Genomic DNA, 115,252 nt, shown 5'->3' with positions numbered 1-115,252 from the left:
TAGGATACTTTTCTCTCACCCACATGACTATCAGATTGTCAAGGTTCTTATGTTACTTGCGGGTAATCCTCTACCCATTTCAGGGCTAGTTTCTACCCAACGAATCGCACTCCAGGTCTGAACCCGTATGAGTTGGGTTCAAATCGCGCCTCCCATTCCGGCTCTAGTGCCAGTTTGACAAGCGCTTGCCTTGCTCGGTCTTTCATTGTAGGTATACCCAAAGGTCGCTTCTCTTCCGTTCCAGGTTTGGGAATCCATACTCTCCTAGTTGGGCTGACCTTTGAACCCAGTTTTAGATTATTGACTAGCTTCAAACGTGCTGCTGGGGATAGGGATTTTGCCCCGTCCACTCCCGCCGTTTTCTTGCCAGTGTTATCCTGGGTCACTCTACGAACCGATAATGCTCTTGCTGACCAAGACTTCATCAACGTCTTTTGGAGTCTGCGTAATGCTTTTACATCGCCACGAATTGAGGCTCGCTAAATTCTCTTTTGGAGCTTATAAACCTTGCGTTCTAGCTTTCTCCAGTTCACTTGGTTCCATTCCACCGTAGTCTTTAAACTCGTTTTAGACATCCCCGCTTCAGGCGTTGATGGCTAGTCTCGAACCTGGGGGAAGTGCTTTCACCGCTGCACCTGCGGGGTAGGATTTGAGGTTTCTAGGATACTGACTCTCACCTACATGGTCATTCAGTTGTCAAGGTTCTATATCCTTGCGGCTAATCCCCCTAATCTTTATTTGCCTTGGTTTCTAGCCAACGATTCGCACCTCCGTTCCTCCGTTCCCCCGCTACCCCTCCCTCAGCGATAGCAGGGAGGGGATTGCCGCGAAGTGTTCAAGAACTGCTAAGTTGCCCTAGTGGAGAGGAATCTGATATTTTGCAGCGTCACTCAAACCTCGTGGATGAGGGATTGGTGTGGGTGATGGTGCAGGTAGCGGAGAGAATGGCAGAGGCGGGCAATCCAAATGCTTATTGTTTGCGACGTTTCACCGCACAGTTGGCTCAATTAATAGGGAACTGGAAGCAGCTATACCAAAGAGCGACTCAACTTTATCATCAGGGTCAGTATAGTCAAGCGGTAATTGTTGCTGAGCAAGCATTAGCGTTAGCGCGACAACTCTGGGAGGACGAACATCTTAATACGGTTGCTAGCCTCAACAATTTAGCATTACTCTACCACTTACAGGGATGCTTAGCTGCCGCAGAATCTCTATATAAGGCGGCTTTTGTGATGATAAAACGCCTGTTTCCCACTGACCATCCTGATGTTGCACAAAGCCTCAACAATTTAGCAGGACTCTATCAATCCCAAGGATGCTTAGCTGTAGCCGAACCCCTGTGTGAGGAAGCTTTGGCAATGAACAAACGCCTGTTTCCTACTGACCATCCCAATGTGGCACAAAGCCTTAACAATCTAGCAGCGCTCTATCGCTTACAGGGGCGCTTATCAGCAGCCAAACCCCTGTTAGAAGAAGTGTTGGCAATGAACAAACGTCTGTTTCCCCAAGACCATCCCCGTATTGCCACCAGTCTCAACAATTTAGCAGGACTCTACCACTTATAGGGATGCCTTGATGCCGCTGAACCCCTGTATAAGGAAGCTTTGGTCATGAGGAAACGCCTGTTTCCAGTAGATCATCCCGATGTGGCACAAAGCCTCAACAATTTAGCAGGACTCTACCAATCCCAAGGATGCCTCGATGTAGCTGAACCGTTATTAGAGGAAGCCTTGGTGATGAGGAAGCGCTTGTTTCCACCAGACCATCCCAATGTGGCACACAGCCTCAATAATTTAGCAGAACTCTACCGCACACAGAGACGCTTCGATGTAGCTGAATCTCTATTAGAGGAAGCTTTGGCAATGAGCAAACGCCTATTTCCCACTGACCATGCTCTCGTCGTCACTAGCCTTAACAATCTAGCAGCACTCTACCAATCTCAGCAATGTTGGGATGCAGCCGAACCCCTGTTAGAAGAACCCTTGGTAATGAGCAAACGCTTATTTCCCGCTGACCATTCCCAAATTTCCGCAATTCTCAACAATTTAGCAGGATTATTAGCTTCTACAGCTCGCTATTCTGAAGCGTTAGAACTGATCAAAGAGGCAGCAGCAATTGAGAACCGTCTGATTAGCCAAGCCTTTGGTGCGAGTTCGGAACGCGATCGCCTCGCCTATCTCCAGAAATTCAGAGGTAATTTTCAAGGATTTCTCTCTCTAGTCTCCAAACACCTCCACCACTCCCTTGAAGCCAAACAAGCGGCACTAGATTTAGTGCTGCAACGCAAAGCCTTAACTGCCGCCGCCTTAGCCGCACTGCACCAAGCAATCTACAGTGGACGCTATCCCCACCTAACGGAAGAGTTAAAGACACTGCGAGAATTGAGCGACCAGATTACCCACTTTACCTTTACTCAACCCCAACCCGATCGCATCCCACAACTGCAAGCCGAACATGACAAATTGCAGAAAAAACTCGCCTCCCAAGTACCAGAAATCCAGCTCCAAGAGCAACCCGTTGACTGCCGTTCCGTTGCCTTAAAACTGCCAGAAGGCAGCACCTTAATCGAGTTCGTCTGCTTTAAAGTCGTTGATTTCCACGCCGCTAGTGAGGAATCAAAATGGCAACCCGCCCGTTACCTAGCGTTTATCTTACCCGCAGGGCAGCCAGACCAGGTGCAGATGATTGACTTGGGAGAGGCAGAACCCATCGACCAACTGATTCAGGACTTTCGCCACTATGCATCTGACGGTTATCTGGCAGTGCATTCGCTGGATATGGGAGGAGATTATGATGAACCTGAAGACTTGAGACAGCTTCCCGCAGAGGCGATCAAACTGCGTGAAGCGATATTTAAGCCGCTTTGCCCTTACCTACAAAAACACCAGCACCTATTTATTGCTCCTGATGGGAATTTGAACCTGCTGCCATTTCAGATTCTCCCCACTGATGAGACGGGCGAACAACTGCTGATGGACGAGTACCGCATCAGTTACCTCAGTGTCGGGCGAGATATTCTACGTTCTCAGGTTCAGACTCAGCGCCCTGCTTCTCAGCCTTTAGTGATTGCTGACCCAGATTTTAACCTGGCATTAGAAGACCTAGCCCCCCTAGCCCCCCAACTTTGGGGGGAACCGGAATCTCAAAGTCCCCCAGAATTGGGGGATTTAGGGGGCGAGACAGACTTGTGTATACACGGTAGCCTTGCAGGAGAGGGGTTGGGGGAGAGGTCAAAGCTGGGTGTACTAGGAACACAAGCCGCAGAATTACTGCAAACTTTGGCAGGTTCGGCTTTTGAACGTGCAGAAGGAACTCGCCTTTTGGGTGAAGGGGTTGCCAAGCTGTTGGGGGTATCGTCTTACTTGGATAAGGAAGCCTTAGCATCTCGCTTGACTGGTTGCGAGTCTCCTGAAATCCTGCTGATTGCCACTCATGGCTTATTCTCTAGAGAAGTACAACTGCAAGACTATTGGAAATTAACCCTAGCGCTGCTGACTTGCCCCAGTGGACAGGAAGCAGAACTGTTGCAGAAGAACCGGAAGCTGCTGGATAAGACATTGTTGGAGGAGATGGAAAAGGTAGCAGCGATACTTGCAGAAGACGGAAATCAGAATGCTGCTGACTGGTTGAGAAATTTCGCCCCGCAAGTCGCTGCAATCATTGACGAATCCACCCAACAAACCTCAATCCAAAACCCCCCTAACCTCCTCACTGAAGCTCCGGCTTATCAAGGGGGGAACTCTAAGATGCCACATCCAGAAGACCCAATGTTGCGTTCAGCACTTGCCTTCGCTGGCGCTAACGCTTGGCTACAGGGTAAAACTCTGCCAAACGAAGCAGGCAAAGGCTTAGTCTTCGCCCAAGACGTAGCCGCACTCGACCTCTGGGCAACTGAACTCGCCGTCCTCTCTGCCTGCAATACGGCAATGGGCGACATCAAAATTGGCGAAGGCGTCTTTGGCTTGCGTCGCGCCTTTGCCGTCGCTGGAGCAAAAACCCTCGTGATGAGCTTGTGGTCAGTTCCCGATCGCGCAACTGCCCTATTGATGGAGCATTTATTCACCAACCTAAGACAAGGTTTAGGTCGTGCCGATGCCTTACAAGACGCCCAAAATTACATCCGCACCATCACCCTCAAAGAATTGCAGCAATCTTCACTTGGTGTTGCCGTGCTGGAAGAACTAAAAGACCTATTACCACAAGATTGGAATTTTTGTCAATATTATAGACCCCTTGAGCATCCTTATTTTTGGGGAGCCTGGGTATGTCAGGGAGATACGACAGCTATATCCTCATCACAAATTATGAAATAGGCGGAATCCGAGCAAGAATACCATTTTTCAACGGTTTAGGACGCTCCGCCCACGCCAAATAACCCTGTGGATTCTCAAAATACAGCTTGGCACACTTCAAGATAGCCTCTGCACTTTCTTTAGCAGGTAAGTCGCCAAATAGATAAGTGTACTTACTGGAAGCCACAAACGAAACCGCACAAAAGCGACTGCAAGCACTCATACATTCGACTTCCTGAAGCTTAAATTCATCCCGCAGTTCCCAAACGGAGTGAAGTTCCTGTAACTGTTCTATCAACTCCTGTCCACCGCTTTTTCCTTGCGGCTTTCCTTCGACATAAACAGTTGCACAGGTTTTGCAAACCAATAAAGCATGTTGTGTATTCATTAATTTATTGCCAAACCAAACGACGTCTTAATTGGATTCCAATCACCAAACCCACTACTATAAAACTGGTGAAATAACCTAATACAATTAACCGACTTTGTAGAGGAGGAGCCACTCCTTCTACAAAAATTTCTTTCGCCACTTTCAACGGTGAAAATTGCTGTTGAGCCTGGGCTTTAGGAAAAACTTCTACGGTCACTTTGTGAGGGGCACCATCAAAAAATTGTTGCTCCCAATTGAGTTGACCTTTGCTATCGGTTACTCCTTGGTAAGCAAAAGCAACCCATTCCCCCTCAATTGAAGTAGCTTTGATGTTCAAATTTGCATCAGTTACGGGTTGTCCTGTTTGAGTATCGCTGACTTGAACCGCTAAGTTAGCCAATTGACCAACTTTTGCCTCAATATCCCCTGATATTCGGGCTTCGATACCCTGAGACTGGAGAATAGCTGGCTCTTCCGACTTTGGAGAATGATTCTTGTGATGACCTGTATGAGACTCGGCAAGTTCAGCGGTGATATTAATGAATACCAAAGAGATCATCGCAACAATTATTGCCCCACTCAATAAGAGTCTTATTCGTTGCGGTGCAATTTCTCCCTCTTGAATTTCTTGTTGTCCTCCTAACACCAACCCACCCCCAATCCCAACGGTCAATAAAACTAAGACTAAAATCCCAAAATTGCGATATTTAATCCAATTTTCGGGAACAGATAATGTTAGTGTTTGCTGAAATGGAGTAAAAGCCTTCTCAACAATTGGGCTAACTTTTACTAGTAGTTGATACTGACCTCGAATCGGTAATATTTGCTGAATTTGCAATTCTCCCTTGGGAGCAACTGCCTCAATATTGAGTAACTGCGTTCCCTCTACAATTGGGAAATCGGTGGGAAACCAAGGACTTTTAGGGGGAGTGAGAATTTGTAACCGAATTTTGGCATTATCTAAAGATTGTCCGACTGCATCTACGGCTTGCAGCGTTAATCGCACCGGAGACGGCGTTACAGTTGCCTCTGCTTCAAAGGGTAAGATTTGGCTAATGGGTGGCTCTGCGCTCAAGCGAATAGAGGGTTGTGGAGTCTGGGAAGATACCATCAACCCGTAGAAAACCACACCCATCAGACAAACTAGGCTGATGAGAGCAGCCATCTTAGATTTTGACATGCTAATTTTGAACTCCTGCGATCTCCAGGCTTGGAGGATTAGTGACAACCCACCATCAACGTGTGGTGACGTAGAGAATGCATCTGGTTATGAGCCGCAGGATAAGTAGAAAAGTAAAGAGTCCAAAGTGTCAGAGCACACAACGAAGTGTAAAGTGTGGCTTGCACCGGCAACGACAACGTGAGACGAACTGTCCGTTGCTTTAGGGAACCAAGAGTACTAATTGAAGACGTTTTCATGTTTGACCTCGATCGTGTAGACCGCACATCTGAGTGATCACTCTATCGGTGGGCATTCTGGCTCTTGAGTTCCCTATCGGTTAACTCAACACAGCTGCGGTACAGCGCCGGATTTGCACCGAACTTTCCCCGTTACCTCTAGTGGCTGACCCCCACTTGAACCGATTAGATTTTGGTACTTTACCACACTCACTGCTCTTGGTGGACAGTTATTTTTCTCACTCAATGATTTACTCAACAGCAAAGTAACCGACTGAAAACCAATTTCTGGCTCCCAATCGGTTACCTGTAAAAGCAAAGATTGCTTTTGTCTTGCTTCTACCTAGCAGAGCTACCGCTCGTGGTTGACGGCTTCTCCTCAATAGGCGGCATAATTACCTTATTAATGACATGAATGACGCCATTGCTAGCTTGAATGTCCGCTTTAACCACTGTGGCATCATTAACCATGACGCCATTCGAGGACACCTTCACTTCCACAGCAGCACCTTCGAGAGTTTCAGCTTCGCCTGATGTCAATGTTTTAGAAGTGTTCTCACCTGGAACCACATGGTAAGTGAGAATTTTAACTAATGCGGCTCGGTTCTGTGGCTTTAACAGCTCCTCAACTGTACCTTCGGGTAGCGCCGCAAACGCTTCATCCGTTGGTGCAAAAATTGTGAAAGGGCCTTCGGAGGCTAAGGCTTTATCTAAACCTGCTGCTTTTAACGCGGCGGTTAAGGTTTTGAAGGAGCCATTAGCAGCAGCTACCTCAACAACGTTGCCGCTTGCCTTTGTCGATGTTCTGGCTGGGGAGGCAGATGGAGTCATCGGCTTAGGTTGGACTTGAGGCTGAGTCCTCATCGTGGGAGGTTGAGTCTGCATGATGCTTGTTGGCATGTTGTTCTGCGCTAACACCGGAAGCGTCACTAGAACACCAGCTGCTCCTGCGATCGCTGCAAACTTCTTAACCGTCTTGGTAAGTTTATCCATCTTTACCGAAGTCTCTTGTTAAGAGATATTAAGATTTATCACGCATACTCTAATTTTACTAAGAAGTTTAAAGCATCTATCTTTTGGAGGAATTGGGCACAAGAAAAAATCTGACGTTTGAAATAAAAGCGCTCGCACCTCAGTTCTCAGTTTGATTTTTTGGCTGGAATACACCATCTGCGTAGGGGCAGGGCATGTTTTGCCCCTACAGGTAGGGGATAGCTAGTTGCGGAAGTCCTGTATGTTTGAACACAACTTTCTATGAGGTACTCAACGGAGTAATTCTTCTAAATGATGCTGACTCCAAAGCGATCGGTACACACCAGGACTTGCCAAAAGTTCCGTATGGCTGCCACTTTGCACAATTTGACCCCCATCCATGACAAAAATTCGATTAGCCGTAGCGGCTGCCGACAGTTGATGGGAGATAAAGATTACCGTTTTGCGCTGCACACCTTCAGCCAGATTTTCCAGAATTTGGGTAGCGGTTTGGTTATCCACGCTAGAAAGGGCATCATCCAAGATGAGAATCGGTGCATCCATCACCAAGGCTCTAGCTAGAGAGGTACGTTGTCTTTGTCCGCCAGAGAGCGTAATACCCCGTTCTCCAACAATCGTGTCATAGTGCTGAGGGAAATTGAGAATTTCTGTGTGGATTTGGGCTTGCTTAGCCGCGTATTCAACCTCTTGCTGTTCGCTTAAGGGGTTGCCGTAGCGGATGTTATTTTTAATACTGGTGCTGAAGAGGAAGCTGTCTTGGGGAACATAGGCGATCGCACTTCGCAACTCTTGCAATCGCATCCTTGTCAGGTCATATCCATCCAAAAATAGCTGATTATCCTCAATATCCAACAAGCGAGGAATGGCATTCGCTAAGGTGGATTTTCCCGAACCAATGGCTCCTACAATCGCCACCGTTTCACCAGCATTAATCGTAAAACTGATGTCTTTGAGTGCCGGAGTTTTGGCACCGGGATAAGTGTAAGTTAGATGTCGTGCCGTCAACTGACCTTTCACTGGCGTCGGTAGTTGAATCGGTTTAGAATCATCTTTAATCTGGGGTTGAACCGTGAGAATCGACTCAATGCGGTCAATACTCACTTCACCTCGTTGATAGGCTGTAATCGTAAAACCTAAGAGTGCGGTAGGGAAAACTAAACGCTCTGAGTAGAGCAGCAACGCCACAAAATCCCCCACGGTAATCCTACCGGAAGCAATTAACCCAGAACCTAGCCACAGTAATACCAATAAGCTGATATAGGCAAGAGCTTCAATAACAGGAAATAGAATGTTGCGCGTTTTGGCTAAATCGAGATTTGCCCCTAACAGTTGTCCATTCAGGCGTCGGAAAGCGCGACGTTCGTTCGCCTCTTGAGCGTAGATTTTAATCAGGGAGATGCCGCTCATGTCTTCCTGAATCATCTCACTCAGGTTGGAGAGTTCTTCTTGTACCGCCAGTTGTTGATTGCGGAGCTTTTCACTAAAAAGCTGGACAGTGATTAGCATGAGGGGATAAACAGCGATCGCTAACAGAGTCAACCGCAAGCTAATCGACATCATCACCGGTAACGTTAAACCATAAGCGAATACTGTATTCGCCAAACTCAAAACGGCAAATCCCAACAGACGCCGAATATTATCCACATCACTGGTGGCGCGGTTAATTAAATCTCCAGAGGTATTCGTGGAAAAATAAGATGGCTCCAGGATGAGTAGATGCTGAAAAATCTTTTGCTTCAGGTCAAATTCGACCTTACGCCCCACCCCAAATAATAGAATGCGAGACACCATCCGAATCACCCACATTAACGTAGCGAGGAGGATGATGGGCCATACAAACTGCCAGATGCGATCAAAGCCAAAGGCGGAGACGGTGCGAAGTTCGTCAATGCCATCCCTTATGAGCAGAGGGATGTACACACCGAGTCCATTAACAACGAGGAGAGCAATGACACCAAGTGATGCATCTAAAGTGTGAGGGCGCAGGTAAGCCAGTAGTTTTTGCAGCCTGGAGTTAGCCATGTGACAAAGATAACAATTCTTAATCTTAAACGATTGCTGGGTCTGGCTCCCTCGCCCGAAGGGGCGTTACACAACGAGCGGCTACACTCAGGATTGATGTTCTTCCTTAAGATAGAATTTCCGACAATCTGAACCCAACAATCCCACGGAGTAAGTGTGGGATTGTCCAATCTCCAACGCATTGGGAAGTAGAAAGTTTTTCATTCGGCAATAACTTCCTACTTCATCCTTTTCAAGTGGCTGTTGGAGATAGCCAGCCTCGTAACGAGTAGTAGATGGTGGTATAGAATTCCTCAAGAATTCGAGTGCTGACACTGAGAGCATCAACACTGGGAATAAAGGATTGAATCGAAATGTTGCGTGCCTCTCTCGTTCCAGGCTCTGTCGAAACAAAATTCGCTGGTTGAGTCACCACATTAACGCCGACTTGAGAAAAAGCCAGACTAGCGCGGCGGCTATTGATGGCAGAAGTCACCAGGAAAATAGGTCTGTCTTGTATAGCTCGACCTCTCAAGATGCCGTTGACTTGCTCAGCGCTAGTGCGAAGGTCTTGGCTTCTGGATTCCACCACAATCTGACCTTGGGGAACACCAAATTGGTTCAGGACGGTGGCGACATTATTGGCTTCTTGGCCTGCACTGGCAATCACAATAGGTTGGTTACCTGCGGTTACCTGCTCTTGATACAATTGGGCGGCGCGACGGAGGCGGTTGCTGCCCTCATCTGTGAGCTGAATTTGGGTTCTAGGGGGGAGACTGGGTTGTGTCGTTCCTTGCGCCAATACCACAATCGCTCCGGCTGCTGTCCCTGTCGTGGCTGCTCTGGGGAATGAGCCAAGCTCAAGGGGTCGAGCCAGTACAGTGCTGACGAAGGGAATACTGGAAATCAGTAAAATCATCAGAGCTGCAACGATGAGATTTCTGTTCTTGAGTCCCTGGTTTAAAGCAGCAGCGATTAACACAATAGTGGCTCCCACAGGCTTGAGCGGGAATGAGAGAACGCTCCATGCCGTTCTCACCAATGTGTCGTTCGGGAAGAAAAACGCCAGCACGATGATGGCAAACAGCAGAAAACCCCCAAGCAAGGTAAGATACGCTCTGGGGATTACTTTCAGTAGCAAATTGTAGATAATGACTGTGATCAGTAGCCACAGTAGTACCTGCGTAAGTAGTAAGAACATTGTTAAGAACTGCTTCGTTGTTGAGGGTTAGTGGTTGGTTGCTCGTTGTTAATCTCACCAAGGTAATTGGAGAGTAGGGATGAGGGAGAACCGTTGAAAGTTGAAAGTTTGAGCCGACACTACGCTTGAGTACCTGCGGAAGCCAAAAGCTGCTGCACGAGTCGTATAACCCTCAACCCAGTCTCCTGTCTTGACCATTTAAAATAACAACTTACAACTAATAACTGCTAGTACTTTTGTTTCAGTGGTGTTTCATCTGCTTGAACCAAGGTTTAAATCACTATTACACGGGCATTATACTCGCGATTGGCAGTAAGAATGGGCAAAAAACGCGGTTGATGCTATAACAGACGATTGCTCGAAGCAGGGCAACGTCCTAAGGACAGACCTCTTCCTAGAAAACTACCCCAATCATCCTCAAATCAACTGATTCAGGAAAATTTTATTAAGGAAAATTCACCAACCTGTAGAGGCAGGGTATAGCATGAACGTCTGGAGAGGGAAGGTGTCAAAGACATGCTTCCTGGTTTTACATTCGACATTCCGCATTCCTCATTCCACAATCGATAAGGAGCAGGGGACGGTCTACTTCGGTTCAACATTAACGGCTGAAGTTGAAGAACGAACGTCTTTTGTCAAGTTAGGCTATAAAACGAAAAACTGGGAGAGTGTGAGGTGTCGCAAGTCAAACCCACGATTTTAGTGACTGGCGGAGCAGGATATATTGGCTCCCATGCTGTGTTAGCACTTCAGCAAGAAGGCTACCGCGTGATCGTGCTGGATAACTTGGAATATGGGCATCGAGAGTTTGTGGAAGATATCTTACAGGTGGAGTTGGTGGTCGGTGACATCCGCGATCGCACAACCTTAGAGCGGCTATTTGCTAATCACGAGATTGCGGCTGTTGTCCACTTCGCGGCTTATATCGCGGTAGGCGAGTCGGTTACAGACCCTGCCCAATATTACCGCAACAATGTGTCCGGTACGCTGACGCTTCTGGAAGCGATGGTAGCGGCAGGAGTCAAGAAATTGGTGTTTCCTTCGACCTGTGCCATCTACGGGATGCCCAAGCAAGTACCGATGAGTGAAGACCATCCCAAACAGCCAATGAGTCCCTATGCCACGACCAAGTGGATGGTAGAGCAAATGCTGGCTGATTTTGATCGGGCTTACGATCTACGTTCAGTGGTGTTTCGCTTCTTCAACGCTGCCGGAGCCAACCCAGAGGGGTTAATGGGTGAAGACCATCGCCCAGAAACTCATCTAATTCCACTCGTACTCCTAACGGCTTTGGGGAAACGCGAGTCTATTTCCATTTGGGGTACAGATTACCCAACACCGGACGGCACCTGCCTTCGGGACTATATTCACGTCAGCGACTTGGCAACAGCTCACATATTGGGGCTGGAGTATCTGTTGCAAGGTGGTAAGAGTGAGGCGTTTAATTTAGGTAATGGCAACGGTTTTTCGGTGCGGCAGGTGATTGAAACAGCGCGTCTGGTGACAGGTCGGGAAATCAACGTAGTCGAGTGCGATCGCCGCAGTGGCGATCCCTCAATTTTAGTTGGGAGTAGTGACAAAGCTCAAAAAATTCTGGGTTGGTCTCCCCAATACACTGACCTCAGTAAAATTATCGGCGATGCTTGGCAGTGGCATCAAAGGCGTCATCAATAAAACCTGTTCAGAAGCCCCTAACCTGGGAAAGTTGGCGCTATACTGATCGACTTGATTTCCAAGCCACAAGCAAACAACCGCCCCCCTAACGTATTCAGGGACTGTTTAACTACTTTGTTGTTGGATTAAAAACTGCTGGTGAATAGACACATCCAGACTGGAAAGGCGCAAAGCAACTCAACTCCTGTAAGCAAGGAGTCTCTTGGATTGGAAGCCCGAATCAGTCGCTTGGAGGCAATTGTGGGACAAATTGGAGAGGCAGTTCTCGCAACCACTGAAACCATTGACTGTCTTACTGAACGGGTGGATGCCCTAGCGACTCAAGTGCAACACCAAGGGCAACAAATTCAACAACAGGGTTACCAGATCTTTGCCGTCAGCGATGCGGTGCAAACGTTGGCTCAAGCTCAAAGTGATTCTTTAGAGCAGTTAGGGCAACTCACAGAAACTCTGCGACGCCTTGCGGCTGCCATCGAAGGGGTGGATCACTGAGGGGGAGTGGAGCCAGAGATCATACGAGGATGGGATAAATTTTCTACTTATATCCTGACATAAACAACACACCGCCCCTCTCTCCCCATTTCCCCATCCCCACTTCTGTTCAGACATCCCGGTAGACTTTCAAGCACTAGGAAAAATGTGCTAGGACAACGAGAACGCTCATAACTCATTAGGAGAACATTAATGCAATTTTCGAGGCGATACTTCGTCCTTCTTCCTCTGACTGCGGCCCTTAGCGTATTAATGGTTAGTTGTAGCCAGAGTAAAGTCTCTCAATGTAACAAAATTATCAAGGTTGCCAACCAAGCCGCTGACGAAGCTAAAGCTATCACCAATGGCGGTAAGGAAAGCGACCCTAAAGCGATGCTTAAGGCCGCCGATGCCCTGGAAAAAGCATCTCAAGACATGCAATCGATTAAGGTCAGCGATGACAAGCTTCGAGACTATCAAGGGCGTTTTTATGTCATGTATCGCGATACCAGCAAATCCACCCGCGATTTCATAACCGCCTTTCAGAAGAAAGACCGCTCAGCGGCTGAAGCCGCCGTAGTCAAATTGCAGAAAGCCACCGCCCTAGAAACACCCCTCGTTCAGGAAATTAATAAGTACTGCCAGCCTAAAAAATAGCCTACATTCCAACCCATTTCGCCTGGAATACAAAGCGGCAGGAAGAATACCATCTGTTCGTGTGAAAGTTTGGCATCCCATTCCATCGATAGTCATCCAGAGAGTTTTCCCTCCTCCTCGTCCCCATACCCTGAGTGGCTCACCTTGGGGTAAGCTCTTACTCACAAGAAGCATTCTGGGTAAATGTCCTTGAAATATGCTTTGGTTCATGAGTGGTTGACGCCCCAAGCAACTGGCGGGTCAGAACTGGTCGTTCAAGAAATTCTCCAGCACATTGATGCCGATCTTTATGCCCTGATTGATTTTGAATCTACCAATCCCCAGAGTTATCTGTTTGGGCGTTCGATTGGTACAACTTTCCTGCAACGTTTGCCCTTTGCCCGCAACGGTGTTCAGAAGTATCTGCCGCTGCTGCCCATCGCCATTGAACAGCTAGACTTACGGGAGTATGATGTCATCCTTTCCTCATCTCATGCTGTTGCCAAGGGCATCCTGAGTACACCTCAACAACTGCACATCTGCTACTGTCATACACCCATGCGCTACGCCTGGGATTTAACGTTTGATTACCTCAGGAGTAGTCGGATGGGGCGAGGGCCTCAAGGCTTAATCACACGGTATCTGCTTCATCAATTGCGTCAGTGGGATGCCCTTTCGGCGAACCGGGTGGATTATTTCATTGCCAACTCGGTACATACAGCACGCCGCATCTGGCGCTGCTATCGGCGTCAGGCAACCGTCATTCACCCACCGGTCAATATTGAGCGATTTGCGTTCCAGACTCAAAAAGAAGATTTTTATCTCACGGTTTCCCGCCTCGTGAGTTATAAGCGAGTCTCATTAATTGTTCAAGCCTTCAATCAACTCGGACTTCCACTTGTCGTGATTGGTACAGGACCGGACTTGGAGGCGATCCGTGAACTGGCACAACCGAATGTACAAGTGCTGGGATTTCAGCCAGACTCTGTGGTTGAGCAGTATATGACCCGCGCCAAAGCCTTTGTATACGCGGCTTGTGAAGATTTTGGCATTGCCCTAGTGGAAGCTCAAGCTTGTGGAACGCCTGTGATTGCTTATGGTGCTGGGGGGGCATTAGAGACGGTTCGAGATATTCGGCAACATCCAGACAGCGGAACGGGTCTATTTTTTCAACCCCAAAGTGCGGACGCCTTGATCGAAGCCGTGAATAGTTTTGAGAGGTCAAAAGACTTGTTCAGTCCCGAACAGGGTCGATTAAACGCAGCTGGCTTTGCTCCAAAAATTTTTGGCGATCGCTACTTGGCTTTTCTGGAACACTGCAAAGAGGACTACAAATCTCAATTCTCCCCTGAGAAATTCAAGTTTCCTCCAGCGTATTCGCCGTAGCCAGCCTCTTGTGGCTTTATGATCTTGACTGTGTGGTGTGAAGTGAAGGAGTAAGATGACTGCCGAAAGCCAACTTATCTCCGTCAAGATGTTGCGAACGTTCGTGAAGCGAGGAATTCAGCCACTCGCGTCGCGCAGCAGACCCAGAGGTCTTTCTCAACATCGCTTAAACGGAGATTTCGCCAAGCGGCTGTTTGATGTTATGTTTTCGCTATCTGTTCTGATTTCATTTTTGCCGATTTACTTGGTACTTGCCCTACTGATTGCCATCAGCTCACCGGGACCTATTTTTTATGTCCAGGAACGCGTTGGTAGAAACTACCAGTCTTTTGGCTGCCTCAAATTCAGAACGATGGTGGCAAATGCTGACGAACTATTGACCGATTTGATGGAAACATCACCTCATTTGCGTGAGGAATTTGAGGATAATTTCAAACTCAAGAAAGACCCTCGAATTACATGCATTGGTAAGTTTTTGCGACTTACTAGTCTTGATGAATTTCCTCAGTTTTGGAACGTTTTGAAGGGAGATATGAGTGTGGTGGGACCCCGACCCTTAGTGCCGGAAGAACTACCTAAATACGGGCGTCATATGGACAAAGTTTTGACGATTAGGCCGGGAATTACTGGTTTATGGCAAGTTTCTGGACGTAATGATATCCCTTATCCCCTTCGGGTTCAAATGGATGTCTATTATGTCAATTTCCGAAATTTTTGGCTAGATTTATGGCTGATTTTCAAGACGCTTGGTGTGATTATTTTCCCTAAAAATAATGGGGCTTACTGAAGGAGAAATTTGGAAATTCTAGAAATCTTTTTTTGCCTATTACGAGAGTTGAGTTGGCAGTAAATCTGTCTTCATTATTCTCTACAACGGTAAGAATGTCACGGGCTAGTTAATGCTTTGGTAGTGTCTCACGAAAGCGTTATTAATATAACTTTGTTAGCGCTTGCTCTCTTCGCTCTCGAAGGGAGCCGAGACGCTAGGATAGCTCCCACAGCAGAGCAGAAATCCTGCATAACGATCAAAGCTTTAGCCTGATCTCACTCCAGTTAACCCACTACCTGCTTAGCCATGGGTCAATATTCTAGGTTAACTTAAGGATGATTCGTTTACCTTCCAACACTGCCGTTGCGAGGTGAGCTTTATTGGCACTTTAGCCGCAGTGAGAGTTCTTATTTATTACAGGAAGATTCAAGGATGACGCAACGTAAGCGAGCGCTAATCACGGGTATTACGGGTCAAGATGGCTCCTATTTGAGTGAATTGTTACTGGACAAAGACTATGAGGTTCATGGAATTATTCGGCGAACTTCGACTTTTAATACCGATCGCATCGATCACATTTATGTAGACCCTCACAATGAAAACGCTCGGTTATTCCTCCACTACGGGGACTTAACCGATGGCGTAACCATGCGCCGGATTTTAGAAGAAGTCAAACCAGTAGAGATTTACAACTTAGGTGCACAATCCCATGTACGGGTGAGTTTTGATTCACCGGAATACACAGTTGATTCTGTGGCAATGGGGACGCTACGTCTTTTGGAGGCCATTCGAGATTATCGCAACCGCACAGGTATTGATGTGCGTTTTTATCAGGCGGGTTCGTCTGAGATGTTTGGTAAGGTACAGGAAGTCCCGCAAAAGGAAACGACGTCTTTTTATCCGCGCAGTCCTTATGCTTGTGCCAAGGTTTATGCCCACTGGCAAACCGTAAACTATCGCGAGTCTTACGGAATATTTGCCTGTAATGGGATACTCTTTAATCACGAATCTCCGCGCCGAGGCGAAACGTTTGTTACGCGAAAAATTACCAGAGCGATCGCTCGGATCGTAGCAGGTAAGCAGCATAAACTCTACCTGGGTAATCTCGATTCCAAGCGAGACTGGGGTTATGCCAAAGACTACGTTCAGGCCATGTGGCTGATGTTGCAGCAAAATGAAGCGGATGATTACGTCGTCGCCACGGGTGAAACTCACTCTATTCGTGAATTTCTGGACATCTCCTTTGGTTATGTCAATCTCAATTGGCAAGACTACGTAGAATTTGACCCCCGTTATTTACGTCCGGCTGAAGTAGATTTACTCATCGGTGACCCCAGCAAGGCAAAACACAAGCTGGGTTGGGAACCTTCTGTGACCTTTGAGGAGTTAGTCGCTTTAATGGTGGAAGCCGATTTGCGAGCTTTGGGGCTAACATCCCAGCATGGCACAGGATCTGCCGATTGGCAGGATAACGCCTATATTCGTCAGAGTGTAGGAAGCATGGTTGATTGAGCGGGTTCGCTAATTTCTGGCAGTTGCTAGATCATCAAATCGTGACTCACAAAGGATGAAGTGTACAGGATAAAGGATGAAAATAATCCAGCCATTCATCTCAAGCGCCTAATATTGATCAAAAGGGATAGTTTCATACCTCATACTTCATACTTCAGCCTTCAGTTGACCGATCACTAAGAGAGTTTCAGACGCTGGGCAAGGATTGCAAGACTAATGGCAACTTTAGATTTAACTAATCAAAGGATTCTCGTAACCGGTGGCGCAGGATTTCTAGGGCGTCAGGTTATCGAGCAGCTCTGTACGGCTGGGGCAAAGCGAGAGAAAATTACAGTGCCGCGATCGCGCGACTACGACCTCCGTTCCTTAGAAGCCTGCCAACAAGTTGTCCAGCAGCAAGATATCGTGATTCACCTTGCCGCCCACGTCGGTGGTATTGGGTTAAATCGAGACAAACCTGCCGAACTCTACTATGACAACCTGATGATGGGCACTCAACTCATCCATACGGCCTATCAATCCGGTGTTCAGAAGTTCGTCTGTGTGGGTACCATCTGCGCCTATCCTAAATTCACGCCAGTCCCGTTTAAAGAAGATGACCTCTGGAATGGCTATCCGGAGGAAACAAATGCCCCCTATGGCGTTGCCAAAAAAGCTCTCTTAGTCCAACTCCAAGCCTATCGGCAGCAGTACGGATTCAATGGTATCTATCTGCTGCCCGTCAACTTGTATGGCCCAGAAGATAACTTCGATCCTCGTAGTTCTCACGTTATCCCGGCGCTGATTCGCAAGGTGCACGAAGCCCAGCAAAAAGGAGAAAAGAAATTACCGGTGTGGGGTGATGGAAGTCCGACTCGTGAGTTTCTCTACTCCACAGACGCTGCACGAGGGATTGTGATGGGCACTCAATTCTACAATGACTCAGAACCTGTTAATTTGGGAACAGGCGAAGAAATCTCAATTCGTAATTTAATTGAGCTCATTTGTGACTTGATGGAATACGAGGGTGAAATTATCTGGGAAACGGATAAGCCGAATGGGCAACCCCGCCGTTGTTTGGATACAGAACGGGCAGAGCAAGCGTTTAACTTCACCGCCGAGGTCGGTTTTAAGGAAGGGCTAGAAAATACTATTGATTGGTATCGACAACATGCTACCTGATCAAAACAGGTTAACGTAGATGCCCTGATGGTCACTTACCGGTTTACCATCAGGGGTAAAACATTGCCCAGTAGTGACTTGATTGACTCGCTCTGCCCAGTCTTTGCTGAAACAAATGTGGTCAATGTTGAATTGAATCTTATCTGTGACACAAACAAGGTCGTTTTTTTGTAGTGCCTCACTCAACATGTTCCGTCCTTGATGGGTTCCGTATCCAGTTGGGTCACTCAGCGTTTGGTTAAAGTCACCATTTTTTTTCCAACCTCCAAGCCTTGGACGCTCAAGATTCCATGTCGCAATTGTGAGAGATTTTGGCATAAATTGTGATTAGAAATGGTTAAGGACGTGAAACCCCAGCCAAATAAATCCGAATTGCGTCGAATTTTACTGCAAAAACGGCGATCGCTCCCTGGGGAAGAATGGCAGCAAAAAAGCGATCGCCTCTGTTCTCACCTGCAATCCTCACCTTTATTTAGCCCAGCACGAACCATACTGGCTTATTTCAGCTTTCGCCAAGAACCCGATTTAAGTCCCCTATTTAAAGACTCCAAACGCCGTTGGGGATTTCCTCGTATTGAACAAAAATCTCTCGTATGGCATTGCTGGATGCCTGGAGAACCCCTCTCTAAAGGCGATTATGGCATTTTTGAGCCTCACCCTGATTCCCCCATCTTGATGCCCCATGAGGTCGATCTGATCTTAGTTCCGACTGTGGCTTGTGATGCACGAGGATACCGCTTAGGGTATGGGGGAGGCTTTTATGACCGATTGCTGAGTTCAGCCGACTGGGCCTCTAAATCTACGATAGGAATTGTGTTTGAATTTGCCTATGTGTCCCAATTACCAGTTGACCCTTGGGACAAGCCGCTCCATAGTATCTGTACAGAGAAGAGGTTTCAGGTGAGCGATACGCCATGAGTCGAAAGCGGCAAACTCAGATGTGGAAAATAGTGGGAATGTATGTGCTGTTAGGAGCGATCGCATTTGTGATGCTCTTCCCTCTCTTATGGCTTGTCGGCACATCGTTCAAGTCTCCAACCGAAGACATCTTTCAGTTTCCTCCCCAGCTATTACCCAGTCAGCCCACCTTCCAAAATTTCCTCACCGTCTGGCAAACCAATCCCTTTGGGCAATACTTGTGGAACAGTACAATTGTGGCTGTTCTTACGGTCAGCTTAAATCTACTCTTCTGTTCCCTAGCCGCTTACCCACTAGCAAGACTGGATTTTCGGGGACGTGACCTAATTTTCACCCTGGTTCTCTCCACAATCATGATTCCCTTCCAGATCGTGATGATTCCCCTTTTCGTCTTGACGGTGCAGCTAGGTTTAAGAAATACATATCTGGGCGTTATTTTCCCCAGCCTTGCTTCTGCCTTCGGGATTTTCCTGCTGCGACAAGCCTTTCAGGGTGTTCCGAAGTCCCTTGAAGAAGCCGGTCGGATGGATGGCTGTTCTGAGTTAGGGTTGTGGTGGAATATTATGTTGCCTGCTGTCCGTCCAGCACTGGTAACGTTAGCAATATTTGTCTTTATCGGTTCTTGGAGCGATTTTCTTTGGCCCCTGATTGTCTTGGATCGACCGGAGTCTTATACCCTCCCCTTGGGTGTTGCCACTTTCGCAAGTGCCACAGACTTCGATTGGCGTCTGGTTGCAGCTGGGTCGGTTATTTCTATTGCCCCTGTTATTGTATTGTTCCTCTTCGTGCAGCGCTACATTGTCCCGACAGATACCAGTAGTGGTGTTAAAGGCTAGAGGGTTTTTAAGCGTTAACATTTTTAAGCCTTAAAAATTGATTGTTTTCCCTCTCCAAGCACGTTTCGCCTAGATTCCACGCCCCGCCAAAACGCACCCTAACCTTCACTTAGAATCACAGACTACTGTCTTACTGCGTCAGTCCTAGCTATAACAGTAATAGGGTGTATGTAAATAGCATGAGAAATCAGGTGACTGTATAAGTCCTGAGCAATCCCTCTTTCTTTACTCTCACCAGAGAATAGTTGAAACGCTGAGCCTTTGCGTCGAAGTCCCCGACTTTGGCGAGGAAACCTGTCTCAAAGCCAGCTCGTCATTTATTCTCTGATCAGAGCAATAAAAGGGGGTTAATTTAAAAATTACGTAACTCGGATGAAGACAGGCCGATTTCACAATTGGTACACATAAAGTTTGTATCTTGCAAACACATTGATGGGAGCAGCTTACTCGGTAAGCTTTAAAAGCATGGAAGTTTATAGACTCAATACAGTAAGTAAAGCAGAGCCAGTTAAGCAAGATAGCTTATTAACATGGTTTCGCTGGCTCAAGCGGTGGGTTCGCCAAATCTTTACTAAAGGACGCACCAAGCAAAGACCTTTAAAAGTCATTGAGCGAACTGAGTCCCACGATGAACAAACTTCCCTTGTTTTTGTAGAACGAGATGCTCCTGGCGCAGTGGGAACCTGGTATATGTTCCGTCGGGATAATCCTCGTGTCAATTTGCTCATCACGCTGGATAACTTGGCAGCGATTCGATTAGCCTTGCGTCACTATCGACCCCAAGGCATGGAAATGTCCAATTTTGAGCGTTCTTTAATCCATCAAGATCCGATTTTTAGGACTCATCGAATTAGTATTCAGTGGATTGTCAAGCTGAGGAGTTCTCGTACAGTATTTAACTTAATTGGTACCTGGGACGCTGACCTTCAAGGAGATAGTTTCGACCCCAACTCTAAGGCGATTACCATCTTTAGATTAGTTGGACGAGAAGCTTTAAACTTGCCGCCCATTCCTGGGGTGCAGTGGCGAGCCAGGATGGCTAATTTCCCTTGGACTGATAGTATGGAAAGCTATGCAAGAGCGGTGTTCGGGGAATATCATAAATCCCACATCAAGAAAATTCTCACCAATCCCATGCCGGTCAGTAAGTGACATCCTCTAGGAGAAATACCAATTGTTAGCCATTTGTCAGAGCCAAATAATGAGGGTTTCGGTCAATGACTACCACTTTTTGTAGGGTAAAAACTTGCCAGACATGATAACTTTCACGCGATCGCCTTTGGGGTCTTCTTCTTTTTCAATATCCAGAGTAAAATCGATCGCGCTCATAATCCCATCGCCGAACTTCTCATGAATCACGGCTTTCATGGGCATTCCATAAACTTGCATAATCTCATAGAAGCGATAGATTAACGGGTCAGTTGGGATAAGCGGATCTAAAGAGCCTTTGACAGAGAATTCTGTTAATTCGTCTGCGATATGGGGTTCTAACCCCAATGCCGAGATAATTTTACTCGCCTCATCTTCCGAAGCACTAGCTTGACGGTAGAACACAGCAGAAATCCATACTTCGTCCCGCCCAATCAGGGTTTCCAAATCTGCAAAAGTTAGTCCTTTTGCCTTTTTAGCAGCCAAAAGTTTTTGGGTAATTTCTGGAATTGTCATTCAATACTCCTCATGTTTACAGTCTTTGCAGACAGTTCGGTAGCCCTATTCAACCTGCTGTACAGCCTCAAGAACTGTAGCATTCCATACATTTTTCTAGCAGAAGGCAGAAGGCAGTTCGCGCAGCGTTCTCCGCAGGAGTAGGCAGAGGGTAGAAGGTTTATTACTGGTACGTCGTCATTTCAGCCGTTAGTTCTGTCCTAATCTTTATGGCGACAGCTATATCGTCCGACTGAGGAATCTAAATAAAAAAGCAAAAGAAAGAAACCTCTCTTTTGCCGTTTCCTTGTTCTCACAAGGGGATATTTTGCTGATTACTTGCTTTATCGGTCTACCGAACCCATGATGATGTCAATACTGCCCAGAATCGCCATGATATCGGCAAGCTTCACACCCCGTAGGAGATGAGGCAAGATTTGCAGGTTGACAAAATCAGCGGCGCGAATCTTAAAACGCCACGGGAAGACATTATCATCCCCAACGATGAAAATGCCGAGTTCTCCTTTTCCGCTTTCGACGCGGACGTAATGTTCGCCCTTGGGAATTTTAAAGGTAGGCGCAATTTTCTTGCCGACAAACTGATACTCAAAATCATTCCACTGAGATTTTTTCCCTTCTACCATCCGCTTGGCTTCCAGGTTCTCATAAGGGCCACCGGGAAGTCCTTTCAACGCTTGGCGAATAATTTTAACCGACTCGCGCATCTCGCGAATCCGCACTAAATACCGGGCAAAGCAATCTCCAGCGGTTTCCCACTGTACTTCCCAGTCGAAATCGTCGTAGCACTCGTAGTGGTCAACTTTCCGTAAGTCCCACTTGACACCAGAAGCCCGCAGCATGGGGCCAGAAAGTCCCCAGTTAATCGCTTCTTCGCGAGTGATAGTACCAATCCCTTGAACGCGACGACGGAAGATAGGGTTGTCGGTAATGAGGCGCTCGTACTCGTCTACTTTGGGCATAAAGTAGTCACAGAAATCAGAGCACTTATCTACCCAGCCGTAAGTCAGATCAGCTGCTACCCCACCGATGCGGAAGTAGTTGTTGTTAACCATGCGATAGCCTGAGACGGCTTCCCACAAATCGTAAATCAACTCCCGTTCCCGGAAGATGTAGAAGAAAGGCGTCTGGGCACCCACGTCAGCCATGAACGGCCCTAACCACAACAGGTGATTAGCAATCCGGTTCAACTCCAGCATAATGACGCGGATGTAGCTGGCGCGTTTGGGCACCGCGATATCCGCTAATTTTTCTGGGGCATTGACGGTAATCGCTTCGTTGAACATCCCCTCTGCATAGTCCCACCGACTAACGTAGGGAACATACATGATGGTAGTGCGGTTCTCCGCAATTTTCTCCATGCCCCGGTGCAAGTAACCGATTACCGGTTCGCAATCAACCACATCCTCGCCATCGAGGGTGACGATGAGTCGCAGCACCCCATGCATGGAAGGATGGTGGGGACCCATGTTGAGAACCATGGGTTCTGTTCTTGTTTCAATTTTTGCCATATAAACTAAGCAATTTCCCTTTGCAGCAGGTTGGACAGTAGCAACAAGTGACAGTTAGCTTCTCAGGAGCCAAACAGTTGGAGGTTGGAAGGTTGAAGCCGGAATGTTAAAACTTATAACCTTTTAATTTGTAACATGTTAACCTGCAACCCTTTACGGACAACACACGCATTCGCTTATCCCTGATATTTGATAGCTTTATGGCGGTAGGTCTTGTACAAAATATTGATTTTTGTTGCTTATTTTAATTATGACAGAGGCTCAGAGGGCGAACACAACGGCGTTTTCACATGTTTCGGTGCTGAGTCGGGAGTTGGTTGAAGGGTTGAATATTCGTGCGGGTGGGCATTACCTGGATGCGACAGTAGGTGGGGGTGGACACAGCCAGTTGATTTTAGAAGCGGCACCGGATGTTCAACTCACTGCGATCGATCGCGATGCTGTAGCCCTCGCCGCCGCCCAAGCCAAGTTAGCACCCTATGGCGAGCGCGTCCACTTCTGGCAGGGAAATTTTGCTGAATATCAGCCATTTTCGCTGCAATTCGATGGGATTATTGCTGATTTAGGTGTTAGCTCTGCTCAATTCGATACACCAGAACGAGGCTTTAGTTTTCGCCATACGGCGGATTTAGATATGCGGATGGATCAGCGCCAATCCCTCACCGCTGCCGATGTGATCAACCAGTGGGATGCCGCGCAACTCGCAGACGCATTTTACAAATACGGGGAAGAACGCCTATCGCGGCAAATAGCAAGGCGAATTGTGGAGAAACGTCCCTTTCAAACCACCACGGAACTGGCGGATGCGATCGCCTATAGCGTCCCTCCCAAGTACCGCCACGGTAGAATTCACCCCGCGACTCGTGTGTTTCAAGCGCTACGCATTGTCGTGAATCAAGAACTCGCCTCTCTCGAAACTTTCCTCAACCGTGCTCCCCATTGGCTAAAACCAGATGGCAGAATTGGCATAATCAGTTTTCATAGCTTAGAAGATCGGATTGTCAAGCATACGCTGCGAGATTCCCCTCTCTTGCGGATACTAACTAAAAAGCCAATAACAGCCCAAGAGAAGGAACTGGCAGACAACCCTCGTTCCCGTTCTGCTAAGCTCAGACTAGCAGAAAGAGTTTCTCTATAAACATTTTTTCGTTTTAGTGGTAAGTGATGACTTGGTGGCAAGATGAAATTCAACAGCTTAGAGAGGAAAATGAGCAGCTTAAACAACAGCTAGCTAATCAGCCAAGCTGTTGTCAGTTAATTGCTCAATATCTGATAGAAAAGAAACGGACAGAGGAAGCGACTACCAACAATCCACCTAGCGATTATGTGCAAATCCTTGAATTCAAGGCATGGGTTGAGGAAAAAGCCATGAGCAGGAGTAATATCATTTCAGGCACTACAAACCTGTTTTAAGCAGACGCACGTCGTTCAATATCACTTGTGGCGGCGGTAATGGGGAATTGGAAATTGGGAAAAACACCATTTCCTCTTACCCACAAAAGCCATAAAAATTTACGTTGATTTCCACCGCTGTGCTTAAGAAATTACAAATCAACAAATATAGCAAAAGGCAGAGGATACGGGAGATCATACAAGGAAGCGGAAGGCACAAGAGATGCATATTGACGGGTGAAGCTTTCAGTATTTGGTGAGAGTCAAGAGTCGCCTTGCTGACTGCTATATAAAAAAGCGTTAACAAAATTCCTCTCTTCACATTTTATTCACAAACCCTCAATACGTTGATTGCTAGGACTAATCGCTCAACAGTTTAGGATTATGTTATTTCATCTTTTTTGTGAATTTCCGGATGGTTCATCCAAATATTTACACCTTCGTACCTCCACGAAAAAAGAAGCCCTCCGGCAAGCTATCCGAGATTATTGTGCTTGTGTCGTCCTTTTGATTGTCAGCAACCTCGATTCCGATTGTCAGTTGTTAGGGCTGGATTATGAATCGGCGGTTGGTAAAAATTGACACAGCATTCCCTGTACCAGTTGCTGTTGGGTTGACAAAGTGAAAAATATTTGCTATGTGCCCTTGTCGCCCTTGGATCGCATTCCGTTCGTGTAAGTCCTGCGCTCAAGGTTGTCAAGTTTCCCGATTGAGCCAATGAGCAAACTCTGTAGTAAAGCGATCACTCAAAATCGCCTCCCGAATCTGTTGTGTGAAGCGAATCAGTTCAGTGACATTGTGCAGCGAGAGCAAAATGAAGCCGAGAACTTCCTTACATCGCACTAGGTGGTTGAGGTAAGCGCGAGTAAAGTTCTGGCAACCATAGCAAGGGCAAGTGGCATCTAAAGGCGTGAAATCTTCCCGAAACCGAGCATTTTTCAAGTTCCAGCGTTCTCCCTGCACTAACGCCGCACCATGACGCCCTAATCGTGTGGGAATCACGCAATCGAACAAGTCTATGCCGGCTGCGATCGCACGTACCATTTCTCGATATGTCCCCACCCCCATGAGATAACGAGGCTTATCGACGGGTAAATACGGTGCAGTGGCATCCACAATCTCGTGAATCAGCTCAGCGGGTTCACCCACACTCACGCCACCAATGGCATAACCGGGTAAATCCAACGATACCAAAGATTGAGCAGCCGCACGACGTAAATCCAGGTAAACACCGCCCTGGACAATCCCAAACAGCGCTTGCTCCCCAGGGCGGGCGTGAGCGTCAATACAGCGCTTCAACCAGCGGTAGGTTCGTTCGGTTGCCGCCTCGACTTCTGAGCGTTCAGCCGGGTAAGGGGGGCACTCATCAAATGCCATGATCACATCTGCCCCCAATGTATTCTGAATTTCAATCGAACGCTCTGGTGTCAGATTGATGATTCGTCCATCGCGAGGTGAGCGAAACGTTACACCTTCTTCGGTAATTTTGCGGATTTTACTCAAGCTAAACACCTGGAAGCCACCGGAGTCAGTGAGCATCGGCCCCTTCCAACCCATGAAGCGATGCAACCCACCGGCTTGCTCTACGATGCCTTCTCCCGGTTGTAGGTGGAGATGATAGGTATTCGCCAGAACCATTTGTGCTCCAGCCGTTTCTAGCTGTGCTGGCGTTAGGGTTTTAACCGTTGCCAAGGTGCCTACGGGCATGAACTTTGGCGTCTCGACCAAACCATGAGGCGTAACAAAAACACCAGCACGGGCTTTTGTCTGGCTACAGGACGCCTGACATTGAAAGGAAAACTGAATTGTCTGTTGTTCCAACGCTGTTGATTAAGGTTTTTATCGATAGTCAACGGTCAGAAGAGCTCAAATCTCAGGGTTCTCACCTTGACCCTTCTAACCTTAAGCCTTCTAACTTTAAACCTTCAACCTTCAACCTTCAACCTTTAGAAAGGACACTCACCGTCATCATCGATTTGTACATCCCACTTGGCGCTGAGGACTTGCGTTACCATCGCTTCTAGGGCATCCACGTTAAAGGGTTCTGTAGACTGCTCCTGCAAGGGGTTGGAGAGTGGGATCAGCCGTAACTGACGGTTATCTTGAATTAAGTCAAAATAAGCTTCATTGGTGGCAGACTGGCTTAAGTGTAAGTAATCAAAACTCTGGACATTGAGATAGATCGCCTGATTGGCAATCAAGGTTGAGCGTTGAGGATCGCAAAACACTTCCATCACGCACCCTTCGCCTTCATTTTTGATTTCGTCATCCAGCCTATGAATATAGCGCACCCGATTCAGGTCATTGAGCAGGCGTTCAATGTCTTGCTTGTTGACGATAGTGCCAGTGTCGATGATGCAGGGGGCTGGTAGCTGGTGCGAGGATTGAGAATAACTCATGGGTAAAAGCCTAAGATGCAAACAGGGCTGACGTTGCCATCGAATGGGTTGAAGTAACCGCTTTGCTGGAGACCCTACATTGGAAACCAAGAGCTTAGATTATCGTCGCTACAACCGTCAAGATCTCTAAAGATAAACGGTGCAGCTAGGAACAATCTAGAGGAATATAAATACGGCAAACAAGCAAGTTTCTATACTGAATACTTGAGTTGTACAGGAAGGAAACTCGTTGCTGATTAAGTAGGGTATGAGACAATACTATCCCAAGATTCTGGCAGTGCTAATACGACAATTGACTGAATTTCTGACGGGAAGCCCTCTATGAGGCAATTGACATTTCAACAATTAGTGTGCTGGGGATGTCAAGTTGGGCTGTCTTTTTTGGGTGCTGTTACTTTTTATACTACCATTCCCCTCCCCAGTGGTTGGCCGCTAGAATTTCGCGGTATTGCTCGTTGGGCACCCCTAATTGGGTTACTGATTGGCGGACTCTTGGGTATTGTAGACACCGTTCTGCAACAGGTCGGTGTGCCAATTCTGACACGCAGTGCTTTAATCGTCGTCTGCTGGATCGCACTCACGGGAGGACTACACCTAGATGGCGCAATGGATACGGCAGATGGCTTAGCGGTTCAAGACCCCCAGAGGCGTTTAGAGGTGATGGTGGATAGTGCTACAGGTGCTTTTGGAGCGATGGCGGCTGTAGCCTTATTGCTATTAAAGACGGCGGCACTGACCAATATAGAGGCTTACCGATGGTTCGCGTTGATGATGGCAGCCGGTTGGGGGCGCTGGGGACAGGTAGCGGCGATCGCATTTTATCCTTATCTCAAACCCACGGGGAAAGGGGCGTTTCACAAAGAGGCCATTCGCACCCCCCAAGATATCTTGTTGGGATTGTTTTTACTTTTGGGTTTATGCGGATTTGCGATCGGGCTAGACCAAGGTAGTATTTGGACAACGTTGGTCATGGCTGTAGGGGGAAGTGCGATCGCACTCATGACTGGTGCTTGGTTTCACCACCAGCTAGGAGGACACACGGGCGACACTTATGGAGCCGTCGTAGAATGGACAGAAGCTCTGTTTCTCTGCCTTCTGACGACCCTTCTCACCCCTTAACTCAGCGGTCGCAGGCGCGTCACCTTCAGTTTAAAAGCACCACCACTGGTTTCTCCAAAGGCACGCACTCGAATGATGTACCGACTTGCTTCAGTAATCCGGGTGAACAAAAGCGAGTTCGTCGTACCATCAGGGCCATCATCATTTTCTCCGACTGTGGAACCATCGGCTGCCATGAGAGTGACAATCGTGTCAAAGTTCTCTGAAGAAAGATCAATGGCGAGTTGGTCACCAGCGTTTAAAGTGATGGCGTAGTCGCGGGCAAACCCACCCTGACCGGTGGGAATATCCTTGTCTGTGAGTGTATCCGCAACTTCGTTACTGGGAGGAATCGCCAGAGGAGTATAAAGCTGGCTCTGTGCTCTCGCTGCCATCGCCGTTAAGCTTACTGTCAAACATGTTATGGGAACCAGTAGAGCAAAGCTAAACCGAGCAGCAAAAGCCTGAGTCATAAAAAATCCGTCATCAAAGCTAGAACGGCTCAATTGTAAACTACCCCGCCCTCGTGTACCCAGGCAGAAATCACCCTCCAGTTAGGAGTGAGGATGGGGGTGGAAGGGATCAAGCTTTTACTTTAATCGGATTAAAGTGGTGAAAACTTTTACCTCCGCCTTCGATGCAGTGGTATATACAGGAAAGCTCCACTCTAAGGCAGCGGAGCAACTGACAATGTAGCCTTGATCGTAGCTCATGAGTCCGCTCCTAAGCGCGAAAAATAACCTCTATTCCCAGGAGCAATTTTAAAATCTTAAACATTGGCAGACTCAGATTGACCAGGAAGCCAGTCTGTGGTTCCTCTGCCACCCTTGGCTTATACCGATTTCCTAAATCGTTGCTACAGATACTTTTCTTGTTCCCCCCTGGATAAGGGGGGCTAGCCGGAGCTTTAGTGAGGAGGTCAATTTGTAGCGCTATTTTATGAAATTGGTATTAGTCTTGTTTCAACACCGTTCGTTCCCCATAGCGCAGCAACCGCTCAATGGTTGCCAAACGGTTATCCCACACTTGGACTTGATAAGGTTGTGTAGCCGATTGGCTTTGCATCCATCTCTGAAATTGAGAGCGGAACGATACCAAATAAGCTTTTGCCGACAATAAATTCTGCATGGATGGCTCTTTGGCCAGTTGATTGAGTAACGTTGAGAGCGTGTCGGCTTGTTTTCCCCACTCGGAAAGCACTGGCTCCCGCAGCAAAAGTTGCTGATTCGCCAACAGAAAACTCCATTCTCGTTGCAGAGCCTGATAACGAGCGGCGGCGGCGGGAAAAGGCTGACGGTAAGGGATGGGAGAGGGAGGGATGGAGCGAACATTCTCCCCCCCACTCTGAGTACGACGGAAGACATTCTGAAGATTCCCATCGAGATTCTCAACCGCAAACAGAGCATATCCGCTGGATGGGGAATCTCGCAAGAGTTGAATCTGGTCAACAGCGACTATTGTCGGCAAATTCAACAACCGAATCGCTGGCAACATCAACGTTGAACTCAGGGTGGATTGCATCAGCACCGGCTGAGCTAACCTCTCTAAACCCCTGGTATCCAAGGCATAAGTCATGGGAACCACAAGGTCAATATCCCCTCGAATCGCCCATTCTTCCCAATTTTGTTGCAGTCTTTGCAAACGCTCCTGACGGGGTAAGGGAAAGACAGCCGCAGAAAGAATGAGAGACGGACGTTGTTTTCGCAGGCGCGTTGACACAGTTGCGACAAAACTGTCGATTTGCCGAATGCGAAAATCCGTCCACTTTTGCCATAAATCCCGCTGACTTGGGGAAACTTGAATGGGGTCAATACCCGTCAGTTCCTTAAACTGCTGACGTGCCGCCTTGCCATAACTAAAGGTTTGATTCACTGTGGGGTCTTGAAACGGGTAGCGGATGTAGTCGAGTTGAATACCATCGACCTCATAGCGAGTTACGATTTCCTCCAACAGTGCCATTAGATATTGCCGCACTTGTGGATTAGCAGGGTCGAGGAACGCCTTTTTGGTACTCGGATCGAACAGACGCCCCCGTGGATCAAACATCGCCCATTCTGGAAGAGCCTTGAGGAGCGGCCCTGGATAGGAGACGGGTTGGTTCAAGATCGTATTGTGACGCTGGTTCGCCGCCGCAAACATCCACACCCAAGCGTGCAATTCCATCCCCCGTTGATGGGCTAACTTCACGGCAGCAGCTAAGGGGTCCCAACCTTTCACTAACGGGTTTTGTTCCGGTGCCACACGACTGGGATAAATGGGATAACTGGCATTGACGGTTTCAAAGAACACGGTATTAAAACCTGCTGCCGCCAGTTGATCGAAAACTTTGGCTAAATCCTGCTCTGATTTAGCGCGGACAATGGTTCCCCGGTCTAACCAAATCGCCCGAATCTCTGGCTGAGTCAGCTTGCGATCAGTTGGGTAGTTATCCCAGAGGGTACGTCGGGCTTGGAGCCAATGTTGTCTTGCCCGATCATAGTCCTTTTGTGCTACGGCATTGAGGAAGTTTTGCAGCCCCATCCTCGCCTGAACGACGGCTCTAATTGTTGGATTACTACTGATCATGGGGTCAGGAGTCTGGGCGTCTTCGGGTCTAGAACCCCCTTTGGCACCCGCACGGAGAAATTGCTCAATCGCTGCGCCTGTGGGTAAATTCACATTACTGTTCGTAGCATTGGCAGTGAGTAGAGCACTTTCAACCCGACCGATCAGATTTTTCAACTCCTGACTCATGGCAGCCGCTTGCGCTGCGGTGAGCGGCCCTTTACTGTTGGGTAAGATTTGTGCAGGTGCGACCCCAAAATCAGGGTCAACTTGGGCGATGCTCGTAGGCGGATTGGCGCTGGCGGCGGCAGTTTGCGGTGTAACCCTTGCCGGATTAGGTGGGTTACGACTAGGTCGGGACGTTAGGGGTCGCTGGGTCGCTGAGGCTTGGGACGGCACACAATAGGGTTGAGATGGGGTTGACCTTCCTCGTGACGGATTGGCAGTTATATCATACCGACGGAGAGCGGCTTGTAACCAAACCGTATCCACGGCTGGGGGTACCATGACATCCACACCCCAGCGCCAGCCCAAAAAGAGCGATTGGTCGTTGCTCACCACGGCAGGTGAGTTATCCCTCTGACTCCAGACCGCAGCGGTAGAAGAGGTCAACCCGGTGGGAATGACGACGCCTCCCCGGATATTACCTGTAGAGCCAGATGAGGGTACCCACGTCTGTTTATCCGTTCTCAACGGTTTCAACCCAGAGGGTTGTTTGAGGTCAAACCCCCAGTAAGCACCCAAAAGCGTCCGCAACCGAGTGCGGATTTCCGGTTGGGAAAGAGTCCCCACAGGCCCACTGACAATCACTCGACCGCCTTGGCGCATCCATTCTTGGAGTGCCGCTAGCTGTGCGGCTTCGAGCCGCTCAATATTGGGTAAAAATAGTAACTTCGGGCGGCCCAAATCCGATACTTGTTGGACTTGAGAAAAATCAACGATGCAGTAGTCAACCCCTGTTGCCTGTAAGCGCGTGGTAATTTCTGACCAATACCCTTCATTGTCGGGACTTTTGACCACTCCCAGTTTTGCTGTTTCTGCCCAGACGGCGGATGGCAGCACCCCTGAATGGAACAACGTGGCGATGACGCTGCCCACAAAAATTGCCTGCCACGGAATGCCTGTAGTTGTCTGGTTGCCGTGTCTTGAAAACAACGGCTTAAGTCGCTCTGTAGCTAAACGCCATGGCTGATTAGAACGCAAATAACTCCTCACCTATGCTCCTTCGTCGCTCACCAATAACCAATATCCCTTTGGCACATGACGCGATGACCAAAGGACGTGTTAAGAAATTCTACGTGTAGAACTTCCAACCTGAAAGCGAGAGCTAGGAATGGGGGACTGGGAGGAGAACCCGGTTAATCAACTACTTCGTTGACGGGGAAGCGGTCAAGTAACTGGATTGCTCGAATGGCATTGACTCTCAAGGAATTGGGTACAGCCGGTACATGGGGAATTTGGGAAAGAATATCCACCGTTCGGCGCAAAATCCGCACCACATCGCCCTCATCTAAGCTGGTGTTGGCACACAGATCTGTCCAGGAGACACCTAAAGCCCACTGCTCTACCAGACCCATTAATCCGCCGACGATCTTATCGAGGAATTTATATTCCGGCCAAATCGGCCACATGATGTCATAGCGATACTGCAATTTCAGCAGACTCTGCCGCGTCCCTTTCAAATGAACCAAGGCCTCGATCGCGGGTTCAGGGGGTAAGTAGTTCGTCCAGCTATCGGGGCGAGGGGTTTCGGTAACCAGAGCACACATCGCACCTGCCAGGTGGTGGGGGTCTAATTGATCAAATTCCCCCGACATCAGCGCCAGTCCTAGCCATAATTCGTTATCTCCGCGAATGGCAGCGGTGGCTTTTCCCAAAGGGGTGGGTGTGACGTTGTCCAAGCAACCAAAGGCTCTGAGTACCTCAATCAGGTTCAGAAATTCCTGCCAGTGGTGAGCTTGGTTTTCTCGATACTGGGCTTGATGCTGATGAATTTCTTCTTGCAAGGTTAATCGGCGTTTGTGACGCTTGATCAGATTACTGGGATTGCCCCAATAGTGCAAGGGATGATTGTCGAGTTGGTCTTTTACAGCCTCCACAACTTTAGATTGAGTGAACACTTCGGGTGCAAAAGAGGCTAAATCAGCCGATGGCGTGCGATGCCCAATACTCCTTTGCAGGTGCTGCGCGATCGCTTCTGTCTCCTCTTTGCCGCGCCTGACTTGACCGGCCTTCAGCATGAGTTCCTCTGGTAGAGGGACATACTCGACATATCCCATCTCGTCTTCCGCAAGCATGTCAACAACATCCGCCGTTGTCGCTACATACCAGCGATTATGGGTGCTTAAGCAGACAAAATTAGGCGCGTGACCACTTCCTTTTACCTTCGCCACCAAAACCGCTGGAACAGGGGAAGATACCTTCACATGCTTCCCTTTCAGATAGAGTACAGTTCCGGGTGGCGCATCTTTAAGAACCTGGGCAATTTCCTGGGCGCGCGCTGCTTCCGCTTGATTTTCCAGGAGTTTCAGCAATCGGCGTTCTTCTTTGAGGCGTTCACTGAGTTTTTCATACTTTTCCAACTGTTTCACTTCTATGGGGGCGAGTTGAATATCCAGTTTCGTCAGTTCTGTGGTCAACTCCGTAATCGCTTGTTGCTGAGGCCGGAGATAAAGTGTCGCCAAGTACTGGGCAAAACTCCGTTCCACCAAATCCTTGGCTTCACTCACCGAGTGGGTTTGCAACAAATTCAGCACCATGCCGTAAGTGGGTGAGAACTGGCTCACGAGGGGGTCAGCACCCGCCGTTGCTAGGTAAGCTGCTTCTTTTGCCCCTTCAAAGGGCGTCTGTAAGGTAACAACATAGCCGATAGCATCCATGCCCCGCCGTCCGGCACGACCCGCCATCTGCAAGAATTCTGAAGCCGTCAGCAAGCGATGTCCCCGGTCAGTCCGCTTGGACAGCGTCGAAATGACAGTGGTGCGGGCAGGCATATTAATCCCTGCTGCCAGCGTCTCCGTGGCAAACACCACTTTAATCAGACCCAGTTGGAACAGTTCTTCCACCAATCCCTTCCAGGCGGGTAAAATTCCGGCGTGATGAGCGGCAATTCCTCGGTAAAGCGGTTCCACTTGTCCAGCACGACCGGCCTCTGGATTGCGACTTAAAAATTCGTCAATTTTCTCCTTGAGTTGGGCGGCTTCTCGTTCATTAACTAGTGAAAAATCCCCCATTTCCTCCACGGCTCGATCACAGCCCCGACGACTGAAGATAAAGTAAATCGCCGGTAACATATCCCGTGCCGCAAGTTGCTCTAGGATATAGGTCATGTGGGGACTTTCTGGACGCCCTCCTCGTGGTTTGCCTCCTTTATTTTTGGGTTTGAGGCGAGGGTTAATTTGCCTGTGAGTCTCATCCAGCAGCGGAAAAACGCCCTTGGTGTTCCCGAAGTAGAACTGCAAGGGAACGGGTCGGAAGTTGGAGTAAATTAGCTCTGTTGCGCCATGAACGAGATTCAGCCATTCCGTGAGCTGGTCAGCATTGGCAACGGTGGCGGAGAGAGCAACGAGTTGGACTTCTGGGGGGCAATAGATAATGGATTCTTCCCAAACGGTGCCCCGCTGTCGGTCATTCATGTAATGACACTCATCGAGTACGACCGCTTCCACGCCAACCAGGGAGGTGCCGACTTCCCCAATGGGTGTGCCATAGAGCATGTTGCGGAAGATTTCGGTGGTCATGACCAAGATGGGGGCATCCCGGTTGATGGAGATATCACCGGTCAGCAGTCCCACTTGCTCTGCACCAAATAATTCTCGGAAATCACGCAGCTTCTGGTTAGACAGAGCCTTTAAGGGTGTGGTGTAGAAGATGCGACCGCCCCGCGCTAGGGCACGGTGAATGGTATATTCTCCAATGAGGGTTTTCCCCGAACCGGTGGGAGCACAGACAACCACAGAGCGACCTGCATTCAGGGCTGCGATCGCCTGTTGCTGAAATTCATCGAGTTCAAACGGAAATAAATTCTTTAGGTCAAGATTGACTGAGGTAGTGGAAACGTTCACACAAAGTCTTTCCAATAAATGTCCCTTGGGAATGCTTAAATTTTGGCTTTAATCTATGCTGCTTAGGTTTTATTGTAAAGCCGGAACCAGAAACCGTTTAGCTTGGGGCGACTCTTCGAGTAGGCTCCAAGCTAGGCGCTTAGGGTTCTAGGGTGGTCTGTTGTCTGCTCTACAAGCAAAGCGCTCACCCTCCATAAACTTATTTTAATTATCTTGACGAATAATAAAAAATATGTTTTATAGTACGGGTGCCGGAAGGGGATCGTGTTGCGGCTGATTGATCAGAGGAAGTGCGCGATCGCTAACTTGAAGGCTTCACGCCTCTGTCTCCATTACAATCGGGGCAAAATTTCTGGTAATAGCTGACCCGGAACCTTCGAGAGGGCGCGATTTTGCCCAGCCAGACCACCTTCATTGTAAATAGCACGAATTGTTTTAATGATGTAGCTGAAGGCCGTTTGGTACGAATCTGAGGGCGTTGCGGTAGCGACGTTAGGATCGTCTTGCGCCTTCAGACCCATGCAAACTTTCGCGTGTTGCTCTAAAGCTGATTCAAGATGAGTTAATTTAGACGGCTGCGTTAGAGAAAATTGCGGTTCGGTTGCCAGTTGGTAATGGGCTAATCCCAGATTATTGTAGGTGGCAAAAACATCGAAATTAACGGGTATGGGTGGCTCATTTTGAGACAATTGCTGAGTCAGAGCGATCGCATTTTCATAAGCCGCAATAGATTTCTCTAAGTATTCTGCCTGCTGCTGGGCTTGGTCGTGACAGTGGTCTGCTAAATGCCAATATGCCGTACCCAAGTTATTGAGTGTAGCCGCACAAGCCGCAGGCGCAACTGCCGGGGTTCGGTACTTCATCGCCTCCTGATAAGCTGCTGTTGCCAGGGGTAACCAGATTTGCGGTTGTTCGTACTGGGCAAGATTCCAGTAGGCAGTCCCTAGGTTATTTTGAATCATTGCCCAATTTAACGGCTCAGATTGAGGGGAATAATAAGAAAGAGCTTCTTTATAAGCCGCGATCGCTGCTCGTAAATGGGCAACCGAAGCTTGATGCTGAGCTAAATTCCAGTGAGCGGTACCCAAATTGTTTTGCGTAGAAGCATACTTTAGGGGATCGCTGTCAGCACGGCGATAGCGCAAGGCTTCTTCATAGGCGCGAATTGACTGCTCCAAGCTCTCTGCTGGGTCTTTATGCCGAGCTAAATCCCCGTAAGCGGCTCCCAGATTATTTTGAATCATCGCGTAGGTGAGGGGCGCTTCTTCAGCCGTTAGCTTAGTCAAAGCCAGTTGGTAGGCTTGAATCGCTTGCTCTAAATAGGAAAGCGCATGATCCACGCTGCCAGGACAACGGGATAACATCCAGTAGAGATTACCCAAGTCATTGAGGATATCTGAAACTTGGGGCGAGGATTTGTCTAACCAATGCAGCGCTTGCTCATAAGCCTGAATGGCAATCATCAAGTTTTCTTCAGAGGCATCTCCCTGCTCAATGGCATGGCGATAGTGATGACCCAGTTCTAAATAAGTCTCTGCTGGCGACTCTGCTGACTGGGGTTGCGGCTGTGGTGTGGAGCCTGGCAGGGAGGGTGGCAAGGAGTGCCCGTTTGGCGGTGCCGTTGGAGTCGGTTCGCCTGATTGGGAATTGAGGATGGGGGGTTGAGCATAACCCATGAACTCATCAATCTGAAGTTGCTCTAATTCCCGCTCTAAATCACCTAAACCCAATTCAGCGTTAGGTGTTATGGCACGGGGTGTTAGCGGCATCGATATCTCATGTTCCATGAGTTCCTCAAACACCACCGCCTCGTCTTCTGTTAACGGAACGGCCTTTTGAGCAGGAGGGATCGGGTAATGGGTCGTTTTGGTGTAATCATTTGGGGGTGAGGATGCTGTACCCGTTTTAGGGTTTGGTTTCCCCGATGGCGAAGCGCTAGCAGCGTGAGGAGCGTCTGCGGCTGGTTTGTGAACTGAAGGGTTGTAAGGCTGTTGCTTTTTCCAACTAATTTGCTTGATAGGCGGTCGCTTGTCGCTTTCTGCCAAGTCGTGAGTCAGGAGTGTTCGCAAGTCTTCCTGGAAAGAACCCTTTCCTGCTTCTGACTCTAACGCCACTGAATTGGGGGAAGCCTCTGGTTTGGATGCACCAACCGGAGGTAAAGGGGTTGGCTCTCCTTCAAACTCAAAAACACCTGTGTGCCACTGCCAAAACTCTGGCACAGACTGCTGAATCATGTGGAACCAAGGTCGTGGCAACCAGAGTAATAAGGTTGATTCCAAGCGCAGCAAATTTCGGTCAATCGATTGTAAACGCCTGAGGAACAATCGCTGCACCGATGGCGGTTGCCGTGTTAAGCGCTCAACTCCTAAAATTTGAAATCCCGGTGCTGGTGTAGAACTTCGGGATTGCCGATGCTGTGAGCACCATTGAGCAATTTGGGCTAAAGGATTGGGGTCGCTCAGGTTTAATTTCAGGCTGATCAATTTTGAGCTGCCTGGAACGTCCAGGGACGCTCTTGCTAAAGAGGTACCCAACTCGGCATGTAATTTACCTGCTAGACGGTTGCGTAGGCTCAAGTCATCACACACCGCCACAAAAATTTGGCGACGCAGACCAAGACTCAAGGCAAGTTTCAAGCGTTGATAGGTTTGCTGATTCCAGCTCGAAACTTTCTGGGGGGCACGATCCGTGAGTATCATGTTGGTGGACACAGGGGCACAGGCGCTAGGGTTGCAGGTGTTCGCTGACAAAAAAGATAGAAGAGCCGTGGAAGTGGGTATCTATAAACACTTCTTCCCACTCTTGTGGCCTGGGTCAGGATAGGCTAATAGCGTCTATGGGAGAGAAAACAGCAATTTCAGCTCTGTCTTGAAAATAAGGCAGACCGGAGATGAGAGTGAGGACAGAAGGCGGAAGGCAGAAGGGATAAGAATTTTCATTCCTTTGTTGTGAGCTTCTGCTCATGGTGCCTAACTTGAAAATAGCTGCCATAGCGTTGAAGTTTAGGGTTTTATCGTTACAGACAAAAATCCCCGCCTGAATCAGAAATTCAGACGGGGGTAAAACCATACCCGATGAAAACCAGCCATTGGGTAGGTGCGGCAAAAATTTGCCACCCCTAAGGTAGAGTCATCAGATTTCCTAATAGAGACTACCTTGTGGGGTGCAGGCTAATTTTGTGTTACTAAGCCTCTACTTCAACTGGAGCTGGTTCTGGATCGGCTTTGCGATCTTCCAGCTTGAGGGTCAAGTAACGAATAACTTCCTCACTCAGACGCATCGCCCGTTCCACAATTGCTACATGGGTTGCAGGCGCTTTGTAATTCATCTGGATATAGATGCCTTCGCGGTGCCTGTTGATTTCGTAAGCCAGACGACGCTTGCCGCGATGCTGAATTTCGAGCTGCTCTACACCTTGTTCACGCAGAAGGTTTTCGTACTTGGCGATCGCTTGGTCTACCTGTTCCTCCCCTAAATCGGGGCGCAGGATGTACATCAATTCGTAATTGCTAGTCATGGGTGTTAATCTCCTTGTGGACAACTTGGCCTCTTCACAAGACGATGGACAGCAACCTATCTTTGGTGCTGTCCACCTAATCACAGAAGAAGCAAGGACGTCAACTGCCTCACCCACTCTTGGGATGAGGCTTGTTCCTAACCAAGACATCTCGGTTGAAACCTAGGCTGATTGACCGCAGCCCTAAAAGTACACAAGTATAGCTGAGTGAGTCAGACTATGCTTTCTTGTTCCTCTCCCCTAGAAACTAAACCTATACCTAGCAATGGCTTGTATCTTTTGGTTTTAGTTCCCAAACTGTTTCCGTCTCCAGCAATAGCTGATAGTTACGTGCCTTTGTTAAAGGGATAGACAAGAGCTTTTCTATTGTACCAAAGTTGTTGTACGAAGGCGTTACACTCTGTCCTCGTATGAGCTTCGGTACCTTCCTTTCCACCCAAAAGGGGATAGGGTTTCCAGGTGGGAAGACTTTTATGAACTACCCATACTTCCGCAATGCAGCAAGTGATGGGCTTCCCTATTAATGAGGAACAGTTTCCAAAACTTGGTAGTTTTTTGGTCCTACATTCCCTCCAAGGGCACGAGTCCTGGTTACCAAGACCCCAATTTTCTGCTTGCAACACTTACTTATTAGCTTGGTTTTCGCTTGCGGCCTTGGTGGTCAAGACGCACTAATCCTATCATGAATATTCAGTTCTTCTGACTAATTGATACCTACTCATGCACTGAGTCCGACCGTCTCACGAATAACGTAGAATCTTTTCCCAGACCTACTTTGTTATCGTTTTAGGTCGAACGTTTCGCACCTGGTATTAATTCTAGCTAGTCGCCAGGGTCAATTTGCATCTACATCCAAACCTAGACGGCTTAAGCTCTAGTTACCAAGGAATATCTCACATTATGGCGCAGCGCTACGTCCGAGTCAAAACGTCTAAAGGACAAACCTACTACGGTTTGTTGAAACTCACTCGCAACATTCAGGTTCTCGATGCACCGCCTTGGTTGCAGGGACAACCTACGGATTTAGAGTTAGAACCCGGTAGTTACGAACTGCTGGCTCCTTGTGCTCCCAGCAAAATTGTGGCTGTGGGCAAAAATTACACGGAACATGCACAAGAAATGGGAACCTCTGTACCCAAAGAGCCACTCCTGTTTCTGAAACCTCCGACATCCATCACGGCAACCGATCGCGAAATCCAGTCTCCTGCTCAGTCGCAGCGAGTAGACTACGAGGGAGAGTTAGCGCTGGTGATTGGTGAGCATTGTGTAGACTGCACACCCAAGCAAGCTCAAAGCAAAATCTGGGGCTACACGATCGCCAATGATGTGACAGCTCGCGATTTACAACAACAGGATGGTCAGTGGACTAGAGCTAAAGGCTTCAATACCTTTTGTCCTCTCGGCCCTTGGATTGTGCGAGAACTGAGCGCTGGGGCGAGGTTACAAACCTTTTTGAATGATCGCCCGCAGCCTGTCCAATCGGCATTGCTCACTCAGATGGTATTTCCGCCAGAATTTTTGGTCTCTTACATTTCTCAGGTGATGACACTGCTACCAGGAGATGTTGTGCTAACAGGAACACCCCAAGGTATTGGCCCGATGCAGATTGGCGATCGCGTTCGTGTCGAAATTGAGGGCATTGGTCATCTAGAAAACACTGTTGTCGCCCGCTCTTCTCTAGAAGCCCCTTAGCAGCAGATGGGCTAAACAGGAGTGCTTTTTCAATCTCTGTGTCTTGCTGCTCAATTCACTGGCTCTCAAGTTAATGGCTCTTAACTAGAGAGCTTGTACCCAATACCGACTGTACTTTGCGCCAAGGTTTATGCCCTTTTATATTAAAACCAAGGCGAAATTTGCCATTAATTGAAATCGATGAAAGAGCTCAGCGAACTTGTGCGTAAGCGGCTTCGGAGAGCGTCGGAATTTCGGCATAATGTCCGAGTAGAGACCGAACCATTGAATAGCCACAAGCCGCCACTATAGCTAAAAATACGAGATTCATTAATGTGCTTACAATCAAGCTGCTCGTACCCAAGACTGGCTGTAAAATCCCCAAAAACAAGCCCATCAGAATTAGCAGAATATCTAAAAGAAGCGCTTGCATGGCGTTGAAACGAATGAAGTGAGAAATTCTTTCGTTTCTTACTACTGCTAAAAATAGGACAAAGAAAATGATTAGACTACCCCACGAGCCTAAGCTTCTGTATATGGCAATCACAGGGATGAGGGGCAGAAACAAAAATTGCAAGGATGGAAACTGTTGAAGAAGTTGACCGAACTGGAGCAACCCCTCAATTAAAGGTAGCAGATAAGGAAGGGAAGCAAAAATTCGGTCTTGAACCGTTGTTGAACCGCGCCAAGCCATTGTGTGTTCTCCTGAAGGATATTACTCGTTAATTTTTCCCGACTAAGTTCAGGATAGCGCAGCACAAAGGTCTACCGGGGTCTGAGACGTGGGTAGATTTCCCTCCCGGCTCCAGAGAAAAGCGATGGCAATTGCCGTCACTCGTGTCGGTTTCTGCGGCTGGACACTATTCAACATTGGCGACGCGGAAGCCCATCTCACACTCGTATTGATCGGGCTGCTGGGGCGTGAGCTTACGCACCGCATGACCACAGCCGAGTTTGCCTTGACGCCAACGAGGTTGACCGCTTTGATCGGCGAGTAAGCAGGTCTGACAAACACAAGCTGGGGAAAGGATTTGTTCATCCATCAGAATGACTAACATCTAACACCTCCGCTCTAGCTCTCATACCTCGGATTCTATTGATCTTAATTGAGGTCTGTGGAGACAAGTGTAGATAAACATACAGCTTAACTATCTCTCGGTATCGGGTGGCAAACAGAGCTAAGATCGATGACTCAAGCGCATCTTTCGGGATTAACTCAAGTGACTCAAAGTAACTTAGATTTTCTGCTTCAAACCGATCCTGCCGTAGCCGAGTGTCTAGGGGAAGAACTCCAGCGCCAGCGCGATCATTTGGAGTTGATTGCCAGCGAAAACTTTACCTCAGCCGCCGTCTTGGCCGCTCAAGGCTCAGTGCTTACCAATAAGTATGCTGAGGGGTTGCCAGGAAAGCGTTACTATGGCGGCTGTGAGTTCATTGATAAAGTTGAGCAACTAGCCATTGACCGTGCGAAAGAGTTATTTGGCGCTGCTCATGCCAATGTCCAGCCTCATTCTGGTGCTCAGGCTAACTTTGCCGTATTCCTGACCCTGCTAGAGCCTGGTGATACTTTTATGGGCATGGATTTGTCTCATGGGGGACACCTGACTCATGGTTCACCCGTGAATGTGTCGGGTAAGTGGTTTCAGGTTCGTCACTACGGTGTCAGCCCCGAAACCGAGCAACTGGACTACGATCAGATTCGGGAACAGGCGCTTAAAGAGCGTCCTAAGTTGATCGTTTGTGGCTATTCTGCCTATCCTCGCATCATTGATTTTGAAAAATTCAGAAGCATTGCCGATGAAGTGGGTGCCTACCTGATGGCAGATATTGCCCATATTGCCGGTTTAGTGGCTACAGGTCATCACCCCAACCCGATTCCCCATTGTCATGTTGTGACAACGACCACACACAAGACACTCCGAGGCCCCAGAGGTGGCTTAATTCTCACCAATGATGCTGAATTGGGCAAGAAGTTCGATAAAGCTGTTTTCCCCGGTACTCAAGGCGGCCCCTTAGAGCATGTGATTGCGGGTAAGGCGGTGGCATTTGGGGAAGCGCTGAAACCGGAATTTAAAGTGTATTCCGCACAAGTGATTGAAAATGCTAAGGCGCTAGCCACTCACTTACAAAAGCGGGGCTTCAAGCTGGTTTCGGATGGGACGGATAACCATTTGATGCTAGTCGATTTGCGTTCGATTGGCATGACAGGTAAGCGTGCTGACCAACTGATGAGCGGTGTCAACATTACGACCAATAAGAACACGGTACCGTTCGATCCAGAGTCACCCTTTGTTACCAGTGGTTTGCGATTGGGTTCACCGGCTATGACTACACGGGGGATGGGTCAACCGGAATTCACAGAGATTGCTGACATTATCGCCGAACGCCTACTCAATCCAGAGGATGAAACTGTGGCGGCTGAGTGTCGGCGTCGGGTAGCTCAATTGTGCGATCGCTTCCCCTTGTACCCCCATCTGAGTATCCGCGTGCCAACTCTGGTTTAGGGAGAGTGGAACCGGAGCTTGATAGCGGTTCTCATTTGAGTTCAAGAGTTTTTGTAGGGGCACGACATGTCGCGCCCCTAATGTGTAATCAACCTCTCCCCATCTCCCCATTCCCTGAGTAACGGCGAAGTAGCTCGAAGCGAATACTTCCTGCCTCTGAGCCTTCTCCAATATTCGTAAAGTGGCATTTTTCCAGAAGTCGTTGTGAGGGCTTCAGTTCTGGCAACGTTTCTGCAATGACTCGCTGAACTTCAGAATGATTAAAGGCCCAATCAATCAGGGATTGGATCGCTTCAGTACCGTATCCTAAGTTTTGAAATTCCTTTAACACTGAGTACCCAATTTCTACTGTTCCATCAGAGGTTGGTTTACCTTTAAAGCCACCATTGCCGATTAAAACCCGCTCATTTTTTGCCTGACTAGTGAGCACGAAGTACCAAGCCCACCATCCTATTTGGTCTGGAGCTTCCTCCAACCTCTGTAAGAAAAAAGACATCGTTTCATGGTCGTTAAATTCAGGTGGCCAACTATCGGGTACACGCGCATCAAGGAGCTGAGCAAACTTGGCGCGATCACTGATTTCTGCTTGCGCTATTTCTAAAGTTCCAGCTATCACTTCTAATCGTTCAGTTGTGATGCGAAATTTTGTCATGGTTCCCGTTTCTTTGAGGTTCACTACACTAAGAATTTTTCAAAAAAAGGCACTAATGATTTTTGCAACTAAGATACACATAAAATGATTTTTGTCAAGATACAGAGCTTACCCTCTTTCAGAGTAGTCTAAGTAATCTAAACTCTCACAACCATTAACCCGTCACTGCTAATAATGAGTGCTGAAATCATTTGTGTTGGGACAGAATTACTCCTGGGCGAGATTCTCAATAGCAATGCCCAGTTTTTAGCGCATGAACTCGCTCATTTGGGCATTCCTCACTACTATCAAACGGTTGTGGGTGACAATCGAGATCGTTTGAAGCAAGTTTTAGCCATGGCGAGCGATCGCAGTAATATCTTAATTTTTACAGGGGGTCTCGGCCCGACGCCAGATGACCTAACCACAGAAGCGATCGCCGACTTTTTTGGTGTACCTCTGATTGAACGCCCAGACATCCTCGAAGACATCGCTCAGAAATTCGCCCAACGGGGACGGGAGATGACTCCGAGTAACCGCAAGCAAGCACTGATTCCTAAGGGGGCAGACGTTTTACCAAACCCAGGAGGTACAGCCCCTGGGATCATTTGGCAACCGCGCCCGGACTTAACGATTCTCACCTTTCCCGGTGTCCCCAGTGAAATGGAGCAGATGTGGCGGGAAACCGCTGTTCCCTTTCTCAAAAGCCAAGGTTGGGGTCAAGAAATCATCTATAGCCACACGTTAAGATTTTGGGGGATTGGGGAGTCGGCGTTGGCTGAAAAAGTCGCTTCCTTTTTCAACTTATCCAACCCTACGGTTGCGCCTTATGCCTCCCAAGGAGAGGTTCGATTACGAATTTCTGCCCGTGCCGCCTCGGAAGCGGAAGCCCATCAGTTGATTGAACCCGTGGCTAGACAATTGCGGAAGATTGGAGGACTAGACTATTTTGGTGCCGATGACGATACCCTGGCGTCGGTGGTGGGTCGTTTGTTAACTAAAGCTTCAGAAACCCTCAGTGTCGCGGAATCTTGCACGGGCGGGGGATTGGGCCGTATGGTGACGAGTGTTGCCGGTAGCTCCAATTATTTTTTGGGAGGCGTTATTTCCTATGACAACGCCGTGAAATCCTCTCTACTGGGTGTTCAGCCGTCAGATTTGGAGCAATGGGGGGCTGTAAGTAAACCCGTGGCGATACAAATGGCGGCGGGAGTGCGATCGAGGCTTTCCACCTCGTGGGGGCTCAGTATTACAGGTGTTGCAGGACCCGGTGGCGGTACAGAAGCTAAGCCCGTCGGACTGGTTTACATTGGTTTAGCCAAACCGGATGGCGATGTAGAATGCTTTAAGTATCCGTTGGGTCAAACTCGCTCTCGCTCTTCAATTCGTCACGCTAGTGCCTGCCATGCCTTAGATATGCTGCGGCGTAGACTACTGGTTAGACCCACCAATAATCACTTTCCTTTCTCCGTGACGATTCATGAGTAATTCAGCTAATCTAGAACTGGAGGTAGATAGAAAGCAAGGCTTTAATCCAACGCTCTAACTAACCTTCCTCGGGTGGGATGGAAATGCCTTTGGTTAGTGTGCTAGTCTGGAATTAATAAGAAATGCAACACAAGTGGCTTTTTTTATCAGACAGTGTCTGTAATCAAAACATGACCAGGCGAGCTTAATCATCCTGCCTTCCTAAGTCAGGAAATCAGTGAGGAGACTCGCTCGTCCTGAACGAAAAAATACAGGTTGTCTCACAGGAGCTTTCTGTTTAATGGACTATATAGAAAAGGTGCTGGAAAAACTCAAAGAATGGGCTCGTAAGCTCATTGAAACCCTATTGGGACCTGAGCCCCAGCCAGAACCTGAACCGATTCCCATCCCTGTTAATAACCCAGGGCGTCGCCGTCGGTAGTTAATTTGTGTTTGTGCCTAACGAAACTCAGAGCCTTTTAAGTATCTTGGTTCTGCACGGTCCCAATCTAAACCTATTAGGACGCCGAGAGCCAGGAATCTACGGTTCGGTTACCTTGGGCGAGATTAACCAGCTGTTAGAACAGGAAGGGCAAAAGCTACAGGCTAAGGTTCATGCCTTGCAATCCAATCATGAAGGTGTCTTGGTTGATGCGATTCATGATGCCCTAGGGCAGCATCAAGGAATATTGATCAATGCTGGTGCGTACACTCACACTAGCGTAGCGCTACGCGATGCCTTAACAGCAGTAGCTATTCCTACGGTAGAGGTTCATCTCAGTAATATCTATCAGCGCGAAGCCTTCCGGCATCACTCTTTCATTGCTCCTGTAGCGATTGGACAGATTAGTGGTTTTGGTGCCGAAAGCTATCGATTGGGATTACAAGCTCTGATTCATTACCTAAATAAGATAGCAAAATATTAAATCATTATTAAGAATCAAGTTTGAATATTCAGCGGTAATGTCACCCGAAAGGTAGAACCTACGCTCAATTCAGAAGCTACATGGATTTCTCCCCGTAGCAATTGCACCAAACGTGAAACAATGGCCAGTCCTAAACCCGTGCTTTCAGGTTGGCGACGCCCCTGATTAAAAAAGGCTTGGGAGAAGGGTTCAAAGATATAGGCTTGATCTTTGGGAGCAATGCCAATGCCTGTATCGGTAACCGAGATAAACCACTTCTGGTTTGATAGATTCTGGCAAGTTATTTGAATGGAGCCGGTATCTGTATAGCGAATCGCATTGCTCAAGAGGTTGGTGAGAATTTGCTGTAAGCGAAAGGGATCTGTGAAAACTTGCTCAGGTGCAGATTCCCCATCGATTTTTAGCTGTAAGCCTTTAGCTTGGGCCAATGGCTCTAACATCTCGCTGACTTTAGTCACAATCGAACGGACATCGCTCCACTCCAAGTTGAGATTGATTTGATTGGCTTCGTAGCGAGAGAGTTCTAGAGAATCATTAACGAGGCGGAGCAGATGACGTCCTCCTTGAAGGACTTGCTCAATACTGCGGATATTCAAAGAATCTGATTCCGGGTTGAGCTTTGGTTGTTGTAGACGTAGGAGCAGTTCCGAGTATCCAATTACAGCCGTAATGGGTGCCTTTAATTCATGAGCTAGGTACGAAAAATTGTCTTTACTCGCTTCAAAAAGACGAGTCAGTTCTTGGTTCGTCCAAATTAATTGAGTCTGAAGCTGTTCTAATTCTTGCAAACGCTCTTGGACATAGCTCTTAAAGCACAGGGCAATGGCTTCATCTAAGACTGTATTGATTTGAGAAAAATCTTGAAGAATCGCCTGAGGAGAACTCTCAAGGAAGTGAAATTCTAACACTGAAAAAATAGTGCGGCGCAGGAGACTATACTCTTTGGCAATTTCGGCAGCATCATATCCTTGTTTGGCTCGTAGAGTCCCATGAGTTAAACTGGCCTGGACAATCCTTTCAAACAGGTCTTCATCGGGCTTTTCCAGCACGGCAGCCAATGATTTAAGGAGTTGAGGGAGCGAATCTCCTAGCGCTGTATCTGGCAAATGTTCGGAGCTTTGGATCTGGCGCTCTTGATGAACGGATTCCATCCATTGGGTCATGATCATGTCAGTTTGAGCGGCAATGATTTGGCTAGTATTCAACATGAATTTCCAGATGGAGTAGTGACTTGAGTTCAAAGATCATGCCTGCTGCGATCAATCTTTGGACGTGGTTGTTTGAGTCTATCGCCGCTGGAGGTGGTGTACTCATACCGAGTAGCATTTAAAGAGAGTAGATGGTTAAAAACTCATTAAATTAATCCCCTAGCTAGAAGTAACAAGTTGACCCTTTGCCAAAGGGCAAAGAGTGCTAACTCAGATTAAATGACTCCCTTATGGTCTAACTTCTAGCTGAAGATAGGTCATTCCCCGGATAAATTTTGCCATACTAAAACAGAAATCAGTGAAGTAATGTATTTAACCGGTCACAGAAATTGATGAGGTATTCACTTTTAAGCCGGTTTCAGGGTGCATTACTGGGCAGCTTTGTGGGAGAAAGTCTGGTTCGTGTCGGCTGCCAGAATCAGGCTTTGAGTGGAGTTTCACTCACATCGCCCAAACTGGAAGAAGCTCAAACCCATCAACAGCTTTCGGTATGGAGCCACCTTGCCACTTGCGGGACGGAGAGTTTAATTCGTTGTGGCAGGCTGAATTTAGAAGATTGGTGGCTGCTTTTAGAGAAGACGCCGTCGTCTCTGGGTTTAAAATCTGTCGCTAGTATGAGTGAGTCCGCCGTGGCAACCTTACCTATCGCCCTCTTTTTTCATGAGGATCAAGTTAAGCTGCGACAACAACTGCTCACCTGTCAAGACCTTTGGCAGCATCAGTCTGAGGCAGCGGAAGGAGTGTTAGCGATCGCTTATGCCATCTCACTGGCTCTTACGGAACAACTCGATTGTGCCACCTTAATTCCTCGAATCCAACTCTATCTAGGAACTTCTCAAAGCCCTCTGCTGAGGCAACTGGAACAGGTGCAAATGCTACTGGAGAAGAGAGCGGGCTTAGAGACAACGCTCACCCAATTACGTCGAGATGCCCAAATGCGAGGCGAACCCTTAGGGCGTGCCCACACTTCTATTGCCCTCGCCTTCTACTGTTTCCTTTCCACTCCAGAGGATTTTCGCCTCGGCGTCAGCCGTGCGGCTCGTACCTGCTACCAACCTCAGATCACCACTGCCCTGACTGGCGCTTTGGCCGGTGCTTATAATAGCATCATTGGTATTCCTGTAAACTGGCGTATGACAGCCAACCGCATTAGTAGCGGCATCCAACGGCTACAACTTGCAGACCGCCTGCTTGAGGTTTGGGCGGGTGTTTATGATATGTCAGCCTTAGTGCAGGGTCAGCCATTAGCTGTCGCAGCACCACGAGTGATTCAGCCCCGATAACCCCTGTGAGCCGTCAACCGTTATAGGACAAAGACACAGATACCATGTTCGGTCGCCTTAAACTAGGGGAACGCATACTTTCAAACTCGTTGATTCGTTCCCTCAAGAGTGGAGTGACTATCTGTGCAGGATTAAGCGAATCCTACAAAAGCTAGAGAGGAAACCTACAAGAAACCAACTCAAAGGACAGTCGCCAAGGATTGTTTCAAACAGCCATGATGTTTTAATGGTGTTCGATAAGGAGTTTACCTATCTGAACCTTGTCTGGGAACGCCTACAGAATGACCACGAGCAACTCTCCCGTCAAAAATTAGCATTGAAAATATTGATCTTCTCTTCCCGATGTCGCTCCTACCTCAAGAGTTAGACGGTGACTATATATAGGCAGTAAGGTTGAATCGGTTAGCTATGGTAGTTAAGGCAGTAAAACCCCATGGATTTCTCAATAATAGGGTATTTCCCGCTCTTGTTTTGTAAGGTAAAAAGAAGTGAACGCCAAATTTACACGATGTAATTTAAGAAAAGCTAAATTGCAGTGTTCTACCTGAAACCAGAGCCAGCGCCTTGCTTTCCCCACCCCTACCGTCACCTGAAATGGCTAATCTTGTGCTATGAAAACGTTTCATTCGTTGACGCAGCCGCTAATGCAATTGCGGCGAACACCTGATCAACTTCGCGCTTGGTTGTCATTTAGGGTGTCTAACTCCTCTAACAAAACTATAGACGCGATTGATTACGTCTCTACGGGAAGCAAAACCCAAGTGGATGAGGTGATGCATCCACAACCGTTGCCTGGATTACCAAGCAAGCCCCGCAAGCACAAAAGCCGTCCACCCGTGATGTGGCTAGTGGCTGTGGTTTCTCTTACCAGTGCGATGGGGAACCGATTCTACAATCAACCGAAGCTGGATGTGGGTACGACGGCTCCACAAACTATCCGGGCACCCCGTCCTGCTAGTATTGAAGACACTAAAACTACAGAGGAAAAGCGTAAGGCTGCCCGTACTGGTGCTGTCCCCGTGTTGATGTTCGACCACTCGCTTACCCAAGATCTGGTTCAGGCGATCGAGCAATCTTTAGAACGGGTGGAAGAATTGCGCCAAATGTGTGGTCCTTATCCCTTTGCAGAGGCGACGATTCTCTCAGAGGCGACCCAGCGCTATCTGCGCCAAATTCCGGAACAAGAGTGGCAGGCGATTTTAGCGCAAGTCAATAGCCCTCAAAGTGTCAAACCGGCTGCTCCAACCGGGGTACTGCCCCAACAGGCTGTACAGGCAGATAATCTGCCGTTGACTCAAGCCGTCAGCGAACTGCAACGCTACCGTCAACTGTCTTCTCCTCAAGCCTTTTCAGATCTGATTGAGTCAATTTCCCTGGCTCGTCAGGGTTACGCTGTGGCATTGCGTCAGCTTTCTGAGCTGCAACGCACTGAATCTGTTCGTCGCTACGATGCCTCATTGCTTGAACTCTCGGATCAGGACTGGCAGGAGACACGCAAGGGTATTACCCAGGCGTCCAAGCTCATCCTGACTCAGGGCATTCCTCCAGGACTCCCTTCAAATATCTTAACAGAAGCAGTCACGCTGCAATTGAGTTCGCTCGTCCCCCAGGAGGCCCAGGCTGTAGCGGCTCCCCTGCTAACCAATATCTTGCAGCCCAACTTAACAGAAGATAAAGAAGAGACGAAACGAAGAGCGGAACAGGCAGCACAAGCTGTAGCGCCAGTCATGGTTTCTGTACAGCAGGGTGAAATCATTGTCTATGCCAACGAGCAAATCAGTCAGGCGGATTTTGTGTTGCTGGATCACTTCAAATTGAGCCGTCGGGAGATTAACTCCCCTGGCCTAGTTGGATTCGGCACTTTTGTGAGCGGTGGTCTGGTCATTTTTTGGCTCGTAGAACGGCGTGTGCATCCCAGGCTAAGACGGCGCGACCACATTTTGCTGTGGCTGCTGACGTTGAGCACACCGCTATTGGTCATCTTGAACCTGCCCTATACAGACTTGCCTGCAATTGGTTTGTTAGTCGGCAGCTTTTACAGTCCCGCTTTGGGAGTGACCGTTGTCAGTCTGCTGACGGGGTTAGTAGGCTTCGGCATGAAGGTTAGTTGGGACTACTTACTCGCCGGTTCTGCCGCTGGTTTACTCGGTTCTTGGATGGCTGGGCGGATGCGATCGCGCGAGGAATTGGCTTGGCTGGGGGGTGTGGTTGGGCTCACTCAGGGCGGAGTCTACCTGCTCCTAAATCTTGTTCCTAGTGCGGCTGTGGGTGCAGTTTGGTATACCGTACTGCAAGAAGCCGCTATATCAAGTCTGGCGGGTTTGTCTTGGACAGTGGTAGCCCTAGGCATATCCCCTTACCTAGAACGTCTGTTTGACTTGGTCACACCCATTCGTCTGGCTGAGCTGTCTAATCCTAATCGTCCTTTGCTCAAGAAACTAGCCACGGAAGCACCGGGAACCTTTCAACACACCCTATTTGTGGCGTCCCTGGCAGAGGCTGCCGCCCGTGAACTTCACTGCAACGTCGAACTGGTTAGAGCCGGGACACTATACCATGATATTGGCAAAATGCACGACCCCTTGGGATTTATTGAAAATCAGATGGGGAGTCCCAACAAACACGACGAGATTAATGACCCCTGGAAGAGTGCTGAGATTATCAAAAAACACGTCTCTGAAGGTTTGGTGATGGCTCGTAAGCACCAGTTACCTCAAGCCATTCGTGACTTTATCCCAGAACACCAAGGGACGCTGCTCATCTCCTATTTTTATTTTCAGGCTAAACAGAAAGCTGAACAAGAAGGGGGTTCTCCTGTAGACGAGGCAGAATTTCGTTATGATGGCCCAGTTCCCCAGTCGCGAGAAACGGGTCTTGTCATGCTGGCGGATGCTTGTGAAGCCGCACTGCGAAGTCTCAAGGATGTTACCCCAGAAACGGCTGTTGGGATGATTCATAAAATCCTCAAAGCTCGCTGGCAAGACAACCAACTCGTCGATTCCGGGATAACACGGGAGGAGTTGTCAACCATTGCCGAGGTTTTTGTCCGAGTTTGGCAACAATGCAATCACAAACGGATTGCTTATCCGAAAGCTGCACTCAATCATCAGCCATCAGTAAAGAGTTGAAGCTTGTACTGAATGTACCGTCGCCTGATATAAGGAGGTTAGGGGGTATTCGGTTGGCCCGACCCTAACCCTCAAGTAGCGTAAAGGCTTGCTGAATATTGGCGCGAACCGATTCGGCAGAGGTATGGAGAGCCTTGCGTTCAGCATCCGTGAGGTTAATTTCTAACACCTTCTCAACGCCGCGACACCCTAACTGGATGGGAACCCCGATGAATATATCATTTAAACCGTATTCGCCTTGCAGGTAGGCTGATGCAGGTAACTGCCGCGATTGGTTGTTAATAATCGCTTCTACCATTAAGCAGGCGGAAGATGCTGGGGCAAAATAAGCACCACCTGTCTTCATGAGTCCGACAATCTCTCCCCCACCGTTGCGAGTCCGGTCTACCAACCGTTCAATGGTGGCAGCATCCATCAGTTCAGTAATGGGAATACCGTTAACCGTGGAGTAGCGAGGCAAGGGAACCATTAAATCGCCATGTCCTCCCAGCACCAAGGCGTTAACATCTCTGGGAGAAACGCCAAGTTCCATCGCAATAAAGGTTTGGAACCGGGCTGAATCGAGAACGCCTGCCATGCCCATGACCCGGTTAGGGGGAAGTTCGGTCGTTTTCCAGGACAGATAGGTTACGACATCCAGGGGGTTAGAGACTAGGATGAAGATGGCATTTGGAGATGGCGCGATCGCTTTTTGGGAAGCTTCTACCACAATCTTGGCATTGATCTTCAGCAGATCGTCCCGCGTCATGCCTGGTTTGCGTGGAATTCCCGCCGTAATCACCACAATATCGGAACCCGCCGTATCTGCGTAGTCATTGGTACCAATAATCTGGCGGTCATGACGTTCAATGGGCTGTGCCTCCATCAAATCCAGGGCAATCCCTTGAGGCATCCCTTCGACAATGTCGAGTAAAACCACGTCTGCTAGATTTTTCTCAAAAATCCGTTGAGCCAGAGTACTCCCTACTTTACCGCCGCCAATCACTGATACGCGGCGACTTTGACATAAAATTGAGGAATTAGGAACAGATGTCATAATTGAACCCCTAGTATTTCAAATCAAAACAATTTAACTTTAGGTTCGATCTAACATCTTCCTTTATTCTCAACAGGCTTTCTTAATGATATAGAGCAGTGTCCATAAACCAACGCCTTGCGTTGGTAGATACGGCTCACCTACTCTAGTGACCCGGACTCAAAACCTGAGTTCACTTCATTGGCTCTAACTGATCGACCCGTAACCAAATATTCGGAGTGGGCACCTGACCAAACTTGACCAGTGCATAGTCCCCCTTCATATCAATCACTTCTCCCTTGGTTTCAAACAGATAAGGAGGAAAGCGTGTATCGCTGGCTTGAGCTTCTAGGCTCCCTTCCAGCTTTTCGCGGATAGCGCGAACTAAGTCTCCTCTTTTGATTGTGTCTGCCATAATCGATAATTTTTGTTAGGCTACTAAATCGCTTTGTTGCTTAGATTTTAAAACGTTTCAGCAGACTATTTTTAACGAGTTTTAACCCTTAGCAGATGGGAGTTGCTGACAGTTGGGGCAAAAATGAGATGATCGCCCTCCCACCTTGAGGCGCACGATGGAGCGATGACAAACACGACAGTGTTGACCCGTGCGACCATACACCCAGGCGACACCACCGTAATTCCCATTCACTCCTTGTACGTTGAGAAAGTTACTAAAGGTCGTGCCACCCACCTGGATACTCGCTTGCAACACCTGAATTAAACTGGAACGAAGACGCTCGATCTGCTCCACATTCAAATCCGCACAAAGCGTCTCAGGTCGGATTCTGCTTAAGAATAAGGCTTCATCGGCATAGATATTACCCACGCCTGCAACAAGCGTTTGATCCAGCAGTGCCGCTTTGATTGAGCGCTGGCGATGGCGTAGCTTGCCAGCGAGGTATTCCAAGGAAAATTGCTCGGAAAACGGCTCTGGCCCCAGTTGCTTCAATCCTGTGATAATACTTTCTAAGGGCACAGAGGGCGGAACCCACCACATCTGACCAAACGTCCGCTGGTCAACAAAGCGTAACTCCTGGTTATTTGGGAAAAACAATCGCACTCGTGTGTGTTTGTGTAGAGGTTCCTCGCGATTGAGCCACAGCAGTTGACCGGTCATGCGTAAGTGAACCCCCAACCAACCCGCATCAGCCGATTTCAGGTTGTGGATGATGGCTTTGGGCGGGTTTTCCCTCAGATGAATTTGAGGCGTTGCCTCCTGACTCATGACTCCTGTTTGGTATTTGGGGTCTGAGTGAGCCAATTGTGCCAGTAAATACTTACCGCGACGATGCCAACGGGTAATCGTCACAGTCTTCAGGTGTGCTAAAAATTCACCCACAGAAAAAGGGTAGGCGATGGTGCGTGTCAGCAACACATCCCCACCCCAAATTTCCTGATTCAGGGTCATTTGATTTAGACCCTGACAAACAGTTTCAACTTCAGGCAGTTCGGGCACAACTTAACGAGACTCAGTTCCCTGGTTGGGGCCGCCTTCTACCACGGAACTCCCACCGCCAGCTTCAGGTGCAGGCTGTGGGGTTCTTTGACCCGTTTTGCGAGCCTCAGCCTTCAGGGGTGTTCCTGTTCCCTTGTCGCCCACTTTCTTGGCTTTGGGTGCTTCAACCTCAAGAAGTTCATTCTCGGCATAGTTATTGGTATTGATGCCGGAATAGTTGACGTTATTAAAGCGGACGATGTATGGATAGCGGATTCCACTTTGGTCTACAGTTGCGACTGTACCCACATCCTGAAACCAAAAAGATTCTTTTCTGAGTATTCGGACTTTAGATCCACGTTGAACCATATAGAGTTTTTCCCTTGAGTTCTAGTTTTACAGAGTACTACTCGATCAGAGCCGTCTGACTATTCTGGTTTTTAAGTTTTATTACCGCTGCCCCACTGAATCGACCCTTAAACCTTGCTTAAACCGATTGAAAGTACCTGCGGATGGCTTTCAAGGGCGACAAGACTCCTGCCTGATACGTTAGGTTAAAGCGCTTCAGTTTCAGGAGAAAGCAGGTTAGTCTTTCCAACGGACTTGGACAAAATGGGCCGAACGTCCCCAAATATCAGATGTTGCCGTAATGTCTTCAATCGCCAAGTTAAACGGGATTGAGGTCGTCAAGTACCGTTGAACGAGGCTACCGACATCCGGTGTAAGCTGAGTCGCCGTAACGGCGGCTAAACTGAGTCCGAGAACTTGTTCAATGGGGCCTCGCGGCAGGAGAAGATGAGCTCCTAACGCCAGTCCAGCGGTTAAAAACATTCCGACTGATAGATTCGTGCCGCAGCGCGGATGCACAGCCAAATCCCATTCTCCACTGGTGAGGCGCTGTAAGGCAAGGGGCACAGCTTTTCTGAGGTCAGCCAGGTTCAACTGACCGTACAAATAAAATCCTTGGTCAGTGGATAAGCCCCCTAAGGTGTCATTATCTAACGGCTGGGTAGCTGTGGAGTATCCCATGTTAGCGACACGTCGCTCACCCAGAACCCAGACGGTTGCATGTTCTAGAGCATGAACCTGACGCAACACAAGAATTTCTTTCAACCCTGGGATAAAGTTCAGTTGAGTGAGTAAGTCAGTATCCTGTCGAGGGTGAGGAGCGGTAATATCAACTCCCCAGAAGTTACCGGTTTGGGCAGAAGCGGTATTCGTCATGGCAACGCGACTCCAAAAGCAGATGATAAACAGGAAGTATTTTTAACTGTAGCGTTCAGATCAGGATATATGTTTTGATACTCTCCTGCCTCTACTTATGTTTGTATTAAATTTTAAACATCAACAGTTGCGACTCCATTCTAGAGTTACGAAATGTTACAATGCACTAAACTGACCCGCTTCAACCAGATTTCAGCGAAATGGCGTAGAAAATTTGAGACAAATTACTGATGCAAAACTTTCTGATGAAAGCTATAGATGGTCAGCTAGATATGACCCAATTAGATTTGGATATTTTCCCAGAAGCCGAAGCGCTCACGATTCCAGGTCTGACTTATATCCCTAATTACATTGATCTGCCTGAGCAAAATCAATTGCTCAAGGAGATAGACGAACAAGAATGGGCAATAGAGTCAGTTGAATCCACAAGAAGGATTCAACAACATGGTTATAAATATGAATATCAAAACGGTATTCTTGTGGCGTGTAACTATTTAGGAGATTTGCCGGATTGGGCGAGGGGAATTGCCAATCGCCTCTATGGCGATCGCTTAACAAAAATCGTTCTCGATCAAGCCACCGTCAATGAATACGAACCTGGACAAGGTTTGAGGAGTCATATTGACTGTGTTACTTGCTTTGGCGATACCCTGATCACTCTCAGCTTGGGAAGCTCCTATGTGATGGAATTTACTCATTTTCAAACCCAAGAGAAGAGAGAAATTTTGTTATTACCAGGAAGCTTGCTGGCCTTGAAGAGAGAAGCGAGATATCTTTGGCAACATGGCGTAATGCCTCGCATTCGAGATATTTATAGAGGCCAAGAATTTGTTAGAAGTAGACGAGTGTCTCTAACGTTTAGAGAGGCGGCATTTCCTCATAAGTGACTCAATCCATTTCGGGGGCAAAGATTTTAGGCTAGGTAATCGCAATCTCCTACGTTCAAAATAGAGGTTCATCCAAAATCTAGATGTTGCGTTGTTAAATACCGCTCCTCTCTCATAAATCAACCTCAAATGACGGCTATCCACTTCCGAAATCGAGCCTACCAAGCGACAAAACAATACTGGCATGGTACTCATAGAACGGCTTCTCCTAGCGAAACCTTAGAACGAGTTCGACCCTACTTTAAACCCCTTGGACTAACCCGAATTGCCAATATTACAGGGTTAGATAAAATTGGCATTCCGGTTACCATTTCGATACGCCCAAATAGTTATAGTGTTTCCACGTCCTCCGGCAAAGGAACGACATTAGAAGCCGCCATGGTTTCAGCCGCGATGGAGTCGATTGAACTTTACTGTGCTGAAACAATTAATCTGCCTGAAATTAATCTTTCCTATACACAGCTTTTCGACAATTATCAAGTTATTTCCTTAGAAAAATTACCGCTACGGGAAAATTCGCTCTTTAACGTAAATCGCTGCGAACAGTGGTGTTTAGGCTGGGATATCCTGAACCAAAATGAAGTGGCGGTTCCAGTTCAAGTCGTCTCAATGAACTACCACAGATTTTGGGAAAAAGAGGTTACCCATCTAGGCTGTTTTGACATGGGTTCCAATGGTTTAGCCTCTGGCAACCATTTTTTAGAAGCGGTTAGTTCTGCTTTGTTTGAACTGATTGAGCGAGATGCAATTTCTTGCCACCTCGAAGCGTATCGCAAGGGATACGGGATACCAGGATATCGGATGCCGAGGGTGCATTTAGAAACGATTGAATCTCCTATAATCCAAGAATTATTGACAAAATTTGAAGCGGCACAAGTTGTTCCAATTCTGTTTGATTGTACCGTAGACACTGAAATTCCTGTATACCGCGCCCAAATTTATGACCCCAGTGGAAATGTACCGAGTAGTCATGGTTATGGAACCCATCTCGATCCGGAAGTAGCGATGGTAAGAGCCTTAACCGAGGCGGCTCAAACTCGCGCAATTCTAATTTCAGGGGCAAGAGATGACATTTTTCATCAATACTATACGGTACTAAGATTACAGACAAATCGCGATGCTGAAGCTAGTATTATTGAGTCGAATCCGCCAACGGTAGATGCTAGAGAACGGAAATCTCAGGCGACTTCGACATTTGAGGAAGATATTGAGATTATCCTAAAAAAGCTGAAAAATTCCGGATTAAATCAGGTGATTGTATTGGATTTAAGTCCACCTGATTGGAATATTTTTGTAGTAAGAGTAATTGTTCCAGGATTAGAAGCATCTTTTCATACAACTTACAATCCGAAGCAGCGTGCGATCGCATTTGCAGAACGTCAGCTTTCCACTATGGTTAAACCTAAGGCTGAAGGTGTGCCTGTAGCCGAGACTCATCGCCCAGCCGGAGGAGCCGTTTAAGCTTAAATTATGAAAAAAATAGTCATATTTTTAGGGCCATCACTCCCCGTAGCGGAAGCTAAGGAAATTTTAGATGCTATCTATCTTCCTCCGGCAAAGCAATCGGACTTACTCAGTGCTGTAACCACATACAAACCCGATATTATTGGTCTAATTGATGGGGTTTTTCTCAGTTTACCCTCCGTATGGCACAAAGAAATTTTGTACGCCATTGAACAGGGCGTGGCGGTATATGGCGCTAGCAGTATGGGCGCTTTACGTGCTGCTGAAACGGATACCTTTGGGATGGTAGGCGTTGGCAAAATTTACCGAATGTACGCCAGTGAGGAGCTAATTGACGATGATGAAGTTGTTACAGTTCATGGGCCAGAAGATACGGGATATTGCCGTCTCTCAGAACCAATGGTGAATGTCCGCGCCACATTCTGCCATGCTAAAGATGAGGGAATTATCAATAGTAATGTGTGTGAGCAATTAACTGCGATCGCAAAATCGATTTACTTCCCAGAACGGACGTTTCCTGCCATCTTCCGCAAAGCAGCGGCGGCAGGTATATCGCCAGAAAAGTTAGACGAAATGGCGACTTTTGTCAAGACTAAATATGTAGATATCAAGCGTCAAGATGCGATTTTACTCCTAGAAACGCTACGAGATTTGCCTGATTCTTCGCCTCAAGTCAAGCCAAATTTTTCCCTGATTCGCAATCAATTTTTTAGTAACCTCTATCACCGCGATCGCACAGTCTTACGGAATGATATAACGGTTCCTTTGGGAGATATCGCAGGATATGCAGCGTTACATCTTCCTGATTTTGATGAAGTCAATTTACACGCAGCAAATCGAGCCTTAGTGCAGATTTTGGCTGAAATTTTGGGTGTTGAAGTATCTCAGGAGGCAGTGGATAAAGAAATCCGACGTTTTCGGAGTCAGCATAATATTTTTGAGGAGACAGCGTTTAGCAACTGGTTAACTGAAAATGACTTGACCCTAGAAGAATTTAATCAGTTGATGCTTGAGATGGCTCGATGCCGTTATTTACAGAATTGGCTGCTGAGGCGGAAAGGGAATGAGAGGAATACGAAGATTTTACTGGATGAATTACGATTGCAGAATCGTTATAAAGAGTGTGCGGATGCTGTAGCTGAAAGAGAAGGAATTATTCGAGAGTACTATCCTAATTTGATTGAAGAACATGCTGATAAAGTACCAATCTCGCAGTTAATGATAGAGCATTTACGCTCTACGGGATGTCAGGTCAGGTTACGCGATGATTGGGAGAAGGAAGCGGGTTTTCTAGATTTTGAATTGCTGAAGTTGGAATTGGTGCGATCGTATTTAGCGAGGAAGGCAGCGCAGGATGTCGATCCGGGTGCTTCAGAGGGGTAAACTTTTAAATTTAGAGCGACGAATAGCATTATTCATCGAGTTGATTTGCTCCGGATGAAACGATGGAGGCATTAAGCTATGGATGACATGATCCAGTCCATCGTGCATCACATCAGTGGGTAGTGCAGAGTGATCCAACCCCAGTGTATGCGCGATTTCGTGAGTGATGGTATTTGCAATTAAGTTAGACAATTGATTAACATTAAGACCCGCGCTGTAAGAAGCATGGAATATCTGGTCAAGGCGGACAATAGCACGAGCTGTAACTACTCCGGCTTGAAAACTGGCAATTCCGAGATAGTCAACGGGTTGATCGTCAGCGAATATATAGACATGAGTAAATTCCTCTCCCCATTCTTTTGGATCGGGGGGATCTGAGGTCAAAAATACCTTTACACTTCTAAATGCGCCATAGACTTTGGAGAAAGCATCGATGATGATGCCAATGATCGCTTCTTTATTTTCAGATGCCACATCTATGCCTGCCAGATCTACCCAAATACAACGGCGAATCTCGCTATCCTTCTCACTAAGAGTTTGTCCACAGGAAGGACAATACTCCCACTGAGACTGGATGTGCAAACGACATCCCCGACAACGGAGTTTTGGGGGTCTAGTGAGATTGATACGTTCCCAAATGGGGATTTTGAGCTTGCGAGTCGGTCTGGTTAGGTCTAGGCGATCGTACAGAGACATTTACTTAGAGCAGAAAATTTTTATCGTAATAATTTTTTCGTTTTAGCTAATTTCACCCAACCTGGATATTCAGTCATCAGTAGATCGTAAAGTTCTTGATCGGCAATAATTTCAGGGTCTTCCACGCTGAAGAAATCGGCATTATCTACATAGCGATTGCTCATATTGTCAAGTTCCTCCAGAAATGTAAAATCACTGGCAAATGCTTTAGATAACCAGCCAAACAATCCCTCTCCTTTCACATCTTTACGGGACTTCCCAATTGCCATAAATTGCCAGAAAATTGGCTCAAATGAAGACCACTTAACCTGTTGTTCTGTCTCTGAATTGTCAGCAGTTGCTCCATCAGTAACAAACATAACGTAGACAGGTTTATTTGATGCGACAGCTGACTTCCGACTTTCTCCTCTTCCCAGCGGAAAATAGAAGCTTCTAATCATCTTCATCACTTTACCGTAGTAAGTACCACCCTCTAGTGGATACTGATTCAGTACATTCGGAATAAAGTTTTTGAAATTAGCAAGTGTCATTTCACCTGCTTTATGAGCGTTAGCTCCGAATAGAAATATATCAATAGAACCATTATCATCAAACCAACATCCCAAAGCTAAAATTTTTTCGGCAAACCGTTGAATTTTACCTGATGAATAGAGAGATGCCATCGAACCAGAAATGTCAAGACAAAGCGCCACCTTAGCCTGGTGATTTGTCAAATTCGCTTTTTGTAGGGAAATATCTGCTTTCTTTGCAAGGTCGATAAGTTGTGGTGCTTCCTGCTCAATCTTTTTCAGCGAAATAGCCATCTTTCTTCCCTTCTATTAAATTTACATCTTACTTAAAGAGGACATTCATATAAATTTTGAATGCCCTCTTTGATTTCCGTTTTATTGTTGGCTTCCTTTTAGAGACTAACTAAGAAGCATACTGATCTACAAATTTCTGCAATCCAGCCTTATAGCCTTGCCCAACTGCTTGGAATCTCCACTCTCCATCTTTTTTGTAGAGTTTTCCAAACTCAATGGCTGTTTCTGTTGAAAAATCTTCCTCTAACTCATACTTAGCAACTTGTTTTTCTGTGGAACTGTCATAAATTCTGATAAACGAGTTTCTGACTTGACCAAAGTTTTGCTTTCTTTGCTCTGCTTCATGAATAGTTACAACAAAAACTATTTCTTGAACAGAAGCATCTACTTTACTCAAATCAATTTCAGCCGTCTCATCATCTCCTGCACCCTCTCCAGTTCTGCTATCTCCTAGATGCTTCACCGAACTATCGGGTGATTCTGGGTTGTTGTAGAATACGAAGTATTTCTCGCTAGGAATTTTTCCATTAGCTCCCAACATAAATACAGACGCATCTAAGTCAAACCCCGCACCTGTATCTGTCTGGTTAGTATCCCAACCTAAACCAATTCCGGCCTTTTTAAGACCAGGTGCTTCTTTTGAGAGATTAATCCGCTCACCTTTGCTTAGGTTAATCGACATGATTTCTACCTCTTTTTACAAAACAACTTCTATTCGGAATTAACATTCAGTTGATTTACTCAATCTCGTAGGGTTCATCCAGAGACTCAGGGAGTAATTAAGTATAGGATTTCAAAAGTTCTCCTAAACCATTAACGCTAATGCCGTTGCCAATGGCTGCCATTTTCCACTCATTATTATGCTTGTAGATTTCAGCCATAATCATCCCAGTCATGCCCATGTATTCAGTTCCCGATAGGTTATATCGAGCGAGTTCTTGATTATTAGAGACATTAACCAAGCGCACAAAAGCATTTTGAACCTGTCCAAAGTCTTGTTTACGAGCTACACAGTTGTAAATGTTCACTGTGAAAACAAGTTTCGTAATATCTGATGGTAGCCGAGACAAATCAATAATAATTTGCTCATCATCCCCATCACCGGCACCAGTGAGATTATCACCAAGATGAGTAATCGCTCCTGAGGAATGGCTCAAATTACCGAAATAAACTACGTTAGCTTGGTTAGTCCATTTGTCATTGCTATTCAAGCAAATAACTGATGCATCTAAATCGCAGTCTTGAGTATTGCTAAAAGCTCCAAAAATACCCCCACCGCCTCGTTTGCTGACATCCCAACCCAGTCCGCACATGAGCTTTGTAAGACCAGGTGCCTCTTTAGAAAGCGAAATGCGCTGTCCTTTTTGTAGGTTAATTCCCATGTGTTTTGCCTCTTAGCTGTAGCGATCAAGTAGTGCTTGTAAACCGCCCTGATAACCTGCACCAACGGCATTGAGACGCCATTCACCATCTTTACGGTATAGTTCAGCCATAATCAGTGCTGTCTCTATGGAGTAGTCTTCCACGAGGTCGTAGCGAACAGCTTCCTGTTTTGTTTGAGCATTGACGACACGCACGAACGCATTTTGCACTTGACCAAAATTTTGATTACGTTGCTGTGCTTCATGGATGGTTACAGTAACAACGATTTTTTGGACATCAGCAGGTACTTTTTTGAGGTTAATTTTGATCACCTCATCATCGCCCTCGCCTACACCCGTGAGGTTATCCCCAAGGTGCTGAAGCGATTTATCTGGATCAGGGCTAGTGAGGTTGTTGTAAAAAATGAAGTGAGAGTCAGAAATGAGTTTTTCATTAGCACCTAACATGAATACGGACGAATCAAGATCAAAGTCGGAACCTGTGTCTGTAGATTTAACGTCCCATCCAAGACCAATGAATACCTCTGAAAGACCTGGTGCCACTTTTTCAAGTGATACACGTTGTCCTTTTGCTAGTGAAACTGCCATTATTTAGCCTGCCTTCTGTTGTTCGTCAACCAGGAGTCCACCATATACGTTAGGCTTCCTCAAAGTTCTTGCCTTCGGTAATACTACTGAATTTTTGTCCTTAGGTCTCGCTCGAAGATCAGTAACATCACGGTTGAAGATCTAAAGATATTGCACTGGCTAGCTGAGCAACTATTTTGAGCAGCATTAATCGCGTCTACACAACCGAAGTCCGCCTGCGCGGGTTGAGAGCGATCGCACTTTGTCTCACTCAGAATCAGGAGAATCACTGCTAGATTCCAATCTTGAAGCGCAATCCTCTAACCAAGCCTCCAAATCCGCCTTAGTCGAAAAATCCAATAACGCCTCACCCAAGTCCTCGATTTGTGCGATCGCTAACGCCTGAATTTGCTCCTGTAACTCCGGCTCCATTTCACCAACTCGACGCGCAAGTTGCCGCAACACTAGGGATAAAGCCTCCTGCCTTCTTCCCTCCTCTAGCCCTTCCTGTCTTCCCCGTTGCAAACCTTCTTCCATCCAACTGGTGACTATCTGCATAACTTCCTCCTGCCTTGCTGGTTCGATCCTATCGAGTTCAGCTTGAAACCGTACCTGCTCCGTTTGACTCAACTTTAAGTAAGTGTCGATGAATCCAGAAATTAGCTGTATTTGGGCTGGATTTAATCCCAAGCTAGCCAGTAACCTCAAGCACTCTACCTTCACAACAGGGCGCTCTTGAGGCTCCATCTGCATTTTTGCCATTAAAGCACTGGCAACAGGATTGGGCAGGTTAACAAAATCTTGCCACTGGAGACGATTGAGCTGAATCACTCGATAGTGGAATTCCAACACCAAAAAATCGGAAAACTCAACCCGATACGAGTCCGGTTCTGGACGCCGAGGCGAGTCCTGGGAAAAAATAACAATCGGATAAACGGGCAAAGCATGAGTTTCGTGCAGACGAGCAAAATAGCGAAACATCCGCCGATTGAAGTCGCTTTGGGAGCTGGACTGGTGTTCGACATGAACCAAAAACTGAGAAGATTGTCCTCTAAACTGCGCTCTCATCACCAAATCGGCTTCGTACCTCTCCCCAGAGGTGACATCCGTGAACAGTTCCTTGTCCATTGGCACCAAGGAGTCACGCTCTACATACTCACTGACATCGGGGAAGAACAGTTCGAGGAACTCCACAAAGAAGGTAGAAAGGAGTTCTTTGAATAAACGATCGTGGTCAATCATGAAAAATGACACTGGCTTCTAGCCAAAAGAGTTAAGCTTGCTTGCAGCACAGCCCACACAATATACCCACTCAGTACAAACATCACTAAAATACCTAGCAGAAACATCTTCTTAGCCTATGAAGCCCAAACAGCTCGTCTTAACTCTCTTGACAACTACCGCTTTTCTAGGTGTTCTGCCACTGTCCCATTCCCTGACAGGCATCAACTCCAGCAGCGCTCAAACGCAGCCAAAATTTGTCACCTATACAGAACGCAATTTTTTCTCAATTCAACATCCCTCTGGCTGGGTTATAGATAAAAGTGCTACCAATTACACTACAATCTGGAGTCGCAAACCAACCGGCGCTGGAGGGGGGAAAGCTCCAGCCAACCTAATTAAAACGGACATTACCTTCCCTGAGGGTTCCCTAGAAACTGTAGTTAAAAGGGATATAGCTAGCAGTCAATCCTACAATGCCACAGTGAAACAACGCCGCAACCTAACCATTAATGGGCGGAATGCTGTTAGGGTGCACCTGACAGGTGGAGGATTTGACTTTCCCGACTCAATGCTCACTTTTGTTCGCTACAACAATAAGCAAACGGTCGTCATTTCTAGTTATTACACGGCTAGTAATTCTAGTTCTGCTGGCACAATTGAACGCATTCACGGGTCGTTTCGCCTTCTTAGGTAACAGCTACTACCTTAGGCGATCGCTCTTTCACAAAGAAGCAAACTGATCCGTTGCTTCAATTAAAGCACTACGAATCCCCGGTTCTGACATGGAATGTCCAGCATCCGGAACCACAATCAACTCCGCTTCAGGCCAAGCGCGATGCAGCTCCCAAGCCGATATCATCGGACAAACCACATCGTAGCGTCCCTGGACAATCACACCTGGAATATGACGAATGCGATCGACATTTTTTAAGAGCTGATCTTCTGGTTCAAAAAAGCCTTTATTAACGAAATAATGACACTCAATTCGGGCAAAAGCATCGGCAAAATTGTTTTGACCAAACCGTTGCATTAGCCCAGGGTCTTGCAATAGTTTACTGGTACTTGCCTCCCAAACTGACCACGCACGAGCAGCTTCTAAGCGTGTTTCCAAATCTGGACTCGTCAATCGTTTGTAGTAGGCTCCCATAAAATCGTGACGTTCTTCTTCGGGAATCGGTTTAACATATTCCTCCCAAGCATCGGGGAAGATATAACTCGTTCCTTCCTGATAAAACCAGAGAAGTTCTTTCTGCCTGAGCATGAAAATACCGCGCAGAATCAATCCCTTGCAACGTTCCGGATGAGTCTCGCTGTACGCTAAGGACAGAGTACTGCCCCAACTCCCCCCAAACACCACCCACTGCTCAATTCCTAGTTTCACTCGCAGTTTTTCGATATCGTTGACCAAATCCCAAGTCGTGTTTTCTTGTAGTTCCGCATGAGGGCTACTTTTCCCACAACCCCGTTGGTCAAATATCACAATGCGCCATTTTGTTGGGTCGAAGTATTGGCGATATTCCGGTATACTCCCACCCCCTGGCCCCCCGTGTAACACGACAACGGGCTTTCCGTCAGGATTCCCCGACTCTTCAAAATAAATCGTATGCAGGCCGGACACGGCTAGGGTTGCCTGATGATAGGGTTCAATAGGGGGATAGAGTTCTCGCATGGTTCCGGTAACTGACTGACCCTTGCAGTGGTGAGTATTGAGATCATCGCTGTTCTCATTAAATCACTACCCATCGCCACTCTCTCATCCCAATAAACTTGGTTAACTTTTCCTGCTAACCTGTAAACCGTTCCCCTTGCTCCGTCTCGCTCATGTCAGATATCAATCAATTGATTACTCAAGTCTATGGTGAAGCGCAACGCGAATCTTTTCCCATCGATGAACCGGTTTATCAAGCAGCAGGATTAGACCCCAAAATGCCTATTCTCTATGGAGGCAATTTAGAAAGTCCCTTGTGCTTTTTTGCTCGTGATTTAGGAAAAGATGAAGTTCTAGTCCAACAACCCCTCTATGGTGCAGCAGGTCGGCTCGTTCGACAAGGTATCTATCGCACTCTGTTTCACAAAGAGCCAACTCGTAGCACAGACTTATCGGAAGTTCTGGAACACGTTCTGCTTACGAACACGGTTCCATACAAACCACCCGGTAACAAAGCCTATTCGGAAATTGTTAAAAAGCGATTTCGCCCTTTCCTGGAACAATTGCTGATACTGCACTGGCAAGGAAGTTGGATTATTACCTTAGGGAACGAAGCCTTTAAATGGTTTTCACCTTATGCCTCCAAAGGCGAAGCAGCCCAGTTTTTTGCAGGGAGCGATCGCTATACATCCAGTCTTCTCATCACCCTGACCGCCCAAGACGAACAAGGCAAGCGACATGAACGCTCAGTCACGATTTTACCACTCCCTCACCCCTCGCCACTGAACCAAAAATACTATGCCCAATTCCCCCCATTGCTTCAGCAGCGTCTAACCTCCATTTTCTCTTAAAATAGACTTTAAGAGCATCCTGCTCAAGGAAGTTCTCGATATAGTTTAGAGTTCAAGATCATACTTTTTTCTCAAGAGCATTGGTAACAGGTCTCATCTGGCTCCCCTGATGAACTGGAACTCATAGGAGGAGGTTATAGGGATCTGGATGTATAGCAAGCCCAAGAATTTTAATGAACAAACCTTTAGATACGGCCCTATCCTTAGAAATTGCTGCCAACATCAAAAGCAAAGCCAAAGAGAGTTTTGATAATGCTTTCAGAGCTACAAAATTGCTCAAAGAATCGATGTATGTCCAAGGATTTTTAGTCAAACCCGGAAAGCCATACAAACCCATTGAACATGGTTGGCTTGAGCTTGAAGATCGTCTGGTTGATCCCACACTACCCTACTTAGATAAGACAGAGCAAGAATTCTACTACTTTCCAGTACAACGCCTGAGTGTTAAACAACTTTTAGCTGCCGTTGAAGAAGCCAAAGAAGATTATCCAGACGATCCGCCGCTCCCGGTTTATGGGGATGCGCCCTATGAATACTACGGGGACGTTATGTTAGGCGGAAAAGACTATCAAACGGCTTATGCACAAGCTTTGGCGAAGTGTAAAGAGTTGAATCGACCTAAAAGTAATGAAATGAATTAGTAAGTCGTTCCACGCTTAGGCAAGCACTATCCTTAGTGTTAAAACTCTTGTGGGATGGACATCAGGCCCGTCCTCTTCAGGCAAGTTAAATGTGCAATAACTTATTCATTTCATTTCCGTTTGTCTCGGAATTAACTAAATTTAGAGTCTAAAAACTCTGCGTTCCTCGGCGTAAACCTCTGCGTTAAGAAAATACAATATTGGGGTATCAAGGGGTTCCATATCCTTTCTTAGTTATCACCGCACCTTGAGCGATCGCAAGCGATTTAAAGCAGCAGCCAGTTCAAAGCGACGAAATAAAACTAAATCCCCTTCCGGCAAATGACTGAGAATATCTAATCCTTGTGTCTCAATATCTGCCATCACCTGATTGAGAACCTCTGGCAGTGAACAACGCCCATCAATATATTGCTCCTTCGCGTAAACAATAGCAGACGCGATCGCTCTCAATTGCCCTCTCTCCACAATTTGCTCAACTGCCGCTAAATCAATCTCCTCACTCCCAAATACCACCTCATCGACATCCCGGACTTTCAACTTGACATCGCGCTGACCGCGACTGGGGTCGATACTTTCAGGTACGGGAATGCGGGATGTAATTTGCCCGAACTTTTCGCCACCTTCGGGGGTACGTTCTGTTTGGTATTGCTGTGCGATCGCCTTGGCTTTTGCCGTAACATCATAGGGCTGGAAGTTTTCCATCGCAATCACCGTATCCGCCACATCAAAGTAATCGCCACTACCGCCCATCACTAAAATCGTGGACACACCATAATCGGTATAGAGTTGTCGTATCTTGTCGATTAAGGGTGTAATCGGTTCTTGATCTTTGGCAATCAACTGCTGCATTCTGCGATCGCGAATCATAAAGTTAGTCGCCGCCGTGTCTTCATCTACCAGCAGTAACGTTGCCCCCGCTTCCAACGTTTCCATAATATTTGCCGCTTGTGAAGTACTCCCACTGGCGTTGGTGGTGGAAAATTGACGGGTAGAGCGACCTTGAGGTAACTGGTTAATAAACGGCGAAATATCTACACCGACAATACTCCGTCCATCCTCCGCCCGAATCTTCATCGCCGCCGGATCAGTCACCACTCGTTCCCGTCCATCTTCCGGGATGTGGTTGTAAACCCCTAATTCAATCGCTCGCAGTAAGGTAGACTTGCCATGATAGCCACCGCCGACAATCAGGGTAATCCCCGCAGGAATGCCCATTCCCGTGATTAAACCCCGATTGGGACAGGTGAATTCCACTCGCAAGGTTTCCGGGGAATGGAAGGGGACAGCATCCGTGAGTAAAGGGCGTTCATCCACCCCACTGCGTCGCGGAAGCATCGCCCCATCGGGAATAAAGGCAACGAGTCCTCGTTGTGGCAATTGTTGACGCAACCAGTCGGCATCCTCGACGGTTTCCACCTGTTGCTGAATTTGGTTTGGATTTAGACAATGATACTTGAGCGCTTTGTCAACAATTTCGGGAATATCTTCACAAAGCATTTCCACCGCTTGACGCCCCAAGATACTACGTCCCCGTGCGGGTAAGCCAACTACAAAGCGAACTTCGAGGAATTCATGGGTAACAAAGGCGGAAGTGCGATCGAGTACGGATTGTCCCACCTGAACAATAGCAATCAATCCACTCTTCCCAGTCCCCCGCCGACTGCTGAGTTCCTGTGCGGCTTTGTCAAACTCACGAGTGAGGTAATCTCGGAGGGCGATTTCTCGGCTGCGGGTTTGGTAGAGATGAGGAGGGAAACCCGCAAAGGACTGAGGGAGTTGCACTCGCAATTGGCTGGGACTGGCGAAGGGATCACCTTGGACGCGATCGATAATCAGGGTAAAGTCGGGAAATCTGTAGCGTCCTTTAATATCTCTATAGGCTTTGTAGCTCTTGTTGTCGAGTTGTAAAAGCAGTTGCCGCAGAGTTTCTCGATTAGTCATAGCTATGGATTATGGGTCACAGGTAACTAAAAACTGACCCTGATTAGTGCAAGTGGGAAAGCGTTTATTTAGAAGCGTCGAAACGTTGATTAAATGGATTTTGCTGTAACACTGCACAGCTTGACGGAACCATTTTTGCCGGGGCGGCTGAGTTGGCGTTGGGTCGGTTATACGATTTTAAGTCGAGCGAAGCATTCTGATAACGACTCACCACAGCGTAAGCTCCTCGCACTGTCTTAGCGGGTCGAACGACAACCACTCGTCCTTGAGTCAAACGAAATGTATATAAAAGCTGCTCTAAAAAAATTCCGCCTAGTTGGATATCTGGATTCTTCGAGCCAATTTTCGGAGATTGCTTTGCCGTCTTTACATTAATCGCTGTACCCGTAATGGTATTGCCTTTAACAGTACCCTCAACACATTGTCGTTCCCAGTAGTCTAATCCTTCAGGTGGGTCTGCTTGTCCTTGGGTGGTGAAGATTCCAACCACGCGATTTCCGCTTTTACGAAAATTGAAGCATGACTGAGCATCGGCATATGTGAAACACAGACGGTGTGTTCCGTTGGGTAAATTAGCAACCGTCGTCTGTTGAGCTGATACTGAATTCAGGAAAATGCCTGCGATTAGATAAGTTGCTGTTGTGGGGAAGAGAATGGAACAAAAAAAAGTTTTTAACATGGTATTTGTTAAAATGATGAACCCGGTTGCTTAAGAAATTCGGCTTCTTCTGGAGTACTTTCTCGACCTAAAATCTCATTGCGATGGGGAAAACGCCCAAAACGTTCAATGACTTTGAAGTGACGGTGGGCATAATCGACACTACTTACACATTCCGGCTCATCTTTCAACGTTGAGAACAATTCTAAACACTGATGCTGATGGGTTAGGTTCTCGCTGTGTTCAAAGGGTAAGTAGATGAACTGTCGCTGTATGGGCAGTAATTCTTTGTCGAAGTCGTTGGCAACCGCATGTTTGGCGTAAGCAAGCGCTTGGGAGTCAGTCGCGAAGGCTTGGGGTTGTCCGCGAAACAGGTTGCGAGGGAATTGATCGAGCAGAATAATCAGTGCTAGACAGGCTTGAGGTGATGCCTTCCAGGAGTCCAGTTCACCCGCCGCTGCTTGTTGATAAGTGGGGAAAAAGCGCGATCGCACCTCTTCATCGAATTCTGGGTTCTTGATAAACCAGATTTTTCGGGATTTGCCATAACCTGCCGCATCCGGTTGCCCAAACCAAAAGTCTAAAATTTCCTGGGCTGGCGATAAATGCAGGGGCTGTGACATTCAGGTGCGGCAAGAGAACCGTGAGGTAAGGTTGACAAGAGAGCACAACCATCCGGACGTTGACCGATTATAAGCCCAATTCAATCAGCTTATGGGGTTCAGCCCGGATGGGGGCTACTCAAGGGTGAGTGTTGAGCCAGAGTGGGTATCACTCAAGCCTCAGACTGGGAAACTAGCCATCCGTTCCGAGGAGTTCTGCGATCGCCTGCCGTTCGGCGGGTTCTTGGGAGGGCAGAGTCCGACGAGTGTCGGTAATCAACCAATCCAAGGCGGCTGCCTGAACGTCAATGGTGGCACCTGTCTTGTCCACGCAATAACGACCAAACACCAGCTTATCAACCAAGCGCACTCCAGCTCCCAGACGGGAGTATTCAAAAATCACGCTGTTATCAACGGTTGCCCCGCTACAAATCCAGCAATTGGGGCCAATCATCGTGGGGCCAATAATCTTCGCCCCATCTTCGATATGAGTCATGCCACCAATATAAACCGGGCCTTGGATATCAACCTTGTCCCAATTAACGGCCACATTCAATCCGGCGTAGATGCCTGGAAACACTTCTTTGCCTGGAATCTGCACGTTCTTGATATCGCCCCGGAGGACACTGCGAATGGCGTGCCAGTAGTCGGGAACTTTGCCGATATCTACCCACTCAAAATCCATAGGCACCGCATAAAACGGAGCGCCCATTTCCACTAACTTCGGAAATAGCTCACCACCAATGTCATATTCTTGACCAGATGGTATATAATCTAAAACTTCTGGCTCAAAAATATAGATGCCAGTGTTGATATTGGTACTGAGCGCTTCCTCCACGGAGGGCTTTTCCTGAAAAGCTTTAACCCGACCGGTTTCGTCCGTAACAACGACACCGTAGCTAGGAACCTGCTCTAGGGGCACAGATTTTGTGACGATGGTAGCAATTGCACCTTTTTCTTTGTGCCACTTTACCGCTGCCGTCAAGTCGAGGTCAATCAGGGCATCGCCACACAGAACCACAAACGTATCATCAAAAAAGGGATAAAAGTCATGGATACGCCGCATTCCGCCAGCCGATCCGAGGGCTTCTCCAACCAGTTGCCCATCTACAATGCGACCCTCAAAGGAGTAGGCAATCTGGACGCCGAAGCGTTGTCCATCACGGAAATAACTTTCAATTTCGTTCGCTAGATGACTGACGTTAACGACAACTTGGTCACAGCCATGCCGTCGTAGCAGTTCTAGTAAAAATTCCATCACTGGTTTTTGCAGGATGGGAATCAGGGGTTTGGGAATGGTATAGGTGATGGGGCGAACCCGTGTTCCCTTACCAGCCGCTAGAATCATGGCTTTCATGAATTTTTCTTCCTCAACCTAGGCGACAAATATTTGGTGAAAGTGAATTGAGTCTGATTTTAACGAGTCTGTGGAATTAAGCATGGGACTTTTGTCTGTAGACTTCTTCCGATTGACTCGAAAAAATGACAGCGATCAGTTAACAAAACGATAGACTATCCATACGCTTACCGACTATCGGCAGAAAATTAAAGGTACGGACCCACCTAGGGAAGCATCTGAAAGTCCACGTTCTCGGCTGCAAAAGGCCAAACTGACAACCCTGTTCCTTCTAAAAATAGGAAGTTGACAGGCTTTTGAACTCAATGTCACCGAGTTTACTTCCACCGTACTCTCTCCAAGAAAGTGACGGCAACTGGTAAATGTATACTTTTAGGAAACAGAAAACAAATTTTCCTGCAAAGTACAGCTTGCTCAAGCTTTCAACCCTGACTGACAAGGGGATTGGACATTGGGGAATTAGAGATTGGAATGGGAGGAGACAACCAAGAGGGTATAGACTGAGGAAACAAGGGAGCAAATATTCTTCCTAGCCGCCTATTGTGCCTAGTTCCCACTACCGAGTCCCGACTCTTCACTCCCTACTCCTCAATCTCCAATCTCCAGTCCCCATTACAACACCCTGCTTACGTCAGCGCACGGATTTTTAAGTCTTGGTAAAACTCCTCTTGGTGTAACTCTACCTTGGACTGAGCCGACAAGAGTAGTAGTGCCCAGAAGACTCCGACCCGATCGCTGGTTTTTACTTCAGTTGCCTCAACGGATGCTGCGTGGGTAGTCAAGCTATCCCCAAGGGAATCGGCTCGATCCGACGTGGCTGGTGACAACGTCCACCACTCTAACAGTTGTTCTAAATTTAGCCAATCTTTTCCTGCCGAAAGTTCTTGCCAATGCTGGGAGATAAAGCCTTCGAGATGCATGGCGAGTTCGGTGAGATTTTCATCGTGAGCCAGATGCGCGATCGCTTTAGCGGCCTGACTTCGAGATTGAGGACGGGGACGAAGCGCACGAGAGCGCACAGGAGAGTCCCCATCCCCTAGCTGTGCCGCCATCTGCTGCAATTGCTCAATCAGCTCAGAGAGTGTCACCGGGCGTCTCTTGAGAGGCGGGGCGGCTCTGCGGCGGCGCAGATGACGTTCCAGATGGAGGGGCAATCGCGCTTCTGCTGAGGTGTCGATCTCCTCCTGGAGTTCGGTGAGGTCTATCTCATCCGGCTCTTCTAAACGCCTTAAGGTATCGGCTTTGAGTAAAACCAGCATGGATGCCCACAAAAAAGCTTGCCCGGACTGGGATAAATCAGCATCACGGCGTCCCTTGTCCGCCTCATTTCCGAGTGCCAGAGTACTTAAATAGCGGTCAATCACCTCTATCACTTGCACATCCCAAGGGTCAATTTCTCCTCGCTGTGCTAAATCAATGAGAAGAGCGATCGCTTCACTAGCTGGTGTTCCAGTCATGGCGCACTGCCGTTAGAGGGTTGAAGGTTGAAAGGAAGGTTGAAAGTTGAAAGTTGTGACAAAGTTGAAGGTTGTTAGGCAAAGTAAAAGCCGTAACCTGGGTTGTCAGGTTAAAAGGTTGAAGGTTGTCAGGCAAAGCACAAGCCGTAACCTGGGTTGGAGATTGACAAGACAACTCCATAACGTGCTAACCTACCAACCGACTCAGCTTCAACCTGCAACTTCTTCTGTAAAGGCTTTAGAAGGGGATAGAGCGGGTAACTCTAGCTGTTCGATCTCTGCCTTGTAGCGTTCCACGTCTTGCTCCAATTTTTCAATTTGCTCTTCTTTGGAACGAATCTGGCGTTTGGCTTTAAAGGACTGTAGCTGCTGTTGTAACCTTGTCCAGATGCTGAACAGCCAAGCCAAGATAGCGCCTAGCCCCATAGCCAAAATGAGTTCAATCGCAATCGGGGCTTGAACCTGAACACCATTAACAATGCGAATCACAGCCGGCTCGGTATTTTCCAAACTAAATAAAACCAACGCCAAGCACAGAGCAAAAATAATCAAAAAATTAATCTGTCGCATTAGCTGAATCCTTAGATCTTCAGTCGTTTGCTAATTTTACAAGAGGGAAAATGAAGAATCCGTCCTCTTGACCGCTTTAACTGGGGAATTTTAACTTGTTTTTCACGTTAACGAGAAGTCCCAGGAGTAACCGCCTTGAAATAGCTTGTCGCCCTGTCCAGAGGTGATCAGCAGATTTTACAAGCCAGCCCTGAATCTTTGATTCAGCATAGGCAGCGCAGTTCCCCCACTCCCCATGCTCACTAAAGCTCCGGCCACTCCTTTACTCCTCAGCTTGCACGGGACTAGAGGGTTCAGGGGTAATCGTGTCAGTGCTGACGGCTTGGGGCGGGTGCATTAAGCGAATTGCATCAAGCGTGCCCTTAAGGGTTCCAGCAATAGGAACTGCAACAATAACGCCCAACACACCAGCGATCTGAACTCCTACTAATAAAGCAATGAAAATCATAATAGGATTTAGTCCAATAAATTCACCCATTAATCTAGGAGCTAGGATATTGTCTTTGATTTGCTGCATGACAACAGCGGCTATAGCGACACGAATCCCTAACCAAAAGCTGTTGAGCATGACTAAAATCGTGACCAAACCAATACCCAAAGTGGCACCGATAAAAGGAATGAATTCAGCGACGCCAATGAGCAGTGCAAAAAGCAGAGCAAAGGGAACCCTTAAGACCAAAAAAATTGGAGTTAGGGTAGCGACCATAAATAATCCTAGGAGGATTTGGCTGATAAAAAAATTCTGAAAATTCAGCCGCAGGGATTCGCTAAAAGGTACCCCTATTTTAGGGGGGAGTAAATTGACAAAACCTCGCCAGAGCCTTGCGCCATACAGCAGCATATAAAAGGCCAAAACGATGACTAAGATAGTATCGAAAAGTCCTGATAGAGTTCCTAGCGCAAATCCAACGGCTTGAGTTGCCAGTACTTGAACTTCACTTTCGATGCGAGTATTGAGGCGATTGCTAATGGCTTTAAGGTTGAGCGGCAAACGGCGTGCTCTTGCCCAAGTTTCTAACTTGTCGAGATTATCATTACTCGTTTCTAACCAAGCTGGGATATTGTTTAACAATTGGGTAAATTGGTCTATCACAATAGGCACTAAGGTGATTCCCAGAATAACTAAGAGTGCCAACGTGAAAAGTAAAACAACAATTACCGCCTGAGAGCGACTCCGGTAAAATCGCGATATAAAGCGGACAGGGTAGTTGAGCAGAAAAGCGAGAATGGCTGAAATGGTCAGCAACGCGATTAGGTGCTCAAAATAGCGAAAGACTTGGGACAAAATCCAGAGATTGAGTGCCACAAGTGGGCCTGAGAGAGCAAAAAACAGGAGGCGTTGCACGTAAGTCCAACGGTGCAGGGGAAATAGATGGGGATAGCGACTCATTGATGTAAAATTTTATAACCAAACCTTGTTTTAAGTAAGCGGCAGAAAAAACAATCCCAGAAAAGGTAAAGATGGACACAAGGGTAGCGAATTTGTATTTGTAAAGGAAGTACACCTGCTAAGGATTGAGTAAGACAGATGCTAGACGGCCTCCATTTGAACAGTTTCAAATCTAGTTTGACCCAGCACTGATTACAAGGGTAGGGCAGTTTTACCCGAACCCAAACTTTCTTGGAACACATTTAGTATCGTCAATCACGCTTGATTGAGGTTATTTCGTAGTGTTTGCTCCTGGCGCTTCACCTCTGCCAAAAGCTCAGCATTTTGTAAAATAACACCAGCTTGATTATTGAATATTTGCATATATTTTTCATCACTTTCATCAAAACTCATTCGGAAATGTTCCGGTGCTTCAATCCCATTCGTGGCTGGGTCGTAGTCAGGAAATTCACCGGGTTTCTTCTTATTCACTAACTGAGTGACACCAATCAAATCGCCATCAGGACTAAAAACAGGCATACACAACAAACTATAGGTGCGATAACCACTTTTTTGATCGGTTTTCCTAGCCGTTTCTGAATCTGGACGACCATACAGGTCAAAGGGAATATTAAGCGGTTTACCCGATTCTGCAACTTTACCGGCATAACCTTCTCCTATCCGCACTCGCAGTTCTTTTTCGGAACCATCTTCAAAGGGAATTTTTGTCCACAATTCCCCAGCTTTGTCATCGATCAACCATAAGGTGCTACGGTCAGCATTCATCAGTTTCTTGGCGGCTTCCATCACCCGCTGGAGAATTTCGTTAAGTTCCAAACTACTCTGACTGACAGAACGGGTCGCAGCCATGAGTGCTGCCGCTACTCGTTGAGCTCGGGTTGTTTTGTGATAGGAACGGAAGCTTTCTAGTATCATTTGAATCAAAGGAGCGTCTTCCGCAAACTTTTGTTCATCAGCTTTGGTAAAGCCCTGTTGATCCACTTTTTCGGCTAAGGAAGCTGTACGGTGATATCCCGGTTTTAATTTGTTGAGTAACTGGACAACCGCCACTAAATCACCTTGCTCGTTTAACAAGGGCAAGGCCAACATTGTATAAGTACGATATCCATTTTTCTTGTCTTGTTCTTTAGCTGTAATTGAGCGCGAATCGTCATAAAAATCGAAGGGAATATTGACGAGTTGCTTGCAAGATGCCACATGACCCACAATTCCTTTATCCGCAGGAATCCGAATTTCTAAAGAGCGTTCGCCTTCATCATCTTCTTCCGCGAGAATCGACCACAATTCATTTTTCTCTTCATCTAATAAGAAAATTGCGGTTCTATCAGCTCTCAGGGATTTCCCCATTTTTATGGTCATTGAGCGCAAAGTTGCATCAAGAACGTCATCAAATCCTTCATTTTCCATGACTTTACTAAGCATGGATAGGGTTTGACTGACTACATTTTCTTTGTGAGTTTTTACCTCTTCCTTGACCCTCTCAAACTTCTTGGCATTTTGCAGCGCAACCCCGGCTTGAGCGTTGAATATTTCCATATATTTCTGGCTGTTGGCATCAAAGCTTGCCTTAAAGCATTCTGGTGCTTTTGGCCAATCAGCAGGGTCGTAGTCAGGAAACTCACCGGGTTTCTTTTTATTTACTAATTGAGTAACACCCAACAGTTCACCATCTGGACTAAAAACCGACATACAGAGTAAGCTACAAGTTCGATAACCCGTCTGTTGATCTGTTTTTTTCGCGGTTCCACAATCGGGGTGATCGTAAAGATCGAAGGCAATATTTAGCGGTTCACCGGTTGCGGCAACTTTACCGGCATAACCTTGTCCAACCTGTACCCGCAGCTCCCTCACGGAGCCATCTTCAAAAGGTATTTTTGTCCACAACTCATTAGCCTCGCGATCTAGCAGCCATAGAGTACTTCTATCGGCATTCATGAGTTTTTTGGCGGCATCCATTACTCGTCCTAGGATTTCATCCGAATCCAAACTTTCAGAGAGGTAACGTGTTGCTTTCGTGAGCGCTTCTGCGGCGTGTAGCTTTTGGGTGAGTTTATAACAATCTTGACATCGCTCTAAAACACGTCGGATTGAAGGAGCATAATCCTCAAACTGTTTTTGATCAGCGGTGGTGAATCCTAGTTTGTCAATTCTTTCTGAAAGGGGAGCGGCGGGATTATTGATAGGCTTCAATTTGTTCAGTAACTGAACGGCCGCGACCAAATCTCCCTGTTCATTTAAGATAGGGAGCAGCAATTCATTATAGGTATGGTAACCATTTCCTGCGCCTCGCTTATCATAGGTGCTATCTGTATCCTCACAAAAATTAAAAGGCGTACTTACCAATTTTTTGAAATTAATGACCCGCCCTTCTGTCTCTTTGCTGGCTATAATTTCAATTTCCGGGTATCGACTGCTACCCTCCCTGGCAATAATTGACCATAGTTCTTTTTGGTCTTCATCGACAAATAAAATAGTGGTGCGGTCTACACTCACTAATTCACAGATTTTAAGAGTAATGGAACCTAAAATATCATGAAGGAGTTCATCAAATCCTTTCCCCTTCATCATACTGAGCATCGATAACAATCGTTGTTCTTGCTTGGTGACCAGTTGCATAAATTCGGCATGTAAGTCTACCAAGGCTTTTTTCACCAAGCTGAGATTAAATACAGAGGCATAAATACGATTACAAACTCTTAATTTTCCTTCTCGCTTGACAACTAACCCGGACAATCGCAATTCCAAGTGATCGGGACTGCCGGTGGCTTCTATTTCACCGTGTTCCAAAATTTGCTGATAGAGATCGAGTAGCGCACGGCTACGCTGCCCAATTCGCAGCAGGCGATCGCGGATCGTCTTAAGATGAGGGGGTTCATCCATCGCTTCCCAATTGTCAATAATCCGCGAGCGCACTAAATTTTCTACCCATAGTTCCTCGCCACCGATGGGTATAGGAGATTCCGAGGTAACAATGAAGTGGCAAAGTTTTTGCGTGAGAAACGGTTGTCCTCCTGTCCAATCCAATACCGCTTTCAACACGGCTTGGGGATAGTGAGATTTCAGGGCTAAGCCTTCAGCTAAAGGCTGTGCTTCTTCTAATTCAAAACCCTGCAATTCAATCGCCTGTCCCAAATTAAACGGGGTGCGAATTTTGTTTTGAATCAAATCTGAAGGGGTAGCAACTCCCAATAGGGCAAATGTTAGCCGATCATACTCAATGCAAGCCCGGATAAAGGCAAAAAAATCATCTGTTTTGAAATTTAAGCTGAGCGTATTATCGATTTCGTCTATAAAAATGACGATTTTTTGGCTGACGGAAGGCAGCAGCACCTGTTCGATAAACTCACTTAGGCGTTGCACCGGAGGCAGGTATTCGCGATCGCGCAACCAAGTGCGATCATTAACCTTGTCTAATAAATTAAATCCTCTCACCAGACTTCTGATCACCCCGTTGTACCACTTATCAGCGGTAATATCCTGGCTACCAATTTTCGTCAAATCAATCGCTGCACAGGCAAATCCTTCGGCTTGCAGTTTTTGCATGGTTCGTACCCGCAAGCTGGTTTTCCCCATCTGTCGTGAGTTGAGAACATAACAAAATTCCCCAGCCTTTAACCCTTCATAAAGTTCAAAATCGGCTTGTCGCACGACATAGCTAGGAGCATCCAATGGCAAATGCCCTCCAACTTTGTAGTGATAATCTGGATTTGGCGTTTTACTTAGGGTATGTTTCTGAGTCGAAAATACAGTATCCTCAATCATGGATGCTATCCCCTTGTTGTATTTGTGCCATAAATTCATTTGGGTTTGAGGTGAGTTTTCGCCAGACAACTGGCTGGTGGCAGCACCATCAGCGACTCACAAAAGTCATTCCAGTCATTGCCGCCACAAACATCCAGCCCGCCCAAAATCAGCCGGAGACTCAGCCCCAAATTGTGCCAATCGTCTAGCCGACAGCCAGCGCCATTGCCTAACTCACCGTACTGGCCAAAATCTAGCGCCCAGCTTGGGAGAGCTGCTATTGTAAATACACCCATGCCCCTACTCCTATCAAAGCGCCTATTCCCGCTCCCGGCAAAATCTTGTGAACGACTCTCAAGGGTAAGAAAAAGCTCCAAAACTTTGACAAGGCAATTTTCCTTAAGTTGTCGCTAACCGTTCATAAAAATATTGACGATACAAATCAAATCGAGGCGTAACATAATTTCCTTGTAAGTGTACCAAACCCAAACTGTGTAACTTAAACGCCAGCACGGACTCTAATTCCACAGGTGCATGAGTCGTCACAACTTTAGTAAATGCGGCGGCTAACTCCGGATGCTGCTGGAGATGCCACAAATGTCGGCGCAGATGGTCGCCATAAAGTCCCGCTTCTGTGGGGGCTAGGGTTAATAATTGATCGAGGGTAAGTTGTCCCGTCGCCATATGGTAAAGTGCGACCCGGACTAAATAAGGATGCCCACCGACAATAGACATGAGTTGCTCCACCTGAGAGGAATTCCAATTTAGACCGTGCCGCTGGGTCAAATCTTGCACCTGCTCAGGTATAAATTCCGGTAATTCAATCGGCAAACCCACATTAAATGGTGATTGATTCACATTCAACGGAACATAAACTTCCGTCGAGTGCACCACAACCAATCGGAGTTTTTCCCACAAGTCGCCATCACCATACCCAGCTTCTTCATACCAAGCTCGCAGTAAGCCAAAAAAATCATCAGCAATGGTTGGGTATTGAAAAACGCGATCAACTTCATCTAAACCCAATACCAGGGGACTATCGGTTTCTGGTAATAGGCAATCTTGAAAGTAATCCGTACAATTATCCTTACTTCCATAAGTATCCGTCCAATAATCCTCAACCTGATGAGGTAAACGGAGCTTGCGAGTAATCCTGGCACAGAACCACTGTAAGAGTTGATTCAAACTGCTGAAAACTTCTGCATCAGCATGTTGAAAAGAGAGGGGGACTGTGCGATATCCCTGCTCTTTGGCATGATATAAAATTCTCGCCATCAAAGACGTTTTGCCCATTTGTCTGGGCGCTTTAATCCGAATTAAAGCCCCTGGATGTAGAATTTCCTTATAACAGAGAGCTTCATAAGGAACTCGCTCTACATAAAAAGCAGAAGCGAGGCGCACTTGACCACTGGGTAACTCTGGTTCTGCCACAGGGAGCGGCGGACTATCAAGGGCAATCGTAGAAGAGTTGAGAGGGGTTGAGATTGATCGTGTTACACTTTCTCCATCTCCAAATTTTTCTTTCGCCCACTCACTTTTTTTCTCGAAATCTCCGGTTCCACCCTCTCCCTCTGTCAACAAATTCAGGATTTCTTGAATCAGTTTTGGAGTATCAGCAGGCGATTTCCATTCACGCTGCCCAATGCCCTGAAGGTAGCTACGTAGGTCATGATTCAAGGGCGCATTGAGGGAACAATTAACACGAATCGCTAGTACCAGAGGCTTGTGGTTTGGGCGGGAATCACGCAACTCTTTAGCCCGCCGCAACTTCTCAATCGCCATCTCACTCACGGCAGATTGAGGAGACAATAGCAACAAAAAATAGTCACACAACTTCAATTCTGTATCGATTTGAGCGATCCAATCTTCTTCCCAAGTGGGTAAATCTCTGCTAGTTGACCCTACAGTTGCCCTAAAGGTTTGGTGTTTAGCAGCCTGAACCGCTTCACACAACTGCAAGGCAAGTGTCAAGTCTGGCTCTTGTGCCCAATGCGAGATTAAAACTCTCTGTTTTGTCTCTACTTCTTCGACTTGCAAGGACTGTTTCTTGATAGCCCGCTCTAGCGCGCCTCGAAACATTTTTTTGCTAACTCTTTCCTCTAATACGTTTGACAGCTTTTTCCATAATCTATAACCAACGTATCTTTCTACATACTCAGGATTGAGAGGATAAATTTCCTCATAAGTCAAGTCTTCGTAAGACCCAAGGAATACTGTCCTCTCTAAGTCATTTAAATGTTTTCCTGTTTTGGCGTAAACTAATTTATCGGCAAACTCTAGTGCGTCTTCAGCTTTCATTGTTCTTTGTAAAATTAGGATTTTTTTTTAATCAATAACCAGAAATTTGATTTAAGGAATCAATTCATACTAAAGCTGACTGTTCAAGGCTAGGGTTTCATTTTCTATTTCGGTTGAGACATAGATCGCTCAGATTGTTGATATCGATCACAACTGTTATAAATCCTTAATTGTTAAGATCAGATTGAGTGCCTTGTATTTCGCCTCAAGTCTTCACTAAGTTTAAAGGGCATTTTGACGAGCGGCTTCTCTATTACCCTTGACTCCTTTTCCCAAAAATTCTGATTTAAGGGTAAAAACGTTTTGCTAAAAATTATACTACTCTAACTTTAAGCTTAAGTAGATAATCTGGCTTATTATTGAGCTTAATCACCAAATTTCATCGTTTTTTATGAGGTTTCATGAGGTTTACTGAGTTTTTGCTTTATTTAAGATTTCCCCCTTTCCATATCTCCATTAATATCCAATAAAATTATGAGGTTTCTTGATTCCTAATTACTAGAATTTTATCCAAAATAAGAGAAGAGTAAAATAATCCATTTAATTTTTTTGTGAAGTCTAAGCCTAACCTAAAAACTCATCCATCTATTAACAGATAGGTTAAGCACCTGTCTTCATGAACTTGATTCACCAAGTTAGGTTAATTTTTTTCAGAGGATACTAAGATGTTTAATCCAACAGCCGTCTTAATTAATAGCTGTGTTGAACGCCTGAAAGCTGGCTATCGCCAGACTTACGGTAACCTCAAACCGAACTATGCAGACATTTTGGGCTGGGCTGCAAACATGGCTTTGGAAATCATTGCCAATAGTGATGCTCTCTATCACAACATCGAGCATACTATCTTAGTAAGCTTAGTCGGTCAGGAAGTTTTGCGAGGCAAACACATCCGGGAAGGGGGTGTTTCCTGTGAGGATTGGTTGCATTTCATCATTGCCTTGCTGTGTCATGACATTGGCTACATCAAGGGAGTCTGTCAGCAAGACAAAGAAGACGAAAGCTTATATGCCACTGGTTTAGAAGACATCATGCTCTTGCTGGATTGTGGCTCCACAGACGCTAGCTTGACTCCTTTTCATGTTGATCGAGGCAAACTATTTATTAGCGAACGCTTCGGCAAGCACAATCTCATTGATGCCCAAGTTATCCAACGCTATATTGAGATAACTCGTTTCCCAGTACCTCTAGACGAGGAGCATTCCGACACCATCAACTATCCGGGTTTAGTCAGAGCGGCTGATTTGATTGGTCAACTTAGTGACCCACGTTACCTACAAAAAATTCCTGCCTTATTCTATGAGTTTGAAGAAACAGGCGTGAATAAGTCTTTGGGTTACTCCAATCCTGGCGATCTACGGAAGAATTACCCAAACTTTTATTGGAAGGGTGTATATCCGTACATTCAGCCAGCCTTGCGATACTTAGAGACAACGCAGGAGGGCAAGCAGATTATTGCCAATCTCTACGCTAACGTGTTTCGGGTCGAACACGAATAAAAGTTAAAAGGTCATGGGAAAAAGCAATCATCTTAATCGGATAGGGTGCGTTAGTGACAACATAGCGCATCATTCTCTTCAAGGCACTCCCATCATCCCAGGCTTGACAACTCTGCTTCAGTTCCGAAGTTCTTCTGCTAGGGGGGGAACTTCGCTTTTGTGATACAACTTCCAAATCCTCTTTGTACTTAAAACTTAGAGCGAGTTACCTTTCATACTAAATCCGGTCAGAAAACCCCTTGATTCCGGGACAGGCAGGGAAGCAGGGCGGGAACTCATACGAAGACAGGGGAAAAAAATACTGGATTTGCTATCACCGATAAATCTCCTGAAGGCCATGGGTCATACTGTAATACACTTTGCATAATCTTTACAGTTAATCAAGCGGCCTTCAACGGCTTGTAAAAATTAATTTTACAACCCTGAAAATTTTAAAATTTATGATTAATTGAATCTTATGTAAACATGCTGCACATGACGGATAACAACATCAATCACAAAACTGGGACTGGGAAACCTTCTTATTCAAGTAACGTATCACCCACTCAACCCAATCAATTTGTCTCAGATGTCAGTCACGAACTCCGCACGCCGTTGACCTCAATTCGAGGTGCGTTGGGACTTTTGCGCGGTGGATTATTAGACCCGAAATCTGACCAAGGCAAACGCCTATTGGAAATAGCCATCAATAATACAGACCGCTTGGTGCGCTTCACCAACGCCCTTGAGGCTACAACCCATGTCTTGGCACAAGCAACCACCACTCAAGATGCTATTTCCAAAATCTTACAAGCCCTCTGCGAGAGTCTGGGATGGCAATTTGGTCAATTTTGGGGCATAGAAGAGATAGGGGAAGAAGGAGGCGCTACCCTACTGTGTTGCCTTGACACTTGGCAGGTCGATTCCATCTCAATTGCAGAATTTCAGGTAACCTCTCAGCAGATGACCTTGGCACCGGGAATGGGTCTACCGGGTCGCGTCTGGGCTAGCGGCACTCCCCAATGGATTTCTGATGTCATTCAAGATGACCTGTTCCTGCAAGCCCCAATTGCAGAAAAAGACGGTTTACACGCAGCCTTTGGTTTCCCGGTTACTAGCGATCAGAAAATCCTGGGTGTTATCACCTTATTCAACCAAGAACTTCATCCGCTCGATAAAGATTTGCTCAAAATGATGACGGCGATTGGCAGCCATATCGGTCAGTTTATCGAACGCAAACGAGCACAAGAAGCTTTGGAGCGCTCAGAAGCTCAATTGAGAGAACAAACCCTTCAACTTCAGCAAGCCTTGCAAGATTTGAAACAGACCCAAGCTCAATTAGTACAAAGTGAAAAAATGTCTGCTCTCGGACAAATGGTTGCAGGTGTTGCTCATGAAATCAACAATCCAGTCAACTTTATTCATGCCAATATTAACTATGCTCATCAATATATTCAGGACATTCTACATTTAGTAAATCTCTATGTTAAAAGCTACCCAAATCCTACTCCGGAAATTCAACTTGAAGTAAAAAAAATAGATTTAGATTATATAAAATTTGATTTGCCAAAAATTCTAATTTCTATGAGAAATGGCTCAGAAAGAATTCGTCAAATTGTTCTCTCTTTGCGAAATTTTTCTCGTCACCATGAAGCCGAAAAAAAACTAGTTGATATTCATGAGGGCATTGACAACACTCTTGTAATTTTGCAAAATAAACTCGAATCCAAACAAGGAATAGCTGCTATTAAAATTATTAAACAATATGGCAATCTACCTCTGGTAGAATGTTATGCAGCACAGCTTAATCAAGTTTTTTTGAATATTATTAATAATGCCATTGAGGCGATAGATGAAGAAATAGAAAAGCGTCTTGCCGCAAATCTTTCCTTCTCGCCGCAAATTCATATTAAAACTGAGGTTCTAGAACCGGATGAGGTGTTAATACGGATTACTGACAACGGAACGGGCATGACAGAAAAGGATATACGACAAATATTCAATCCATTTTTTACCACTAAACCCGTGGGCAAGGGGACAGGATTAGGGTTAGCAATTTGCTATCAAATTGTGGTCGAAAATCACAAAGGAATGTTGAGATGTAAATCTAATCCAGGACAAGGCACAGAGTTTTTGATTCAGATTCCTGCATAAGAAATATCAAAATAAAAAATATTTAACGGCCTATTATGATGTAGCCAAAAAGTTCGCTCTCAAGGCTACAGACATAAGTAAAACCGTCTCTATTTCAATCTTTAAGCTCTATTATTAAACTGATTCATGACGGATAGTAAGGACGAGTTGGAAGTAAGAGTACAACAACGTACTGCTGAATTAATCCAGGCTAACGAGCAATTGCAGCAGGAAATCGCTGTGCGAAAAGCCGCAGAGATGGGATTGTACGAAAGCCAAGTGTCTCTAAAGCTAATTAACACCATATCAACCGGAATCACCACCGGAATGCCGCCTTTGCAAGTGATTGAACGGGTGGTTACACAGCTAAGCCAACATTTTAAACATCTGCGAGTTGCCTATTCTATTATTGACAAACAAGGTATTTTGAGAGTCATTCAGGCGATCGCACCACCCGAAATGCCACCATTGCAGGGGTTTGTCGTCGATTTAAAGGCGGCACCCGACTATCTGTGTGCTTTACGCCGCAACCAGCCACAAATCGTTGTAGATATTTTGAGTGACATCAAGCTAGCCCCTGTGGCTAGTGCCTGGATTGCCAATGGCACCAAAGCCTTACTCAAGGTACCACTGCGTCACGATACAGATGGATTAGTCGGCTTGCTGTGCTTTAACTCACCAGAACCTCGCCAATGGAGTCCTTATGAAGTCGCTACCTTGATCGAAATGGCTGACTACTTATCCGTTACCCTGAAAGAGGCTCAGGCACAACAAGAACGAACGAAAGCACAAGTGGCACTGCGAGAGAGTGAAGAACGCTATCGCCTGTTAGTGGAACTTTCTCCTGAGACTATCCTTGTTCAAAGCGAAGGGAATATTGCTTACATCAATCCCGCAGGAGTTAAACTCTTGGGGGCGGCGGGGAGTGAAGAACTCATTGGCACAGCCCTGTTAGACAGAATTCATCCCGTTAACCGAGCATTTGTGCAGCAGCGAATTCAGCAAGTTCAGGAACAAGGGCAGCAGGCATCCCTAGCAGAAATTCGCATGGTACGCGTTGATGGGCAAATGATTGATGTAGAGTCAATCCTCGTCGGTATTGTCTACGAAGGCAAACCCGCCGTGCAAATTTTAATTCGAGATATCACCGCTCGTAAACAAGCAGAAGCCGACTTACAAGCTCAAGCTCAACTGCTGGATTTGGCTCACGACACCATTATGGTACGTGACTTGAGCGATCGCATTATTTTTTGGAACCAAGGGGCGGTGAAAATGTATGGTTATACGAGAGCGCAAGCCCTCGGTCAAAAGGTCCGCACCTTGCTACAATCTGAATTCCCCCAACCGCTAGAGGATATCGAAGCCGAACTGTTACGCTATGGGCGTTGGGAAGGGGAGCTCGTGCATACCAGAGCAGATGGCTCTCGCCTTATCGTAGCCAGCCGTTGGGCATTACAGCGAGATGAGTACGGCATCCCCGTCAAAATTCTAGAAATTAACAACGACATCACCGAACGCAAAAACGCAGAGCAAGAGTTGCAACAAAGCGAAACCATGCTACGGTCTTTTTGCGAAGTAACAGCAGCGGGGCAACTCTACCTGAACCAATGCTTCCAAAAGATGTTAGCGATTGGTTGCCAGCACTTTGGTCTAGACTTTGGCTTTTTAGCTCATTTGGAGAGCAATCGCTACGAGATTATCGCTGCCCAAACGCCAGACAACTCCGTTGCCGTTGGTGCTGTCTTTGATGCCAGACAGTCCTATTGTCTAGAAGCCTTACGAATGTCAGAACCGCTTTGCATTCAAAACGCCAGTACCTGCGAGTGGCGGGATCATCCAGCTTATGTCGAGTTCCAAATGGAAACCTACATTGGGATGCGAGTGATTGTGAACAATAGCGTCTACGGGATACTTTGTTTCTGTAGCCATGTTCCTTCACGTAAGCCGTTCAACGCCGTAGACAAAGAATTGTTGAAGCTAATGGCACAGTGGATTGGTAATGAGATCGAGCGTTACTCAGCCACTGAGGCACTAGAACAGCTACGCCATCAAAACGAGTTAATTTTAAATTCAGCCGGGGAAGGCATCTGTGGGGTAGACTCGCGAGGAAACATCACCTTTGTCAATCCCGCCGCCGCAAAAATGCTGGGCTATAAGGTAGAAGAACTGATCAACCAGCCCATCCCTGCTCGGTTGTGCCATAGGGAAGACGGCACTCCCTGTACCTTGGAAGAGACGTTCCTCCAGGCGGTACTCCAAGATGGTCAAGTCCAACACTTCAAAGAGCAGGTATTTTGGCGCAAAGATGGCTCCTGTTTCCCGGTTGAGTGTATTGCTACTCCCATGACAGAGCGGGAGAGCGGGACTCGAGCTCATACGAGGATGGGAGGATGGAGCCGGAGCTCATACGAGGATGGGAGAGTGGGAGAATTGCTCAACTCAAATCTAGGACGGGGAACTAACCTTCACTCCCTCACTCCCTCTCCGATTGTGGGTGCAGTGATCACCTTCAGAGATATTACCGAACGCCTTGCCATTGAACGGATGAAAGATGAATTCATCTCGGTCGTCAGTCACGAATTGCGGACGCCTCTGACAGCCATTCGGGGGTCACTCGGTTTGATAGCGGGTGGACTGTTAACCACCCAACCGCAAAAGGCACAACGGATGCTGGAAATTGCAGCAGGAAATACTGACCGTCTAACTCGGCTGATTAACGACATCCTGGATATTGAGCGCATCGAGTCGGGCAAAATCCAAATGGAGAAAGAAGTCTGTAGCTTACACGACTTAATGGTGCAAACCGTGGAAGATATGCAAGCCATGGCTCAGAAGGTAGGGGTTACCCTTGCTGTTTCTCCGATAGAGGCTCAAATACAGGTTGATCGCGATCGCATTATCCAGGTATTCACCAATCTGATTAGTAACGCGATCAAATTTTCGCCTGCGAATACAACTGTTGAGATCGTTGCTGAACTGCAAGAGGCAGAAGAGATCTTGAGTGAGGAGCGATTTAACTCTACGTTGTTTTGTAGCCCAGTACCCCTAGCTGCCCAATCAAAACAGATACTCTTTAAAGTCAGCGATCGCGGACGGGGCATTCCAGAAGATAAGCTCGAAACCATCTTTGGGCGATTTCAACAGGTCAACGCTTCAGATTCTCGCGATAAAGGCGGCACGGGTTTGGGTTTGGCGATTTGCCGCAGCATTGTGCAGCAACATGAGGGTTCTATTTGGGTTGAGAGCAAGTTGGATGAGGGCAGCACGTTCTGTTTCACTTTGCCAGTTTTGGCTAAAAGTAGCGAAGTTGAGGAAAAAATATACTCCCCATCTCTATCGCCTCCTCTAGTTTTACTGTGTGATGACGATAGATCAATGCATGGGGTAATCAAACTCGTGTTGGAAAGTCGGGGATACCAAGTTGTCGCTGTAGCCTCAGGCGAAGAAGCGATTGCTCAAGCGGCGCTATTACAACCGTCAGTGATTCTGTTGGATTTGCTTATGCCTAGCATGAATGGCTGGGAGACAATGGCAATCCTTAAGGAACAGCCCGATACGAAACATATTCCCATCATTATTTTCAGTGGTTGGCTATCGGAGGAGGATAAATCCTCTCATCCAGAGGTGGCAAACTGGCTGTCCAAACCCTTGACGATGGAAACCCTATTTGAAACCATTAAGCAGTCGTTAAAGCAGCAAGCTAGGGTGACTCGCGTTTTGGTGGTGGAAGATGACCTAGATTTAGGGCGGGTACTGACGACGATGTTTGAGCGTCATGGGATTGAAGCTTATCACGCCACGTCTGGGCGAGAGGCGATTCAAATGAGTCAGCATGTGCTTCCCGATTTATTGTTACTCGATTTGGTGCTGCCTGAAGTCGATGGCTATGCAGTAGTGGAATGGCTGCGGCTGTATGACTGTTTGCACGAGGTACCGGTGGTGGTATATTCGGCACAGGAGCTGACTAAGGCAGAGCGCGATCGCTTGGCGTTAGGGCCTACGGAGTTTTTCACCAAAGGCCGAATTACCCCAGAACACTTTGAGCAGCGTGTGATTGCCCTGCTAAACCGAATCGTGACCAAACCTGAGCGCGATACATGAGTAAGGCGGCGGCAGTATGAGAGCAAGTTGCATTCAAACGGATCACTCACTCTCTCTCTTACCTCAGCGTCCTAGACTGACTCTGTGGTTTGTTAAATCTACGTTAGGCTGCAACTCAGTATGATGTCCTAACCATAGGCATAAACTATGGTAATCATAGGAAAACCCCAAAAGCTTCCTTCTGCCTAATTGCTAACAGCTGATAGCTAAGTGACAACAAAATCAATAATGACAACAAAGCGAATTCTAGTCATCGATGATGAAGATGATATCCGGGAAGTCGCCCAACTTTGCCTGGAGACGGTAGGAGGATGGGAAGTAATGACGGCGGCTTGCGGCGGTGAAGGTTTGGTTAAAGCTGAGACACAGCAGCCAGATGCCATTCTCCTAGACGTGATGATGCCAGACATGGACGGCCCCACGACCTTTCACCAACTACAGGCGAATGCTGCCACCCAGGACATCCCTGTAGTTTTTTTGACAGCGAAGGTACAAGCTGCTGAACAGCGCCGATTTGCCGAGTTAGGGGTAAAAGCGGTGTTAACCAAGCCCTTCGATCCTTTGACCCTGGCGAGTCAGGTAGCCAATGCTCTGGGTTGGAGTTCTGTTTAAATGTTGTTCTCGACCCAGATCTCTTGACACCATCGCACTGAGTCAATGCAACTTAAAAGAATTCCCTTGAGGTTCAACCCATACCCCAACATCTACACTCCCCAATATTGACACTCTTCAATAATAAAGCCAGCTTTCCTCTGGAAGTCTTTGGTTAGCTGGCTTCGTTCTAGGATGTACTCAGTACGGTTCAGGATTTACCGAGAAACCCCTGAACTTGTCTCAGGGCAACCGCACCAATATTGAAGAGTGCCCAGCCTGCTGCCAGGAGGATAGGAGACAAAACTATTGCTACACGCCAATCAATGTCCATATTTTTAGTCCTTTGCCTTAACGCTTGAAGTTTTTTGAATTATTCTCATTTTTCCATTTTTAAGCAAATTGGCATAGTTTGCCATAGGACTTCTTGAATTGAACCAGACACAGGAATTGGGCTTGTCAGGTGGAGGAGCGGGGGAGTGGGGGGGCGGGGGAGTGGGGGAGTTGGCGAGTGGGGGAGTGGGGGAGCGGAGGAGTGGGGGAGCAGGGGAGCAGGGGAGCAGGGAAAACAGCCTGCCATCTTTGACTGCAACTTGGTATCAGTCCGCTGATGGATGCACGAGCCTTATACACAGTCGTAGTCAAACGTAGTAGTGTATCTTTCCCCCATCCCTCATCCCCCACCCGCTTAGTCAGGCTTGGCAAACCCTAAATCGGTTCCCTTCCCAGCGTGAACAAGAGCCAGTTTTTCATAACGACGCGCATGTTCAATCAGTCCCAACGCCTCCGCTTCAGCAATATCGCGTAATCGCTTAGCCGGAACTCCAACCACCAGCGAGAAGGGGGGAACATCTTTACTCACCACCGCACCAGCACCCACAATGCTACCTGTACCCACACGCACACCATCTAGCACGATGGCACCAATGCCAATCAAACTACCGCGTTCAATGTAAGCTGAATGAATCACAGCGCGATGACCAACCGTAACATGGTCTTCAAGAATGGTGGGCTTGCCGGGGTCACCATGTAAAATTGCCCCATCCTGAATATTTGTGCATTCACCAATCTCAATGCGCTCAACATCGGCCCGCACAACGGCACCGTACCAAATGCTGACTCCAGGGGCTAGTACGACCTGACCCATGACAACCGCATTCGGGGCAATAAACGCCGCAGGAGAGAGGTCAGGAGGTGACCAGAAAGAAGTAGTTAATGAGAATTGCTTATTGAGCTCGTTCACAATCTAGAGTTAATTCAATATGTTTGCTCAAAACATCTTCTGAAGCAAACAGATCCCTAGATATAATAAAGCCACAGGGCTAGCACACAAGGGAAAGACGGCTATAGGTATGTAATGATCAATTCAAGTTTGCAGTACCCCATCTTTGGTCCAGAGATTCAGTGTCCTCACTGCCGTCAGATGATTCCGGCATTGACCCTGACCGATACTTATCTGTGTCCACGTCATGGTGCCTTTGAGGCAGACCCAAAAACTGGGGAATTGATTCATTTACAATCCGGACGTCACTGGCGTCAGTGGAACGATGAGTGGTATCGACAACACACGCATCCGGACGGAATTCGTTTTGAAATTCACGAAGCGCTAGACCGGCTCTACACTCAAGGCTACCGAGCGACACGGGTGATTATTGCCAGTCGTTATAAGGAGTTAGTGAGTGCTTACCTGGAGCGTAGCACACCTTGGCGATCGCCTTCAGAACCCGCTAAACCCAGACTTTACGGATTGCCAGTAGAATTCAGCCCCGATCCGGAACAAGAGCCTTGCTGGGAAGTGATCAATTTTGATTTGGAAAAAGAACCAGGGATACCCGTGCGTTATCCTTACTTCCGAATTTTTGAGTAGACACGACTCTTTTAGATTTTAGATTGGAGGTTGAGTCACTCAATCCAAAATCCGATGCACCACGCTTCAATTCGCACAGCAGACATTCATCGCGCGATCGCATTCTACGAACAACTGGGATTTACCGTCTGTGAACGCTTCACAGCCGGTATTACTCTCGCTTGCTGGATGGAAGGGTTAGGAGGGCGGATCGAACTGATTCAGATTCCCGAACCCCGTCCTGCGCCCGACGCCTTTGGGGACGAACATTATGTTGGCTATTACCATTTGTCTTTCGATCTCACCGATGCGGTAGCGAATCTCCCGACTTGGTTGAGCAACTTACAAGAAGGCTTTGCCGAAGCATCAAGCAAAAACCCGGAAGCGTTGCAACCCCTGAAAATTCTTTTGGAACCGACTCAACAAATGATCGGTTCACGGGTTTACGAAGTGGCTTTTATTGCCGACAGCGATGGTCTACCGCTAGAATTTCTCCGAGTCCTGAGTACTCAATAAGCCCAATACTTTTTAAATGAGCTTGCTTCGCTGTTGGCTGTTCACGAATGATGCAACGGGTTAGGAGTAGGCTGGAAAAGTTCGGCTATTGTGCGATCGCCTAGAGTGTGATACATAACTTTACCCAGTCCTCATCAAAAGCTCAACTCACAGGATGTGTTTCTTGGGACTTTTAGGGATTGGAGCTATGACGCGTGGACTTAAGTCCACAGCAAGTTTTGCCGCTTGTTGAGAATTCTGCAAGATATTCGTTAGAAACAGAGAACTTGGCTGTTAAGGGAAGATAATACAGTTTCTGCTCCAAGAAACCCATTGAGTTTTGCTCTTGAAACTCAATACATAGAACATTATTCTTAGATTCTCTGTCCCGATTCGTAGTCTGCGATAAGCAAACTCATATTACTCTCCCCTTCCTTGTCTCTGATTCGCTCAACAAAACCTATGTATTTCCGGTCTAATGCTCGTCGCCGCAGTCTTCTAATTTTGCTTTTCAGCCTCTGCTTGAGTGCAGTGGTATTCACGACGAAAGCCGCTTCAGCTCCATCAGAGGTTTTAGTGTCTCAACGCCCAGCAACCTCACCTTCAGGTACCAGCACTGAACCCCAAGCCTTTGCACTCACTCAAGATGTTCGTAAAACAGTTCTGGACAATGGCCTGACTGTCCTCACGAAGGAAGTACATACGGCACCCGTAGTCACAGTGCAGGTATGGTACAAAATTGGTTCTCGTGATGAAGCTTCTGGAGTGAATGGAATTGCCCATCAGTTAGAACACATGATGTTCAAAGGCACCAAAGAGCGTCCCATTCAATTTGGTCGTCTGTTCAGTGCCTTAGGAAGTTCATCCAACGCCTTTACCAGCTACGATCAGACAGCTTACTTCGGCACAGTTGAGCGGGAAAAACTGAAAGCCTTGTTGGTTCTAGAAGCAGACCGGATGCAGAACTCCCTGATTGAACCGCAGCAACTCGAAAAGGAAAAGCGTGTCGTCATTTCTGAGTTGCAGGGGTACGAAAACAGCCCTAGCTATCGCCTCAGCCGCGCCGTGATGCGTGCGGCGTTTCCCAACCAACCTTATGGTTTACCTGTAGGGGGTACTAAGGCAGATGTACAGAAGTTTACCGTTGAGCAGGTACGGGACTACTACCGTAAGTACTACAGCCCTGGGAATGCCACGTTAATTATCGTAGGTGATTTCCAAACAGAACCGACCCTGGCAGCCGTTAAACAGACTTTTGGCAAAGTCCCAGGAAACTCATCAGCCAATCTCGATCAGACAACGTCTATTTCTCCCATCCAAAAACCAAAATCTAACAGCCAAAAGCCAATTGTCCTGCGTGAAGAGGGCAGCGCTAGTTTCATGCAAGAAGTGTATCCGTTACCCGCCGCCAATCATCCTGATGTACCCGCGCTGGATGTGATGGACTATATCTTGACGGGTGGACGCAATTCTCGCCTAACCCAAGCTTTGGTGGAATCCGGCATTGCTAGCGATTTGTCAGGGGGTGCGGTTAACTTGATTGGAGCAGGCTGGTATGAGCTTATGGCTACCGCTGCTCCCGGTCAAAAGCTAGAAAAAATTGACCAAGTTCTGGCGTCAGAGTTAGCTCAGTTGAGAGACAAGGGCGTTACTGAGGAAGAACTCAAGCGAGCCAAAACCCAACTCACTGCCAACGTAATTTTAGAGAACCGCGATATCACCAGCCAAGCGATGCAACTGGGTTATGACGAACTATCGGGGGGTGATTATCGTTATACAGACCGCTATCTGGCAGCCGTGCAGAAGGTGAGTGTTGCTCAGGTGCAGCGCGTGGCTCAAACTTACCTGACGCCGGAAAATCGAACGGTGGGCTTTTTTGAACCCACTCAACTGGATGAGCAGGCCAATCAAGGGTCGGCGGATGCGGGGAAAACAAGTGAAAACTTCAGCGATGGCTCTCCCGTAGACCCGTCTGAGGTAGCGAAATACCTACCTGCTGTAGACTCATCAGCGACACCAACAACCCAGGCGTTACCGGAAGAGATACGGTTAACCAATGGGATGCGAGTATTGCTGTTACCGGATCGCAGTACGCCAACGGTCACCCTAAGCGGGTATATGGGTGCGGGTACAGAGTTTGATTCTCAAGCTAAAGCGGGTTTGGCAAGCCTAACCGCCGATAATGTGATGAATGGGACAAAATCGCGAGATGCCTTAGAGATTGCGAAAGTCTTGGAAGATCGAGGCGCGAGTTTGGGCTTTGGGGCGAACCGAGAAGGTGTGAATATCGAGGGAGACAGTTTAGCCGCCGATTTACCCATCTTGATTCAAAGCTTTGCGGATGTGGTGCAAAATGCGACGTTTCCCCCAGAGCAACTAGAATTGACCCGCCAACAAATGCTCACGGCTCTGAAAGTTAAGTTAGATACGCCATCACAGGTAGCTCTGCGAACATTCCAACAGACCGTTTACCCGGAGAATCATCCTTTCCACGCTTTTCCCACCGAGGAGAGCTTGAAGGGGATTACTCGTGAGGATGTGGTGGATTTTTATCAGAAGCATTATCGCCCAGATACCACAGTATTGAGCCTAGTGGGTAACTTTGACCCAGCCCAATTGCGATCGCTCCTGGAAACCCAACTCTCTTCTTGGCAAGATAGCGGTCAATCCCCCGTTGCCAATTATCCACAAGTACCTCTGCCAAAAACTAGGGTGGAATTGAACCCCGTGCTACCGGGGAAGACTCAGTCTGTTACCTTGTTGGGTTATCGAGGAATTGACCGACAAGACCCGCGTTACTACGCCGCATTGGTGTTGAATCAGATTGTAGGGGGCGATACTTTATCGAGTCGGTTGGGTACAGAAATTCGCGATCGCCAAGGGCTGACTTACGGCATTTACAGCTACTTCCAAGCTGGATTACATCAAGGCCCCTTTTTGATTCAAATGCAAACCGCACCCGAAGATGCCCAAAAAGCGATCGCCAGTATCATCGTGCTGCTCCAGCAAATCCAAGAAAAAGGTGTTACCCCTAGTGAAGTTGCCGCAGCCAAACGTTCGATTGCCAGCGAGTATCCAGTGGGTCTTGCGGATCCAAGCAGTTTAGCGCAGACGATTTTGAATAACGAGGTGTATGGTTTAGGGTCTTCAGAACTTCGCAACTTCGTCAGTAAAATCGAATCCGTTACGGTAGAGCAAGTCAATCAGGCCGCCAAAGAGTTACTGCATCCAGCCAATCTAGTTGTGGTAACCGCAGGCCCTTCGGTGTCAGCCTCCAAGAACTAGTACATCCACCAGTTGGTAGCTGGGGAGGGGGGCCGGAGCTCATACGAGGACGGGGGGCGCGTCAGAATTTAATCGCATCATTTGATGAACAAACCCAATGACTGATGCCCAACCCTCCCTACAATCTGATGATCGAGTTGATTACCGTTTCCGCCCAGTAAGCCATCACCGCTTCAGGTCGGTGTACTCGGCGAAATCCTGAGTTCAATCCCTCATCGCTTCACAGGGAGAGCCTAAGAGGTCTTATTGAAGCAATGTCACGCTACCTTAAAAGATAGAAGCCACTCACCTAAGTTCACATCTCAGCCATTTGTCAGTCGCATGAAGAAAATTTTTAGCAATTTACTGTTCAAATCCTCTACCCCTCCCACGCCTAAGAAAAAACGCCGGGGTATAGAAATCAAGTCTGACCATGAGATTGAAATCATGCGACAGGCCGCTAAAATTGTGGCAACGGTACTCCAAGAAATTGCTCAGAGGGTGGAACCGGGAATGACCACCGCTGACTTAGATGCCTATGCCGAAAAGCGCATTCGTGAAATGGGAGCAACACCGAGCTTCAAAGGATATCATGGGTTTCCGGCTTCCATCTGCTCCAGTATTAACAACGAAGTAGTGCATGGTATTCCTAATCGCAAGAAGGTCATTCATACCGGAGATGTCCTGAAAGTAGACACGGGTGCTTACTACCAAGGCTTTCATGGTGACTCTTGCATTACCCTAGCGATTGGGGAAGTGACACCAGAAGCGGCTCAATTAATTCGGGTGGCACAAGAAACGCTCTATAAAGGAATTGAACAAGTTAAGGCCGGAGCTTACTTACTCGACATCGCGGGGGCAATTGAAGACCATGTGAAAGCTCATGGCTTTAATGTGGTAGAAGATTTTACCGGTCACGGCGTCGGGCGAAATCTACACGAAGAGCCTGCCGTTTTTAATTACCGTACCCGTGAACTGCCGAATGTTAAGCTCAAAGCGGGAATGACGTTAGCGATCGAGCCGATTTTAAATGCTGGCTCCAAGTTCACTCGCATTCTATCTGACCGTTGGACAGCCGTCACCCTGGACAATTCTCTATCCGCTCAGTTTGAGCATACGGTCTTAGTGACCGAGGATGGCTATGAAATTTTAACAGATCGCACGAAAATCTAGGTCATACTAGAAGTAATTAGAGTGTCTTCCGACACACCGAGCCAATAAAATTGCTGGGGAAATTGTGCTGTTTGGTGATTGGGTTTATTTGTGTGAAGGCAAACTTACCATTCGTGTCCTGAATGCAATCCAATCACCTGTAAATTGGCTTTCGGCTAAAAAGTGACGAATTTTGGAGCTACCTAAAAAAAAGCCTCCAACCTTGGGGGTCGGAGGAAGAATTACAGGGTGCATCTACCATTTCACTATTCCTGGGCTAGCACGGCTATCCGGATCGATTGATGGAATTGAATGAGATTTCTTGACTTCCGTGAACTCTTAACTGGAGTGAAATCTTAATAAGATAAGCTCAGTCGAAAGGTATAAGCTGGCGCGTCTCCAAATTGCATACACTTGACGGTCAAGATGTCCAGACTGCGAGAGTTACTGAAATTTGAGCCTGCAAAATTGAAAGCTTGTGAGCTCACTTCCTATTTTGGCCAGAGAATTTTGAAGACTCTGCTAAGAATGGGCGAAGGACAGATTGAGCAGCCTAGAATTGTGCAAGGGATGCATCGGATGAACTATCACGCTAGGCAGCGATTGTGGCTATACCTCTATATAGAAGACGGGCGGAGTTTGTCACGACTTCCAAGGCAAGGGCGCAGTCAACAAGTTCAGTGGGTCGGACGGATTTCGGTTCGTTTCTCTTGCATCTTGTTGCTCCTGCTCATTGCCGTTAAAACCCTACAAGCCTTGCCTTAGCGTAAAGACAACCAGACTGAGGCCCATAGGGGTCTGTCCATAGGTAGTCAGATCAAGCGGAATCAGATGCTTACATAGCGTTTGTGCCGCGAGACTCAACTCTAGCTGCTTTGCAGCAGAGCCCATGCTTCACGCCATTGCCGCGAAGCGGGATGTGATGGCCTAGGACACCAGCTATTTTTGTAGCGGCTCCTATCGGAGGAAGCGGATTGCTTTGGGCAAAACTGACCTCATGACAGTATTCGTTGCGAGAAGCGCACAATCCTCTATATTCTTCCAGAGGAGGGAAGTAATGCGCCGTTAATAATAGGTAGTGGGTAATAGTAGAGGAAAACGATTTTTCTGCTCTACCGGAAGCGCCCAAATCCATGCCAAGGGAGCCGATTTACTGTGCAACCAACCGAGGTAGCCGGACTATGTTAAAAATCGCTCTCATCCATTACGCAAATGCAACAGGGAGGAACCATGTGTGAACTGTTACGAGCTGTTCTTGATGGTGACGAGAAGGCCGATTTGCGCCAGTTACTGGATCAATTACGCGCCAATCATCGAGAGCGGTACTTCCTGAAAAATCAAATTTTACAAGCTTTTGAAGACTACTGCAACAACTACCAAAAACCAGCTTACTTTTCCCGCACTTCCGCTCTGGGCGAACTCATCCATTATACCCATGAAATTATTCTGGAAAAGGAGAGCGTCTGGTTCATTGTCCGGCCTAAAATTGCCTCTCAAGATATCTGTCGGCTGGCAGTAGACTTAAGCCATTTTGAATCGATGCCGGTGCAGGCGTGGCTAAACTTACAAGATCGTTTTGTATCCGGTGACACAACTGGCTTATCGGACTCTCCGACTGGACACGAAGGCACTGTCGCTACCAGTGGCGTACTCGAAATTGATGTCCGTCCCTTTTACGAGTCTTTCCCCACGATTCGCGACCCTAGAAATATTGGCAAAGGGATAGAGTTTCTTCACCGTTACCTATCGAGCCAGCTATTTGCCAATAGTAAAGCAGGGCGAGATAACGTCCCTTCGCAGCAGTGGTTAGAGGCTTTTCTGGACATACTGCAACACTCAGAGTATGAGGGAACACCGTTGATGATTAACGAGCGGATTAACTCAACCGCTCAGTTGTCTCAACAAGTCAAACGAGCCTTAACCGTTGTGGGTGAATGCCCAGCAGATGAGCCTTACGAACAGTTTCGCGCAAAACTCCACATGTTGGGCTTTGAACCCGGATGGGGCAACACGGCCGGTCGGGTGCGGGAAACGCTTGAACTGCTCGATCGCCTCATTGACTCGCCAGATCATGGCGTATTGGACGCCTTTATTTCCCACATTCCACTCGTCTTTCGTATTGTCCTGGTTGCCATCCACGGTTGGGTGAATCAAGAGGATAGCTTAGGTCGTCCTCTAACCGCCAGTCAGGTGGTTTATGTGCTCAATCAAGCTCGGAGTTTAGAACAGCAGCTCCAAGAAGATATTAAGTTAGCCGGGTTAGATGTAGTGGGTGTTCAGCCCAAGGTGATTATTCTCACACGTCTGATTCCCAATAGTGAAGGAACTAAATCACACGAACGTCTAGAAAAAATTCAGGGTACCGAAAATGCCTGGATTTTGCGAGTTCCCTTCCCCGAATGTAATCCCAATGTGACTCAAAACCGAATTTCTCGGTTTGAGCTTTGGCCTTACCTGGAATCTTTTGCCCAGAAGGCTGAAACAGAACTCTTGGCAGAATTTAAGGGGCGTCCTAACCTAATCGTTGGCAATTATTCGGATGGCAATCTCGTCGCCTTTCTGCTAGCCCGACGCTTTAAAGTCACCCAGTGCAGTATTGCTCACGTTTTGGAAAAGCCGAGATATCTCTTCAGTAACCTTTACTGGAAAGACCTAGAAGAAGAGTATCACTTTTCGCTGCAATTCACTGCCGATTTGATCGGAATGAATGCTGCTGATTTCATCATTACCAGCACGTATCAAGAAATTGTGGGGACACCCGAACAGTGGGGACAATATGAGTCTTACAAGTACTTCACCATGCCCAATCTCTATCATGTGGTTGATGGCATCGATTTGTTCAGCCCCAAATTTAATGTAGTGCCGCCTGGAGTGAATGAAAGCGTTTTCTTCCCTTATACCCAAAGTTCAGAGCGAGTTTCCAGCGAAACCGAACGAATTAAAGCATTGCTCTTTACTCACGAAGATTCGCAGATCATAGGTCACCTTGACGACACGAGCAAGCGACCACTTTTGGCTCTCGCGCCCCTCTACCCCAGCAAAAACCTCACGGGTTTGGTGGAATGTTTTGGTCAAAATCCAGCATTACAGGAGCGCTGCAACCTGATATTGGGAACGGGCAAAGTGCGTCCTGATGAGGCTAAAGACTCCGAAGAAAGAGGTGAAATCGAAAAGCTCCAGCAGCTCATCGACCAATACAATCTTCACGGTAAAGTCCGCTGGCTAGGACTGCGCTTCACCACACCAGATAGCGGTGAAGTCTACCGTGCGATCGCTGATTGTGGTGGGATTTTTATTCATCCAGCTCGCTTTGAAGCCTTCGGCCTGTCAATTTTGGAGGCGATGGTTTCGGGTTTACCCACTTTTGCAACTCAATTTGGTGGCCCTTTAGAAATCATTCAGGAGGGACAATGTGGTTTTCATATCAATTCGACTGACCTAGCAGGAATGGCTGAAAAACTTCTGCAATTTATTGAGCGATGCGACCAAGAACCCAACTACTGGAATGAAATTTCTCAACGTGCCATTAAGCGAGTTCGGGACAAATATACCTGGAAAAACCACACCAAACAACTGCTTGGCTTAGCTAAAATCTACGGCTTTTGGAATTATGCTTCTGTTGAAAATCGGGAAGCACTCCTTCGCTATATGGAAGCCCTATTTTATCTCTGCTACAAGCCGAGAGCTGAGCAATTGTTACAGAAACACATGCAACAGTAGGAGCGGATTAATTTTGGAGTTTTGATTTTGGATTTTAAATGAATAGGTCACAGATCAATCAGGGTGCTTGAAATAAAGTTGGCTAACTAAACCATCAAAAATGTACGCTACCGTGCTCTGCCCACGGTACGGCAACTGATATCTAACCTTGGAGGGTTAGGGGTCAACTCATAAGTCAGGAAAGCAATTAGCAAAGCACAAAGGACAACGGATAAATGACTCAGCACAAAGAACAAAATTGCCATAATACTTATACTGACTGGGCTGTCATTGAAACCCAGTTTGACCCAGCTCAGTTGCATTATAAGGAAACGGTTTTCACTGTAGGAAACGGCTACCTGGGTACGCGGGGCAGCTTTGAGGAAGGCTATCGGGGTGCGATGGGAGCTACCTTGATTCACGGCGTCTATGATGATGTTCCGGTTGTCCATACTGAACTGGCGAACTGCCCTGATTGGTTACCGTTAGTGGTGATCATCAATGGCGATCGCTTCCGCCTCGATCAGGGCGAGATACTCAGCTATAGGCGTCAGCTTGATGTGCGGCGAGGTGTATTGAGTCGCGATGTACGATGGCGTAGTGAATCGGGTTACACCGTAGACATCCATCTCGAACGCTTTGCCAGCTTAGTTGATCAGCATGTGTTGGCGCTGCGCTGCCAGGTAACCGCCCTCAATTTTGAGGGAAAGGTTGAAATTCAAGCGAGTATCAACGGTTACCCCGACAATCAGGGCGTTATGCACTGGGAATGGCTCAACCAGGGCGATGTCACCACAGACGAGGGTGATCACGCCGCCTGGATACACCTTCGCACGCGAAACACGGGTATTGAGTTGGGGATGGCAACTCGCGTCACCGTATCGGATGCGAATGCCTCCGTGCGCGTCAGTGGGTGCCAGGGTTATCCGAGTTTGGCGGCGACATTCCCCGTTCAGTCTGGACAGACGGTGACGTTGGAGAAGCTGGTAACTGTGTTTACCTCACGGGAAGAAAAAGCTCCTGCCCAGGCAGCGGTAGATAAGATTAAACAGCAGCCCAACTATGCAACCCTGCTGTCCGCTCAGGAAGCTGCTTGGGAAGAGGTATGGCAATCCAGCGATGTGGTGATTGAGGGGGATACCAAAGCCCAACTGGCGATTCGTTATAACCTGTTCCAGTTGTTAATTAGTGCGCCGCGTCATGATGATACGGTGAGCATCCCTGCTAAAACGCTTTCTGGTTTTGCCTATCGCGGTCACGTTTTTTGGGATACGGAAATCTTTATCCAGCCCTTCATGATTTTCACCCAACCCGATTTGGCTCGCAATTTGCTGACCTATCGCTACCATACCCTGAACGGAGCACGGCGCAAGGCGAAAGACTCTGGTTACAAGGGGGCGATGTTTGCCTGGGAAAGTGCCGGGACGGGAGATGAGGTGACTCCGCGTTGGGTGCCACCCGCAGACGACAGTGAGGAACTGGTCAGGATTTGGTGTGGCGATCGCGAACTTCATATTAATACAGATGTGGCCTACGCAGTATGGCAATACTGGCAGGCGACGGGTGATGATGCTTGGATGCGCGATTACGGTGCCGAACTCGTTTTGGACACTGCCGTGTATTGGGGAAGCCGTGTAGAGTGGAACCCCAAGCAGGAGCATTATGAGATTCGTGAGGTGATTGGTACCGATGAGTACCATGAACATGTGAGCAACAATACCTTCACCAACCGGATGGTGCAATGGCATCTGGAAAAGGCACTGGTTGTCCTGGATTGGCTGCATAACCAATATCCTGAGCAAGGGGCAACCCTGGAAGGAAAACTCCAAGTTACCCTAGAGCGACAAGCTCGTTGGCGGGACATTATCAGCAATATCTGGATTCCCTACGACCCGGAAACTGGCATCATCGAGCAGTGTGAGGGATTTTTCAAGCTCGAAGATATCAACCTCGCTGATTATGAACCCAGAACGAAATCGATGCAGACTATCCTAGGCATCGAAGGAGCCAGCAAGCGACAAGTCCTCAAGCAGCCGGATGTGTTGATGCTCCTTTATTTACTGCGTGAGACTCCTGGCATCTTCTCAGACCTCCGGACGCTGCAAGCGAATTGGGACTATTATGCACCACGCACGGATATTACCTATGGTTCATCCCTGGGGCCAGCGATTCACGCAGCTTTAGCTTCCTACCTGAATCAACCGGAAGAAGCTTATGAGCGTTTCATGCAAGCGGCTTTGGTGGATTTGGAAGACACACGGCGCAATGCCAAAGAGGGCATTCACGCCGCATCAGCGGGTGGGGTATGGCAAGCTCTGGTCTTTGGGTTTGCGGGTATTCGGATTAACGATGCCTATCCCCAAGCTAAGCCACATCTGCCTAAAGGCTGGACACGCTTGAAGTTTAAGTTACAGTGGCGCGGAGAGTGGTATGAGTTCGATCTGCGTTCAGAAGAAGTAAAGGAGGAATTAGGAGAGATGGAAGACAATACGAATGGGAAATCTGCCGATCACAAGCCCGACATTCAGGGAGTGATTTTTGACCTCGATGGTGTACTTACGGAGACGGCGGAATACCACTACCGGGGTTGGCAGCGCTTAGCGGATGAAGAAGGTATTCCTTTTAATCGCGAGGCTAACGAGGCAATGCGAGGTTTGTCACGTCGGGATTCACTCCTTCTGATGCTGAATGGACAATCGCGCACAGAAGAACAACTCGAAGAAATGATGGAGCGCAAGAACCGCTACTATCTGGAATCGATTAAGGATATCAGTCCAGCGGACTTACTGCCGGGAGCTGTTGAGTTACTCGATGAACTGCGTGCGGCGGGGATTAAAGTGGGGATTGGTTCAGCCAGCAAAAATGCTCAAGAAGTGATTCAACGCTTGGGAATTAGCGATCGCGTCGATACTATTTCAGATGGCTTTAGTGTAACGCGCTCCAAGCCAGCACCGGATTTGTTCTTACACGCGGCGGATCAATTGGGTCTTGCACCAGAGCATTGTGTGGTGGTGGAAGATGCAGCTTCGGGTGTGGAAGCAGCTTTGGCGGCTGGGATGTTGGCAGTGGGACTTGGCCCGGTTGAGCGGGTTGGTGTGGCTCACGTTGTCTTGCCTAGCTTGGAAGGAGTACAGTGGGCAGATTTACTTGCTAAATTGAGCCATGTTGAGCGTTCTCTCCATGCACCAGTGAGATAACGGATATCGAGATAGGTTGAATTTTGACATGAAGGGCAGGCGTCTCGCCTGCCTTTTTTATTATGAGGCGCAAATAAAAACCCCCCGAAAAGAAACTTTCCGGGGGGGCATTACAGGGTGCATCTACCATTCCTTTATTACTGGCGATATCGTAAGTATCCGGAAAAGGTTGGGGAAATTCGGCAGCTAATTTGCCCCAATAATACCCAATCCGTAGAGACAGCCATTGAGGATGTATTGCACTGTGTGCCCTAACCGCCTTGGCTGTTGCTATATTTCCAGATGGTCATCCAACGGCATTTAAACCACTGGTGGTTACAATATCAGAATCAGATCTGGGCGCAGTAGTTGGACTACTTGCCATATATTTTTGAACAGTTAAGACTCTCTGAAAGAGAACGGTAATGACTGATGTTAGCCTTAGCCTTTGAAACGATTGGCTGAATTGAGATGGAGTTCCTGTCTTTCGTTGCACTCAAGGTTGGTAATCTGGAGCAGAGAACACAGTGAAGTTCAGAACAATCCTTTGAGCGCTAGTTTGTCACAAAACTTTTCTTTAGTTGTCAATTAGTTCGGAGTTTAAATGATGAGCCACAAAGTTTATGCACCTAATATTCATTTGTTTGCCTTTCATTCGAGTAATGAATCTATCCATCATTCCTCTTTAAGGAAAGACTTAGATGACGAACTCCTTTGGAAAAAATGCGATGAAATTTTTGTAAAATTTAAAATTGAACAGCAACTTAAAGTTAGAAAAATATCCGATGGTTTGCGAGTGGCGTTACTAGAAGGAGCCACGGATAACATGATTTCCTTACCCTTGGAAGGTCAAATTGTTCATGAAGAGCAAAACCACAGAATGACAGGATTAGCTTGTCCTCTCCAAATAGAAAATAACTATGCTTTAGCTTTGAATCTTCGTATTCCTGAATTTGATGAGAAAGGCCAAAAAACGGAAGAGTTAGAACTTACATTCTTTAAAGATTTAAATCAAGACAATTGTTTTTTACCTAAAAATATTAGTAGCTCAATAGGGCAAACGGTACTGCTAACAGGTTGGCTATCGCAGCGACAGCAGCCCAATAAAAGGCTATGGCGAGAGATAGCCGATGAGTGTGTACAAAATTTCCTGGGGAAAGAGTTAGAACAGTGTCCACCTTTATATCAATCAGGTCAATTATTTGGTAGCCCAATTTTTGAATATGGGAATCCCTATCAGCCTCACATTGATGGTCAAATTGTTGTATGGCTGTTTGTGAGGGAAGTTTTTAATGGTAAAGTTGATTCAAAAATAGACAATAATTTTGGTTTCTTTTACCAAAAGATGATTGATTTATTATACTATCGACAAAATATTATTAAAGCTTATCAACTTGCTTTAGCAGCCTATGCTGATATTCAGCATAAAAATAAAACGATTATAGAGATAATTAATAAGATAGGGGAACTTCCCCAAAAACATCATCAGTCAACAGAGGTGAAGCCAGATCTATTGGATATTGAAATAAATTACTTTAAAGAAAAGCTAAGAATTTTGGCAAAATTGTCTTTAGATTATACCGAGGGAATACAAACCCTAGAAAGCAATCGTTTAACGATTGAGGCGAATACCAAAAACTACCTTGAGAAACTTAGGCAAGTTCAAGAAAGATTACCCAATTATGATTTAAATTTCCTTTCAGGTTTTACTCAAAAAACGTGCGGTGTTTTTCAAGATGAGCTAAAAGTAAAACTCAATGAATCTGTGCAGAAATCTAGCTTGGTAGGAAAAGCGATCGCCGCAATTCGGGGTATTGTGGAGATTGACAAAGTACAGCGCGATCGCACTTTAGAGGAAACCTTACGCGCCAATGAAATTGCCGCTCAAAAACGAGAGAAAAAGTTGCAAATTTGGTTTGCTCTTGTTGTTATTTGCCTCGCTGTGAGTAGCATTTCTTCACAAGCATCCTCTCCTGTAAAAACGGTTCTAAATTACCTCAAACCAGAACAACCGTTAGAATCTCCTCTTGCCAGCTTTATTCATTTTTTCTTCTATAATTTTTATGATATATTGCTTCAGACTTTAGTTGGAATTGTTGTTGCTTTACTGCTGGGGTTAGTGGTTTGGTTAATCCCCACACAATCCCATCCATCCAATCATTCCAAGGACTAACGGATTTGAAATTTTTCTTATCTTGCTCAAGATGTAGGGTGTCTAGATGAGGCACCCTACTTTTAGCTCATACAACAGGGTGAGGTACAATCTATCCTTCTTGTTGTACTTTGAGAGTAGCCTAAGACCGGATTAGGTTAAAGTGCAACCGGGGTGCGGAACACAATTGTCAGTTAAACCTTCAATTAATCTATTCATCCCCTACATGTTTTGAGGTGAAGCTATGCTCTCCCCACTTCCATCTCGGCAATCTTATTTCAATCGATTCAGAGTGACGAAAGCTCTAACTCCTCTCAGTCTGGGAATTGTGGTGCTGACATCAGTCGGAATGCCAGCACAGGCACAATTCGGCGGATTTCCAATGCAGTCTCCTACAACCCAGGTGATTGGCAGCCCAATTCCGAGTCCTGTACCGGTTGTTCCGGGTACCATGAATCCCTCTTCGCTTTCGCCCTATAACTCCAATCCTTATTACAATCCCAATAATTCCTATTACAATCCCTACAACTACAATGGCTACAACCAAGGAATTATCACACCTGGCAGTGGAGTGATTCAAAATTCGACCTTAATTAATCCCACCGTCATTAATTCCAGGATTAGTGATTCGGTACTCGTTGACCCTGTGATTATTGATTCACGAGGGTATCCTCGAAGAGTATTCAGGCAACCCTCTGGTATCTATAATTCCCCCATCTACAATCGAGATCGATACAATCAGCCTGGAATTAGGGTTCGGATTGGGTACTAAACGACACTTGCAGTACGCATAAATTCCGATGCCACAATCATTGAGCCAATCCCCTCATCGGTGAAGATTTCCAAAAGCAGGGCATGGGGAATGCGACCATCAATAATGTGAGCGGCTCGAACGCCTTGAGCTAGCGATCGCACACAACACGTTACCTTAGGAATCATCCCACCGGCAACAATACCTGTGTCAATCAAGGCACGCGCTTCTTGAATATCCAGCTTGGCAATCAGGGTCGATGGGTCTTTGTAATCCTTTAAAATTCCCGAAGTATCGGTGAGCAAAATTAACTTTTCTGCCCCCAAAGCGGCAGCGATTTCACCCGCAACCGTGTCAGCATTGATATTGTAGGCTTGGCCGGTATCATCTGCGGCAACACTCGACACGACTGGAATATAGCCACTATTCACTAAAGACTCTAAAAGCTTAATATCTACACTACTGACTTCCCCAACGAACCCAATGCCCTCGTGACCCTCTGGACGGGCTTTGATTAGGTTGGCATCTTTGCCACAAAGCCCTACTGCTTTACAACCGGCACGGTTAATCAGAGAAACCAATTCTTTATTCACCCGACCCACTAACACCATCTCCACCACATCCATCGTGGCAGCATCGGTCACGCGCAGACCATTTTTAAATTGTGGCTCAATACCCAGTTTCCCTAACCAACTATTGATTTCTGGCCCCCCACCGTGAACGACGACTGGTCGCAAGCCGACGCAGGCTAGAAAGACTACATCGCGGATCACTTTGTCTTTGAGGGAACCGTCTTTCATTGCCGCCCCTCCGTACTTAACGACGACGGTTCGACCCGTAAATTCTTGGATGTAGGGTAGTGCTTCACTCAGCACCCGCACACGGGTGGCTTCAGCTTGCCTAATGTAATTGCTATCGTGACTCATGGGCAGCAAATCTAACACAAAAGAGGCATCCACAGCAGTTTAAATCATTTTTCATCCCTTAAAATCCCAGGTTCAAGTGTGGGTGTCCGCTAAGTTGCCAAATCATGACATGGGAAAATGGACGAATGCAGGATGTTCAATCGCACTTCCCTTGAGCCAATACCTGCGCTTTAATGGGAACTCTGGTCATGTTCACAAGGAGTTCTCAATGGGTGCCAAAATTCCCGTTACGGTTGTCACTGGCTTTCTAGGGAGTGGCAAAACGACATTGCTGCGCCACTTACTCCAAAACAACCAGGGACGACGGATTGCTGTGGTTGTCAATGAGTTTGGCGAAGTGGGGATTGATGGAGAACTCTTGCGTTCTTGTCAAGTATGCGACGACGAAGAAGAGACAGCTAGCAACATTGTGGAATTAACCAATGGTTGCCTGTGTTGCACGGTTCAGGAAGAGTTTCTCCCCACGATGCAAGAACTCTTGAAGCGTCGCGAACAGATTGACTGTTTGTTGATTGAGACTTCTGGGTTAGCCTTGCCTAAGCCCTTAGTTCAAGCGTTCCGTTGGCCTGAGATTCGCACGGGTGCTACGGTAGACGGTGTTATTACCGTTGTAGATTGTGAAGCGATCGCATCGGGTACCCTGGTTGGTGACCTCGATGCCTTACAATCACAACGCGAGGCTGACCCTAATTTAGAGCATGAAACGCCGATTGAGGAACTGTTTGAAGACCAGTTAGCTTGTGCAGATTTGGTGTTGCTGACAAAGAGCGATCGCGTGGATGCCGAGACTCAAGCTAAGGTACAGGAATGGTTGCGGCAGCAGTTGCCTCAAGGGGTGAAGGTAGTTCCTTGCCGTAATGGTGAGATTAACCCTGAGTTATTGTTAGGATTCAATGCGGCGGTAGAAGATAACTTAGATGCTCGTCCCAGCCACCACGACACGGAGGAAGAGCACGAGCATGATGATGATATCAATTCGGTTCACGTCATTTTAGACCAAGCCTTTGAGCCAAATGTGCTAACTGCAAAGTTAAAACAGTTGGTGCAAGAGCAAGAAATTTACCGAATTAAAGGGTTTGTGGCGGTTCCCAACAAGCCGATGCGGATGGTGGTGCAAGGAGTAGGCGATCGCTTAGAGCATTTCTTTGACCGTCCTTGGCAAGCAACAGAACCACGTCAAACTCGTTTGGTGTTGATTGGTCGTGCGCTTAACCAGTCGCAAATTGAAAAAGTTTTGTGTTCGGTTTGAGGGTGGATGCGTGAAGCATAGCTATCGCGTTAGCGTTCCCGTTCGGCAAACTTAGTCTCATTTTCAATTAATTCAAAAAATTCCGAAATCTGTTTAGTCGAGCGAATGTGATAAACAGTTTTGATGCTTTGAGATTGCTCGATATACTCACGATATTTTGGGGTCAAATATTTGTGACATAACCAAAGCACGCGGTAGCTAGTCAGCGAACTCCTCAATATTGGACTATTTTGGGGCCAGCCATCTGGCGGAGAAACGTAACCTGTGATGAGTCGTTTAGTTACCCACCAGAAATGCACATATAGCGGTAGATCAATAAAAACCAGACTATCCGCCTCGTTCAGTCGTAGCCAGAGGGTTTCCATGCAACCAAACCCGTCAATAATCCATCGATCAGTAACTAAAATTTGCTGATGGACGCGCTTATAGTCTTCATGTGGAATTGACTCACCCCCTGGTTGATATTGAATCTTGTCCAAGACGTGAAGTGGCAAACCAGTGATTTGGGATAATCTCTTGCTTAGAGTCGATTTACCGCCTCCAGTATTACCAAACACCGCTACTTTTTGCATCGCCACTCTCCTTTTTCTGCAATCAAGTCACCTCCTATACCAGGAGGACAGTTGCTTTATCTGTATCCCTATTTTTCTTGGATAAGTTCTGCTAGCACTTGTCTACTTGCCCTGATCAAAACTTCGACTATTATGCTATCTATTCTAAAAAAATATCCAACTCCTTCTTGTAGGGTGGGCATCCTGTCCGCCCCTGCTCTAATCAAAAAGCACCCTGATTGGGTGAAGTCCACCTCGCTCCAGTTGTAGTAAGCTGCTCCCCATCTAATTTGCATTAGTGTTGCTGACAAAAATCTTGTGGGATGGGCATCTTGCCCGTCCCGACTATGAAAGTTAAATGTGGAATAGCTTACCATCCAACCGGGTAGCTGGTTACGATGAATCAGTATTGGCTGAGTGAGTTGACCGATGAGCCAGAAACGGGAGGGCAAGACATGGGCGATGGTCGCCAAGCGTTCGCGTAGCGTCCCGAAGGGAAGCGTCCCGAAGGGAAGCATGGTCGAAGAGCATACCGGCTTCGGCATCGCAACGAATGCCCTTGCCGCCGACTATCAAGCATGGCGACAGCAGTTCCTCTGGAAGCGCCTGCGGATTGCCTTGTGGGTGGGGATGTCCTTTATTTTCACAATGGTGATCTTTTTCCTTTGGGCAGCTCTTGAAGATTTAGCAGAGCAAAAACCCTTCAAAACATCTTATTTCTTGAGCAGTGCCGCTGTAGCCTCTTGCCTCATCACCTGCTATGGGTTGCACAAAACGCCCCTAGGTCGTCGTTACCCAGGAGCAATGTTTCTGGCTTTTTCCTGGTCGTTAACAGTCGTTACTCAAACTACAGTCGCCCTATACCGTGTTCCCATACTGCTGAAGCCCCTCTGGATGATTGTATTCATTATCCAGGCGACCCTAATTCCGGTGCGTTGGCGGCTTCATGTCACCTCTCAATTCATTGCTTACATCTGCTATTTGGTGGTGAATGCAGCACTGGGTTTGTCAGCCTATGACCGCTTGCTGGATTACGTTGCAGGCATTTTACCTCTGTTCTGGGTCTGTGTGGCCTGTGACTTATCAGTCTACTTATACGAACGCTTGCAACAAGCTGAATTTTCCGCTCGTAGAGAATTGGAGCTCGCCTATCAACGAGTAGAGGCGGCTGAGGCGAAATACCGCAGTATCTTTGAGAATGCACTCGAAGGCATTTTTCAGAGTTCTCCTCAAGGTGGTTATATTACAGCAAATCCTGCACTGGCACGAATCTATGGCTTCAATTCACCAGAGGAATTAATCGAATCTCTTACAGATATTCAACACCAATTGTTTGTTGACCCCAACTGTTATTCCGAGTGCATGAAATTAATGCAGAATAAAGGTGTGGTGTCGGAATTTGAGGTACAGGTCTATCGTAAAGACGGTAATGTAATTTGGATTAATATAAATGCACGAGAGGTAAGGGATGAGCAGAATAGCCTGCTGTACTATGAAGGTTTAGTTGAAGATATTACCGCTCGCAAACTTTCAGAAGAAGCCCTACGAGTTTTTTTTCACGCCGTTTCTCATGACCTGCGTAACCCCGTAACGGGAACATTAATGGTGCTGAAGAACTTAGAGCAGCAGTCCGGGGACAAGATTGAACTGCCTCGTCGGATTTTAGAACGGATGATCCAAAGTGGCGATCGCCAACTCAACTTAATTAACACCCTCCTAGAAGCCCAAGTCAATGAAGTCAAAGGCATGGTCATTCACTGCCAACCCCTACAACTGTACCCCTTTAGTCAGGAAGTTGTTGCTGACTTGGAACCCATACTCACCAAAAATCAAGCCACTCTGAGCAATTTAATTCCAACCGATTTACCCCAAATCAATGCCGATCCAACACAACTGTGGCGCGTCTTTGAAAATTTGATTTCCAATGCGTTAAATCACAATCCACCGGGACTGACATTGCAGCTAAAAGCCAAAATTGAAGGGACTCTGGTTGTTTCTAGTATTGAGGATGATGGGGTGGGGATGGCTCCAGAAGAATGTGAACACCTGTTCGATTTGTATCGTCGAGGTTCCTCAATTAAGCGATCGCTTGGTTTTGGCTTAGGACTCTACATTTGTCGTCAAATCATTACTGCTCATGGAGGAAAGATTGGAGTGGTGAGTCATCCCGGTACAGGAGCAAAATTCTGGTTTACGCTACCGATTACATCCTCTTCCCATCAGACCTATTAACTGTTCAAAAGACTTCCTGGCTTCCTAAGATTCAGAGCTATTCTCGGATGAAGAACTCTTCCCAGAGTTAGGAGATGGCATCCACCACGCCATCATTGACGTTATACCACTCCAGTATAAGGCATTATCTTTTTCTGAATCTTTAGCTAATTGAATCATACAAAAACCCAAAATAACGGCCGTTAAAAGACACTGAAAGATAAATTTAAAAAAATTAGGATACTGCACACAAAATAAAGCAAAAGCTTCTAGCTTACTTTTCGATGAAGAGGGTTTGGCTGCCGAAGATAGTGGCTGTTGTTGCTGTTTTGCACTTGTTTCCTCAGGTTGTAGATGGTCTGGCGAAGGAAATATTCCAGTTGTCACAGTAGTAAACCTCAAAACAATCTGTAAAAGTTGAATGATTGAACTGACAGAGGAAACTCTAAAAACCAGTCACTCGTCAACAGTTCGTCAGGCACAACATTCTAGAGTTATTGCACTCAGTGAATTGCATTTACGTCGCTAGAGAACTTATCTCTATGAACTTAAACATTTATGCAATAAGTCTGATGTAAATTTCGTGCCTTGCTTATAGAAATGCTTCAAAATGGCAGAAGCTGATTCCGGATGCTTGGCTCAAGTTGTACTTCTCAAGCAGGATAACGCAGGCATTACTTGACCTGTAGCCGTCGAGAGCAGTAGCGCCTAGTGCAGCGCGGCGAAAATATCCCACCAGTTCAAAAAAGTCAAAAAGCTTACTGTACAACCAATATCCCTTCTGCCTCCTGCCTTGTGTCTACTGCCTTCTTGCACGAGTCAATCCGAGTGTGAGGAGTGCAAGTGATGCACCAGTGACATATCCAAGTACTTCCAATCCCCAGCCTCACCAGCTAAGACAGTAAAGGGTTGATCGGGTTCTCCCAGGTCAGTTAATACTAATAGCGCACCGGAAAAATCTTGGTTTTGCGTGTAAGTATTGACGGTAACAACGGTCTTTAATCGCGCTTGAGAGGATGCCGAGAAACCGTGATTTGAGTCCTCGAACACCAAACAATCTCGTGCCTCTAAACCCATTGTCTCCAGCACATAATGATAAATATCTGGGGCTGGCTTTTTAGCCGGTACGATATCACCTGCGGCTATCACCTCAAACCAGGAGGGACTCTCTGAACCGAGGGTATGTTCTAATAAAGCGGTAACATTCGGTAGAGCGGCTGTGGTGGCGATCGCCAAGCGCATCCCTTGTTCTCTCGCTTCTTGCAACAATCGCTTCACGCCACAGCGCAAAGGGATAGCCCCTTCGGCGACGATTTGTCGATAATAGCGAGTTTTCAGGGCATGAAGGTTAGCGATAAATGGGTCTAAATCGGTAGGCCGCTCAAAATCCGGTTGATACTCGTTAATGTAAAAGCGAATGCGCTCTTTGCCACCTGCGATCGCCAGTAATTCACCGTACAACTCAACTGACCAATCCCAATTCAGCCCCGATCTGGCAAAGGCACGATTGAACGCTACTCGGTGACCATCCCGTTCAGTATCCGCTAACGTTCCATCAACGTCAAAAATTAAGGCGCGAAGTTCTCCCATGCAGATTTAATTCCAGAGCTCTTGGGATAAGATTAGCAGTCCGGCTAGCAACAATCGAGCGGGACACTTGACCCAAGGATATACTAGCGCTGTCAATTGTCAGGAGCTGATCAGCCTTATGGCTCTTAATCGTCGCAATTTTCTAGTTTTACTCGGTGCCACTACAGGGACATTGGCTTTGGCCAATATTGCCTGTGCGGCTGAACCGGCAGCAAAACCGACCTCAGACAATAAGCAGAATCAGGGGGGTACAGAGACTTTCAAACTACCACCTCTACCTTATGCTTACAATGCCCTGGAACCCCATATCGACCAAGCAACCATGCAGTTTCATCATGACAAGCACCATGCGGCTTATGTGAAAAACTTGAATGATGCTGTCAATAAGTACCCACAACTCAAAGGCAAGAGTCTTGAGGACTTGGTGCGTAACCTGAGTAGCGTGCCGGAAGCTATTCGGACAACGGTACGCAACAACGGTGGGGGTCATCTCAATCACACCATGTTCTGGGAAATTATGGGTCCTAATGGTGGTGGACAACCCAAAGGTGCGATCGCTAAAGCTATTACAGATTCTTTTGGCAGCTTCGATACCTTTAAGCAGCAATTTAATGAAGCCGGAACCAAGCGTTTCGGCAGTGGATGGGCTTGGCTCGTTCGCTCCAAAGATGGCAAGCTGCAAGTGATTAGTACGGCGAATCAAGACAGTCCTCTCATGGAGGGCAGCTTTCCGATTATGGGTAACGATGTCTGGGAACATGCTTACTATCTGAAATACCAGAATAGGCGTGCTGATTACTTAACCGCTTGGTGGAATGTCATTAACTGGAATGAAGTGAACAAACGCTATGAGCAAGCCATGAAATCGTAAGAATTGACTTTCCCTGCGAATTGAGCGACAGGGATTCTATGTTCAACGGTAAGCAGGCCAGGGTGCAGGGGAGTTCTTACTCCCCTTATTTATTTTCGATTGACCTCATTCGGTTTGATTCGCGCCGATCCATCCCAGGAACAGAGGCAACCGTCTGTGTTCTGGATTGTGTCATCAAACCTTGACTTTCCTCCAAGTCTTAGCGAGTTAGCCAGAAGAGAGTCCTGTGAAATCCCCGGCTCAGATGATCCCCTTTGATCCCAGTCGGAGCGCAAATGTCATGATATTCTGACAAATGCTCCCCATCATGCCCGTAAATTCGTTAATTGACCGAAAATCAGCTGATCAATCCCCTTGACCCAACCCAGGGATCTTCTGTTACATAGTTTTATAAAGCGATCCCGAAGAAATGCTAAGAGATTAGCATCTCTGAGTTCATCGACGGCTGGCTCGATCCCAAGTCCCTGTATGAATGATGCCCCCTTGCTCAAAATCAACAGGGCATCACACAACAAAAACGGTGAGTAACTAAAAGTTGAAAAGCCTAAAAATTCAGTGCTTAAAGTGCTGTCTGACCAACAAATTTTTGTCTTTCATTCATCAGGATTGACCTACCTGCCGTCTTAAATATTGGAGAGCAAACATCATGGCAAAAGAACGCCCACCTTTAGAAGAGATGACCCTGCGGCAACTACGTAAAGTCGCTAGTGAGTATGGCATCTCTCGTTACAGCCGGATGCGTAAGGCGCAATTGCTGGCAGAAATACAAAAGATCCAACGCACAAAAATCTCTCCCAGTCTATCTCGCACAGTGGAGGCACAAGAAGAAGTGGAAGCTGCAAAGTTTGAATTAGGTCAGGATGATCGTACTGGTGGTACCCTCGCATCCGTGGATGAGGGGTTAGGAGATTTACCCGATGGTTACGGTGAAAGCCGGATTGTCCTAATGCCCCGCGACCCACAATGGTGTTATGCCTATTGGGATATTCCCAATGATCATAAAGAAGACCTACGCAGTCAGGGAGGACAACAGCTAGCGCTACGAATTTATGATGTCACCGACATCAACATTAACAATCAAAGCCCCCATAGCGTCCAAGAATATCCTTGTGATGAACTAGCACGGGAATGGTACTTGCCGATGCCTGTGAGCGATCGCGATTACGCGGTGGATATCGGTTATCGTTGTGCCGATGGTCGGTGGTTAACTTTAGCTCGTTCCGCCCCTGTACGTGTTCCTCCGGTTTATCCCTCCGACTGGATTGAAGATCAATTCATCACGGTTAGCTGGGAGGAAGACTTACGCGACAAGACCGTCTACACGTTGGTTCCCCCCAGCAAGCGGATGGCGACAAGCGCGGGAACTCAAGAAGGCAATACGAATGCGATTTACGACGCCATCTTTGGTATGGCGAAATCCGCCGAAGCTCAGCGCGTTGCCGGTTCCCTATACGGTTCCATGCAGCAAGCCCCAATCCACGAACAATCCATCAGCTCCTATGTCTTCCCATCTGGTGTGGGCATGTGGGCTGTCCCGACCACATCAGGTTTGAACATGTCTGGTGTTGGCATGTCGGGTGCTGGCTTCTCCGCTTCTGCGATTCCGATGCGTCCTCGCCAGTTCTGGCTGGTTGCAGATGCTGAGTTGATTGTCTACGGTGCTACCGAGCCAGATGCCACCGTAACCATTGGCGGACGCCCGATCAAGCTGAATCCCGATGGAACCTTCCGCTTCCAGATGTCCTTCCAAGATGGATTGATTGACTACCCGATTGTCGGCGTGGCAGCCGATGGAGAGCAGACTCGCTCAATTCACATGAAATTTAACCGCGAAACACCCTCGCGCAACACCAACACCAAAGAAGAAGCCGTTCCAGAATGGTTCGCCTAAAGAACTGGTAATTACACTTTAAGCTTCTCCCCCGGCAATGGTCGGGGGATTTTTTTCCAGAGATATCGCCGCCATTTAGAGCATAGTGTTGGTCAATGAATTTATTTGTAATAAATAAACACAGTGGCATCGAGAGGATAGGCAATCGGCTATAACCATGAAAGGCAAAAATTTTTGCCTATATTCGTCATCAACAGAAGGCTTTTGGGAGACATTTCCTCACTGACTATGGGTGGTCGAACCAAAATCTCTCGATATATTGACCTAAGGAGAATAAGAAACCCATGCGCTTGGAGATGGGATTGTGTAGGTGTGAGGTTGTAATCAAAGGCTTGCTAGCCAAGTCTGTGCTGCGGAAACTTGCCCCATTCGGTGTGGGAATTGCTTTTACGGGTAGTATTGGCGTATTCGTCTTTCCGAGTCCCTATGTTGATGCTGCGCCCTGCTGCACAGACGCGAATGCGGCAACGCCAACGGCTTCACCAGAGGCATCTGAAGACCTTGAAAACCTGGAAAGGAATATCCAGGGCATTCCAAAAGCGGCATCCCTAGAGAAATCCTCGACAAAAATTCCTACTCTTTCCTTAGACATAGAGAACGACTCCTCCTCCTTATCTATAGGGAACAGCTACCCTGAAGGGAAACCCCTATTCCTCCCCTCAATTTCTCTTCCGGAGTACGATTACGAAATTGCCTTCTCGACAACAACACTTTCAGCCAGCGCTTCCCGTCTTGATCCCATCCAGAACGCACCGCGCACGTCGGCTTCGCCCTCGTTCCTCGATCATTTGCCAGCACTGGTACCCAACTCTCTAGGCGACCTGACACAGAGAGTCGCGTGGCAACCCAGCTTGGTGCCGGAGGAGCATCCACACCCAGCTACAGTGAGCAAAGCCGCATCGGGGCTACTCGGCACGCCAGAGAAGGTTAACCGAGATTCGCGGCTCAGGTGGGAGGACTTCTCCGCTTTTTCTGTGTTTTCCCTCTCCCCCACAAAGCTGATGCCGTTAAGCGGTGAAAGCTTTCTCCCACCCCTATTCCTACAAGCGCAGCTCCCGACAACACCCCCACCCATTTCCCAGAACCTACAACCCAACCCCAACCAAGAACGCTTTTTACAACCGTCTACAACGCCAGCACCCCTAACACCGGACTCAACCTCACCTACTCAACCGTCTCTCAGTCCGAGTCTGGAAATACCGGATTTAGACTCACCCACTCAACCGTCTCCCACTCCCAGACTGGAAATACCGGATTTAGACTCACCCACT

At 47.2% G+C, this 115,252-nt stretch carries 97 protein-coding genes, 1 pseudogene and 1 riboswitch (1 of these 99 running past the window's edge); of the genes and pseudogenes, 49 read left to right on the top strand and 49 right to left on the bottom strand.

Annotated features, from left to right (window positions below):
* Window positions 1–110 precede the first annotated feature (110 nt).
* Window positions 111–575, bottom strand: a pseudogene (locus tag NDI48_22035) (reverse transcriptase N-terminal domain-containing protein).
* 246 nt (window positions 576–821) lie between these two features.
* Here NDI48_22035 and NDI48_22030 point away from each other — a divergent pair.
* Window positions 822–1,565, top strand: a complete 744-nt coding sequence (locus NDI48_22030) for a tetratricopeptide repeat protein (protein MEP0833851.1) — start codon at window positions 822–824, stop codon at window positions 1,563–1,565.
* 39 nt (window positions 1,566–1,604) lie between these two features.
* Window positions 1,605–4,313 carry a CHAT domain-containing protein gene (locus tag NDI48_22025; protein MEP0833850.1) on the top strand — a complete coding sequence of 903 codons (2,709 nt, stop codon included), beginning with the start codon at window positions 1,605–1,607 and terminating at the stop codon, window positions 4,311–4,313.
* Here NDI48_22025 and NDI48_22020 read toward each other — a convergent pair.
* The 6 genes from NDI48_22020 to NDI48_21995 all read right to left on the bottom strand — a co-directional run bounded on the left by NDI48_22020 (window position 4,303) and on the right by NDI48_21995 (window position 10,255).
* Window positions 4,303–4,680: a DUF1636 domain-containing protein gene (locus NDI48_22020; protein MEP0833849.1), complete on the bottom strand. Its 378-nt coding sequence runs from the start codon at window positions 4,678–4,680 to the stop codon at window positions 4,303–4,305. The genes NDI48_22025 and NDI48_22020 overlap by 11 nt on opposite strands.
* 4 nt (window positions 4,681–4,684) lie before the next feature.
* Window positions 4,685–5,842, bottom strand: a complete 1,158-nt coding sequence (locus tag NDI48_22015) for a hypothetical protein (GenBank protein MEP0833848.1) — start codon at window positions 5,840–5,842, stop codon at window positions 4,685–4,687.
* Window positions 5,843–5,880: 38 nt separating this feature from the next.
* The gene (locus NDI48_22010; protein ID MEP0833847.1) at window positions 5,881–6,081 is read right to left on the bottom strand and encodes a CbtB-domain containing protein; all 201 of its coding nucleotides are present in this window, start codon (window positions 6,079–6,081) and stop codon (window positions 5,881–5,883) included.
* Between the two features lie 29 nt (window positions 6,082–6,110).
* Window positions 6,111–6,262, bottom strand: a riboswitch (cobalamin riboswitch).
* 137 nt (window positions 6,263–6,399) lie between these two features.
* Window positions 6,400–7,053, bottom strand: coding sequence for a fasciclin domain-containing protein (locus tag NDI48_22005; GenBank protein ID MEP0833846.1), 654 nt, complete (start codon window positions 7,051–7,053; stop codon window positions 6,400–6,402).
* A 270-nt stretch (window positions 7,054–7,323) separates the two neighbouring features.
* Complete coding sequence (locus tag NDI48_22000; protein MEP0833845.1) at window positions 7,324–9,075, bottom strand: ABC transporter ATP-binding protein/permease; 1,752 nt, start codon at window positions 9,073–9,075, stop codon at window positions 7,324–7,326.
* Window positions 9,076–9,307: 232 nt separating this feature from the next.
* Window positions 9,308–10,255, bottom strand: a complete 948-nt coding sequence (locus NDI48_21995) for a YdcF family protein (GenBank protein ID MEP0833844.1) — start codon at window positions 10,253–10,255, stop codon at window positions 9,308–9,310.
* A 675-nt stretch (window positions 10,256–10,930) separates the two neighbouring features.
* On the opposite strand from NDI48_21995, the gene galE reads away from it, so the two are divergent.
* From galE to NDI48_21960, 7 genes are all read left to right on the top strand, one after another.
* Window positions 10,931–11,929: a UDP-glucose 4-epimerase GalE gene (gene galE, locus NDI48_21990; protein MEP0833843.1), complete on the top strand. Its 999-nt coding sequence runs from the start codon at window positions 10,931–10,933 to the stop codon at window positions 11,927–11,929.
* Between the two features lie 138 nt (window positions 11,930–12,067).
* Complete coding sequence (locus NDI48_21985) at window positions 12,068–12,421, top strand: hypothetical protein (protein MEP0833842.1); 354 nt, start codon at window positions 12,068–12,070, stop codon at window positions 12,419–12,421.
* 192 nt (window positions 12,422–12,613) lie between these two features.
* Complete coding sequence (locus NDI48_21980; protein ID MEP0833841.1) at window positions 12,614–13,057, top strand: hypothetical protein; 444 nt, start codon at window positions 12,614–12,616, stop codon at window positions 13,055–13,057.
* A gap of 183 nt (window positions 13,058–13,240) precedes the next feature.
* Window positions 13,241–14,422 carry a glycosyltransferase gene (locus NDI48_21975; protein ID MEP0833840.1) on the top strand — a complete coding sequence of 394 codons (1,182 nt, stop codon included), beginning with the start codon at window positions 13,241–13,243 and terminating at the stop codon, window positions 14,420–14,422.
* A 55-nt stretch (window positions 14,423–14,477) separates the two neighbouring features.
* Entirely contained in the window at window positions 14,478–15,209 is a 732-nt protein-coding gene (locus tag NDI48_21970) for a sugar transferase (protein MEP0833839.1), read from the top strand.
* A 414-nt stretch (window positions 15,210–15,623) separates the two neighbouring features.
* Complete coding sequence (gmd, locus tag NDI48_21965; GenBank protein MEP0833838.1) at window positions 15,624–16,703, top strand: GDP-mannose 4,6-dehydratase; 1,080 nt, start codon at window positions 15,624–15,626, stop codon at window positions 16,701–16,703.
* A 216-nt stretch (window positions 16,704–16,919) separates the two neighbouring features.
* Window positions 16,920–17,864 (top strand): GDP-L-fucose synthase, encoded by a 945-nt coding sequence (locus tag NDI48_21960; protein ID MEP0833837.1) that lies wholly within the window; start codon window positions 16,920–16,922, stop codon window positions 17,862–17,864.
* Here NDI48_21960 and NDI48_21955 read toward each other — a convergent pair whose 3' ends face one another.
* Window positions 17,865–18,182: a hypothetical protein gene (locus NDI48_21955; protein MEP0833836.1), complete on the bottom strand. Its 318-nt coding sequence runs from the start codon at window positions 18,180–18,182 to the stop codon at window positions 17,865–17,867.
* 15 nt (window positions 18,183–18,197) lie between these two features.
* Between NDI48_21955 and NDI48_21950 the strand changes: the two genes are divergently transcribed.
* The 3 genes from NDI48_21950 (at window position 18,198) to NDI48_21940 (ending at window position 20,770) form a co-directional block, all read left to right on the top strand.
* Window positions 18,198–18,782: a 5-formyltetrahydrofolate cyclo-ligase gene (locus NDI48_21950; protein ID MEP0833835.1), complete on the top strand. Its 585-nt coding sequence runs from the start codon at window positions 18,198–18,200 to the stop codon at window positions 18,780–18,782.
* Complete coding sequence (locus NDI48_21945) at window positions 18,779–19,618, top strand: carbohydrate ABC transporter permease (GenBank protein MEP0833834.1); 840 nt, start codon at window positions 18,779–18,781, stop codon at window positions 19,616–19,618. Before NDI48_21950 ends, NDI48_21945 begins: the two co-directional genes overlap by 4 nt.
* 465 nt (window positions 19,619–20,083) lie before the next feature.
* On the top strand, window positions 20,084–20,770 hold the full coding sequence (locus NDI48_21940) for a hypothetical protein (protein ID MEP0833833.1): 687 nt from the start codon (window positions 20,084–20,086) through the stop codon (window positions 20,768–20,770).
* Window positions 20,771–20,839: 69 nt separating this feature from the next.
* Here NDI48_21940 and cynS read toward each other — a convergent pair whose 3' ends face one another.
* Both cynS and NDI48_21930 read right to left on the bottom strand, forming a co-directional pair.
* Window positions 20,840–21,283, bottom strand: a complete 444-nt coding sequence (cynS, locus tag NDI48_21935; protein ID MEP0833832.1) for a cyanase — start codon at window positions 21,281–21,283, stop codon at window positions 20,840–20,842.
* A 323-nt stretch (window positions 21,284–21,606) separates the two neighbouring features.
* Window positions 21,607–22,791 (bottom strand): NAD(P)H-quinone oxidoreductase subunit H, encoded by a 1,185-nt coding sequence (locus NDI48_21930; GenBank protein MEP0833831.1) that lies wholly within the window; start codon window positions 22,789–22,791, stop codon window positions 21,607–21,609.
* Between the two features lie 250 nt (window positions 22,792–23,041).
* On the opposite strand from NDI48_21930, the gene rsmH reads away from it, so the two are divergent.
* The 3 genes from rsmH to NDI48_21915 all read left to right on the top strand — a co-directional run bounded on the left by rsmH (window position 23,042) and on the right by NDI48_21915 (window position 24,765).
* Window positions 23,042–23,929 (top strand): 16S rRNA (cytosine(1402)-N(4))-methyltransferase RsmH, encoded by an 888-nt coding sequence (rsmH, locus tag NDI48_21925; GenBank protein ID MEP0833830.1) that lies wholly within the window; start codon window positions 23,042–23,044, stop codon window positions 23,927–23,929.
* Between the two features lie 26 nt (window positions 23,930–23,955).
* A complete protein-coding gene (locus tag NDI48_21920) occupies window positions 23,956–24,204 on the top strand; it encodes a hypothetical protein (GenBank protein ID MEP0833829.1) in 249 nt (82 codons plus the stop codon).
* Between the two features lie 363 nt (window positions 24,205–24,567).
* Window positions 24,568–24,765: a hypothetical protein gene (locus NDI48_21915; protein ID MEP0833828.1), complete on the top strand. Its 198-nt coding sequence runs from the start codon at window positions 24,568–24,570 to the stop codon at window positions 24,763–24,765.
* Between the two features lie 114 nt (window positions 24,766–24,879).
* Here NDI48_21915 and tgt read toward each other — a convergent pair whose 3' ends face one another.
* Window positions 24,880–26,004, bottom strand: a complete 1,125-nt coding sequence (tgt, locus tag NDI48_21910) for a tRNA guanosine(34) transglycosylase Tgt (protein ID MEP0833827.1) — start codon at window positions 26,002–26,004, stop codon at window positions 24,880–24,882.
* Window positions 26,005–26,129: 125 nt separating this feature from the next.
* Window positions 26,130–26,582: a hypothetical protein gene (locus tag NDI48_21905; GenBank protein ID MEP0833826.1), complete on the bottom strand. Its 453-nt coding sequence runs from the start codon at window positions 26,580–26,582 to the stop codon at window positions 26,130–26,132.
* 321 nt (window positions 26,583–26,903) lie between these two features.
* Between NDI48_21905 and cobS the strand changes: the two genes are divergently transcribed.
* The gene (gene cobS, locus NDI48_21900) at window positions 26,904–27,701 is read left to right on the top strand and encodes an adenosylcobinamide-GDP ribazoletransferase (protein ID MEP0833825.1); all 798 of its coding nucleotides are present in this window, start codon (window positions 26,904–26,906) and stop codon (window positions 27,699–27,701) included.
* Here the strand turns inward: cobS and NDI48_21895 are convergent.
* From NDI48_21895 to rpsF, 5 genes are all read right to left on the bottom strand, one after another.
* The gene (locus NDI48_21895; GenBank protein MEP0833824.1) at window positions 27,698–28,153 is read right to left on the bottom strand and encodes a PPC domain-containing protein; all 456 of its coding nucleotides are present in this window, start codon (window positions 28,151–28,153) and stop codon (window positions 27,698–27,700) included. The two genes, cobS and NDI48_21895, sit on opposite strands and share 4 nt — an antisense overlap.
* A gap of 478 nt (window positions 28,154–28,631) precedes the next feature.
* Window positions 28,632–31,439 carry a family 10 glycosylhydrolase gene (locus tag NDI48_21890; GenBank protein ID MEP0833823.1) on the bottom strand — a complete coding sequence of 936 codons (2,808 nt, stop codon included), beginning with the start codon at window positions 31,437–31,439 and terminating at the stop codon, window positions 28,632–28,634.
* Between the two features lie 143 nt (window positions 31,440–31,582).
* On the bottom strand, window positions 31,583–34,288 hold the full coding sequence (locus tag NDI48_21885) for an RNA helicase (protein ID MEP0833822.1): 2,706 nt from the start codon (window positions 34,286–34,288) through the stop codon (window positions 31,583–31,585).
* Between the two features lie 332 nt (window positions 34,289–34,620).
* Window positions 34,621–36,987, bottom strand: a complete 2,367-nt coding sequence (locus NDI48_21880) for a tetratricopeptide repeat protein (protein MEP0833821.1) — start codon at window positions 36,985–36,987, stop codon at window positions 34,621–34,623.
* Between the two features lie 485 nt (window positions 36,988–37,472).
* Window positions 37,473–37,805 carry a 30S ribosomal protein S6 gene (gene rpsF / locus NDI48_21875; GenBank protein ID MEP0833820.1) on the bottom strand — a complete coding sequence of 111 codons (333 nt, stop codon included), beginning with the start codon at window positions 37,803–37,805 and terminating at the stop codon, window positions 37,473–37,475.
* Between rpsF and NDI48_21870 the strand changes: the two genes are divergently transcribed.
* Window positions 37,804–37,971, top strand: coding sequence for a hypothetical protein (locus NDI48_21870; GenBank protein MEP0833819.1), 168 nt, complete (start codon window positions 37,804–37,806; stop codon window positions 37,969–37,971). The two genes, rpsF and NDI48_21870, sit on opposite strands and share 2 nt — an antisense overlap.
* Before the next feature lie 734 nt (window positions 37,972–38,705).
* Window positions 38,706–39,497, top strand: a complete 792-nt coding sequence (locus tag NDI48_21865; protein ID MEP0833818.1) for a fumarylacetoacetate hydrolase family protein — start codon at window positions 38,706–38,708, stop codon at window positions 39,495–39,497.
* Window positions 39,498–39,687: 190 nt separating this feature from the next.
* Here the strand turns inward: NDI48_21865 and NDI48_21860 are convergent, their stop codons facing one another.
* Window positions 39,688–40,170, bottom strand: a complete 483-nt coding sequence (locus NDI48_21860; GenBank protein ID MEP0833817.1) for a hypothetical protein — start codon at window positions 40,168–40,170, stop codon at window positions 39,688–39,690.
* Window positions 40,171–40,336: 166 nt separating this feature from the next.
* Window positions 40,337–40,534 (bottom strand): hypothetical protein, encoded by a 198-nt coding sequence (locus NDI48_21855; GenBank protein ID MEP0833816.1) that lies wholly within the window; start codon window positions 40,532–40,534, stop codon window positions 40,337–40,339.
* Window positions 40,535–40,663: 129 nt separating this feature from the next.
* On the opposite strand from NDI48_21855, the gene NDI48_21850 reads away from it, so the two are divergent.
* Entirely contained in the window at window positions 40,664–41,980 is a 1,317-nt protein-coding gene (locus tag NDI48_21850) for a serine hydroxymethyltransferase (GenBank protein MEP0833815.1), read from the top strand.
* An 88-nt stretch (window positions 41,981–42,068) separates the two neighbouring features.
* Here NDI48_21850 and NDI48_21845 read toward each other — a convergent pair whose 3' ends face one another.
* On the bottom strand, window positions 42,069–42,632 hold the full coding sequence (locus tag NDI48_21845) for a GNAT family N-acetyltransferase (protein MEP0833814.1): 564 nt from the start codon (window positions 42,630–42,632) through the stop codon (window positions 42,069–42,071).
* 174 nt (window positions 42,633–42,806) lie between these two features.
* Between NDI48_21845 and NDI48_21840 the strand changes: the two genes are divergently transcribed.
* The 3 genes from NDI48_21840 to aroQ all read left to right on the top strand — a co-directional run bounded on the left by NDI48_21840 (window position 42,807) and on the right by aroQ (window position 45,004).
* Window positions 42,807–44,099, top strand: coding sequence for a competence/damage-inducible protein A (locus NDI48_21840; protein ID MEP0833813.1), 1,293 nt, complete (start codon window positions 42,807–42,809; stop codon window positions 44,097–44,099).
* A 280-nt stretch (window positions 44,100–44,379) separates the two neighbouring features.
* Window positions 44,380–44,520, top strand: a complete 141-nt coding sequence (locus tag NDI48_21835) for a hypothetical protein (protein MEP0833812.1) — start codon at window positions 44,380–44,382, stop codon at window positions 44,518–44,520.
* Window positions 44,521–44,527: 7 nt separating this feature from the next.
* The gene (gene aroQ / locus NDI48_21830) at window positions 44,528–45,004 is read left to right on the top strand and encodes a type II 3-dehydroquinate dehydratase (GenBank protein ID MEP0833811.1); all 477 of its coding nucleotides are present in this window, start codon (window positions 44,528–44,530) and stop codon (window positions 45,002–45,004) included.
* A gap of 14 nt (window positions 45,005–45,018) precedes the next feature.
* On the opposite strand, the gene NDI48_21825 is transcribed toward aroQ, so the two are convergent.
* Window positions 45,019–46,212, bottom strand: coding sequence for a sensor histidine kinase (locus tag NDI48_21825; GenBank protein ID MEP0833810.1), 1,194 nt, complete (start codon window positions 46,210–46,212; stop codon window positions 45,019–45,021).
* Between the two features lie 332 nt (window positions 46,213–46,544).
* Here NDI48_21825 and NDI48_21820 point away from each other — a divergent pair, with 332 nt between their 5' ends.
* Both NDI48_21820 and NDI48_21815 read left to right on the top strand, forming a co-directional pair.
* On the top strand, window positions 46,545–47,495 hold the full coding sequence (locus NDI48_21820; GenBank protein ID MEP0833809.1) for an ADP-ribosylglycohydrolase family protein: 951 nt from the start codon (window positions 46,545–46,547) through the stop codon (window positions 47,493–47,495).
* A 611-nt stretch (window positions 47,496–48,106) separates the two neighbouring features.
* The gene (locus tag NDI48_21815) at window positions 48,107–50,623 is read left to right on the top strand and encodes an HD family phosphohydrolase (protein MEP0833808.1); all 2,517 of its coding nucleotides are present in this window, start codon (window positions 48,107–48,109) and stop codon (window positions 50,621–50,623) included.
* Between the two features lie 64 nt (window positions 50,624–50,687).
* Here the strand turns inward: NDI48_21815 and mdh are convergent, their stop codons facing one another.
* The 5 genes from mdh to NDI48_21790 all read right to left on the bottom strand — a co-directional run bounded on the left by mdh (window position 50,688) and on the right by NDI48_21790 (window position 54,297).
* On the bottom strand, window positions 50,688–51,659 hold the full coding sequence (gene mdh / locus NDI48_21810) for a malate dehydrogenase (protein ID MEP0833807.1): 972 nt from the start codon (window positions 51,657–51,659) through the stop codon (window positions 50,688–50,690).
* Between the two features lie 172 nt (window positions 51,660–51,831).
* The gene (locus NDI48_21805) at window positions 51,832–52,053 is read right to left on the bottom strand and encodes an NAD(P)H-quinone oxidoreductase subunit O (protein ID MEP0833806.1); all 222 of its coding nucleotides are present in this window, start codon (window positions 52,051–52,053) and stop codon (window positions 51,832–51,834) included.
* 81 nt (window positions 52,054–52,134) lie between these two features.
* A complete protein-coding gene (locus NDI48_21800) occupies window positions 52,135–53,094 on the bottom strand; it encodes a DNA-formamidopyrimidine glycosylase (GenBank protein ID MEP0833805.1) in 960 nt (319 codons plus the stop codon).
* 3 nt (window positions 53,095–53,097) lie between these two features.
* Window positions 53,098–53,442 (bottom strand): photosystem I reaction center subunit IV, encoded by a 345-nt coding sequence (locus tag NDI48_21795; protein MEP0833804.1) that lies wholly within the window; start codon window positions 53,440–53,442, stop codon window positions 53,098–53,100.
* 216 nt (window positions 53,443–53,658) lie between these two features.
* Window positions 53,659–54,297 carry a DUF6391 domain-containing protein gene (locus tag NDI48_21790; GenBank protein MEP0833803.1) on the bottom strand — a complete coding sequence of 213 codons (639 nt, stop codon included), beginning with the start codon at window positions 54,295–54,297 and terminating at the stop codon, window positions 53,659–53,661.
* 230 nt (window positions 54,298–54,527) lie between these two features.
* On the opposite strand from NDI48_21790, the gene NDI48_21785 reads away from it, so the two are divergent.
* The 3 genes from NDI48_21785 (at window position 54,528) to NDI48_21775 (ending at window position 58,031) form a co-directional block, all read left to right on the top strand.
* Window positions 54,528–55,184 (top strand): alpha-ketoglutarate-dependent dioxygenase AlkB, encoded by a 657-nt coding sequence (locus NDI48_21785; protein ID MEP0833802.1) that lies wholly within the window; start codon window positions 54,528–54,530, stop codon window positions 55,182–55,184.
* Between the two features lie 129 nt (window positions 55,185–55,313).
* A complete protein-coding gene (locus NDI48_21780) occupies window positions 55,314–56,645 on the top strand; it encodes a YcaO-like family protein (protein MEP0833801.1) in 1,332 nt (443 codons plus the stop codon).
* A 9-nt stretch (window positions 56,646–56,654) separates the two neighbouring features.
* Window positions 56,655–58,031, top strand: coding sequence for a TfuA-related McrA-glycine thioamidation protein (locus tag NDI48_21775; protein MEP0833800.1), 1,377 nt, complete (start codon window positions 56,655–56,657; stop codon window positions 58,029–58,031).
* Here NDI48_21775 and NDI48_21770 read toward each other — a convergent pair.
* The 6 genes from NDI48_21770 to NDI48_21745 all read right to left on the bottom strand — a co-directional run bounded on the left by NDI48_21770 (window position 58,020) and on the right by NDI48_21745 (window position 62,721).
* Window positions 58,020–58,727: a peptidase M10A and M12B matrixin and adamalysin gene (locus NDI48_21770; protein ID MEP0833799.1), complete on the bottom strand. Its 708-nt coding sequence runs from the start codon at window positions 58,725–58,727 to the stop codon at window positions 58,020–58,022. The two genes, NDI48_21775 and NDI48_21770, sit on opposite strands and share 12 nt — an antisense overlap.
* 20 nt (window positions 58,728–58,747) lie before the next feature.
* Window positions 58,748–59,530, bottom strand: a complete 783-nt coding sequence (locus NDI48_21765; GenBank protein MEP0833798.1) for a VWA domain-containing protein — start codon at window positions 59,528–59,530, stop codon at window positions 58,748–58,750.
* A 109-nt stretch (window positions 59,531–59,639) separates the two neighbouring features.
* Window positions 59,640–60,212, bottom strand: a complete 573-nt coding sequence (locus NDI48_21760) for a TerD family protein (protein ID MEP0833797.1) — start codon at window positions 60,210–60,212, stop codon at window positions 59,640–59,642.
* A 97-nt stretch (window positions 60,213–60,309) separates the two neighbouring features.
* Window positions 60,310–60,912, bottom strand: coding sequence for a TerD family protein (locus NDI48_21755; protein MEP0833796.1), 603 nt, complete (start codon window positions 60,910–60,912; stop codon window positions 60,310–60,312).
* A gap of 12 nt (window positions 60,913–60,924) precedes the next feature.
* A complete protein-coding gene (locus NDI48_21750; protein ID MEP0833795.1) occupies window positions 60,925–61,500 on the bottom strand; it encodes a TerD family protein in 576 nt (191 codons plus the stop codon).
* Between the two features lie 246 nt (window positions 61,501–61,746).
* Window positions 61,747–62,721: a DUF4351 domain-containing protein gene (locus NDI48_21745; GenBank protein MEP0833794.1), complete on the bottom strand. Its 975-nt coding sequence runs from the start codon at window positions 62,719–62,721 to the stop codon at window positions 61,747–61,749.
* Window positions 62,722–62,839: 118 nt separating this feature from the next.
* Between NDI48_21745 and NDI48_21740 the strand changes: the two genes are divergently transcribed.
* The gene (locus NDI48_21740; protein MEP0833793.1) at window positions 62,840–63,397 is read left to right on the top strand and encodes a hypothetical protein; all 558 of its coding nucleotides are present in this window, start codon (window positions 62,840–62,842) and stop codon (window positions 63,395–63,397) included.
* Window positions 63,398–63,424: 27 nt separating this feature from the next.
* On the opposite strand, the gene pip is transcribed toward NDI48_21740, so the two are convergent.
* A complete protein-coding gene (gene pip / locus NDI48_21735; GenBank protein MEP0833792.1) occupies window positions 63,425–64,372 on the bottom strand; it encodes a prolyl aminopeptidase in 948 nt (315 codons plus the stop codon).
* 152 nt (window positions 64,373–64,524) lie between these two features.
* Here pip and NDI48_21730 point away from each other — a divergent pair, with 152 nt between their 5' ends.
* The gene (locus tag NDI48_21730) at window positions 64,525–65,202 is read left to right on the top strand and encodes a uracil-DNA glycosylase family protein (protein MEP0833791.1); all 678 of its coding nucleotides are present in this window, start codon (window positions 64,525–64,527) and stop codon (window positions 65,200–65,202) included.
* A 173-nt stretch (window positions 65,203–65,375) separates the two neighbouring features.
* The gene (locus NDI48_21725) at window positions 65,376–65,843 is read left to right on the top strand and encodes a hypothetical protein (GenBank protein ID MEP0833790.1); all 468 of its coding nucleotides are present in this window, start codon (window positions 65,376–65,378) and stop codon (window positions 65,841–65,843) included.
* Window positions 65,844–66,080: 237 nt separating this feature from the next.
* On the opposite strand, the gene NDI48_21720 is transcribed toward NDI48_21725, so the two are convergent.
* From NDI48_21720 to NDI48_21675, 10 genes are all read right to left on the bottom strand, one after another.
* A complete protein-coding gene (locus tag NDI48_21720) occupies window positions 66,081–67,784 on the bottom strand; it encodes an ABC-ATPase domain-containing protein (GenBank protein ID MEP0833789.1) in 1,704 nt (567 codons plus the stop codon).
* A gap of 64 nt (window positions 67,785–67,848) precedes the next feature.
* Window positions 67,849–68,463, bottom strand: a complete 615-nt coding sequence (locus NDI48_21715) for a hypothetical protein (GenBank protein MEP0833788.1) — start codon at window positions 68,461–68,463, stop codon at window positions 67,849–67,851.
* Window positions 68,464–68,471: 8 nt separating this feature from the next.
* Window positions 68,472–69,065, bottom strand: a complete 594-nt coding sequence (locus NDI48_21710; GenBank protein MEP0833787.1) for a DUF924 domain-containing protein — start codon at window positions 69,063–69,065, stop codon at window positions 68,472–68,474.
* A gap of 172 nt (window positions 69,066–69,237) precedes the next feature.
* Window positions 69,238–70,401, bottom strand: coding sequence for an NDP-sugar synthase (locus tag NDI48_21705; GenBank protein MEP0833786.1), 1,164 nt, complete (start codon window positions 70,399–70,401; stop codon window positions 69,238–69,240).
* Window positions 70,402–71,027: 626 nt separating this feature from the next.
* Window positions 71,028–71,858 carry a segregation/condensation protein A gene (locus tag NDI48_21700; protein MEP0833785.1) on the bottom strand — a complete coding sequence of 277 codons (831 nt, stop codon included), beginning with the start codon at window positions 71,856–71,858 and terminating at the stop codon, window positions 71,028–71,030.
* A gap of 210 nt (window positions 71,859–72,068) precedes the next feature.
* Window positions 72,069–72,428, bottom strand: a complete 360-nt coding sequence (locus tag NDI48_21695) for a lipopolysaccharide assembly protein LapA domain-containing protein (protein ID MEP0833784.1) — start codon at window positions 72,426–72,428, stop codon at window positions 72,069–72,071.
* Window positions 72,429–72,690: 262 nt separating this feature from the next.
* Window positions 72,691–73,818: an AI-2E family transporter gene (locus NDI48_21690; GenBank protein ID MEP0833783.1), complete on the bottom strand. Its 1,128-nt coding sequence runs from the start codon at window positions 73,816–73,818 to the stop codon at window positions 72,691–72,693.
* A gap of 255 nt (window positions 73,819–74,073) precedes the next feature.
* The gene (locus NDI48_21685) at window positions 74,074–77,580 is read right to left on the bottom strand and encodes a GAF domain-containing protein (protein ID MEP0833782.1); all 3,507 of its coding nucleotides are present in this window, start codon (window positions 77,578–77,580) and stop codon (window positions 74,074–74,076) included.
* A gap of 35 nt (window positions 77,581–77,615) precedes the next feature.
* Window positions 77,616–77,855 (bottom strand): hypothetical protein, encoded by a 240-nt coding sequence (locus tag NDI48_21680; protein MEP0833781.1) that lies wholly within the window; start codon window positions 77,853–77,855, stop codon window positions 77,616–77,618.
* Window positions 77,856–77,958: 103 nt separating this feature from the next.
* On the bottom strand, window positions 77,959–79,857 hold the full coding sequence (locus NDI48_21675) for an AAA-like domain-containing protein (protein MEP0833780.1): 1,899 nt from the start codon (window positions 79,855–79,857) through the stop codon (window positions 77,959–77,961).
* 665 nt (window positions 79,858–80,522) lie between these two features.
* On the opposite strand from NDI48_21675, the gene NDI48_21670 reads away from it, so the two are divergent.
* The 4 genes from NDI48_21670 (at window position 80,523) to NDI48_21655 (ending at window position 88,178) form a co-directional block, all read left to right on the top strand.
* Window positions 80,523–81,353, top strand: coding sequence for a metal-dependent phosphohydrolase (locus NDI48_21670; GenBank protein MEP0833779.1), 831 nt, complete (start codon window positions 80,523–80,525; stop codon window positions 81,351–81,353).
* A 465-nt stretch (window positions 81,354–81,818) separates the two neighbouring features.
* Window positions 81,819–83,486, top strand: coding sequence for an ATP-binding protein (locus NDI48_21665; protein MEP0833778.1), 1,668 nt, complete (start codon window positions 81,819–81,821; stop codon window positions 83,484–83,486).
* Between the two features lie 126 nt (window positions 83,487–83,612).
* Window positions 83,613–87,566 carry a PAS domain S-box protein gene (locus NDI48_21660; protein MEP0833777.1) on the top strand — a complete coding sequence of 1,318 codons (3,954 nt, stop codon included), beginning with the start codon at window positions 83,613–83,615 and terminating at the stop codon, window positions 87,564–87,566.
* A 228-nt stretch (window positions 87,567–87,794) separates the two neighbouring features.
* Window positions 87,795–88,178, top strand: coding sequence for a response regulator (locus NDI48_21655; GenBank protein ID MEP0833776.1), 384 nt, complete (start codon window positions 87,795–87,797; stop codon window positions 88,176–88,178).
* Window positions 88,179–88,368: 190 nt separating this feature from the next.
* Here the strand turns inward: NDI48_21655 and NDI48_21650 are convergent, their stop codons facing one another.
* On the bottom strand, window positions 88,369–88,485 hold the full coding sequence (locus NDI48_21650) for a photosystem II protein Y (protein MEP0833775.1): 117 nt from the start codon (window positions 88,483–88,485) through the stop codon (window positions 88,369–88,371).
* 360 nt (window positions 88,486–88,845) lie between these two features.
* A complete protein-coding gene (locus NDI48_21645) occupies window positions 88,846–89,400 on the bottom strand; it encodes a gamma carbonic anhydrase family protein (protein MEP0833774.1) in 555 nt (184 codons plus the stop codon).
* A gap of 114 nt (window positions 89,401–89,514) precedes the next feature.
* Between NDI48_21645 and NDI48_21640 the strand changes: the two genes are divergently transcribed.
* From NDI48_21640 to NDI48_21595, 10 genes are all read left to right on the top strand, one after another.
* The gene (locus NDI48_21640; GenBank protein ID MEP0833773.1) at window positions 89,515–90,024 is read left to right on the top strand and encodes a TIGR02652 family protein; all 510 of its coding nucleotides are present in this window, start codon (window positions 89,515–89,517) and stop codon (window positions 90,022–90,024) included.
* Window positions 90,025–90,078: 54 nt separating this feature from the next.
* Window positions 90,079–90,519, top strand: coding sequence for a VOC family protein (locus tag NDI48_21635; GenBank protein MEP0833772.1), 441 nt, complete (start codon window positions 90,079–90,081; stop codon window positions 90,517–90,519).
* 441 nt (window positions 90,520–90,960) lie between these two features.
* Window positions 90,961–93,783, top strand: a complete 2,823-nt coding sequence (locus NDI48_21630; GenBank protein ID MEP0833771.1) for an insulinase family protein — start codon at window positions 90,961–90,963, stop codon at window positions 93,781–93,783.
* A 321-nt stretch (window positions 93,784–94,104) separates the two neighbouring features.
* Window positions 94,105–94,935, top strand: a complete 831-nt coding sequence (gene map, locus NDI48_21625) for a type I methionyl aminopeptidase (protein MEP0833770.1) — start codon at window positions 94,105–94,107, stop codon at window positions 94,933–94,935.
* 507 nt (window positions 94,936–95,442) lie between these two features.
* Complete coding sequence (locus NDI48_21620) at window positions 95,443–95,679, top strand: hypothetical protein (GenBank protein MEP0833769.1); 237 nt, start codon at window positions 95,443–95,445, stop codon at window positions 95,677–95,679.
* A 465-nt stretch (window positions 95,680–96,144) separates the two neighbouring features.
* Window positions 96,145–98,634 carry a sucrose synthase gene (locus NDI48_21615; GenBank protein ID MEP0833768.1) on the top strand — a complete coding sequence of 830 codons (2,490 nt, stop codon included), beginning with the start codon at window positions 96,145–96,147 and terminating at the stop codon, window positions 98,632–98,634.
* Between the two features lie 215 nt (window positions 98,635–98,849).
* Window positions 98,850–101,810, top strand: a complete 2,961-nt coding sequence (gene pgmB / locus NDI48_21610) for a beta-phosphoglucomutase (GenBank protein ID MEP0833767.1) — start codon at window positions 98,850–98,852, stop codon at window positions 101,808–101,810.
* A 117-nt stretch (window positions 101,811–101,927) separates the two neighbouring features.
* Window positions 101,928–102,065 carry a hypothetical protein gene (locus NDI48_21605; GenBank protein ID MEP0833766.1) on the top strand — a complete coding sequence of 46 codons (138 nt, stop codon included), beginning with the start codon at window positions 101,928–101,930 and terminating at the stop codon, window positions 102,063–102,065.
* A 328-nt stretch (window positions 102,066–102,393) separates the two neighbouring features.
* A complete protein-coding gene (locus NDI48_21600) occupies window positions 102,394–103,962 on the top strand; it encodes a hypothetical protein (GenBank protein ID MEP0833765.1) in 1,569 nt (522 codons plus the stop codon).
* 271 nt (window positions 103,963–104,233) lie between these two features.
* Window positions 104,234–104,713 carry a hypothetical protein gene (locus NDI48_21595; protein ID MEP0833764.1) on the top strand — a complete coding sequence of 160 codons (480 nt, stop codon included), beginning with the start codon at window positions 104,234–104,236 and terminating at the stop codon, window positions 104,711–104,713.
* On the opposite strand, the gene argB is transcribed toward NDI48_21595, so the two are convergent.
* Window positions 104,710–105,618, bottom strand: a complete 909-nt coding sequence (gene argB, locus NDI48_21590) for an acetylglutamate kinase (protein ID MEP0833763.1) — start codon at window positions 105,616–105,618, stop codon at window positions 104,710–104,712. The genes NDI48_21595 and argB overlap by 4 nt on opposite strands.
* A gap of 208 nt (window positions 105,619–105,826) precedes the next feature.
* Here argB and cobW point away from each other — a divergent pair, with 208 nt between their 5' ends.
* The gene (cobW, locus tag NDI48_21585; protein ID MEP0833762.1) at window positions 105,827–106,867 is read left to right on the top strand and encodes a cobalamin biosynthesis protein CobW; all 1,041 of its coding nucleotides are present in this window, start codon (window positions 105,827–105,829) and stop codon (window positions 106,865–106,867) included.
* A 29-nt stretch (window positions 106,868–106,896) separates the two neighbouring features.
* Here the strand turns inward: cobW and NDI48_21580 are convergent, their stop codons facing one another.
* On the bottom strand, window positions 106,897–107,439 hold the full coding sequence (locus tag NDI48_21580; protein ID MEP0833761.1) for an adenylate kinase: 543 nt from the start codon (window positions 107,437–107,439) through the stop codon (window positions 106,897–106,899).
* Window positions 107,440–107,847: 408 nt separating this feature from the next.
* On the opposite strand from NDI48_21580, the gene NDI48_21575 reads away from it, so the two are divergent.
* Window positions 107,848–109,650 carry a PAS domain-containing sensor histidine kinase gene (locus NDI48_21575; protein MEP0833760.1) on the top strand — a complete coding sequence of 601 codons (1,803 nt, stop codon included), beginning with the start codon at window positions 107,848–107,850 and terminating at the stop codon, window positions 109,648–109,650.
* Between the two features lie 24 nt (window positions 109,651–109,674).
* Here NDI48_21575 and NDI48_21570 read toward each other — a convergent pair whose 3' ends face one another.
* Both NDI48_21570 and NDI48_21565 read right to left on the bottom strand, forming a co-directional pair.
* Window positions 109,675–110,016, bottom strand: a complete 342-nt coding sequence (locus tag NDI48_21570; GenBank protein ID MEP0833759.1) for a hypothetical protein — start codon at window positions 110,014–110,016, stop codon at window positions 109,675–109,677.
* A 432-nt stretch (window positions 110,017–110,448) separates the two neighbouring features.
* On the bottom strand, window positions 110,449–111,219 hold the full coding sequence (locus NDI48_21565) for an HAD family hydrolase (GenBank protein MEP0833758.1): 771 nt from the start codon (window positions 111,217–111,219) through the stop codon (window positions 110,449–110,451).
* Between the two features lie 118 nt (window positions 111,220–111,337).
* Here NDI48_21565 and NDI48_21560 point away from each other — a divergent pair, with 118 nt between their 5' ends.
* The 3 genes from NDI48_21560 to NDI48_21550 form a co-directional block, all read left to right on the top strand.
* Window positions 111,338–112,090, top strand: a complete 753-nt coding sequence (locus NDI48_21560; protein MEP0833757.1) for a superoxide dismutase — start codon at window positions 111,338–111,340, stop codon at window positions 112,088–112,090.
* Window positions 112,091–112,736: 646 nt separating this feature from the next.
* On the top strand, window positions 112,737–113,981 hold the full coding sequence (locus tag NDI48_21555) for a DUF4912 domain-containing protein (protein ID MEP0833756.1): 1,245 nt from the start codon (window positions 112,737–112,739) through the stop codon (window positions 113,979–113,981).
* Window positions 113,982–114,598: 617 nt separating this feature from the next.
* Window positions 114,599–115,252: the beginning of a BamA/TamA family outer membrane protein gene (locus NDI48_21550; protein MEP0833755.1), read on the top strand. It continues 1,662 nt past the right edge of the window; only the first 654 of its 2,316 coding nucleotides appear in the window; the start codon lies at window positions 114,599–114,601; its stop codon lies off the right edge, out of view.

Origin of the sequence: Microcoleus sp. AS-A8 (genome assembly GCA_039962225.1) — a bacterium.
Classification (GTDB): Bacteria; Cyanobacteriota; Cyanobacteriia; order Cyanobacteriales; family Coleofasciculaceae; genus Allocoleopsis.
The sequence above is the reverse complement of the archived record's forward strand: the minus strand, read 5'-3'. Positions and strand labels throughout refer to the sequence as shown.

Coding starts and splice junctions, on each gene's coding strand:
- NDI48_22020 (MEP0833849.1), bottom strand. CDS start 4,680: ATGAATACACAACATGCTTTATTGGTTTGCAAAACCTGTGCAACTGTT.
- NDI48_22015 (MEP0833848.1), bottom strand. CDS start 5,842: ATGTCAAAATCTAAGATGGCTGCTCTCATCAGCCTAGTTTGTCTGATG.
- NDI48_22010 (MEP0833847.1), bottom strand. CDS start 6,081: ATGAAAACGTCTTCAATTAGTACTCTTGGTTCCCTAAAGCAACGGACA.
- NDI48_22005 (MEP0833846.1), bottom strand. CDS start 7,053: ATGGATAAACTTACCAAGACGGTTAAGAAGTTTGCAGCGATCGCAGGA.
- NDI48_22000 (MEP0833845.1), bottom strand. CDS start 9,075: ATGGCTAACTCCAGGCTGCAAAAACTACTGGCTTACCTGCGCCCTCAC.
- NDI48_21995 (MEP0833844.1), bottom strand. CDS start 10,255: ATGTTCTTACTACTTACGCAGGTACTACTGTGGCTACTGATCACAGTC.
- NDI48_21980 (MEP0833841.1), top strand. CDS start 12,614: ATGCAATTTTCGAGGCGATACTTCGTCCTTCTTCCTCTGACTGCGGCC.
- NDI48_21975 (MEP0833840.1), top strand. CDS start 13,241: ATGTCCTTGAAATATGCTTTGGTTCATGAGTGGTTGACGCCCCAAGCA.
- NDI48_21970 (MEP0833839.1), top strand. CDS start 14,478: ATGACTGCCGAAAGCCAACTTATCTCCGTCAAGATGTTGCGAACGTTC.
- gmd (MEP0833838.1), top strand. CDS start 15,624: ATGACGCAACGTAAGCGAGCGCTAATCACGGGTATTACGGGTCAAGAT.
- NDI48_21960 (MEP0833837.1), top strand. CDS start 16,920: ATGGCAACTTTAGATTTAACTAATCAAAGGATTCTCGTAACCGGTGGC.
- NDI48_21955 (MEP0833836.1), bottom strand. CDS start 18,182: ATGCCAAAATCTCTCACAATTGCGACATGGAATCTTGAGCGTCCAAGG.
- NDI48_21950 (MEP0833835.1), top strand. CDS start 18,198: ATGGTTAAGGACGTGAAACCCCAGCCAAATAAATCCGAATTGCGTCGA.
- NDI48_21945 (MEP0833834.1), top strand. CDS start 18,779: ATGAGTCGAAAGCGGCAAACTCAGATGTGGAAAATAGTGGGAATGTAT.
- NDI48_21940 (MEP0833833.1), top strand. CDS start 20,084: ATGGAAGTTTATAGACTCAATACAGTAAGTAAAGCAGAGCCAGTTAAG.
- cynS (MEP0833832.1), bottom strand. CDS start 21,283: ATGACAATTCCAGAAATTACCCAAAAACTTTTGGCTGCTAAAAAGGCA.
- NDI48_21930 (MEP0833831.1), bottom strand. CDS start 22,791: ATGGCAAAAATTGAAACAAGAACAGAACCCATGGTTCTCAACATGGGT.
- rsmH (MEP0833830.1), top strand. CDS start 23,042: ATGACAGAGGCTCAGAGGGCGAACACAACGGCGTTTTCACATGTTTCG.
- NDI48_21920 (MEP0833829.1), top strand. CDS start 23,956: ATGACTTGGTGGCAAGATGAAATTCAACAGCTTAGAGAGGAAAATGAG.
- NDI48_21915 (MEP0833828.1), top strand. CDS start 24,568: ATGTTATTTCATCTTTTTTGTGAATTTCCGGATGGTTCATCCAAATAT.
- NDI48_21905 (MEP0833826.1), bottom strand. CDS start 26,582: ATGAGTTATTCTCAATCCTCGCACCAGCTACCAGCCCCCTGCATCATC.
- cobS (MEP0833825.1), top strand. CDS start 26,904: ATGAGGCAATTGACATTTCAACAATTAGTGTGCTGGGGATGTCAAGTT.
- NDI48_21895 (MEP0833824.1), bottom strand. CDS start 28,153: ATGACTCAGGCTTTTGCTGCTCGGTTTAGCTTTGCTCTACTGGTTCCC.
- NDI48_21880 (MEP0833821.1), bottom strand. CDS start 36,987: ATGATACTCACGGATCGTGCCCCCCAGAAAGTTTCGAGCTGGAATCAG.
- NDI48_21870 (MEP0833819.1), top strand. CDS start 37,804: ATGGGTGTTAATCTCCTTGTGGACAACTTGGCCTCTTCACAAGACGAT.
- rpsF (MEP0833820.1), bottom strand. CDS start 37,805: ATGACTAGCAATTACGAATTGATGTACATCCTGCGCCCCGATTTAGGG.
- NDI48_21865 (MEP0833818.1), top strand. CDS start 38,706: ATGGCGCAGCGCTACGTCCGAGTCAAAACGTCTAAAGGACAAACCTAC.
- NDI48_21860 (MEP0833817.1), bottom strand. CDS start 40,170: ATGGCTTGGCGCGGTTCAACAACGGTTCAAGACCGAATTTTTGCTTCC.
- NDI48_21855 (MEP0833816.1), bottom strand. CDS start 40,534: ATGTTAGTCATTCTGATGGATGAACAAATCCTTTCCCCAGCTTGTGTT.
- NDI48_21850 (MEP0833815.1), top strand. CDS start 40,664: ATGACTCAAGCGCATCTTTCGGGATTAACTCAAGTGACTCAAAGTAAC.
- NDI48_21845 (MEP0833814.1), bottom strand. CDS start 42,632: ATGACAAAATTTCGCATCACAACTGAACGATTAGAAGTGATAGCTGGA.
- NDI48_21840 (MEP0833813.1), top strand. CDS start 42,807: ATGAGTGCTGAAATCATTTGTGTTGGGACAGAATTACTCCTGGGCGAG.
- NDI48_21835 (MEP0833812.1), top strand. CDS start 44,380: ATGGACTATATAGAAAAGGTGCTGGAAAAACTCAAAGAATGGGCTCGT.
- NDI48_21825 (MEP0833810.1), bottom strand. CDS start 46,212: ATGTTGAATACTAGCCAAATCATTGCCGCTCAAACTGACATGATCATG.
- NDI48_21820 (MEP0833809.1), top strand. CDS start 46,545: ATGAGGTATTCACTTTTAAGCCGGTTTCAGGGTGCATTACTGGGCAGC.
- NDI48_21815 (MEP0833808.1), top strand. CDS start 48,107: ATGAAAACGTTTCATTCGTTGACGCAGCCGCTAATGCAATTGCGGCGA.
- mdh (MEP0833807.1), bottom strand. CDS start 51,659: ATGACATCTGTTCCTAATTCCTCAATTTTATGTCAAAGTCGCCGCGTA.
- NDI48_21805 (MEP0833806.1), bottom strand. CDS start 52,053: ATGGCAGACACAATCAAAAGAGGAGACTTAGTTCGCGCTATCCGCGAA.
- NDI48_21795 (MEP0833804.1), bottom strand. CDS start 53,442: ATGGTTCAACGTGGATCTAAAGTCCGAATACTCAGAAAAGAATCTTTT.
- NDI48_21790 (MEP0833803.1), bottom strand. CDS start 54,297: ATGACGAATACCGCTTCTGCCCAAACCGGTAACTTCTGGGGAGTTGAT.
- NDI48_21785 (MEP0833802.1), top strand. CDS start 54,528: ATGCAAAACTTTCTGATGAAAGCTATAGATGGTCAGCTAGATATGACC.
- NDI48_21780 (MEP0833801.1), top strand. CDS start 55,314: ATGACGGCTATCCACTTCCGAAATCGAGCCTACCAAGCGACAAAACAA.
- NDI48_21775 (MEP0833800.1), top strand. CDS start 56,655: ATGAAAAAAATAGTCATATTTTTAGGGCCATCACTCCCCGTAGCGGAA.
- NDI48_21770 (MEP0833799.1), bottom strand. CDS start 58,727: ATGTCTCTGTACGATCGCCTAGACCTAACCAGACCGACTCGCAAGCTC.
- NDI48_21765 (MEP0833798.1), bottom strand. CDS start 59,530: ATGGCTATTTCGCTGAAAAAGATTGAGCAGGAAGCACCACAACTTATC.
- NDI48_21760 (MEP0833797.1), bottom strand. CDS start 60,212: ATGTCGATTAACCTAAGCAAAGGTGAGCGGATTAATCTCTCAAAAGAA.
- NDI48_21755 (MEP0833796.1), bottom strand. CDS start 60,912: ATGGGAATTAACCTACAAAAAGGACAGCGCATTTCGCTTTCTAAAGAG.
- NDI48_21750 (MEP0833795.1), bottom strand. CDS start 61,500: ATGGCAGTTTCACTAGCAAAAGGACAACGTGTATCACTTGAAAAAGTG.
- NDI48_21745 (MEP0833794.1), bottom strand. CDS start 62,721: ATGATTGACCACGATCGTTTATTCAAAGAACTCCTTTCTACCTTCTTT.
- NDI48_21740 (MEP0833793.1), top strand. CDS start 62,840: ATGAAGCCCAAACAGCTCGTCTTAACTCTCTTGACAACTACCGCTTTT.
- pip (MEP0833792.1), bottom strand. CDS start 64,372: ATGCGAGAACTCTATCCCCCTATTGAACCCTATCATCAGGCAACCCTA.
- NDI48_21730 (MEP0833791.1), top strand. CDS start 64,525: ATGTCAGATATCAATCAATTGATTACTCAAGTCTATGGTGAAGCGCAA.
- NDI48_21725 (MEP0833790.1), top strand. CDS start 65,376: ATGAACAAACCTTTAGATACGGCCCTATCCTTAGAAATTGCTGCCAAC.
- NDI48_21720 (MEP0833789.1), bottom strand. CDS start 67,784: ATGACTAATCGAGAAACTCTGCGGCAACTGCTTTTACAACTCGACAAC.
- NDI48_21715 (MEP0833788.1), bottom strand. CDS start 68,463: ATGTTAAAAACTTTTTTTTGTTCCATTCTCTTCCCCACAACAGCAACT.
- NDI48_21710 (MEP0833787.1), bottom strand. CDS start 69,065: ATGTCACAGCCCCTGCATTTATCGCCAGCCCAGGAAATTTTAGACTTT.
- NDI48_21705 (MEP0833786.1), bottom strand. CDS start 70,401: ATGAAAGCCATGATTCTAGCGGCTGGTAAGGGAACACGGGTTCGCCCC.
- NDI48_21700 (MEP0833785.1), bottom strand. CDS start 71,858: ATGACTGGAACACCAGCTAGTGAAGCGATCGCTCTTCTCATTGATTTA.
- NDI48_21695 (MEP0833784.1), bottom strand. CDS start 72,428: ATGCGACAGATTAATTTTTTGATTATTTTTGCTCTGTGCTTGGCGTTG.
- NDI48_21690 (MEP0833783.1), bottom strand. CDS start 73,818: ATGAGTCGCTATCCCCATCTATTTCCCCTGCACCGTTGGACTTACGTG.
- NDI48_21685 (MEP0833782.1), bottom strand. CDS start 77,580: ATGATTGAGGATACTGTATTTTCGACTCAGAAACATACCCTAAGTAAA.
- NDI48_21680 (MEP0833781.1), bottom strand. CDS start 77,855: ATGGGTGTATTTACAATAGCAGCTCTCCCAAGCTGGGCGCTAGATTTT.
- NDI48_21675 (MEP0833780.1), bottom strand. CDS start 79,857: ATGAAAGCTGAAGACGCACTAGAGTTTGCCGATAAATTAGTTTACGCC.
- NDI48_21670 (MEP0833779.1), top strand. CDS start 80,523: ATGTTTAATCCAACAGCCGTCTTAATTAATAGCTGTGTTGAACGCCTG.
- NDI48_21665 (MEP0833778.1), top strand. CDS start 81,819: ATGCTGCACATGACGGATAACAACATCAATCACAAAACTGGGACTGGG.
- NDI48_21660 (MEP0833777.1), top strand. CDS start 83,613: ATGACGGATAGTAAGGACGAGTTGGAAGTAAGAGTACAACAACGTACT.
- NDI48_21655 (MEP0833776.1), top strand. CDS start 87,795: ATGACAACAAAGCGAATTCTAGTCATCGATGATGAAGATGATATCCGG.
- NDI48_21640 (MEP0833773.1), top strand. CDS start 89,515: ATGATCAATTCAAGTTTGCAGTACCCCATCTTTGGTCCAGAGATTCAG.
- NDI48_21635 (MEP0833772.1), top strand. CDS start 90,079: ATGCACCACGCTTCAATTCGCACAGCAGACATTCATCGCGCGATCGCA.
- NDI48_21630 (MEP0833771.1), top strand. CDS start 90,961: ATGTATTTCCGGTCTAATGCTCGTCGCCGCAGTCTTCTAATTTTGCTT.
- map (MEP0833770.1), top strand. CDS start 94,105: ATGAAGAAAATTTTTAGCAATTTACTGTTCAAATCCTCTACCCCTCCC.
- NDI48_21620 (MEP0833769.1), top strand. CDS start 95,443: ATGGGCGAAGGACAGATTGAGCAGCCTAGAATTGTGCAAGGGATGCAT.
- NDI48_21615 (MEP0833768.1), top strand. CDS start 96,145: ATGTGTGAACTGTTACGAGCTGTTCTTGATGGTGACGAGAAGGCCGAT.
- pgmB (MEP0833767.1), top strand. CDS start 98,850: ATGACTCAGCACAAAGAACAAAATTGCCATAATACTTATACTGACTGG.
- NDI48_21600 (MEP0833765.1), top strand. CDS start 102,394: ATGATGAGCCACAAAGTTTATGCACCTAATATTCATTTGTTTGCCTTT.
- argB (MEP0833763.1), bottom strand. CDS start 105,618: ATGAGTCACGATAGCAATTACATTAGGCAAGCTGAAGCCACCCGTGTG.
- cobW (MEP0833762.1), top strand. CDS start 105,827: ATGGGTGCCAAAATTCCCGTTACGGTTGTCACTGGCTTTCTAGGGAGT.
- NDI48_21580 (MEP0833761.1), bottom strand. CDS start 107,439: ATGCAAAAAGTAGCGGTGTTTGGTAATACTGGAGGCGGTAAATCGACT.
- NDI48_21575 (MEP0833760.1), top strand. CDS start 107,848: ATGAGCCAGAAACGGGAGGGCAAGACATGGGCGATGGTCGCCAAGCGT.
- NDI48_21565 (MEP0833758.1), bottom strand. CDS start 111,219: ATGGGAGAACTTCGCGCCTTAATTTTTGACGTTGATGGAACGTTAGCG.
- NDI48_21560 (MEP0833757.1), top strand. CDS start 111,338: ATGGCTCTTAATCGTCGCAATTTTCTAGTTTTACTCGGTGCCACTACA.
- NDI48_21555 (MEP0833756.1), top strand. CDS start 112,737: ATGGCAAAAGAACGCCCACCTTTAGAAGAGATGACCCTGCGGCAACTA.